106 protein-coding genes, 1 tRNA gene and 2 pseudogenes are annotated in these 104,096 nt (G+C 32.0%); 45 read left to right on the plus strand and 64 right to left on the minus strand.

What is annotated here, in order from left to right; all coding sequences use genetic code 11:
* The first annotated feature begins 169 nt into the window (after positions 1 to 169).
* Entirely contained in the window at positions 170 to 715 is a 546-nt protein-coding gene (locus QZ143_RS00415; protein ID WP_292880190.1) for a DNA-3-methyladenine glycosylase I, read from the plus strand.
* A 14-nt stretch (positions 716 to 729) separates the two neighbouring features.
* On the opposite strand, the gene QZ143_RS00420 is transcribed toward QZ143_RS00415, so the two are convergent.
* The 3 genes from QZ143_RS00420 to modA are packed head-to-tail and all read right to left on the minus strand — an operon-like array spanning position 730 to position 3,356.
* Positions 730 to 1,767: an ATP-binding cassette domain-containing protein gene (locus QZ143_RS00420; protein ID WP_292880192.1), complete on the minus strand. Its 1,038-nt coding sequence runs from the start codon at positions 1,765 to 1,767 to the stop codon at positions 730 to 732.
* Positions 1,768 to 1,809: 42 nt separating this feature from the next.
* Positions 1,810 to 2,481 carry a molybdate ABC transporter permease subunit gene (gene modB / locus QZ143_RS00425; protein ID WP_342765203.1) on the minus strand — a complete coding sequence of 224 codons (672 nt, stop codon included), beginning with the start codon at positions 2,479 to 2,481 and terminating at the stop codon, positions 1,810 to 1,812.
* 47 nt (positions 2,482 to 2,528) lie between these two features.
* The gene (modA, locus tag QZ143_RS00430; RefSeq protein WP_292880198.1) at positions 2,529 to 3,356 is read right to left on the minus strand and encodes a molybdate ABC transporter substrate-binding protein; all 828 of its coding nucleotides are present in this window, start codon (positions 3,354 to 3,356) and stop codon (positions 2,529 to 2,531) included.
* Between the two features lie 642 nt (positions 3,357 to 3,998).
* Here modA and QZ143_RS00435 point away from each other — a divergent pair.
* A complete protein-coding gene (locus QZ143_RS00435; RefSeq protein ID WP_292880201.1) occupies positions 3,999 to 4,403 on the plus strand; it encodes a pyridoxamine 5'-phosphate oxidase family protein in 405 nt (134 codons plus the stop codon).
* A 27-nt stretch (positions 4,404 to 4,430) separates the two neighbouring features.
* Here QZ143_RS00435 and QZ143_RS00440 read toward each other — a convergent pair whose 3' ends face one another.
* Positions 4,431 to 5,798 (minus strand): glutamate synthase-related protein, encoded by a 1,368-nt coding sequence (locus QZ143_RS00440; protein WP_292880204.1) that lies wholly within the window; start codon positions 5,796 to 5,798, stop codon positions 4,431 to 4,433.
* Between the two features lie 51 nt (positions 5,799 to 5,849).
* Positions 5,850 to 6,569, minus strand: coding sequence for a carboxymuconolactone decarboxylase family protein (locus tag QZ143_RS00445; protein ID WP_292880207.1), 720 nt, complete (start codon positions 6,567 to 6,569; stop codon positions 5,850 to 5,852).
* 160 nt (positions 6,570 to 6,729) lie between these two features.
* Here QZ143_RS00445 and QZ143_RS00450 point away from each other — a divergent pair, with 160 nt between their 5' ends.
* Together QZ143_RS00450 and QZ143_RS00455 are read left to right on the plus strand one after the other, a co-directional pair.
* Entirely contained in the window at positions 6,730 to 7,017 is a 288-nt protein-coding gene (locus QZ143_RS00450) for a hypothetical protein (protein WP_292608243.1), read from the plus strand.
* 1 nt (position 7,018) lies between these two features.
* On the plus strand, positions 7,019 to 7,294 hold the full coding sequence (locus tag QZ143_RS00455) for a hypothetical protein (RefSeq protein WP_292880210.1): 276 nt from the start codon (positions 7,019 to 7,021) through the stop codon (positions 7,292 to 7,294).
* A 231-nt stretch (positions 7,295 to 7,525) separates the two neighbouring features.
* Here the strand turns inward: QZ143_RS00455 and QZ143_RS09925 are convergent, their stop codons facing one another.
* Positions 7,526 to 7,639: a symporter small accessory protein gene (locus QZ143_RS09925; protein WP_330047748.1), complete on the minus strand. Its 114-nt coding sequence runs from the start codon at positions 7,637 to 7,639 to the stop codon at positions 7,526 to 7,528.
* Positions 7,636 to 9,246, minus strand: a complete 1,611-nt coding sequence (locus QZ143_RS00460; protein WP_292880213.1) for a sodium/solute symporter — start codon at positions 9,244 to 9,246, stop codon at positions 7,636 to 7,638. Before QZ143_RS00460 ends, QZ143_RS09925 begins: the two co-directional genes overlap by 4 nt.
* A gap of 211 nt (positions 9,247 to 9,457) precedes the next feature.
* Between QZ143_RS00460 and QZ143_RS00465 the strand changes: the two genes are divergently transcribed.
* A complete protein-coding gene (locus QZ143_RS00465) occupies positions 9,458 to 10,759 on the plus strand; it encodes a phenylacetate--CoA ligase (protein ID WP_292880216.1) in 1,302 nt (433 codons plus the stop codon).
* Between the two features lie 8 nt (positions 10,760 to 10,767).
* A complete protein-coding gene (locus QZ143_RS00470) occupies positions 10,768 to 11,199 on the plus strand; it encodes an amino acid-binding protein (protein ID WP_292608232.1) in 432 nt (143 codons plus the stop codon).
* Positions 11,200 to 11,363: 164 nt separating this feature from the next.
* On the opposite strand, the gene QZ143_RS00475 is transcribed toward QZ143_RS00470, so the two are convergent.
* From QZ143_RS00475 to iorA, 3 genes are read right to left on the minus strand one after another with little or no spacing between them, the layout of a single operon-like run.
* Positions 11,364 to 11,642, minus strand: coding sequence for a hypothetical protein (locus QZ143_RS00475; protein WP_292609418.1), 279 nt, complete (start codon positions 11,640 to 11,642; stop codon positions 11,364 to 11,366).
* Between the two features lie 55 nt (positions 11,643 to 11,697).
* Positions 11,698 to 12,282, minus strand: coding sequence for an indolepyruvate oxidoreductase subunit beta (locus QZ143_RS00480; RefSeq protein ID WP_292880219.1), 585 nt, complete (start codon positions 12,280 to 12,282; stop codon positions 11,698 to 11,700).
* A 4-nt stretch (positions 12,283 to 12,286) separates the two neighbouring features.
* Complete coding sequence (gene iorA, locus QZ143_RS00485) at positions 12,287 to 14,179, minus strand: indolepyruvate ferredoxin oxidoreductase subunit alpha (protein ID WP_292609405.1); 1,893 nt, start codon at positions 14,177 to 14,179, stop codon at positions 12,287 to 12,289.
* 108 nt (positions 14,180 to 14,287) lie between these two features.
* On the opposite strand from iorA, the gene tfrB reads away from it, so the two are divergent.
* Genes tfrB through glyS form a run of 5 tightly spaced genes read left to right on the plus strand, consistent with a single transcriptional unit; the run spans position 14,288 to position 19,817 of the window.
* On the plus strand, positions 14,288 to 15,763 hold the full coding sequence (gene tfrB, locus QZ143_RS00490) for a fumarate reductase (CoM/CoB) subunit TfrB (protein WP_292880222.1): 1,476 nt from the start codon (positions 14,288 to 14,290) through the stop codon (positions 15,761 to 15,763).
* A gap of 11 nt (positions 15,764 to 15,774) precedes the next feature.
* Positions 15,775 to 16,683 (plus strand): TrmJ/YjtD family RNA methyltransferase, encoded by a 909-nt coding sequence (locus QZ143_RS00495; RefSeq protein WP_292609401.1) that lies wholly within the window; start codon positions 15,775 to 15,777, stop codon positions 16,681 to 16,683.
* A complete protein-coding gene (locus tag QZ143_RS00500; protein ID WP_292880226.1) occupies positions 16,680 to 17,507 on the plus strand; it encodes a 4Fe-4S binding protein in 828 nt (275 codons plus the stop codon). The genes QZ143_RS00495 and QZ143_RS00500 overlap by 4 nt, the downstream gene beginning before the upstream one ends.
* Before the next feature lie 15 nt (positions 17,508 to 17,522).
* Positions 17,523 to 18,110 carry a dCTP deaminase gene (gene dcd / locus QZ143_RS00505; RefSeq protein WP_292880230.1) on the plus strand — a complete coding sequence of 196 codons (588 nt, stop codon included), beginning with the start codon at positions 17,523 to 17,525 and terminating at the stop codon, positions 18,108 to 18,110.
* A 12-nt stretch (positions 18,111 to 18,122) separates the two neighbouring features.
* Positions 18,123 to 19,817: a glycine--tRNA ligase gene (glyS, locus tag QZ143_RS00510; protein ID WP_292880233.1), complete on the plus strand. Its 1,695-nt coding sequence runs from the start codon at positions 18,123 to 18,125 to the stop codon at positions 19,815 to 19,817.
* 8 nt (positions 19,818 to 19,825) lie between these two features.
* Here the strand turns inward: glyS and QZ143_RS00515 are convergent, their stop codons facing one another.
* The gene (locus QZ143_RS00515; RefSeq protein ID WP_292609394.1) at positions 19,826 to 20,602 is read right to left on the minus strand and encodes a transcriptional regulator FilR1 domain-containing protein; all 777 of its coding nucleotides are present in this window, start codon (positions 20,600 to 20,602) and stop codon (positions 19,826 to 19,828) included.
* A gap of 186 nt (positions 20,603 to 20,788) precedes the next feature.
* Between QZ143_RS00515 and QZ143_RS00520 the strand changes: the two genes are divergently transcribed.
* Together QZ143_RS00520 and QZ143_RS00525 are read left to right on the plus strand one after the other, a co-directional pair.
* Positions 20,789 to 21,556: a TatD family hydrolase gene (locus QZ143_RS00520; protein WP_292880235.1), complete on the plus strand. Its 768-nt coding sequence runs from the start codon at positions 20,789 to 20,791 to the stop codon at positions 21,554 to 21,556.
* 25 nt (positions 21,557 to 21,581) lie between these two features.
* Positions 21,582 to 22,478 carry a TDT family transporter gene (locus QZ143_RS00525; protein ID WP_292880238.1) on the plus strand — a complete coding sequence of 299 codons (897 nt, stop codon included), beginning with the start codon at positions 21,582 to 21,584 and terminating at the stop codon, positions 22,476 to 22,478.
* 5 nt (positions 22,479 to 22,483) lie between these two features.
* Here QZ143_RS00525 and sepF read toward each other — a convergent pair whose 3' ends face one another.
* Positions 22,484 to 23,095: a cell division protein SepF gene (sepF, locus tag QZ143_RS00530; RefSeq protein ID WP_292606777.1), complete on the minus strand. Its 612-nt coding sequence runs from the start codon at positions 23,093 to 23,095 to the stop codon at positions 22,484 to 22,486.
* Between the two features lie 5 nt (positions 23,096 to 23,100).
* On the minus strand, positions 23,101 to 24,153 hold the full coding sequence (locus QZ143_RS00535) for a DUF1611 domain-containing protein (protein ID WP_292880241.1): 1,053 nt from the start codon (positions 24,151 to 24,153) through the stop codon (positions 23,101 to 23,103).
* A gap of 186 nt (positions 24,154 to 24,339) precedes the next feature.
* Between QZ143_RS00535 and QZ143_RS00540 the strand changes: the two genes are divergently transcribed.
* Both QZ143_RS00540 and QZ143_RS00545 read left to right on the plus strand, forming a co-directional pair.
* A complete protein-coding gene (locus QZ143_RS00540) occupies positions 24,340 to 25,284 on the plus strand; it encodes a 3H domain-containing protein (protein ID WP_292880244.1) in 945 nt (314 codons plus the stop codon).
* A complete protein-coding gene (locus QZ143_RS00545) occupies positions 25,277 to 25,858 on the plus strand; it encodes a ZPR1 zinc finger domain-containing protein (RefSeq protein WP_292606926.1) in 582 nt (193 codons plus the stop codon). Before QZ143_RS00540 ends, QZ143_RS00545 begins: the two co-directional genes overlap by 8 nt.
* Before the next feature lie 8 nt (positions 25,859 to 25,866).
* Here the strand turns inward: QZ143_RS00545 and QZ143_RS00550 are convergent, their stop codons facing one another.
* The 3 genes from QZ143_RS00550 to QZ143_RS00560 form a co-directional block, all read right to left on the minus strand.
* Positions 25,867 to 26,307: a hypothetical protein gene (locus QZ143_RS00550; RefSeq protein WP_292606923.1), complete on the minus strand. Its 441-nt coding sequence runs from the start codon at positions 26,305 to 26,307 to the stop codon at positions 25,867 to 25,869.
* 267 nt (positions 26,308 to 26,574) lie between these two features.
* Positions 26,575 to 31,887 carry a hypothetical protein gene (locus QZ143_RS00555; RefSeq protein ID WP_292880247.1) on the minus strand — a complete coding sequence of 1,771 codons (5,313 nt, stop codon included), beginning with the start codon at positions 31,885 to 31,887 and terminating at the stop codon, positions 26,575 to 26,577.
* Positions 31,850 to 32,245, minus strand: a complete 396-nt coding sequence (locus tag QZ143_RS00560; protein ID WP_292880250.1) for a hypothetical protein — start codon at positions 32,243 to 32,245, stop codon at positions 31,850 to 31,852. Before QZ143_RS00560 ends, QZ143_RS00555 begins: the two co-directional genes overlap by 38 nt.
* Before the next feature lie 460 nt (positions 32,246 to 32,705).
* Here QZ143_RS00560 and QZ143_RS00565 point away from each other — a divergent pair, with 460 nt between their 5' ends.
* A complete protein-coding gene (locus QZ143_RS00565; RefSeq protein WP_292880253.1) occupies positions 32,706 to 33,836 on the plus strand; it encodes an adhesin in 1,131 nt (376 codons plus the stop codon).
* Positions 33,837 to 33,892: 56 nt separating this feature from the next.
* The gene (locus QZ143_RS00570) at positions 33,893 to 34,576 is read left to right on the plus strand and encodes an MIP family channel protein (protein ID WP_292606913.1); all 684 of its coding nucleotides are present in this window, start codon (positions 33,893 to 33,895) and stop codon (positions 34,574 to 34,576) included.
* Positions 34,577 to 34,595: 19 nt separating this feature from the next.
* Here the strand turns inward: QZ143_RS00570 and QZ143_RS00575 are convergent, their stop codons facing one another.
* Positions 34,596 to 35,288 carry a nitroreductase family protein gene (locus tag QZ143_RS00575; protein WP_292880256.1) on the minus strand — a complete coding sequence of 231 codons (693 nt, stop codon included), beginning with the start codon at positions 35,286 to 35,288 and terminating at the stop codon, positions 34,596 to 34,598.
* An 88-nt stretch (positions 35,289 to 35,376) separates the two neighbouring features.
* Between QZ143_RS00575 and pyrH the strand changes: the two genes are divergently transcribed.
* Genes pyrH through QZ143_RS00600 form a run of 5 tightly spaced genes read left to right on the plus strand, consistent with a single transcriptional unit; the run spans position 35,377 to position 38,244 of the window.
* Entirely contained in the window at positions 35,377 to 36,054 is a 678-nt protein-coding gene (gene pyrH / locus QZ143_RS00580) for a UMP kinase (protein WP_292880259.1), read from the plus strand.
* Positions 36,055 to 36,062: 8 nt separating this feature from the next.
* Entirely contained in the window at positions 36,063 to 36,851 is a 789-nt protein-coding gene (locus QZ143_RS00585; protein ID WP_292606904.1) for a TatD family hydrolase, read from the plus strand.
* Positions 36,852 to 36,866: 15 nt separating this feature from the next.
* On the plus strand, positions 36,867 to 37,058 hold the full coding sequence (locus QZ143_RS00590; protein ID WP_292606902.1) for a DUF2116 family Zn-ribbon domain-containing protein: 192 nt from the start codon (positions 36,867 to 36,869) through the stop codon (positions 37,056 to 37,058).
* Positions 37,059 to 37,067: 9 nt separating this feature from the next.
* Complete coding sequence (locus QZ143_RS00595; protein WP_292606900.1) at positions 37,068 to 37,391, plus strand: heavy metal-binding domain-containing protein; 324 nt, start codon at positions 37,068 to 37,070, stop codon at positions 37,389 to 37,391.
* 1 nt (position 37,392) lies between these two features.
* Positions 37,393 to 38,244, plus strand: coding sequence for a hypothetical protein (locus QZ143_RS00600; RefSeq protein WP_292606898.1), 852 nt, complete (start codon positions 37,393 to 37,395; stop codon positions 38,242 to 38,244).
* Between the two features lie 15 nt (positions 38,245 to 38,259).
* Here QZ143_RS00600 and QZ143_RS00605 read toward each other — a convergent pair whose 3' ends face one another.
* Both QZ143_RS00605 and QZ143_RS00610 read right to left on the minus strand, forming a co-directional pair.
* Positions 38,260 to 39,549, minus strand: coding sequence for a TIGR02710 family CRISPR-associated CARF protein (locus QZ143_RS00605; RefSeq protein ID WP_292880263.1), 1,290 nt, complete (start codon positions 39,547 to 39,549; stop codon positions 38,260 to 38,262).
* Positions 39,550 to 39,619: 70 nt separating this feature from the next.
* Positions 39,620 to 40,438: a sulfite exporter TauE/SafE family protein gene (locus QZ143_RS00610; protein WP_292606892.1), complete on the minus strand. Its 819-nt coding sequence runs from the start codon at positions 40,436 to 40,438 to the stop codon at positions 39,620 to 39,622.
* 32 nt (positions 40,439 to 40,470) lie between these two features.
* Here QZ143_RS00610 and QZ143_RS00615 point away from each other — a divergent pair, with 32 nt between their 5' ends.
* From QZ143_RS00615 to QZ143_RS00625, 3 genes are all read left to right on the plus strand, one after another.
* Positions 40,471 to 41,598: a hypothetical protein gene (locus QZ143_RS00615; RefSeq protein WP_292606889.1), complete on the plus strand. Its 1,128-nt coding sequence runs from the start codon at positions 40,471 to 40,473 to the stop codon at positions 41,596 to 41,598.
* A 10-nt stretch (positions 41,599 to 41,608) separates the two neighbouring features.
* Positions 41,609 to 42,499 (plus strand): DMT family transporter, encoded by an 891-nt coding sequence (locus QZ143_RS00620; protein WP_292880267.1) that lies wholly within the window; start codon positions 41,609 to 41,611, stop codon positions 42,497 to 42,499.
* Between the two features lie 467 nt (positions 42,500 to 42,966).
* Positions 42,967 to 44,868 carry an MJ1255/VC2487 family glycosyltransferase gene (locus tag QZ143_RS00625; RefSeq protein ID WP_292880271.1) on the plus strand — a complete coding sequence of 634 codons (1,902 nt, stop codon included), beginning with the start codon at positions 42,967 to 42,969 and terminating at the stop codon, positions 44,866 to 44,868.
* A gap of 33 nt (positions 44,869 to 44,901) precedes the next feature.
* Here QZ143_RS00625 and QZ143_RS00630 read toward each other — a convergent pair.
* The 3 genes and pseudogenes from QZ143_RS00630 to QZ143_RS00640 all read right to left on the minus strand — a co-directional run.
* Positions 44,902 to 45,822: pseudogene (locus tag QZ143_RS00630) on the minus strand (transcription initiation factor IIB); the annotation flags it as partial.
* Positions 45,823 to 45,878: 56 nt separating this feature from the next.
* Positions 45,879 to 46,166: a Gar1/Naf1 family protein gene (locus tag QZ143_RS00635; RefSeq protein ID WP_292606882.1), complete on the minus strand. Its 288-nt coding sequence runs from the start codon at positions 46,164 to 46,166 to the stop codon at positions 45,879 to 45,881.
* Positions 46,167 to 46,282: 116 nt separating this feature from the next.
* Entirely contained in the window at positions 46,283 to 47,020 is a 738-nt protein-coding gene (locus QZ143_RS00640; RefSeq protein ID WP_292880274.1) for an RraA family protein, read from the minus strand.
* A 423-nt stretch (positions 47,021 to 47,443) separates the two neighbouring features.
* On the opposite strand from QZ143_RS00640, the gene dnaG reads away from it, so the two are divergent.
* The 5 genes from dnaG to QZ143_RS00665 all read left to right on the plus strand — a co-directional run bounded on the left by dnaG (position 47,444) and on the right by QZ143_RS00665 (position 51,253).
* Positions 47,444 to 48,691 (plus strand): DNA primase DnaG, encoded by a 1,248-nt coding sequence (dnaG, locus tag QZ143_RS00645; RefSeq protein WP_292606875.1) that lies wholly within the window; start codon positions 47,444 to 47,446, stop codon positions 48,689 to 48,691.
* A 182-nt stretch (positions 48,692 to 48,873) separates the two neighbouring features.
* A complete protein-coding gene (locus QZ143_RS00650) occupies positions 48,874 to 49,476 on the plus strand; it encodes a biotin transporter BioY (RefSeq protein WP_292880334.1) in 603 nt (200 codons plus the stop codon).
* Positions 49,477 to 49,520: 44 nt separating this feature from the next.
* Complete coding sequence (locus QZ143_RS00655; RefSeq protein WP_292606872.1) at positions 49,521 to 49,907, plus strand: DUF1284 domain-containing protein; 387 nt, start codon at positions 49,521 to 49,523, stop codon at positions 49,905 to 49,907.
* Between the two features lie 60 nt (positions 49,908 to 49,967).
* Positions 49,968 to 50,039 (plus strand) — tRNA-Gln (locus QZ143_RS00660).
* 29 nt (positions 50,040 to 50,068) lie between these two features.
* Positions 50,069 to 51,253 (plus strand): ATP-grasp domain-containing protein, encoded by a 1,185-nt coding sequence (locus QZ143_RS00665; RefSeq protein ID WP_292606869.1) that lies wholly within the window; start codon positions 50,069 to 50,071, stop codon positions 51,251 to 51,253.
* Here the strand turns inward: QZ143_RS00665 and QZ143_RS00670 are convergent.
* The 11 genes from QZ143_RS00670 to QZ143_RS00720 form a co-directional block, all read right to left on the minus strand.
* On the minus strand, positions 51,225 to 51,374 hold the full coding sequence (locus QZ143_RS00670; RefSeq protein ID WP_292606867.1) for a hypothetical protein: 150 nt from the start codon (positions 51,372 to 51,374) through the stop codon (positions 51,225 to 51,227). The two genes, QZ143_RS00665 and QZ143_RS00670, sit on opposite strands and share 29 nt — an antisense overlap.
* Before the next feature lie 147 nt (positions 51,375 to 51,521).
* The gene (locus QZ143_RS00675) at positions 51,522 to 52,208 is read right to left on the minus strand and encodes a V-type ATP synthase subunit D (protein WP_292606865.1); all 687 of its coding nucleotides are present in this window, start codon (positions 52,206 to 52,208) and stop codon (positions 51,522 to 51,524) included.
* A gap of 28 nt (positions 52,209 to 52,236) precedes the next feature.
* A complete protein-coding gene (locus tag QZ143_RS00680) occupies positions 52,237 to 53,628 on the minus strand; it encodes a V-type ATP synthase subunit B (RefSeq protein ID WP_292606862.1) in 1,392 nt (463 codons plus the stop codon).
* Positions 53,629 to 53,630: 2 nt separating this feature from the next.
* On the minus strand, positions 53,631 to 55,373 hold the full coding sequence (locus QZ143_RS00685) for an ATP synthase subunit A (protein WP_292606859.1): 1,743 nt from the start codon (positions 55,371 to 55,373) through the stop codon (positions 53,631 to 53,633).
* Complete coding sequence (locus QZ143_RS00690) at positions 55,370 to 55,687, minus strand: V-type ATP synthase subunit F (RefSeq protein WP_292606857.1); 318 nt, start codon at positions 55,685 to 55,687, stop codon at positions 55,370 to 55,372. Before QZ143_RS00690 ends, QZ143_RS00685 begins: the two co-directional genes overlap by 4 nt.
* On the minus strand, positions 55,684 to 56,838 hold the full coding sequence (locus tag QZ143_RS00695; RefSeq protein WP_292606853.1) for a V-type ATP synthase subunit C: 1,155 nt from the start codon (positions 56,836 to 56,838) through the stop codon (positions 55,684 to 55,686). Before QZ143_RS00695 ends, QZ143_RS00690 begins: the two co-directional genes overlap by 4 nt.
* A 15-nt stretch (positions 56,839 to 56,853) precedes the next feature.
* Positions 56,854 to 57,465, minus strand: a complete 612-nt coding sequence (locus QZ143_RS00700) for a V-type proton ATPase subunit E (RefSeq protein WP_292606850.1) — start codon at positions 57,463 to 57,465, stop codon at positions 56,854 to 56,856.
* Between the two features lie 18 nt (positions 57,466 to 57,483).
* Entirely contained in the window at positions 57,484 to 57,969 is a 486-nt protein-coding gene (locus tag QZ143_RS00705) for a V-type ATP synthase subunit K (protein WP_292606848.1), read from the minus strand.
* 63 nt (positions 57,970 to 58,032) lie between these two features.
* On the minus strand, positions 58,033 to 60,036 hold the full coding sequence (locus QZ143_RS00710) for a V-type ATP synthase subunit I (RefSeq protein ID WP_292606846.1): 2,004 nt from the start codon (positions 60,034 to 60,036) through the stop codon (positions 58,033 to 58,035).
* Positions 60,037 to 60,047: 11 nt separating this feature from the next.
* Entirely contained in the window at positions 60,048 to 60,362 is a 315-nt protein-coding gene (locus tag QZ143_RS00715; RefSeq protein ID WP_292880279.1) for an HrpE/YscL family type III secretion apparatus protein, read from the minus strand.
* A 165-nt stretch (positions 60,363 to 60,527) separates the two neighbouring features.
* A complete protein-coding gene (locus QZ143_RS00720) occupies positions 60,528 to 60,878 on the minus strand; it encodes a hypothetical protein (protein WP_292606842.1) in 351 nt (116 codons plus the stop codon).
* A 61-nt stretch (positions 60,879 to 60,939) separates the two neighbouring features.
* On the opposite strand from QZ143_RS00720, the gene QZ143_RS00725 reads away from it, so the two are divergent.
* A complete protein-coding gene (locus QZ143_RS00725; RefSeq protein WP_292606840.1) occupies positions 60,940 to 61,269 on the plus strand; it encodes a hypothetical protein in 330 nt (109 codons plus the stop codon).
* Here QZ143_RS00725 and QZ143_RS00730 read toward each other — a convergent pair.
* From QZ143_RS00730 to QZ143_RS00780, 11 genes are all read right to left on the minus strand, one after another.
* A complete protein-coding gene (locus QZ143_RS00730) occupies positions 61,259 to 61,597 on the minus strand; it encodes a hypothetical protein (RefSeq protein ID WP_292880282.1) in 339 nt (112 codons plus the stop codon). The genes QZ143_RS00725 and QZ143_RS00730 overlap by 11 nt on opposite strands.
* Position 61,598: 1 nt before the next feature.
* Positions 61,599 to 62,108, minus strand: coding sequence for a nitroreductase family protein (locus tag QZ143_RS00735; protein WP_292606835.1), 510 nt, complete (start codon positions 62,106 to 62,108; stop codon positions 61,599 to 61,601).
* Between the two features lie 4 nt (positions 62,109 to 62,112).
* Entirely contained in the window at positions 62,113 to 62,910 is a 798-nt protein-coding gene (locus tag QZ143_RS00740; RefSeq protein ID WP_292606832.1) for a citryl-CoA lyase, read from the minus strand.
* Positions 62,911 to 62,965: 55 nt separating this feature from the next.
* On the minus strand, positions 62,966 to 63,838 hold the full coding sequence (locus tag QZ143_RS00745; protein ID WP_292880285.1) for a fumarate hydratase: 873 nt from the start codon (positions 63,836 to 63,838) through the stop codon (positions 62,966 to 62,968).
* A gap of 4 nt (positions 63,839 to 63,842) precedes the next feature.
* A complete protein-coding gene (locus QZ143_RS00750) occupies positions 63,843 to 64,745 on the minus strand; it encodes a peptidase (protein ID WP_292606827.1) in 903 nt (300 codons plus the stop codon).
* A complete protein-coding gene (locus tag QZ143_RS00755) occupies positions 64,742 to 66,160 on the minus strand; it encodes an MmgE/PrpD family protein (RefSeq protein WP_292606825.1) in 1,419 nt (472 codons plus the stop codon). Before QZ143_RS00755 ends, QZ143_RS00750 begins: the two co-directional genes overlap by 4 nt.
* A 90-nt stretch (positions 66,161 to 66,250) precedes the next feature.
* The gene (locus QZ143_RS00760; protein WP_292606822.1) at positions 66,251 to 66,742 is read right to left on the minus strand and encodes a hypothetical protein; all 492 of its coding nucleotides are present in this window, start codon (positions 66,740 to 66,742) and stop codon (positions 66,251 to 66,253) included.
* Complete coding sequence (locus tag QZ143_RS00765) at positions 66,742 to 67,614, minus strand: DUF3100 domain-containing protein (protein WP_292606820.1); 873 nt, start codon at positions 67,612 to 67,614, stop codon at positions 66,742 to 66,744. Before QZ143_RS00765 ends, QZ143_RS00760 begins: the two co-directional genes overlap by 1 nt.
* 182 nt (positions 67,615 to 67,796) lie before the next feature.
* On the minus strand, positions 67,797 to 68,285 hold the full coding sequence (locus tag QZ143_RS00770) for a hypothetical protein (protein ID WP_292606817.1): 489 nt from the start codon (positions 68,283 to 68,285) through the stop codon (positions 67,797 to 67,799).
* Positions 68,286 to 69,185, minus strand: coding sequence for a DUF3100 domain-containing protein (locus tag QZ143_RS00775; protein WP_292606814.1), 900 nt, complete (start codon positions 69,183 to 69,185; stop codon positions 68,286 to 68,288).
* 197 nt (positions 69,186 to 69,382) lie between these two features.
* Positions 69,383 to 70,651: a tRNA(Ile)(2)-agmatinylcytidine synthase gene (locus QZ143_RS00780; RefSeq protein WP_292606936.1), complete on the minus strand. Its 1,269-nt coding sequence runs from the start codon at positions 70,649 to 70,651 to the stop codon at positions 69,383 to 69,385.
* Between the two features lie 62 nt (positions 70,652 to 70,713).
* Between QZ143_RS00780 and QZ143_RS00785 the strand changes: the two genes are divergently transcribed.
* Together QZ143_RS00785 and QZ143_RS00790 are read left to right on the plus strand one after the other, a co-directional pair.
* Positions 70,714 to 71,652, plus strand: coding sequence for a transcriptional regulator (locus QZ143_RS00785; protein WP_292606812.1), 939 nt, complete (start codon positions 70,714 to 70,716; stop codon positions 71,650 to 71,652).
* Between the two features lie 8 nt (positions 71,653 to 71,660).
* On the plus strand, positions 71,661 to 72,047 hold the full coding sequence (locus QZ143_RS00790) for a hypothetical protein (protein WP_292606810.1): 387 nt from the start codon (positions 71,661 to 71,663) through the stop codon (positions 72,045 to 72,047).
* On the opposite strand, the gene QZ143_RS00795 is transcribed toward QZ143_RS00790, so the two are convergent.
* Complete coding sequence (locus QZ143_RS00795) at positions 72,044 to 72,838, minus strand: hypothetical protein (RefSeq protein WP_292606808.1); 795 nt, start codon at positions 72,836 to 72,838, stop codon at positions 72,044 to 72,046. The two genes, QZ143_RS00790 and QZ143_RS00795, sit on opposite strands and share 4 nt — an antisense overlap.
* 4 nt (positions 72,839 to 72,842) lie before the next feature.
* Complete coding sequence (locus QZ143_RS00800) at positions 72,843 to 73,184, minus strand: heavy metal-binding domain-containing protein (RefSeq protein WP_292880336.1); 342 nt, start codon at positions 73,182 to 73,184, stop codon at positions 72,843 to 72,845.
* Positions 73,185 to 73,375: 191 nt separating this feature from the next.
* On the opposite strand from QZ143_RS00800, the gene serA reads away from it, so the two are divergent.
* Positions 73,376 to 74,950, plus strand: coding sequence for a phosphoglycerate dehydrogenase (gene serA / locus QZ143_RS00805; RefSeq protein WP_292606806.1), 1,575 nt, complete (start codon positions 73,376 to 73,378; stop codon positions 74,948 to 74,950).
* A gap of 56 nt (positions 74,951 to 75,006) precedes the next feature.
* Here serA and QZ143_RS00810 read toward each other — a convergent pair whose 3' ends face one another.
* From QZ143_RS00810 to QZ143_RS00825, 4 genes are all read right to left on the minus strand, one after another.
* Entirely contained in the window at positions 75,007 to 75,675 is a 669-nt protein-coding gene (locus tag QZ143_RS00810; RefSeq protein WP_292606804.1) for a Mov34/MPN/PAD-1 family protein, read from the minus strand.
* 8 nt (positions 75,676 to 75,683) lie between these two features.
* Positions 75,684 to 76,397, minus strand: a complete 714-nt coding sequence (locus tag QZ143_RS00815; RefSeq protein ID WP_292880288.1) for a tRNA(His) guanylyltransferase Thg1 family protein — start codon at positions 76,395 to 76,397, stop codon at positions 75,684 to 75,686.
* On the minus strand, positions 76,397 to 77,161 hold the full coding sequence (locus tag QZ143_RS00820) for an aspartate dehydrogenase (protein WP_292606800.1): 765 nt from the start codon (positions 77,159 to 77,161) through the stop codon (positions 76,397 to 76,399). The genes QZ143_RS00815 and QZ143_RS00820 overlap by 1 nt, the downstream gene beginning before the upstream one ends.
* Before the next feature lie 65 nt (positions 77,162 to 77,226).
* Complete coding sequence (locus tag QZ143_RS00825; protein WP_292606798.1) at positions 77,227 to 77,631, minus strand: PRC-barrel domain-containing protein; 405 nt, start codon at positions 77,629 to 77,631, stop codon at positions 77,227 to 77,229.
* A gap of 160 nt (positions 77,632 to 77,791) precedes the next feature.
* On the opposite strand from QZ143_RS00825, the gene QZ143_RS00830 reads away from it, so the two are divergent.
* Positions 77,792 to 78,514, plus strand: coding sequence for a tRNA-binding protein (locus tag QZ143_RS00830; RefSeq protein WP_292606795.1), 723 nt, complete (start codon positions 77,792 to 77,794; stop codon positions 78,512 to 78,514).
* Between the two features lie 91 nt (positions 78,515 to 78,605).
* Here the strand turns inward: QZ143_RS00830 and QZ143_RS00835 are convergent, their stop codons facing one another.
* Positions 78,606 to 80,018 (minus strand): lactaldehyde dehydrogenase, encoded by a 1,413-nt coding sequence (locus tag QZ143_RS00835; RefSeq protein WP_292880339.1) that lies wholly within the window; start codon positions 80,016 to 80,018, stop codon positions 78,606 to 78,608.
* A 380-nt stretch (positions 80,019 to 80,398) separates the two neighbouring features.
* Between QZ143_RS00835 and QZ143_RS00840 the strand changes: the two genes are divergently transcribed.
* From QZ143_RS00840 to QZ143_RS00850, 3 genes are read left to right on the plus strand one after another with little or no spacing between them, the layout of a single operon-like run.
* Entirely contained in the window at positions 80,399 to 80,776 is a 378-nt protein-coding gene (locus QZ143_RS00840; RefSeq protein ID WP_292880292.1) for an ATP-binding protein, read from the plus strand.
* Positions 80,777 to 80,817: 41 nt separating this feature from the next.
* Positions 80,818 to 82,677: a PP2C family protein-serine/threonine phosphatase gene (locus QZ143_RS00845; RefSeq protein ID WP_292880295.1), complete on the plus strand. Its 1,860-nt coding sequence runs from the start codon at positions 80,818 to 80,820 to the stop codon at positions 82,675 to 82,677.
* Positions 82,670 to 83,302 (plus strand): 4'-phosphopantetheinyl transferase superfamily protein, encoded by a 633-nt coding sequence (locus QZ143_RS00850; RefSeq protein WP_292880298.1) that lies wholly within the window; start codon positions 82,670 to 82,672, stop codon positions 83,300 to 83,302. The genes QZ143_RS00845 and QZ143_RS00850 overlap by 8 nt, the downstream gene beginning before the upstream one ends.
* Before the next feature lie 14 nt (positions 83,303 to 83,316).
* Here the strand turns inward: QZ143_RS00850 and QZ143_RS00855 are convergent, their stop codons facing one another.
* The 3 genes from QZ143_RS00855 to QZ143_RS00865 all read right to left on the minus strand — a co-directional run bounded on the left by QZ143_RS00855 (position 83,317) and on the right by QZ143_RS00865 (position 86,210).
* The gene (locus QZ143_RS00855; RefSeq protein WP_292880301.1) at positions 83,317 to 83,505 is read right to left on the minus strand and encodes a class III signal peptide-containing protein; all 189 of its coding nucleotides are present in this window, start codon (positions 83,503 to 83,505) and stop codon (positions 83,317 to 83,319) included.
* Positions 83,505 to 84,431 carry a type II secretion system F family protein gene (locus QZ143_RS00860; protein WP_292606785.1) on the minus strand — a complete coding sequence of 309 codons (927 nt, stop codon included), beginning with the start codon at positions 84,429 to 84,431 and terminating at the stop codon, positions 83,505 to 83,507. Before QZ143_RS00860 ends, QZ143_RS00855 begins: the two co-directional genes overlap by 1 nt.
* A 345-nt stretch (positions 84,432 to 84,776) precedes the next feature.
* Positions 84,777 to 86,210: a TrkH family potassium uptake protein gene (locus QZ143_RS00865; RefSeq protein ID WP_292606783.1), complete on the minus strand. Its 1,434-nt coding sequence runs from the start codon at positions 86,208 to 86,210 to the stop codon at positions 84,777 to 84,779.
* 215 nt (positions 86,211 to 86,425) lie between these two features.
* Between QZ143_RS00865 and QZ143_RS00870 the strand changes: the two genes are divergently transcribed.
* The gene (locus QZ143_RS00870; RefSeq protein WP_292880304.1) at positions 86,426 to 87,607 is read left to right on the plus strand and encodes a cytosine permease; all 1,182 of its coding nucleotides are present in this window, start codon (positions 86,426 to 86,428) and stop codon (positions 87,605 to 87,607) included.
* A gap of 31 nt (positions 87,608 to 87,638) precedes the next feature.
* On the opposite strand, the gene QZ143_RS00875 is transcribed toward QZ143_RS00870, so the two are convergent.
* From QZ143_RS00875 to QZ143_RS00885, 3 genes are all read right to left on the minus strand, one after another.
* Positions 87,639 to 88,409 (minus strand): ion channel, encoded by a 771-nt coding sequence (locus tag QZ143_RS00875; RefSeq protein ID WP_292880307.1) that lies wholly within the window; start codon positions 88,407 to 88,409, stop codon positions 87,639 to 87,641.
* 174 nt (positions 88,410 to 88,583) lie between these two features.
* Positions 88,584 to 88,805, minus strand: coding sequence for a hypothetical protein (locus QZ143_RS00880; RefSeq protein ID WP_292880310.1), 222 nt, complete (start codon positions 88,803 to 88,805; stop codon positions 88,584 to 88,586).
* 58 nt (positions 88,806 to 88,863) lie between these two features.
* Positions 88,864 to 89,892, minus strand: coding sequence for a M24 family metallopeptidase (locus QZ143_RS00885; protein ID WP_292880342.1), 1,029 nt, complete (start codon positions 89,890 to 89,892; stop codon positions 88,864 to 88,866).
* Between the two features lie 40 nt (positions 89,893 to 89,932).
* Between QZ143_RS00885 and QZ143_RS00890 the strand changes: the two genes are divergently transcribed.
* The 3 genes from QZ143_RS00890 to QZ143_RS00900 are packed head-to-tail and all read left to right on the plus strand — an operon-like array spanning position 89,933 to position 92,445.
* A complete protein-coding gene (locus tag QZ143_RS00890) occupies positions 89,933 to 90,574 on the plus strand; it encodes a site-2 protease family protein (RefSeq protein ID WP_292880313.1) in 642 nt (213 codons plus the stop codon).
* The gene (locus QZ143_RS00895) at positions 90,575 to 91,780 is read left to right on the plus strand and encodes a YcaO-related McrA-glycine thioamidation protein (protein WP_292606378.1); all 1,206 of its coding nucleotides are present in this window, start codon (positions 90,575 to 90,577) and stop codon (positions 91,778 to 91,780) included.
* A gap of 5 nt (positions 91,781 to 91,785) precedes the next feature.
* Entirely contained in the window at positions 91,786 to 92,445 is a 660-nt protein-coding gene (locus tag QZ143_RS00900) for a TfuA-related McrA-glycine thioamidation protein (protein WP_292880316.1), read from the plus strand.
* A 131-nt stretch (positions 92,446 to 92,576) separates the two neighbouring features.
* Here QZ143_RS00900 and QZ143_RS00905 read toward each other — a convergent pair whose 3' ends face one another.
* From QZ143_RS00905 to QZ143_RS00920, 4 genes are read right to left on the minus strand one after another with little or no spacing between them, the layout of a single operon-like run.
* Positions 92,577 to 93,032, minus strand: coding sequence for a hypothetical protein (locus QZ143_RS00905; RefSeq protein WP_292880319.1), 456 nt, complete (start codon positions 93,030 to 93,032; stop codon positions 92,577 to 92,579).
* Positions 93,033 to 93,042: 10 nt separating this feature from the next.
* A complete protein-coding gene (locus QZ143_RS00910; RefSeq protein ID WP_292606243.1) occupies positions 93,043 to 93,882 on the minus strand; it encodes a CBS domain-containing protein in 840 nt (279 codons plus the stop codon).
* Positions 93,883 to 93,924: 42 nt separating this feature from the next.
* Positions 93,925 to 94,347 carry a universal stress protein gene (locus QZ143_RS00915; protein ID WP_292606245.1) on the minus strand — a complete coding sequence of 141 codons (423 nt, stop codon included), beginning with the start codon at positions 94,345 to 94,347 and terminating at the stop codon, positions 93,925 to 93,927.
* Between the two features lie 42 nt (positions 94,348 to 94,389).
* Positions 94,390 to 95,544, minus strand: a complete 1,155-nt coding sequence (locus tag QZ143_RS00920; RefSeq protein ID WP_292880322.1) for an amidohydrolase family protein — start codon at positions 95,542 to 95,544, stop codon at positions 94,390 to 94,392.
* Between the two features lie 93 nt (positions 95,545 to 95,637).
* Here QZ143_RS00920 and QZ143_RS00925 point away from each other — a divergent pair, with 93 nt between their 5' ends.
* Positions 95,638 to 96,252 carry a zinc ribbon domain-containing protein gene (locus tag QZ143_RS00925; protein ID WP_292606249.1) on the plus strand — a complete coding sequence of 205 codons (615 nt, stop codon included), beginning with the start codon at positions 95,638 to 95,640 and terminating at the stop codon, positions 96,250 to 96,252.
* 18 nt (positions 96,253 to 96,270) lie between these two features.
* On the opposite strand, the gene carB is transcribed toward QZ143_RS00925, so the two are convergent.
* Together carB and carA are read right to left on the minus strand one after the other, a co-directional pair.
* Positions 96,271 to 99,447 carry a carbamoyl-phosphate synthase large subunit gene (carB, locus tag QZ143_RS00930; RefSeq protein ID WP_292880324.1) on the minus strand — a complete coding sequence of 1,059 codons (3,177 nt, stop codon included), beginning with the start codon at positions 99,445 to 99,447 and terminating at the stop codon, positions 96,271 to 96,273.
* 17 nt (positions 99,448 to 99,464) lie between these two features.
* Positions 99,465 to 100,547, minus strand: a complete 1,083-nt coding sequence (gene carA / locus QZ143_RS00935; RefSeq protein ID WP_292880327.1) for a glutamine-hydrolyzing carbamoyl-phosphate synthase small subunit — start codon at positions 100,545 to 100,547, stop codon at positions 99,465 to 99,467.
* Positions 100,548 to 100,869: 322 nt separating this feature from the next.
* Between carA and QZ143_RS00940 the strand changes: the two genes are divergently transcribed.
* On the plus strand, positions 100,870 to 102,387 hold the full coding sequence (locus QZ143_RS00940) for a DEAD/DEAH box helicase (RefSeq protein WP_292880329.1): 1,518 nt from the start codon (positions 100,870 to 100,872) through the stop codon (positions 102,385 to 102,387).
* Positions 102,388 to 102,389: 2 nt separating this feature from the next.
* Here QZ143_RS00940 and QZ143_RS00945 read toward each other — a convergent pair.
* Positions 102,390 to 102,521, minus strand: a pseudogene (locus QZ143_RS00945) (carboxylating.nicotinate-nucleotide diphosphorylase); the annotation flags it as partial.
* Between QZ143_RS00945 and QZ143_RS00950 the strand changes: the two are divergent.
* Positions 102,496 to 104,096 (plus strand): hypothetical protein (locus QZ143_RS00950; protein ID WP_292880332.1); only part of this gene is annotated, 1,601 nt, incomplete at its 3' end. The pseudogene QZ143_RS00945 and the gene QZ143_RS00950 overlap by 26 nt on opposite strands.

Genomic DNA, 104,096 nt, shown 5'->3' on the forward strand with positions numbered 1-104,096 from the left:
TTAACATGATTTAAAAAAACATATGATAACTATATCAATAAATATAACCTCAATATTTTCTTTATCAACAATGACAATTAAACTTTACTTAATATTCCAAATAGGATAATTAATAGTATTAAAATTTTCCTAAAAATATATTTAAACAAAGCAAATAATAACTATTCCTATGAACAAAAAACGATGCAGCTGGGCAACCGATGTAGAAAACATATATGTCAAATATCATGACGAAGAATGGGGAGTTCCAACTCATGATGATAGAGAATTATTTGAATTTCTAGTTTTAGAGTCATTTCAGGCAGGATTATCATGGATTACAATTTTAAAAAAACGTGAAAACTTTAAAAAAGCTTTTGATAATTTTGATGTTGTTAAAGTAGCCAATTATGATGAAAATAAAGTTAATGAGTTAAGGCAAAATGAAGGCATTATCCGCCACAAAGGTAAAATCACATCAGCCATTAACAACGCACAGGCATTCATCGAAATTCAAAAGGAATTTGGAAGTTTTGATGAATATATTTGGGGATTTACCAACGGTGAAGTTATAAAACATGAATATTTAACCGAATCTGACTTATCCTCAAAGATTTCAAAAGATTTGAAAAAACGTGGAATGAAGTTTGTTGGCCCAACAATTATCTATTCCTATCTTGAAGCAGTCGGAATAATTGACAATCATCAGGAAAATTGTTTTAAATATAAAAAATAGTATAAGATAAATAATTACTCTTCAAGCAATATTATATTTTTTGGATCAACTTTAAGATAATCAGGAATTTCAAAATCATGGTCATGAATCCTTTTTTCACGTATCCATGATAAACCATTTGATAATGATATTCTCCATTCAAACGGCATTTCTAATTTTTTTGAATTTAAAGTATCAAAAGAATTAACATCATCTTTTTTAGCAGCCACAAAATCATGTGCCCTTATTCCGATATGAGTAATATTTGGTGAAATTTTTTTAGATACTTCCAGTATAATTCCCCAATCCAATGATTTTAGATGATAGTCGTCAATAATTTCTATTTTTGAAATGTTTTTACAACCAGTAAGTCTGGCGACTTGAACTTTTTTTGGATTCTCAAATAATTCTCGAGTATCTCCTTTTGCTATAATTTGACCTTCATCCAATATCAGAAGTTCATCACAAAACTGAAAGGCCTCATCACGGTCATGAGTAACTAAAATAGACAGTCCATCAAAGTTAGTTAGCAAATTAACAAGTTCTACACGCAACTGTTCTTTTAAGTAGGCGTCCATCGCGCTAAACGGTTCATCAAACAATATGACATCTGGTCCATATGCCAATATACGAGCTAATGCAACCCTTTGCTGCTGACCTCCAGACAATTGTCGAGGATATCTATTTTCCAAACCACCTAAATGAAAACGTTCAATCATCTCTGACACTATCTTTTCATCATGGTCTTTTGCCAAACCCGCAGCCACATTTTCTTCAACAGTCATGTTAGGAAATAAAGCGTAATTCTGAAATAGATAACCTACATTTCTTTTTTGAGGCTTTATATTAATTTTATTATTTGAATCAAAATAAACGGTTTCTTTATCTGTAGTTAAACTTACAAATCCATTATCTGGATCAACAATACCTGCAATAGATTTGAGTGTCATACTTTTACCACATCCAGAAGGACCAAGAATACCCAAACATCCTTTTTTCAACTCAAAACTAATATTCAAGTCAAATTCTTTAAGTTTCTTTTGGATATTGAATTTTAACACTTTATTACTCATAATCTATCTCCAGTAGTAAATTTAACATCTATTAATTATTATTTATTTCCATTGATTTTCCTTACGTATGGAAATGAAATCCATAATGAAAATAGCAATAAATGCTATGATGATAATGACTATTACATAATAAGAAGCTTCCCCCATATTTCCAGCAGCCACTTCAGAATAAACTGCCATAGGAAGTGTTCTGGTTTGTCCGGCAATATTACCTGCAAGCATAGCAGTAGCACCAAATTCACCTAAACCCCGAGCATAAGCAAGAATTCCACCACTGATAATTCCAGGCAATGCATTTGCAAATAAAACTTTCCAAAATATTTTCCACTCAGACATTCCCAATGTACGGCCGGCATCCAACAGGTTGGAATCAACTTGTTCAAATGCGCCTCTAGCGGAACGATACATTAAAGGAAAAGACATGACGACAGCAGCGATAACAGTTGCCCACCATGAAAAAGCTATTTTTACTGCAAAAAATTCAATGAAAAACTTTCCGATAGGTCCTCTGACACCAAAAACATACAATAAGAAGAATCCTACTACAGTAGGAGGTAATACAAGTGGTAATGTAAAAATTCCATCAAGTATAATTTTTGCTGTGTCGTTTTTAATCTTAACAAGAAACCAAGCAACAATCAAACCTAAAAAAAAGGTTATAAGGATTGATATACTTGCAGTTTTCATTGAGATTCCAATAGGGGACCAATCCATCGCCATGCTCATATCTCCCTTAACATTACTTATTATTCACAAAAAATCTATTCGTGGATAGTAAAACCATATTCTACAAATACGTCTTTAGCTTCTTTAGTTTGTAAGAAGTCAACAAATGCATGTGCACCATCAGGATTTGATGAATTTGAAAGAACTGCTACAGGATAAATGACAGGAGTTTTTAAAGCACTTTCTGGAGCTTCACAAACTACTTTAACATTATCATCAGATTTAGCATCAGTAGCATATACAATACCACAGTCAGCAGATCCTTGAGATACTTGGTTTAATACTGCAGTTACATCAGTACCTAATGATAATTTAGATTCAACATCGCCCCAAATACCAGTATTGTTCAATACTTCTTTAGCGTATTGTCCAGCAGGTACGGATTCAGGATCACCGATAGCAATAGTACCATTTACTTTTTTCAAATCATCAAATGAAGATATATTAGCTTTTGAGTCTTTTGGTACAATTAAAACAACTTTGTTCTCTAAAGATTGAACATTAGTTTTATTGTCGACTAAACTTTTATTAGCTAAAGCGTTCATCTGTTTATTTGCAGCAGACATGAATACATCTGCTTTTAAACCATTTTCAATTTGGGTTTGTAAATCACCACTTGAAGCATAAGTAGGTGTAACTTTTACACCAGGATGTTGTTTTTCAAACATAGGAATTAAATCTTTATCAAAGGCGTTTTTTAAACTTGCAGCTGCAGCAAGATTAATTTCACCAGATACATTACTATTAGTAGAATTAGAATCACCACTACCAAAGTCAAACAAACCGGCAGCACATGAACCTACGCCTACAGCTACGATTAAAGCCAAAATAACTATAAATAACAATTTTTTCATAGATTTCATAGTTTGTCTCCATTTAGTAAATTATCAAAAATACTATCAGACATCAAAATAGGATAATCAAAGATTAATAAAAAGCAATAGACTTTGATATGTAAAAATGTACCTACTATCCAAATAAGTTAATCTGCATTAACATTAACCATTGAATCATGGACAGATAACGTACATTATCAAAAAATAACATTATATCATGAATAAATTTCTATATTCACTTCTCTAATGTTTTCCCCCATTCATTCCACCAATCTCAATTACAATTTAATATCATGAGTAGCAATACTATATAACTTAAAAATGATATATAAATATTTTCATATCGATGAAGAAATTCTCTAAAAATTATATGAATTTTTCAAATTTAACATACAAACATTAAGAATTTCGTTATAAATCTAAATTAATAACTGATACGATTTATAACAACATAAATATAAAAGTTTTGTTATGAAATATCTATATAAATAACATATCGAAAAAATTAAATCAAATTAAAATAGTCTAATTAAGATATAACGTCAAAATATAAAGAATTGCGAATTATAACTTATTAATCATCAAAAGTCATCACATCGGAAAATAACTGTAATAACAAATACAACAATTAAATAATAATTAAACAAATATTAAAAATAAGGTGTTTAAATGTCAATTGAAAAAGTCGATGAAATTTTAACAAAAGCAGAAGTATTCTACTTGTCAACTGTAGATGGAGAAAAACCAAAAGTAAGACCGTTAGGTTTCCACTTGTTATATGAAGACAAAATTTACTTTGGAGTGGGAACATTTAAAGAGGTTTACAAACAAATGGAAGTAAATCCAAATGTTGAAATAGCAACATGGGATGGAGAACATTTTTTAAGATATTACGGAACTGCAGATTTAACCAAAAATGAAGCAGTTGTTGAAAAAGCATTTGAACTTATGCCAGAAATCGCTGATGCATACAAGGCAAACGGCTGGGAAATGGGAGTATTTTTCCTGAACAACGCTACAGCTGAAATAAGAAATATGATGGAAATTGAAGAAAGTTATGAATTCAAGTATTAATGTCAAACATTAATACTCAAACTTTTTTTAAACGTGCCGAATATCAGTATACTCTGAAATTTCAGAGTTTATTGTGCATAAATCACCAATATTCAAATCATGAACATCACCATGTCCAGTAATTCTTGCAAAAGTTTTTAACTCTTCTGTTTCAACCCTTTTTGCAGCAGTTTCTATTTTCAATCTTTTTCTCAATTCATCATCTTGAGTTGCAACACCAACAGGACAATCTCCAGTATCACAAATTCTATATTGTTGGCAAGCTGCCGCAATCATGGCTCCAGTTCCAATAGCTATTGCATTAGCACCCATAGCCAAAGCTTTAGCAAAATCAGAAGAAACTCTTAAACCGCCAGTAATAGTTAAATCAATTTCTGAATTATGATTATCCAGGAATTTGCGAGCCCTTGAAAGCGCATATATTGTAGGAACAGAAGTGGAGTCTCTTACCAATTGAGGGCTTGCACCAGTCGAACCGCCTCTCCCATCAATTGTAATGAAATCCGGTTCAGCATATAATACATGTTCCAAATCATCTTCAATATGGCCTGCAGCAAATTTTAAACCAATAGGTCTTCCCTTTGAACGATGTCTTAAATCATCAACCAACTCCTTCAAATCTTCTTTTGTTGAAATTCCAGGAATTGTTGCAGGAGAGTGAATGTCCTCACCAATCGGTTTACCTCTAACTTCTGCAATTTCAGAAGTTACCTTTTCACCTTGAAGCTGGCCTCCAAGACCCGGTTTTGTAGATTGACCTATTTTAATTTCAATCGCATCGGCATTTTTTAGATTATCTTCAGTAGCGGAATATTTGTTTGGGACATATTCAAAAATATATCTATAAGCATTGTCCATTTCTTCGACTAAAATTCCACCTTCACCACTGCACTGGGCTGTTTTTATAGCTGCACTTCCCTTTGCCAGAGCTATTTTTGTTTCACGAGACAAAGCACCAAAGGACATGTGAGTGATGTAAATAGGACTTTCAATGATTAAAGGTTTTTTAGCGTTTTTACCGATGATTGTTTGAGTATTGACTTCAACATCACTTTCCAATGGCTGTGGATTTAACTGACAACCCAAAAGCAAAATATCATCCCAATTAGGCATTGGAAAGTCAGTATACATTGCTGCAACAATACTCTCACCAGTTATTGCCATTTGGTGTATTGCATCCATTTGCCTTATGTCTTTATCGCTTTTTGCAAAATTCTTATCGTATGCAAGTTCCAAACTTTTCACATCAGAATTTTCAGTTGATTTTGAGTTTTCAACTTCAACAAACTTGGATATATCCTGTTTACATATAGGACATTTATCCAAATCTTTTAATAACACTCCTGTTGCTTCTTCATTGTGTATATGGCCACAAATAGTACACTTGTATATCATAATAACCAACTCGCTTGTTACTAAGTGAACTATTATAGTATATATATTTAGCTATTCGCAAATCTCATTTACAATAGATATTGCATTAAGAGATCTTGGAAATCCAATATAAGGCAACATTACAGTAATGGCAGAAATTAACCTTTCTTTATCGTTGCCAACAGACAAATTACCTTGAATATGACCTCTAAGTTGATTTTCACAACCACCTAAAGTAGTGATGAATGTGAAAGTAATCAATTCCCTTTGTTTATCATTTAACCCTTCCCGCGTGTAGAAATCGCCAAAACAATGACTTTCCAAAAATTTATTGATGTGCTGTTGACCTTCGAGAGTGGAATCATCCATCAACTTAATCAGTTCAACTCCAAAATACGTTTCTTGAATTTCACGGCCTGATTTGTATTTGTTTTCAGCAGCAACATCAGGAATAATATCCAATGGCATTTTAATGCCTTTTTTGTCGAAAACTTTGATAACTACTCCAAAAAAATTATGTGCACGACCAAATCCGACATAAGGCACAGATTGATAGAGCAGTTCTTTAACTTCCCTAGGAGTTACATAGTTATCTAAAGCAGAACTTAAAATCTTTTTAAATGCCTTCGGAGATTGACATGCAATTAAGCTAGCCAAAATTACCAAAACTGATTCATTTTCATTTAATGATGAAAATTCAAGCACCTCATCAAATGCAAAATTCTTAAAAATTTCATAAAATTCAGGGTCGTTTTTTTCAATTCTTCCGAAATTGTCAAATAAATCATTCATAGAATTATTTTAAAAATCAAAATGTAATATATTTTTCTTTTTTAAATAAATATGGAAAAAATACATATATTTTTCAAAAATAAGACAAAATATAATTAATAAGCATAAAATATTTAACATTTAAATAGTAATAGCATTAAAATTAATAAATGGTGATAATTTGTTAGAAGAATATTTGCCATTCATTGGTTTAATCATTTTTGGAAATATAGAAAACCTTATTTTAGCATCCCAAGGTGTTGTAAAAGGTGTTAATATTAAGATTTTAAGTGGACTAAGTATACTTGCAGTAATCTTTTGGTTAATAATCGGAACAGTGGCAACAGAAGCTGCAATCCAATATGCAAATTACATTGAATTCATTGGTGGACTTGCAATTTTTATATTGGGTGTTAAAGCAATCTATGATGCTGTAAAACATATTAGATCAGTTAAAAGTGGTGAATAAAATGGTTGATTGGAAAGAATATGCACCATTTACAGGTTTGCTTATATTTGGAAACATAGAAAACTTAATTTTAGCTTCTCAAGGTGCTGTAGCACATGTAAATCCATTTATTTTAGGTGGATTAAGTTTAATTGCAGTAGTCATCTGGTTATTACTTGGAGCCTTTGGAACTAAAGTTGCTATAAAATATGCAGATTACATTGAAATCATCGGCGGTCTCGCTATTATCATATTAGGTCTCCAATCTATGCTTGGAGCAATGGGATTATTAAAATAGATTTTGGATGAATATCCATCATCTACTTTTTTTTTAAAAAAAAAAACATGGTAAAATACCCTTATAACTAGATTATTAATCTCATTAAATATTATTTTTCAGCATTTTAATTTTATTTGAAAAATCTATTTTTAGTACAACAAAAAAAATTGGAGTTATATTGAAATAACTCACTCTAATAATATCAATTAAGAAAGAAAGCAATTTACTTTCTTTCCATTTGAACTAGTTTTAATCTCCCTTATTCCAGTTTACAATACCATAAACAATGCATAAAAGTGTGGATAAGATAATTCCAACATAAACACCCCAAATTAATGGATCTTCAATTCCTAAAATCATCATACATCACTTCCTTTATTGTCTATGTTTTTAAATGCCTTATCAATTACATCTTGAGCAGGAGGCTTTGTAATCAAACTTACAATAATTGTAATTATTGCTGAAACAGGAACTGCTATTAGCATTACATCAATAAACGGCCATGGAGCAGCAGGGAGAATTGTTTCAACACCAAATATAAATTTACAGATTCCAAGACCTACCGCAGTCTTTTTGAATACAAATGTTAACCAGAATAAACTAACGAAAGTTCCGGATACAATTCCTGCAATAGCTCCAAGACGAGTGATTCCTTTCCAGTAAAGAGCACCTAAAAATACTGGCAGGAACGCTGCTGCACAAATTTCAAAGAATAGGCTGGTTCCGAGTGCAACTACACTTCCCGGAAGTAAGAATGCCATTACCAATGCTAAAATGATTGCAATTAAAATCCCAATTCTTGAAATTGATACTTCATCCAGTTTTTGTTTTGATTTAGCTCTTAAAGTATGATATATATCCACACCAAATGCTGTACCTTGAGTATGCAATTGTGAAGATATTGTTGACATTGCCGCTGCGATTAAAGAGAGCAGGAAAATATAAACAAACCATTCAGGCAGTGCCATTGTAATAAATGTTGGAATGATTTTATCAATGTTTCCTCCAACTACATCCACTGCAATCTTTCCCAATTTATCCATGAAATATACATTTGAAAGAGAACCTACGATATATGCAGTAGTTGGCATGACTGCAATGAATATTCCACCAATTAAAACAGATCTGTTTAATTCTTTGTCTGATTTAACAGTCATGAATCTTACAATCAATGAAGGTTGTGCCAATACCCCAATACCTACACCAATTAATGTTGAAGATACTAATGACCACCAGAACGGTGTTCCAAATTTCGGGAACGATGTCCAACCTGTTCCACCAGTAGCCATAGCATCGGCAGGATACAGATTGCCCATATTCGTTAGAGCTGTATTTGCTGTGTCGACTCCTCCAAGCAACCAGTATACAAATACAAGTAAAAATACCATTGCAACAACCATAATTGTTCCTTGCAATGCATCAGTATACATTACACCACGAATTCCACCAAAAAGCACATAGAATGTGATGATAATTGACAATATTAAAAGAGCGATACTGAAATCAATTAACAAGGAAGATTCTAAAAATCTTGCTGCTCCAATCAATACCACTGCAGCATAAATAGGCATTGCACAAAAAATAATTAACCCTGAAACAGATTGAATGAACTTAGAGTCAAAACGTTTTCCTAAAAACTCAGGAAAAGTCAATGATTCTAATGCATGACCCATACGACGAGTTCTTTTTCCTAAAAATACGAAAGCTATGAATACACCAATAATAATATTTAAGAATGCCAACCATAAAACACTCATACCATATTGCCCTGCAACTCCTCCAAAACCAACAATAGCCGCTGTTGAAATAAAAGTTGCCCCATAACTCATTGCCATGATAAAGGGATGTGTATCCTTACCAGCTATCATAAAATCTTCAGAGGAATTGGTCTTTTTGTATGCATAATAACCTACAAAAACTAAAGCAAATATGTAAATTATAAATACAATTGCTAAAACCATTACGTCCATAAATAATTACCTCTATAAAAAAATAATATTAATCTATAACATATTATTTATATACTATTAAATAATATATAAATATTAGCATAAATATACATCCATGTACAATAATGTACATCATATAATTTGCTTAACCATATGAAAAATTAAACAAAATTATAAATTTTTATATTATTACCCACTAATAATTAAACATATTAAAATAAATAGGGATATTATGTTTTGGAATGAAGAAGCCGAATGTATGAGCAAAGAGAAAAAAGAAGAACTTCAACTTGAAAGACTTAAAAAGACTGTAAAACATGCATATGACAATATAGACTTTTATAAAAAAAGATTTGACGAAATTGGGCTTAAACCTGAAGACATCAAAACTTTAAAAGATATTGAAAAAATTCCATTCACTACAAAAAGCGATTTAAGAGAAGCTTATCCTTTAGGATTACTTGCAGTTCCTCGCGAAGATATCGTTGAAGTGCACGCTTCTTCTGGAACAACCGGAAAACCAACAGTAACCGCATACACACAAGCAGACTTGGATATTTGGGGAGAATGTATTGCACGTGGTCTTAAAATGGCTGGTGCAGAAAAAGAATACATCATCCAAAATGCATACGGATACGGTTTATTTACAGGCGGTTTTGGTATTCACCATGGAGGAAACAAAATGGGCGCAATTACAATACCAATTTCGGCTGGAAATACACAAAGACAACTTGACACCATGGTTGATTTCCAAAGCGACATATTAACTTGTACCCCATCATATGCAATGTATTTGGGAGAATCCAGAGAAAAATCAGGCATTCCCCTTGAAGACATAAATCTAAAAGCGGGAATTCATGGTGCTGAAATGTGGACAGATGAAATGAGAAAAAGAATCGAAACATCCCTCGGAATCAAAACCCACAACATATACGGTTTAACCGAAGTAATGGGTCCTGGAGTAGCTCAGGAATGCAGTTATCAAAATGGAATGCATATTCAAGATGATCATTTTTACCCAGAAATCATTAATTCAGATACTGGTGAAACCTTGGATTATGGTGAAAAAGGAGAACTTGTTTTAACATCTCTTACCAAAACCGGAATGCCAATCTTAAGATTTAGAACAAAAGATTTGACTTCACTTATCGAAGAAAAATGTGAATGTGGAAGAACAACCGTTAGAATGACAAGAATCACCGGAAGAAGCGATGACATGTTAAAAATCAAAGGTGTTATGGTATTCCCATCACAAATTGAAAAAGCATTGCTCAAAATCGAGGGAATCAGTCCTAATTACATGATTCATGTAACAAGACCAGATATTTTAGATGAAGTCGAAGTAAAAGTAGAAGCTTCAAAAGAATTATTCTCAGACGAAATGAAAGAAATGGAAAAAGTAGAAAAACAAATCCAAGCTTCAATCAGGTCAGAAACTGGACTTAGAGTTGACGTTACAATCTGTGAGCCAGAATCTCTTCCAAGAAGTGAAGGTAAAGCTGTACGTGTAATAGATGAAAGGAATTTTGAATAGGTGAAAAAATGTCAGTGAAACAAATTTCAATTTTTGTAGAAAACAAAGAAGGAAGAATTAAAAAAGCTATTAACACATTAGGGCAAGAAAACATCAATATTCGTGCTCTTTCAATAGCAGATACAACAAAATACGGAATCTTAAGATTAATTGTTTCAGATAACAAAAAAGCAATAGATGCTCTTGAAAGAGACGGATTTATTGTAAAAGAAAATGAAGTAATTATTTTAGCAGTTCCAGATGAACCTAATGGATTAAATTCTACATTAGCTGTTTTTGATGAAAAAGGCATTAATTTAGAATACTTATACGCTTTTGTAAGCAGCAAAACCGATGAAGCTATTGTAGTTATGAGATTAGAAAATATGGAAAAAGCTATCGATGCCTTAAAAGATAGCAATGTTAAAATATTAGAGACCAAAGATATTGAAAACTTATAGAAAAGATTAACCTCTTTTCTACAAATTATTTTTATTAAAAATCCATTCTAATTTTAGATAGATTAACCTTCACCAAACAAAAATCAGATTAAATAACTGATTTTTTAGAAAAAATTTCAAAAAAAAAAACAAATAAAAAGAAAATAAAAAAAAGTAAAGAATAATTAAAATTCTTTAATCATATTCGCTACATCTTCTTTTGAATATCCTAAGCGGACAAAAAGATTTTTAAGGGATTCATTTTCAGGAATTGCTCCCAATTCCCTCCAACTTTTAAAATCATTTTTTAAAATACCATTAATTAAAAGTTGAATAGTAATTAAATCATCACTTTTAATAGCAATGAATGCATCTTCATCAGCAAAAACATTATCTGGATCAATTAATGTAAGTTTTCCAGTTACATCTTTTTTTACAATTGCATTATCAATTTTGTAAGTCATAATACCACAACTCATTAATCTAGTAAAAGATTTATTTTAAATAGTATTTAAATATTTAACCTTTAATTGATTTGTACCCACTTTCAATAGCTTTTAAATTCATATCATGGAATTTAGGTTTTAAATTATTTTTCATTGCATCAATGACTGAATCTTTTGATAATGGGAAATTGTCATCAGCAGTCACAGCCCCTAACAGAACCATATTAAGTGCTAAAACACTTCCAGCATCAATAGCCAATTTAGTACCATCAATTGGAAGAACATATTTAAAATTTTCTTTTAAGGTTTTTGTTATGCTATCAACACTTGGATATGCCTTATCAGATGAAGAAGGAATAATTGGATGAGTATTGTAGACAATTTTGGTTTCGCTATTCACCTTATCCAATCCCCTTATTGTTTCAATTGGTTCAAAAGAAAGCAACATATCTGCACCCTCATTTGGAATGATTGAAGAATTATATCCTCCAATTTTTAATTCTGTGGAAACGGAACCTCCTCTTTGAGACATTCCATGAATTTCACTCATTACTACATCCAGACCTTGGTTCATTGCAGCTTCACCAATGATAGTTGAAGTTTTAATAATTCCTTGGCCTCCAACACCACAAATATAAATACTATAATGATTATCCATCTTCTCACCTACCTGCCTCTAAAGCACCATACTTACAAACTTGTATACATACATTGCATCCATCACATTGAGATTTATCTATAACAATTTTACCATTGATTTTTGAAATGGCAGGACATGCAAGTTCACTTACACATTTATCACAATTATTACAATTACTTTCAATAAAATTAACCGGAGGTTTCTTAGTTAAACCTTTTATTAATGTACATGGAGCTTTTGAAACAATTACAGCAGTATCATTTCTTTCAAAAGCTTCTTTATAAGTTTTAACAACTTGTTCCAAATTAAACGGATTAATCACACGTACATAATCACATCCGCAAGCAAGAGCTAATTTACGAATAGAAACTTCCGGAGCTTCATCACCCATCCCATCAATAGGAATGCCCGGATTTGGTTGACCTCCTGTCATTGCAGTAATCCTGTTATCCAAAACAGTCAAGACAAAATTATGTTTATTGTGAACTGCATTAATCAAAGGTGAAATTCCACTGTGGAAAAATGTGGAATCACCAATAAAACTTGCTACCTTTTGGTCTGTTGAAACTGAAAATCCACAGCCATCTCCAACACTTGAACCCATTGACAATAGGTAATCTGCAGCATTATATGGTGGATTAATACCTAAAGTATAACATCCAATATCTGATGCAAATACCACATCATCTGTTTTCAATCCAAGCTCTTCAATAGCTTTATTTATTCCATAATACATTGCCCTGTGAGGACATCCAGCACATAATACCGGTGCACGGGAAGGAATATCTTCTTGCAATTTTTCTAAGCTTGATGAATATTTTAAATCGTTTACTTGTTTGAAATTCAATATCTTATTGAATCCATCTAAAACCACATCAGAATTGAATTCGTGATAAAGAGGGAAAGTTCCATCCAATTTACCATGGACAGTAACATCCAGTTTTTTAGCACCTATTGTGGATAATGTCTCTTTTTCTATTATTGGATCCACTTCCTCAACAATGAAAACTTCATCCATTTCCTTTAAAAATTCTGCTACCTTTTCTTGTGGGAATGGATATGAAAATCCTAATTTTAAAATGTCAATATCCAAATTATTGAATTTGACAACATCATGAGCATAATTATAAGCACTGCTTGATGAAATTATACCATACTTTTTGTCAGCTGAAAAATCAATTTCTGTATTCAAATCACTTTTATTTGTAATTTTTTCAATTTTGTGTATTTTATCCCATAATTTGACATGCATGTCTCCTGCAAAGGCAGGAACAGGAACAAATTGGGATGGATCTTTTTTGAAATGACCTCTTTTCCAATGATTTTCGTTATTTGTAGAATTATCTCCAACATCTCCAAATTCCACAACTCCTCTCATATGAGATACACGAGTGGTTGTTCTTACAATTACTGGAATTTGAAATTGTTCTGACAAGTCAAAAGCATATTTAACCATGTCTTTAACTTCTTGACAGTTGGACGGTTCCAAGATAGGGACATTGGCCAATCTTGCATAATTCCTGGTGTCCTGTTCATTTTGAGATGAGAAAAGAGAAGGATCATCTGCAGACAATATTACCATCCCTCCTCTGACTCCAGAATATGCAGTTGTCATGAATGAGTCTGCAGCCACATTCATACCCACATGTTTCATAAAAGTAAATGAACGCAACCCTGATGCAGCAGCAGTAGCTGCAACCTCCATGGCTACTTTTTCATTAGTAGAAAATTCAAAATAAATATTTGCATCTTTAGCTAACACAGACAATACATTTCCAATTTCTGATGAAGGAGTTCCAGGATAAGTAGCTGCAATAGAAACACCTGCCTCTATTACTCCCCTTACGGCAGCTTCATTACCAAGTAAAAAATGTTTATCACCATTAACTCCTGTAACTAATTCTTTTAAATTCATATATTTTTCCTCAAAATTATCATTAATACAATATATTATATAATAGTTTTAAATATAAATATTCATATTATGATGTTTTATTAGCATTTATAAATCGGAGGGGAAATGATGATTAAAGTATATGTTTCAAGGTTCAATAGTGAAACTGACTCAGAACCTCATTTGGAGTGTTATGAAATAGAAAAAACACCTCAGATGAAAGTTTTGGATGCACTTCAAGCAATTAATGAAAAATATGATGCGGACATCAGTTTTAGAAGTTCATGTAGAGCTGGACAATGCGGGTCCTGCGGAATATTGTTTAAAGGAAATGGTGCTCTTGCCTGTCAAAAAGAGATTATGGATGGAGCAATAATCGAACCGTTGAACTTTCCAGTCATTAAAGATTTAATTGTTGACAAATCAAGTATCGAAGCTAAAGTAAAAGATTTAGAATTGTCCCTCCAATGTGATCATAAATGCAGTGAGCTAAATACTTCAATAACAAAAGAAGACACCCAAGATACAAAAAAAGTAAGGAGCTGTATCGAATGTTATTCCTGTCTTTCAACCTGTCCAGTTGTTAATATAGCAACTGAGGAATTTGGCGGACCTTACTTAATGAGATACATTGATAAATTTGAAACCGACCCAAGAGAAAACTTTGATAGACTCAAAGAAGCATTAGACGAAGGTTTATATAAATGTACCAGTTGTGGAAAATGTCTGGCAGTTTGTCCTAAAAACATAAACACATTTGGTGATGCTATTGAAAAGATGAGAGCAATTGCAGTTGCTAATGGTTCAGGTCCACTTCCAGAACATGTAGCATTTAAAGAAAATATTCTTAAAAATGGAAGGTCAGTAACAACAGATAAAACTCCATTTATAGAGCAAATCGAAAATTATAAAGGCTCAAAAATTGCATTCTTTACGGGATGTATGGTTGACTACAAATTCCCTGAAATTGGACAAATGTTGGTTGATGTTTTAAAGGAAAATGGCATCGATATTGATGTTCCTGAAGGGCAAGTCTGCTGTGGATCACCATTGTTGAGAACCGGTCAAACTGATATAGTTCAAGATCTTGTTGATAAAAATAAAGAGGTTTTTAAAGATTACGATACAATCATTACAATTTGTTCAGGTTGTGGAGCTACACTCAAAAATAACCACCCAGAATTCGGTTCCAAATTACATGTCATGGACATCAGCGAATTTTTAGTGGATAAACTGGATACCAGTAAATTAAAGGATGTAGACATGACTGTTACATACCATGACCCTTGCCATTTAGGTAGAGGGCAAGGCATTAAAGATGCACCCCGCAAGATTATTGAAATGATTCCTGGCATCACATTCAATGAAATGAAATACCCATGCCAATGCTGTGGAGCAGGCGGTGGAATAAAATCCGGAAAACCTGAAATTGCTATGGATTTGGCTAAATCAAAAGCAGAAATGATTAAGGAAACTGATGCTGATGCTGTGATTACCATTTGTCCGTTTTGTGAATTGAATATCAGAGACGGGTTAGATGCAATCGGCTGTGAAAATATCAAAGTGATGCATTTACTTGAATTATTAACAAAATCTTATGAATAATTACTTAGAAGTTGATTAATATGGGAGACACTGCTGTAAGTGAGCAAAAGGTTGTAGAAACTAGTACAATCAATTCATCAGAAAATAAAGAAGACAGTAAAACAGAATCCAAATCAACTTCCACTAAAAAATCAAAAACAAGAACTCAATCTAGAGGAAAAGCACGAGCAAAACTTATTCGTGAAAATGAAGAAAAAGAAGTAAGCCAATTTAAAGAAAACATTTACATAGTTTTTGTGGAATGTGAAACTCCAGGAAACATTGGTTTTCTTGCAAGAACTATGGCTAACTTTGGATTAAAAAATTTAATACTTATAAACCCTCCAACATTAACTAATGACGCTTATTATCAAGCTACCCATGGAAAATACATTGTTGAAAATGCAAAAGTCTATAAAACATTAGACGAATTCTATCAATCACAAAGAATAGATTTTAAAGTAGCATCAACAGGGATGGCTGGAGGAAGTTACAACTTAGCCAGAATCCCTATAAAACCAGAAGAATTGGGAAAGTCATTGAATGCTTCAAATAAAATTGCTATTCTATTTGGAAGAGAAGGGGATGGCCTTTCAAATAAAGAAATTAACGACTGCGACATCTGCGTGTCCATTCCAACAGATCCAACTTACCCGATAATGAATATTTCCCATGCAGCAGCAATAATATTCTATGAACTGTTTAAAAATAAACATGAATTTGGTGTTGAGGGTTTGAATGAAAGCAGTGCTGTTGAAAAGGACTTGCTGTTAAATGACATGAAAGAATTAATAGATTATCTGGACATTCCGGAGCATAAAAAGAAAAATGGCTTGAAAACATTCAACAACATTATTTCAAGAGCATTCATAACTAGTAGAGAGGCCCATACATTTAAAGGGATATTAAGAAGATTAAAAAATAAACTTGGTGAACAATGAGAAGGCCTAGATTTGTGGATATTAGTATTTTTATTCTTAAATACATATTCAACTGGAGATTTTGGATAGCGGAGATTACCAAAAAATCAGAATCTTACAAAAAAATCATTGACAAAATGCTTTTTGAAAATGATGAAATCGTTATCATACCTAATGCCATTAATGTCAATAAGAAAATAGAATCCGAAGGTTCTGAATTCTTACCTTCCGATATTATTAAAGATGTTGTTAAACGCTGTGATGACATTGTAATTATGAATTCATGTTTATGCAGAAGTTCAAACGATTGTAAAGATTATCCTAAGGATATTGGTTGTATTTTCCTTGGACCGACAGCCAACAAAATCCCAGAACATGTTGGTAAAAAAGCGACAGTTGATGAAGCTCTAGCCCACATCGATAGAGCAGATGCTGCAGGTTTAAGCCACCTCATTGGAAGAAATAAAATCGATACAGTTTGGATGAACATACATCCGGGAGAAGGACTCTTAACAATATGTCATTGCTGTCCATGTTGCTGTTTATGGAAAGTTTATCCTAATTTGGATGAGGACATAAGCAATAAAGTAGAAAAACTTGATGGTATTACAGTAAAGCTTCATGAAGATAACTGCAGACTGTGTAAAAAATGTTTAAATGAAGTTTGCATGTTCCAAGCAATACGCTTAAAAGACAACAAAATCTCAATTGATTATGACACTTGTAAGGGATGCGGCCTTTGTACAAATGCATGCAAATTTGATGCTATTACAATTGATTATTCTGATGAAACTATTGATAATGTAATTAATAGGATGGACAATTTATATAAAAAAGAATTATAATGTTTGTGTGAAAATATGGCAATTTTAAGTGATAAAACTATAAAAGAATATTTGAATGAAGGGAAAATATCTATTGAACCTCTTTTAGATGAAAAACAAATACAGCCATCTTCTGTTGACATGAGATTAGGAGATGAATTCAAAGTATTTAAAGTAATTAGAAAACCTTTCATTGATCCTAAAGATGAAGAAGACATCGCTTCATACATGGAATCAACTACCGTCAAAGAAGGTGAAGCTTTTATAATACACCCTAATGAATTTGCGCTTGCAACAACATTAGAGTATGTCAAAGTGCCAGATGATTTAGTGGCAAGAGTTGAAGGCCGTTCAAGTATGGGTCGTTTAGGCGTCACAATGCACGTTACTGCAGGTTTCATCGACCCTGGATTTGAAGGAAAAATTACATTAGAAATTTCCAACATTGGCGCCATGCCCGTAGCACTTTATCCGGGCCAAAGAGTATGCCAAATTGTATTTGAAACCATGACCACCCCCTCAGAATTACCGTATGGACACCCAGATAGAAAAAGCAAATATATGGGACAAACTAGTCCAGAAAGCAGTAGAGTTAAATTAGATTATGAATTAAAAAAAGATTAGGAGATAATATTTATGAATCATGATAAAATGGCAAACATCAGTGCAAAAAGAGGATTTTTATGGCCGTCCTTTGAAATTTACTCCGGAGTATCTGGTTTTACAGATTATGGACCTCTTGGAGCAAGCTTAAAAAATAACATCATGCAAAAATGGAGAAAACAATACGTTTCTGGTGAAGGATTTTATGAAATTGAAGGTCCTACAGTAATGCCTAAAGAAGTTTTAAAAGCATCAGGACATGTCGATAACTTTACAGACCCAATGTGTAAATGTGAAGAATGTGGAGAAGTATTTAGAGCAGACCACATTATCGAAGAGGTTATTGGCGAAGATGTTGAAAGCCTTGAAAACGAAGAGCTTGACCAAATCGTTATCGACAATAACATAACCTGTCCAGAATGTGGTGGAAAACTGTCAAATATCTGGAATTATAACCTAATGTTTAAAACAGAAATCGGTGCTAAAGGAGACAAGGTAGGTTATATGAGACCAGAAACCGCTCAAGGAATATTTATTTTATTCAAACGTTTGGAAAGATTTTTCAGAGGAAAACTTCCATTTGGAGCAGTTCAACTTGGAAAAGCATATAGAAACGAAATTTCACCAAGACAAGGAGTTATCCGATTAAGAGAATTCACACAAGCAGAAGCAGAGATATTTTTAGACCCTAAAGACAAGACCCATCCAAAATTTGGACAAATAGAAAACGAAATTTTAACATTGAATTCTCAGGAAGTACAGGAAAACAACACAGAACCTCTAAAAATTACTGCACGTGAAGCATTGGAAAAAGGTATTGTAGCCAATGAAATGCTCATTTACCAATTATATTTAGCCCGTAAATTTTTAACAGAAATTGGAATTCCTGAAGAAGTTTTAAGATTCAGACAACATTTGGCTGGAGAAATGGCTCATTATGCTCTTGATTGTTGGGACGTTGAAGTAAAAACCGACAAATACGGATGGGTTGAAATTATTGGAATTGCTGACAGGGGAGATTATGACCTATCATCACACTCCAAATTCAGTAATGATGAACTAACAGTATTTATGGAATACGATGAACCTAAAAAAGTTCAAAAAACAGTAGTGAAACCTAACTTATCCAAATTTGGACCAATATTCAAAGGAGATTCACCTAAAGTAAAACAAGCAATCGAAGATGCAAACCCTGAGGACATTAAAGCAGCTCTTGAAAAAGATGGAAAGTTCACCGTGGAACTAGACAAAGTTTATGAAGTGGATGAAGAATTACTTATCTTTGAAGATGTCGAAGAAGAAATTACCGGTGAACAGATAATTCCCCATGTAATCGAACCTTCATTTGGAATTGACCGTATAGTTTATTCCGTTTTATTGCATTCATTCTGTGAAAGCGATGATAAGGATTATTTCAAATTCAATAAGTCTGTTGCTCCAGTGCAAGTTGGAGTGTTCCCCCTTGTAAACAAAGAAGGACCTCGTGAAATAGCTCAAAATCTTACTGAAGAATTAAGAATGAATGGATTTAGAGTTGAATACGATGCAACTGGAACCATTGGTAAACGATATGCCCGAGCTGATGAAATCGGTATTCCTCTTGCAATCACTGTAGATTTCGATACTCTTGAAGATAATCAAGTAACTGTAAGGGATAGAGACACCGAAGCTCAGGAAAGAATCGCCATTGACAAATTGAACGAATACTTGGAAAAATATTATAAATGAGTTTAAACTCATTTATTTCCATTTTTAAAGTTTTCAAATAGATTGACAGCCCATTTAATTGCATCAGCATTTTTTGATGTCAATAGCCTATTTTGATCGAAATAACCATCATCCTTGAATAATCCCAATACCATCACTTCATCAGTAATTATAAGTAAAAAGTTCTTATTTTGACTAAAAGAGGATAAATTTTCAATTTTGGATTCTTTTTCAAAAATATCGAAAATATTATCACTAACAATAGCTTCAACATCAATTTTATTTTCAACCAATCCATCCAATTGTCTGTTAAAATTTTCATAATAAAATGGTAAAATACATTTTACTTCCTTTGCCTGATTTAAGACCTGCTCAATATAGTTATATATTTTATATGCCTCGATGTCTCTTGATTCAATCAGATTAGCCTGACCAATAAGATATAGCTCAGCCACAGATTCATTGGGAATCATGTCAACCAAATGCTTATCCAAAATATTGAAAAATTTATTTAAAGTGTAAATAATTTCATTCAACGCCAAAATAGTTTCAATTTTTAATCGCATACAGTTAGACAAATAATATTTACTGGATTCTCTGTAAATGTAACCCTTTAATTCTAATTTATGCATGGTGCTAGATACGGAACTATAACTTAATCCAGTATCAGCAGTCAAATCCTTCATGCTTTTTGGATGTTCGTATAAAGTCGCCAATACTTTTAACCTTGAAAGGGAGTTTGTTAAATGTTTTACTTCATCTGAAATGGATTCATAATCTTCTAAATAACATTTGTTTTCAATCACAGTAAGACCACCTATTAGTATTACGTATCATAATATTTTTATTACTTGAGATATAAAATCTCTTGAAGTGAACAAATGCAGAAAGTAACACTTCCAAAAACTTTATAATAATTAAAAATTTCAGATATTTTTTTAAAACAGAACAAACAAATTAATAATCAAATAAAAATATAAAACGGGATAAATATGATAGATACACATATGCATGCAGATTCAAGAAGCGGAGAAGACTTTAAAGAAATGTATATTGCAGGAATTGATACTGCAATTACATGTAGTTACTACCCCTACAAAATAGAACACGAAATGATTCTATCAAACCATTTGAACAGAATTTTAGAACTGGATACATCAAGAGCAAAAGAGTACGGACTAGATTTAAAAGTTGCATTGGGAATACATCCAACAAACTCAAATGTCAATCCTGAAAGAATATTTGAAAAACTATACCAATGGATTGAAAACAAGCAAATAGTAGCCATCGGCGAAATAGGTCTTGAAGATTTAACAGAAAATGAATTGACTATCTTTAAAAAACAGTTAGACATTGCAGATGAAACAAATTCAAAAGTAATTATCCACACCCCTCGAAAGAATAAAAAAGAAGTCCTAAAAGAAATTTTAAATATTCTCCCACAGCACATGGATGAAAAACATGCAGTTATTGACCATATTAATCCCCAAGTTGTTGGTGATGCAATAGATACCAATTGTATGCTTGGTTTAACAATTCAGCCACAAAAAATGGACAAAACCGAAGCAATATCAATTTTGGACGAATACGGATTTGACAGATTCGTGCTGAATAGTGACATCAGCAATAAAGCATCAGACCCCCTTTCAGTTCCAAAAACTGTAAGAGAATTGCAAAAACAAGGCTATGATAAAAAAGACATAGATAAGGTATCCCATAAAAATGCTTTAAGTTTCTTTAATCTTGGCCAACAATATTAAGTCATTTAAAAATAAATAATATAATATGATTGAAAAGATACCTATTCCAATTTGCGGATTGATTTTGGCATTTCTTTCACTTGGAAATCTCCTAAATGATACTCATCCCCTTTTAAAGGTAATTTGTGGTATAATAGGTATCGTATTATTAATTTTAATTTTATCCAAACTATTATTATATCCCAAAAAGATTAAAGAGGATTTCAAAAATCCAATTATTGCAAGTAATTCCGGTACATTTTCGATGAGTTTGATGATTTTATCTACATACATCTCACCATTTATGCCGAGTATTGCATATGGTATTTGGATATTGGGTGTAGCCTTGCATATTTTGCTAATTGTTTACTTTACCCATCATTTTATTATTCGTAATTTCAATATTTCAACAGTCTATCCCAGCTACTGGATAGTGTTTGTAGGAATCACGATGGGAGCGATTACTGCACATGCCCACAATCTTGATGAAATAGGTTTTATTTTCTTTTTGGTTGGATTTATAGGAATGATTTTCACATTCCCTCTTGTAATATACAGATATATAAATTATAAAGATATTCCAAATGCCAATAAGCCATTAATTTGCATTTTTACAGCAGTTTTAAGCATATTGATTGTAGGTTACTTAAATTCATATAATGACATATCTATTGAATTTTTAATGATAATGTACATATTTGCATGCATATTTTATATTTTTGCACTAACAAAATTAATAGAATATAGAAATCTGGAATTTTATCCAAGCTTTGCCGCATTTACTTTCCCATTCGTTATCAGCGGACTTGCAACAAAAGGAGTCATATCAAAAATAGGTTCAAATATCATCTTAAATAGTGTTTTAAGTATAGAAACAGTCATAGCTACTGCTATTGTATTATATGTATTAATAAGATATATGAAATTTTTAAGTAGAAATTAATCTACTTAATTTTTATTAACCAATTTAACTTTTTTAGGAGAAATAATGATTAAATTTTTATTTTCAGAACGTGCAAGCAATAATGCTTGAGCACCATATCTTTGCCTCATTTTTTTAATTTTATCCCCCGCAAGCCTAAAATTAGCAGGACTTTCTTTTTCCAAGAAAGACAAATCTAAAATCACAGGATTTTTTTCTTCAACAACCTGATCTACAACATAGTTAACATCATCAATTGATTTTGGCCTGATAAGAGCAATCTCATAAAATGATTGTTCAGGAGTGATTACATAATCAAAGTCATCATATACAGGTGCGGATTGAGGCATCACATCTTGATAAGAATTATAACTTGGATTAGGGTTAGGATTATAATTCCTATTAGGATTATAACTTTGATGAGGATTATGGTTTACATTAGAGTCATGATCTTGTACATGAACCTCATCCTGAGGATGATTGTTTGAGGTACCTTGAAAATTAGTAACCTCAGATTTTATTGTTGCACCAAATTCGCGAAATACATCAGTGAGGCTAGTACCTTCTTGTTCTTTTTTTTCAGATGATTCTGTTTCTTCAAATCCCAAACTTCTTTTTAAATTGTCTGTAAACCCCATTTTAACTACTCCTCTAAGTATTCAAAAATAGCATCTAATAGTTTAGAAGCCCCATTATTATAAACATCTTCAGCAGGTAATCCATATTCAGATTCAAATGAATCAAGTGTCATACCTTCATCAGCATTTTTAAGATTGATTGATAATCCAACAACTTTTGTTGGTTCAACAGCTTCAATAGCCCTTATTTCTTCTTCAATACCTTTAGGTTCCCTATAAGGGTGATTTGGTCTATGACCCACAATGACTGCATCAGGAGCACATCCAATCAATATTGCTGCTGACAATCCTCTTGGATGAGGATTTCCATCTTCAGTTAAGCTGGATTGTCCTTCGATAAAAATAATATCAGGGTTTTTATGTTCTTCAACATATTTAATTGCAGATAATACAGCTGCTGGAACATCCATTGCAGATAAACTTCCAGCTCTAAAATTAAAATCAGTCGGTTCTTCCAATCCCATTTCATCAGTTGAAATTATTGCAGGATTTAAATTTCTTTCAATACAAGATATGCCTAATTGTTTAGTAGTAGTTCTTTTTCCACACTCTTGAGAGGTTCCTCCAACAAAAATAACTGGAGCCTTAGGAGTATAGGAAATTTTTGGTAAAACTTCACAAGATTTTTCAGGAGCAATGCCAGCTATCTTTTCAACAACATCCAATCTAGGACCGATTTCCTTTATAACAACATTTTTTGAATCAGCAAATTTCTTTAAAGATGCATTATCACTTACTGATAAAGATCTAAATGAAGTTATTACATTCAATCCCGCATCGATAGCTTGAACAGCATATTTTAAAGCTGAACCTTCAGCACCAATTGGCAACATTATCACAAGAGATTTTGCATCAGGCGCTTGTTTTAAACATTCATCAAGACTTCCTGAAACAATATGCCCGCAAAATTCTTTTCCTTGCTTTTTAACATTATCATCAATGAATCCAATTGCGTTTACTCCTTCGAGATTGGAGAATTTCTCTCCTCCACCCCCACAACCAACAACAACGAATGGATTTAAATCTTGAATTTCTTTAACTGATTTTACTGAATACAACAATTTCACCCCTATAACTTATAATTTATAATTATCCCTGTAATTTATTATCCTACTATTTTTGAAAAAATCATAAAAATAATATTATATTATTAAATATAATTTTTCATATTAATAAATGTAAATGTTTTAAGAAGAATAATTAATAAATATAGTATTACTAAAAAAAATTAAGGAGAAAGTTGGATGAGAAAACCTTATGTTATTTTAATTGGAAGTGCATCAGGAATTGGAAAATCAACAATAGCTGCTGAATTGGCCAAACAATTAAATATCAAGCATTTAATCGAAAGCGATTTCATTAGAGCTGTTGTTCGTGGAATTATAGGAAAAGAATATGCTCCTGCACTTCACAGCTCATCTTATGATGCATATAAGAATCTAAGAAATAAAGCCCGCTTTGAAAATTATGAGGATTTAGTATCTGCAGGATTTGATGAACATGCATCATATGTGATTCCAGCACTTGAAAAAATAATACAAAGAGCTATTACCGATTATGATGATATTGTTATTGAAGGAGTGCATTTAGTACCTGGATTAATAGATATTGAACAATTTAAGGAATTTGCGAACATATACTTCTTTGTATTGAGTTCTGATGAAGACTCCCACAAAGAGAGATTCGTTAAAAGAGCAGTTCAAATTCATCGTGGTGGAAAACAATTAGATTACTTCAAAGAAAACAGAATTATTCATGACCACCTATTAGAACAGGCAGAAAAAAACGATGTTGTTGTTATCAATACTGAAACAATTGAAAAATCTATGGACAGCATCCTATCAGTGATAAATAAAGCATGCACCACAATAAAATTAACCAATAGTGTTGATGAACTGGAAGATGTTATAAATATCATTATCAATGAAAACAACGGCTCCATTGAAAAGATTACCTACAACATTACTGGATTTAAAGAGCCTCTTGTTAGAAACATAAATATTTCAGATGCAAAATCTTCAATGAGATTTATCAAAAATATCAATGAAAATAAAGATAAAAAGGAATATTTAAGTAAATTATATGATTTGTCAGATTATAGAAATACAGTAATTTGTGCTTCAAATCCGGAAAAAATAGAAAAAATTATAAAAGAATTAGAATCAAAAGGATATGTTTTAAATGAATGAAGAAGAACTTAATGAAATGATTATTAAATGTCCTGCATGCGGTATTGAAGGAGTCGCCAAATCAATTATGAAAGAGATTGAAATACCTCATTTTGGCAAAGTTTTAGAAACAACAATACAATGCCCATCCTGCGGATTTAAACATAGTGACATCATAGCTTTAGAGCAAAATGACCCTGCAAAATATGTTATTGAAATAAATAAAAACACATTATCAACCAGAGTTGTAAGATCACAATCTGCAACAGTTTCCATACCCGAAGTTGGCGTTAAAGTAGAACCTGGGCCAAAATCAGAAGGATATGTAACAAATATTGAAGGAATGCTGACACGTTTTGAAAGTGCAGTTAAAAAGGCATTGAATTTATTTGATGATGAAGAATCACAAAACAATGCAAAGAATACTTTGACTCATATTCAGGAGTTAAAAAAAGGAAACGGAACTGCAACATTAATTATTCTAGATCCATTCGGACAGAGCAATATCGTAAGTGAAAATGTGAAAGTTTTAGAAATTCCCGAAGAGGAATTGCATAATTTAAAAACAGGTTTTAGCCATATCGAAGATAAATAAGAAGAAGATTATTCTTCTTCAAGTTCTTCATCTTCATTTGCTGAGAAATCAGTAAATGAATCTTCTTCTACAACATCTTTTAATTTTAAAGTTTTTTGAACATCCATAGCTAATGCATTACAATCTGCTTTGATAGCTTCTAAATGTAATAAAATTCTTTCTTTTTCTTGATTAATCCTTTCGATATTAGTGTAAGGGTAAGTAGATTCCTTAAGCATTTCGTATTCAATTGTAGTATATGGGTAATCATTTAATTGTTTACATACATTTTTTAAAACATCGCCTAAGAACTTGTTCATTTCAACTTTTACTCTTTCCCTAATCATTTTGTCGTCATCCAAATTTTCTTTCATTAAACGAACAACTTCAGCTTTAGCGAAAGGTAATTTTTCATCATCTTCTTCAATATATTCTTCGGAAGTTTCTTCAATCATTTCTTCTTCAGACACAATTACACCTCGTTTGATTAATTAAAAATATTGAAGATATATGCGATTTTTTAAAAAAAATCATCAATACATCAATATCTAAACAAATATTTGTCAGAAGTTTTATATAAATGTATTGTTTTAATTAGAAAAATGAAGCAGTATTTGGCTATTTTATAGAGCAAGTTATAAAATAATTATAGGGAAAATTAATAATTTTAATAGTTGCAAAATTTTGAAAAATCGTTTGAAAAAAATAAAAAATAGTAGCATTAAAGCTACTTTAAATTACCTTTTCTTTGAGAAATTGTTACCTACAATCATAAGTAAAAACACTATTGAAAGTACTAAAAATACAAATGGATTTCCAGCCACATTACTTTCAAGTAAACTAAAGTTATTTACACTGATTTCACTATTTTTAACAATTTCATCATTATTAGTAGTGTTAGGAGTTTTATTAACAGGTTTTTTAGGAATTTCATCATTTTCAGTGACGTTAACTATTTCAACATCTTCATTATTGTCCAAATTATAATCAAATGTCTCACTAGTTGCTGAAACAATATTTTTAACAATTCCTTTACCTGTTGCTATAGCATCAACCAATAATTCAGCAGATTCACCAGCAGCCAATTTATTAATTGACCAAGTTTGAGTTAATTTATTGAAACTTCCTTTTGAAGCTTTAAAAGATTTCAAAACTAAAGAATCATCATGAACATCATTAACTTCAATTTTTCTAGCATCATCCGGACCATTGTTGGTTAATTTAATTGAATATGTAATAATATCCCCTAATTTATAATAGTATTTAGAGGCTGTTTTTGTTATTATCAAATCACAAGCAGGATTAACAAAAATTGACTCATTAGCATTATTATTGTCTACATCAGGATCAAATTCGTTACCTTGAACGCTTGCAAAGTTTGTGAAAGTTCCAGTGGCTGAAACTTTACAAATCATATCCAATTCCCTAACTTCACCTACAACCAAATCACCAACATACCAAGTTCCATCAGAATAAATAAAATCACTGGCTTTAATTAAAGTTATGCCTTTTGGCATTGTATCTCTAACAATGACCCCACTTGCATTATTAGGACCATTATTTGAAACTATTACAGTCCATTTTATAAATTCACCATAATTCGGATTTGATACATTGACAATTTTTATTACAGATAAATCTGCTACAGGCAAAGCATCAATGAACTCTGAATCATTATTATTAGACATATTCAAATCATATTCACTGCAATTAGCAGATGCATGATTATAAATGATGCCAAGTCCATTAACCATACATGAGATGTTTAAATATGCAGTTTCTTTACTATTCAATTGTTCAATGACCCAGTTATTTCCTATGAATTGTCCAACAGATGCTGTATAATAATTATAGATTAAATTTTCATCCAATAAATCATTCAAAACAACATTTGTTGCATTATCAGGACCATTATTTTTAATGGAAATGAACCAGATAATATTTTCACCATAATAAGGGTTTTTGTTTGATACTTGTTTGACAACCTCCAAATCAACAGTCAATGGAACATCAATTGTTTCATTGTCAACGTTATTGTGAATATTTGGATCATCCTCTTCAGCAGTGATTGAAGCATAATTAGTAATATTTCCTGTTGTATTGACTTCGCAAATAATATCTAATGACTCCTCTTCACCATTTTCCAAACAACACAAATACCAAACACCTTTATCATAAAATCCTTTGGTTGTCACCACATCAACCAATATCAATCCTTTAGGCAGAATATCTTCTACAGCTACAGATGTGGCTTTATCAGGACCATTATTTTTGGCAATTAAAGTCCATGTAATTAAATTACCATATAAGGGATTTGAATCATCAACAATTTTTACAATTGATACATCAGCAGTTTTATTAACTTCAACAATCTCTGAAGCATTATTATTGCTTAAATCATAATCAAACTCACGAGCAGTAACTGAAACATTATTTTGTGTAATACCAGTTCCATTTACCATAGCAACAATGTTTAAACGAATTTCTACACCACAATTTAATTGAGCTATTGTCCAAATACCAGTTCTAGGATTGTATTTACCATTACTGTCATCACTAATCCAAATAAGTGAACCTGGAAGAACATCATTCACAATAACATCATGAGCAACATCAGGACCATTATTTCTAACAACAATACTCCAAGTCACATTATCCCTATAGTTCGGATTGCTTTCATTTACAGTTTTTTCAACCTCCATATCACAAGCAGGATTGATCAATACAGAAGCATTAGCACGATTATTGGACAAATCATAATCAAATTCATTTCCAGTAACATTAGCAATATTGACAAAACGGCCAGTATTTTCAACTTTACAAATTATTTCCAAAATAACACTCTCACCAACAGCAAGCCTACCAATGTTAATAACTCCATCGGAATAACTACCTTTCTCCAAAACAGAATCAACATAAACAAAACCATCAGGCAAGACATCAGTCACCACAACACCAGTTGCAACATCAGGACCATTATTAGAAACAGACAACTTCCATCTAACCAAATCATTGAAATTAGCCTGAGACACATTAACCTGCTTAACAATAGCCAAATCAGAAGCCGGAGAAACATCAATTATTTCAGAATCATTATTATTACTCAAATCATAATCAAACTCACGAGCACTAACAGAAACATTATTTTCGACAGTACCAGTCTGATTAACCATAGTAATAATATCCAATTGAATATCCTCATCAGGATTTAATTTATTTATTGTCCAAATACCAGTTTTAGGGTTAAATTTACCACTGCCATTATCAGCAACCCAAATCAAGGATTTAGGAAGGACATCATTCACAACAATATCATGAGCGACATCAAGACCATTATTTCTAACAACAATACTCCAAGTCACACAGTCCCTATAGTTCGGATTACTTTCATTTACAGTTTTTACAACCTCCATATCACAAGCAGGATTGATTAATACCGATGCATTAGCACGGTTATTGGACAAATCATGATCAAATTCGTTTCCAGTAACATTAGCAATATTGACAAAACGGCCAGTATTTTCAACTTTACAGATTATTTCCAAAATAACACTCTCACCAACAGCAAGTTTATCGATGTTAATAACTCCATTGGAATAACTACCTTTCTCCAAAACAGAATCAACATAAACAAAGCCATCAGGCAAGACATCAGTCACAACAACTCCAGTTGCAACATCAGGACCATTATTAGAAACAATCAACCTCCATCTAACCAAATCATTGAAATTAGCCTGAGACACATTAACATGTTTAACAATAGCCAAATCAGAAGCCGGAGAAACTTTAATTATTCCAGAATCATTATTATTACTCAAATCATAATCAACTTCCTGACCGGAAACTGAAACATTGTTTGTAATTACTCCTGTTGCATTTACACGACAAATGATTTTTAATCTAGATTCCTGATTAACATTAAGAGTACCAATGTTCCATATTCCAGTGATATGGTCATAATTTCTATCGTTGCTAATCCAAATCAAAGATTTAGGAAGAATATCTTTTGCCACAACGCCATGTGCAGTATCCGGACCATTATTTTTAACGACAATAGTCCATTCCACCAAATCATTATAATCTGGAAGTGAATTGTTAACCATCTTTTTTACTTCCAAATCAGATGTTGGAGGAACAATAATGCTAGATTGATCATGATTGTTAGTTAAATTAATGTCAAACTCTTTAGAAGTCACATTAGCTTTATTAACTATTTCACCAGTTTTATTAATTATGGCAAAAATATTAACAATCTTTTGCTCACCAACATCCAATTCACCAATATTCAATATACCTGTTGCAGGATCATATTTTCCACCACTGTCATCACGGATATAAATTAATCCTTCAGGCAAAATATCAGTTACCACAACGCCGGTTGCTTTATTTGGACCTGCATTTGTAATGTTTAATGTCCAGACAACAACATCTTCAAAGTTATAATTATCTGAATTAGAGGATTTCTCTATTCTGCTGTCTATCTTAGGAGAAACTGTGAAAGTTGTCCTATTGGTTATTGCTTTATAATAGGTATCTTCAAAGTGTTTTGCAGTTACATAGTATTTTCCAGGTTGTAAATTGTTTAATTCATCTGAAACTTCACCTAAATAATTAGAATTCAATGTCTTATTGTAAACAACAGTGCCGTCATCTTTTTCTACAGTCAATTCTATTTCCATGTTATATTCACGGTCATCCTGATATAATCTCCCATCATTTGTTGCACCATTAATCGGATTTTCATTATCAATTTTGATTTTAGAATAGCTTGCAGCATTGTAGATTGCATTTGAAACAGCCAAATTATTATATTTTGCAATATTATTTCCACCATGAATGATAGATTTGATTTCTTCACTATCTCCATAATAAATATCATTGGCAAAAATTGGCAATGCATAAACCCATGCCTGATTCTGATACATAGTATTATTGACAAATATTGATTTTTCACTGAATTTATCCAAGTAAACGGCACTACCATTTCTTGCAGTATTATAGTAAAACTCATTATTTTCAATGTTTGTGTTGGTACTGTTTACATAGATTGCACCACCTAAACCTTCATTGTATTTATCTTTATCCGGAATTGCACTATTATTCCTAAATGAAGAATTAACAATGAATGTATTTTTTCCTTTGGTAAATACTGCACCACCATCAATTTCAGCAATATTACCATTTAAAAATGAATTTTTTAATGTGACTGTAGTAGCTTCCATATTCAATGCGCCACCATATGTTGATGCATAATTATCATTGAATTTACAATTATCGAATTCGATATTAAATCCACATAATTGAACTGCGCCACCCAATGGGGCTTCATTTTCAATAAATGTACAATCATTAATTTTTAAATTCATTGAAGGATAAAAACCAAGACCTGTAGATAAGGCTCCTCCATATTCTGAAGCCTTGTTGGATATGAAAATACAATCATTCAATTTCCCAGATGCATGATATGTTAACGCTCCACCCTCATCAGCAGAATTGTTAATAAATATGCATCCTCTATATTCTACACCATTACGGATGCATCCTGCACCACCATGAGTATGACCACCTTTAGAAGTTACATAATTGTTGGTGAAATTACAATTTGAAACAAGTCCATTACAATTTGGCTCATCCATACCTATTTGAATCGCACCCCCATAACAATCACTTCCAACAGTATCAATAACCCGATTAGATGTAAACAAACAATTAATTACTTTTGAATTCTTTCCAAATAACCCTAAAGCACCTCCTGCTATATTTGCAGTATTTGAACTAAATTTACAATTTTTAACAACCGTATTTACCGCAAATGATGAATTATACCTACTACTTACTCCTGCACCACCTGTAGAAGCATGGTTATTTTCAAAAATACAATTATCGATTACAACATTATTGCCTTCAATATATATTCCCCCACCTCTACTACGATTACCATTAATAAATTTTAGATTGCTGATAACAGTGCCTGCAGCCGCACTTTTAATCGAAAAAATCCCTACCGAATTTTTACCATTGAGAGTGGCTGAAGACGATGATGTTATCATAAATACCATCATTGTCATTTTTAGATACGAAACTACCTTTTAAAATAATTTTATCATCAGCGCTTGCCTTATTGATCACCTCTTGAATATCACTAAAACTACCGCCATTCAATGTATATGTTTTAGCAGTTAAAATTTCATCTTTTTGATTATTGTCCAAACTTAACAGTTCATTTTGAGAATTTTCTAGCGTATCTTCAACATCTAAACCAATTTCCATTTCACTACTATTTTCATTTAATTCAACAGCATATGAATTGTCCATATTTAATCCAAATGCTGCAAATACTAAACAAACAAATAGCATCGAAATTAAGAAATTTTTGCTAATTGCTATCTTTTGAGTTTTTTTCAACATTTTATCACCTAAGCGAGGACGATGACAAATACCATTAATTAACAAAAGCTATTAATTAGCAATTAAACTTTTTACCTTAATTAAAATCCTAAAAAGAATGTCCCATCATTATAAAATTTAAAACAGTTCCAAAATCATTAGAAAAACTATTCATTAGCCCCCTAACACAAATATTTTTTTATAAACATTTGCCCAAAGTTTAGAACCATAATAATTTTACAAAGTAAAATAAACTTTTTTAAAATCTTGCTAAATTTACCTTAAAATAAAAGATAACCTCCTTTAAATCCTCAAAATCATTATTAAACTTCAATTTATTTAAATTTTTTCTAAAAAACGATAGCAATTTCTTATTTTAAAAAAATATGCCATTCAAAAATAAAAAACATAAAGTGAAATAAAAAAAATATTTTATCTATGAAAGAGAAATAAAAGTATAATAAAAGTTAAGGTAAGAGACATGAGGAAAAAAATCGCAATATTAATAATGGCATTACTATTAATTGCACCAGTTATACAAGATGTAACTGCAACTAAAACTGTTTTTATCACAACAGACAATATTGTTGATCATGATTTCGATGTAGGATTAATAACAGCCATTAAAAACTACGTACAGGAACTTAGCGGTGGAGAACTTCAAGTTGTAATTGATAATCAAGCCCCAGCTGCCGGAGAAGGTTATCGGTCGATTGAAGTAACAAGTGATGCAAGCATAGATTTAGCTGCATCAGATGCTGGAAATTATATACAATTAGCAAATTATAGTGCACATTCCAATAAACAAATTGTTTTTGTCAATATAGGAGATTATGACTTAGATAACTCTTCAAACTACCTCAGAAGAGCATGGGATGACAATTATACCAATGAAACTATTGCTGGAGTGCATGACCCTGGAACACTTCTTAGAAATTCAGGAATATTTTATGTACAACCTGCAAAAGAATTCCCAGACAAATACAAAAACGGCATTTTAGACAATTATGATGATGAAATGGCTAAACAGATTGCTCAAGAAATTGTTGGCATCATCAATACCCATGATAATGATACAAAAGTATTCAGCGAGGATCTGGTTGTTAAAAATAAAATTAGCCCTGCAGGAATGGCAAATGCAAGCAAAGAATTATTGAATAGTGGTGATAAAGAGTTTAATGGGACCTTCGGAGCATACACTGCCCCACAATTATTATATCAAACCAGTTCCTATTTAAATGGTAATGGATTAGATATTCCAAAAACTTTCAAAGAGCCTGAAAATCCAATGGGCGTTTCAATATTTGCAAAAGGATCATATTCAATTTCTGATTATTTCAAAATGGGAGGAATAGTTAGAAATTATATGGACGAACATGGTCAAGCCCCTGACTCAATTGAATATGAAGGTGCACAAATCAGTTATTATGATTTATTATATAACTTCGCAAAAATAACTCAAAATCATACAGACAGTGCACATATGGGCTTTGAAAATGAATATCAGTTTGAAAAAGTAAATAGTTCATTCTTACTGGATGTATTCCCATTCATATTAGTATTATTCATATTATTCCTTGCGTATTTAGTTTATAAACGAATAAGAAGATAATTTTTAATATCATAAAAAACAAAATTTACATTTTAAAAAAAATAGAGGGAAAAATTATGAAAAGATATATAGCAGAATTAATCGGAACAATGGTTCTTGTATTATTTGGATGTGGAAGTGCAGCAATTGCAGGTTCAGTTTTAGGAAATCTTGGTATTGCAATGGCATTTGGATTATCAATTGTAGCAATGGCATACGTAATTGGCGACATATCAGGATGCCACATCAATCCAGCTGTTTCAATAGGTATGTGGATAGATGGCAGAATGGAAGCAAAAGACTTAATAATGTACATTGTATTCCAATGTATTGGTGCAATTATTGGTATTGCACTTCTTGCAGCTATTATTAACTCATCAGCATACCTTGGAGGATATGCTACAACAGGATTAGGTCAAAACGGATTTGGAATGGCATCAAGTGTTGGCCTTAATGTCGTAGGTGCAATTATTGTAGAAATTATCTTAACTTTTGTATTTGTATTCACCGTTCTTGGCGTTACCAAAAAAGTGGAAAATGCCACTATTGCAGGTATTGTAATAGGTTTAACATTAGCATTTGTACATATCATGGGAATTCCATTAACTGGTACTTCAGTTAACCCTGCACGTAGTTTAGCTCCTGCATTATTCATGGGCGGTCAAGCTCTCCAACAAGTATGGGTATTTATTTTAGCACCTATAGTTGGTGCAGTAATTGCAGGATTACTATACAAAGGTTTAATTTCAGAGGATGCTTAATCCTCTAACTTTTTTTATTTTATATTTTAATACTTCCAGTATACGTACAACCCTTAATCTCTTCAAAATCAGTTTTTATTTTAAAATCAAATGTTTTTTCATTAGCAACATACATATGAGCCAATGCGATTCCCACATCAATAGGATTCCACTTTTTAAGAACTTGACGCTTTAATATATTCTGTCTGATTTGATATACGTCAAATCCATCCTCAGTATGTTTAAAGTACCAAGGTTGCGAATTGATAGCTGACGGCGCTAATCGCGCAGGTTCCAATTTATCATCAGCGTTGTCACTGATTTTGGATAATTTTTTTCTTTTGAAGGAATTAACTTCCCTTGATTTGTCATTAGACTTTCCGAATGCAATTGCAATTATGAAATTAGGATCTTTCTTCTTAACTGATGCCATTCCAACCCAGCAACTCCCAATATCAATACTCTGTAAAAAAAGAGAAACCTGCTGAAAAACAAAACCAATATTTTCAAGATAATTTTCCTTTTTCTCGGAATATAATGTCAAGTAATATGGTGCTTTCCAACGAGTCTTAATGTTGAGTTCATCTTTTTTAAGAATTTCATACCTGTAATCGATTTTCTCATTTAATGGCTTAACATTGGATATGAAGTCATGAATAGGTCCCATATCAATGGCTTCATCAACATACTTGCGACAAGATTTCCTAAGATATATCTGATTGACTAAATTCATTGAAAATCACCTTATATAGAACTTTATAATTAAAACAATATAAAATTTAAATAATATTGAATTGATACATTATAAATAAGGTGAATTTATGAAAATTGTTATTGCAATTGGAGGATCAATATTACTTAAAGAATATGATTGTAAAAAATTCCAAGAGTACAGTGCTATATTAAAGGATTTATCTAAAGAACATGAATTATTCGTCGTTGTTGGTGGTGGAAAGCCTGCAAGAGAATACATCGGAGTAGTTCGTGATTTAGGTGCCGGTGAAGCACAATGTGATGATATCGGAATAGAAGTTACAAGAATTAATGCAAAACTATTATTGTCTGCACTTGGAGATGCAGCATATCAAAGAGTTCCCCATAACTTCCAAGAAGCTTTGGAATTCTCAGCAAGTGGAAAAATTATTGTTATGGGTGGAACCGAACCTGCTCACAGTACCGATGCAGTATCTGCAATTCTTGCAGAATACATTAATGCAGACAAGTTAATTAATCTTACTTCAGTCGATGGAATGTATACCAAAGACCCTAACAAATTTGATGACGCCGAACTTGTTCCTGAAATTTCAGCAACTGATTTGCTTGAATTTTTAAGTGGCAAAGATGTTAAAGCAGGAACTTACGAATTCTTTGACACCACAGCTGTTCAAATGATTAAAAGATCCAATTTAGAAACTGTTATTACCAATGGTTTTGAACCTGAAAACTTAATTAAAGCAGTGAATGGCGAAGAAATCGGTACTAAAGTAATAAATGAATAGGTGATTAAGTGGAAAATCTCATTGATATTGGTTTAAACCTAATGCACTCCTCTTTTAAAAAGGACAGATTGGAAATAATCGAAGAAGCCAAAAAAGTTGGAGTCACCCAGTTTATCATTACTGGAACCAATGTACATTCAAGCCATATGGCTGCAGAATATGTTTCAAAATTTCCTGGAACATTATTTTCAACATCAGGAGTTCATCCTCATGATGCAAAGACTTGCAATGGACATACTATCAATGAATTAGAAAAAATAGCTAAAAGCAAAAGTGTTGTGGCCATCGGAGAATGTGGTCTTGATTACAATAGAAATTTTTCACCACAGGATTTGCAAAGAAAATGGTTCGAAGCACAAGTTGAATTAGCTGAAAAATTAGACATGCCTTTATTTTTACATGAAAGAGAAGCACATAAAGATTTATATGATATATTAAAAAGGCATGACGATGTTGTCGAAAAAGCAGTTGTCCATTGTTTTACAGGAACAAAACAAGAAGCACAAAATTACATTGATTTAGGTTGTAGCATAGGTGTTACTGGATGGATTTGTGACATGAAAAGAGGAAGAGACCTGCAAGAGGCAGTGAGTGTTATTCCTCCCGAAAAATTAATGATTGAAACTGATGCACCATTTTTAATACCTAAAAACTTTGATAAAAAACCTAAAAAAAATAGAAACGAACCGAAATATTTACCACATATCCTCGAAACAATTGCACTTTGCATGGGCCTTGATGCAGAAGAACTCGCAGTTCAAGTTACTAAAAATACAAAAGAATTTTTTAAAATATAAAATGGAGATGAAAAAATGGCAGTAGAACCTCATAAACATTGTCCTATTTGTGGGACACCAATACCTTTAAACGAACTTGTATGCTCACCAGATTGTCAAAAAGTTTGGGATGCAAGATTAAATCAAAGAAAAAGATCCCAGATAATATTATATGTCGTTATTGCAATATTCTTAATAATTTGGGCATATTTAACATTTATGAAATAAGTGATAAATATGATTTTAACATCCTCAAATACCCTTGAAAATAAAACAGTTATAGAATATAAAGGATTAGTTACTGGAGAGTCATTAATTGGTTCCAATATTTATAAGGATTTATTTTCAGGTGTTCGTGATGTTGTAGGTGGGAGAACATCCAGATATGAAGAAGAAATCCAAAAAGCACGGGATATTTCCTTAAACAGTATGACTGAAAAAGCTGAAAGTTTAGGTGCAAATGCAATTATTGGACTTAAAATTTCTTATGATAATCTTGGCGGTACCATGGGAAACACCATTCTTGTTACAGCTTATGGTACTGCAATAAAATACGAATAACATGGAACTTAATAGAAAAGACCTTACTAAAAACGAAAAGCTAAAAGCAGTGCTTTGTATCAGTTTTGGTACAGGAATAGGGCTTATTGTTTATGGAATCTTTTTATATTTTCACATTGATATATACGGATGGAATTTAGGTTTAATTTTTGCACCGTTAGCAGCAGGTTATGCTGAAACCATTTTGGCAAATAGAATCCTTGGTGAAGATATTGGAGCAATAAGTGCTTTCATTCTTTTTATTGATACTACTTTTTACAGTTTTATTTTGAAAAATCCAACATTGGGATGGAATCTCATAACTATAGGATCAGTATTAGTTATTCTCCAAGCAGCATTCCCAACATTAATCAATTATATCCTTTTGGTTGTTGTTGGGGGAATTCTTTCAAATTTCATAAAAACAATCAAAAAATATGAAAGGAAAATTCAATCTGCCATTAAACATCAGCAATATGTTAAATGGGACGGACCTGATGTTGAAGAAGAGGAAGAATTGATTATAACTTATGATGAAGATGAGAGTAATCGAAAAATCAATGATTTGGATTTTTACTTCATAACAAGTACCGATATGCAATCTAGAAAACATGAAATAATGGGAATTTATCAAACTGAGATTATTCTGGATAAAGACCGAAGAATTATTAAATTAGAACCTGAAAAAGCTGAACAAAAAGTTCTTTCAAACATTAAAGAAGGAAAAGATGAATGCTTAATCAGACTGGCTGAAAAAATTAAAAAAGATGGTGGAAATGGAATTTTAAATCTATCAATGACCTATAACTTGATTGGATTAGGCGGTGAAAATATCCAAGTTACTGCAAGAGGAGTGGGCATTAATATTTTATGAATATATAATCCGATTTTATAATTGATTATATTCTAATTTTAAATCAAATTTAGCGAATTCTGTTTCATTTAAGAATTTCTTCATATCCTTATCTAATTTTAAAGCCAAATCAACAACAATACCTAAAAAATTATCAAAGTCTTCCTTTGATTGTGAATCTAAACCATGAGCTAAAATGGAATTATTCCTTTTTTGAGTCAAATCTCTAATCTTATTTTCATTATCCATATAGTATTTACCAAGCTCATCGCCCAATTCATTAAGTAATAGGAAATCAGCAGTTAAGCCAATTCTTATTTTGCCGTCCTCTCTCATTTTTTCTAGATAATTGATGAAATCTTCAGATACATTCTTTTCTAAAAGAATTGAAGTATCTATATCAGAACTTTGAAGGTTATACTTTGACAATTTAACTTGAGCAATCAGTTCAAATGATCTGTATAAACGAGCTATAGCATCATCATACTTATATTCAGCCGCTTTTCTTTTAGAATTGTTAATTAAACATGCAAGCACATAACAATTTTTCAAATTTAATGACTTTGAATTGACAATAATACCTAAAGCCCTTAAATTTTTCTCCAATTTAACTCTGACTTCAATAAATTCTCGATAACTCATATCAACTTCTTTCAAATAAGAATATGCATTTTCAAAGTCCATGTTGTCCCAGTAATAATAGGATTTACAGAGATTTAGAAAAGAGTCTTTAGGAATTGTTATATCTACGATGCGTTTTAAACCATCAATACAAGGCATAAATCGATTAGAATTGAAATTACGTCTAGCCCTCATTATTGAAATTCTATCATATATTTTATACAAATTCTGATAGTTTATTATTTCTGTTCCCAAAGAAACATCTCCTTTAGTTCTGTCCCCACTGACAGAAATTAAATCCTTACTATAAAACATTCCACAACAGGCCATAGCTGCAGACATTGTTTTAGTTCCGGATGTGTAATCCATTATAATTTGATATTCCTTGGTTATATCCATATCCAATTCCCATATTTTAGATTCGAATGTTTCAAAACAGGTGTTGAAATCATCAATAGCATCAATAGGAACAATCTCATAATCATCATCCACTATGAATTCATCATTATCATTTACAAATAACTCTTCAATATAGTTGATTGTTTCCCTAGATTTTTCAGATGCAAAAAATACAACTTTATTGGGATATATTTTAGTTATTGTGGAATATAACTTTTGGGCAAGTAATTTAAAACCTCCGTCATCAGAGTTTGAATCGGTTCCAGTTCCTACAATCATAAATAATATAACTTCTTTTCTTTTCATATTATCACTAAAACAATTATAATTAAATATTTTATAATTTTTCTTTAAAAAATTTATGGAATTAGCAAAATTATGGTAAAATACCTAACATTTTCAAAGCCATATACATTACCAAAATTGAAAATACAATTTTCAGTTTCTTTTGGGGAACTTTATGGGCAAATTTTGCACCGACCGATGCTAGTGGAACTGAAAAAGCAGTAATTAAAACAAAATTAATGATGCTTACATAACCTATTGAATATGGAAATGTATTAACTCCCCATCCTGAAACAACATATGATAAAAATCCGCCAATTGCAGTTAATGAAATGAAAATCGATGATGTTCCAATAGCTTCAATCATTGAAAATCCTAAAAGAGTAGTAAGAATAGCTATTAAAAATATTCCCCCACCAACACCTAAAAGTCCTGATGAAAATCCTACAGCCAACCCTATAATGGCTGTTGAAAGCAAATTAAAAGGTATTTTTGAATCTTGTCTTTCTTTATTAATATTTATTATGTTATTGACTGCTATAAACAGCAACAAACAGCCAAAAATTATTTCCAATATTCTTGATGGCAATCCAGATGCTACAAATCCACCTATAACCCCACCAATTATTCCAAAGATTCCCAAACGTAATCCTGGCTTAATGATATTATCCATTGTCCTAGTATGCCTATATGCTCCACTTAATGATGTTGGAACAATTATTGCCAAACTAGTTGCTAATGAAATAAGCATTGCCAAATCCGGCTCGACTCCAATGTATTTTAACAAGAAATATTGTAGGGGAACTATAATAAATCCTCCACCAACACCCAAAAGACCGGATGCAAATCCTGCGCAAATACCAATTAAAATTAATCCTATGAAATACTCGATTGGAAACATGAACATCATTTATTTAAACTATTAATACTTAAATTATTGTAATGAAAGTTAATAAAACTATCATAATTGGATTGATATCTATAGTGATTGGAGGAATAATCCTTACAAGTGACATTCTTAATCCAATTATTAGACCCGTTACACACTTATTTTTAATGGGATCCTCAAAAGGAAAGGACATTCTCTTTTTTGGTCTTTTAGGGTTGTTTTTGATAATACCCCAATTAATTAAAAAGAATTATGATTCTGAGAAATACCTTCAGATATCAATGGGAATCGGTTGGCTTTTATTAATTTTGGGAATTGCTCTTGAAGTCATGTTCAGACAACAAATGGGAATTAAACTTAACACTGTTTTTTGTTCTATGTCTAACACAATGAGTTCTACAAGCATTTTGCATACCCACCTACTAAAGTCAATTATTGGAGCCCTTATAAGTCAAATTATGGGACCTTTTGTTCAAAGTAACATCAATACTGGCGTTGGCCTATATTCATATGTTCCAAGTTTTGGTTTTTTAGTGATTCTGTTAATCCCCGCATTATTTGTCACATTAATTTTAGCAATTAGAAATCGTCCATGGTTTACAAGTTTACTTTTAGCTTTCTTTTCAAGCTGTCTAATTATCGGAGCCATAGATGGAGGATTATTCGGAACACCCGCATTGGTTGGAATTTTAGGATTATATTTAGTATATAGAAATGGATTCTATATGAATTATATTCTTTACACCGTGTTAGGAGATAAAAATTCACTTGAGAAAAACGAAGAAATTCAGCCAGTTTACCGGAATCGTGGATTTAAAGAATGGAGATACATATTTAATAGATTTCTAATTTGGTTTGTAGTGGTTGGAATAATTATCCTAAGGATGAGCGTTGGAGTGGCTGGTGCTGAAACCGATTATTACACAGTAGACGTTGTAAACCCCACAGACAACATTGATTTGGGAGACATTAATTTAAAAGTCATTGAACAAAAAAATTATACCGATTCAAATAAGACCACATATTATATCGACCACAACTATAATGAAATGGAACTTATAAATGATTTGAAGCATCCTCTGAAGAATTCTTGTGAATATTATACGGTAACCTGGAATATCTTTTCTTATCTTGAAGATTACCCTGAAATTAATAGATATAGTTTTATATTACAAAAATAATTTAAATATAATGAAAAAAATCTATCTAATTTTACCAATATTGGCAGGATTGATGTTTGGATCAAGTGGCATTTTCGTTCGAACATTAACTCAAAATGGCATTGATTCAACCACATTGCTTTTTTTAAGGTTTTCAATTGCTATAATCCCCCTTTTAATTGCTATTTTTTTAACCGATGCCAAATTATTAAAAATAGAATTAAAGGATATCCCTCTTTTTTTGCTTTGTGCAATATGTATTGTTGGACTGAATATATGTTACAATGAATCAATGAATACTGTTCCACTATCTTTAGCAGCAGTACTATTGTCATTAGCTCCAATTTATGTATTAATTTTAGCATACATATTATTTAGAGAAAACATCACCGCCAAAAAGTTAATTTGTATGGCTTTGGCAATTTTTGGATGCATCTTAATGACTGGAGTTCTTGAAAGCAATTTAAGTGATATTCCATTACTGGGCATCATTTCGGGAATAGGTGCTGGATTATTCTGGGCAATCTATCTAATGGCATCCAAAAAATCGATTGAAAATGGAAATCACACTTACACAATACTGATTTATTCTATAGTTTTCATTTCAATAGCATTGATTCCATTTACAAACTTTAGCCAAATTACAGGTTTCATATCAATTAATCCCACATGGGCAATCATATTTCTGATTATACATTCAACATTTTCATTTGCCCTACCATATATTCTTTCTACAGTAAGCTTGAAATATATCGACTCCGGAGTATCATCCATCATAATGTCCGGAGCAGAACCTTTCGCTGCATTAACCTTTGGATTTTTAATCTATTCTGAAGTTCCAACATTTCTAATGTTTTGCGGATTTCTATTAACAATAATATCAATCATGATTATAGGCAAAAAAGAAAATGCGAAAAATTAATTTGACAACCAATAGGGAGAGGTGCATTTCAACTGTAAAATGATTATCAACCAACATTTTAACAAAACTCCACAATAATCTATTTTTTAATTATTTTAAAAGTTTACAACCTATAATAAAAAAAATAAACTTTTTAAGAACAATTCTTTAAAAAAAAGTAAAAAATATTGATTTACTCGGAATTTTTTTTCATACAATAATTTAATTAAAACAGACATTAGCAAAAATATTTATTAAAAATTCAATAAAAAAACAAAATAATGAAAATTAAACAATCATTATAAAATTTAATGAATATAAATGAGCCACTAAACTTGAAGATGAATTTGCCCAAATTCTATTTTCATGTTAAAATATTATTATCTTGGAAAAAAATCAAATTCTAGATACGAACAAAAAACACTTGAAACTTAAAAAAACAACTTTTTTTACAAAGATTTATTAAATCAAAAAATAAATTTAAAAGTATGATTTTAAGCATTATCATACCTACCTATAACGAGGAAGAATACCTTCCAGTTTTATTAGAAAGCATAAAAAAACAAAATTTCAGTGATTATGAAGTAATAGTGGCTGATGCTAATTCAACTGATAGAACACGAGAAATTGCAGAGGAATATGGATGTGTTATAGTAGATGGAGGTCTTCCAGCAGTAGGCAGGAACAATGGTGCTAAAGTTGCCAAAGGAGAGTATTTAATTTTTCTAGATTCTGATTTGGTACTTACAGACGATTATTTGAGAAATGTAATTTATGAATTTAAAATGGAAAGACTTGGAATAGCCATTACACAAATGCTTCCAATGTCAAATAAAATTGAAGACAAATTATTCCACGATTTTGCAAATTACTTTATGATTGGCGTTGAAAACATCAAACCACATGGTGCAGGTTGTTATGGAATTATAGCAAAAAAAGAGTTGCACGATGAATGCAATGGTTTCGATGAATCATTAACTTTTGGTGAAGATACTGACTACATTGAAAGATTAGCTAAAAAAGAACCATTTAAAGTACTAAGAAATGCAAAAATTGGTGTTTCAACTAGAAGACTTGAAGAAGAAGGAATTACAACATTAATAAAACAGTACGGTAAAAGTACTGTGAATGATTTTCTGGGAAAAAGAACTGACGCTGAAGAACTAGATTATAACTTTGACCATGGCCATGAAAAGATTACTACATCAGAATTATCAGGACTTGAAAAAAACGCAAAAAGAATTAATTCAGTTAAATCACGTTATGATAATTCAGTTGAAAGATACAACACAGCCCAATCTAGAATAAAAGCAAATCATCGTAAAAGACAAAAAAAAGTTGTATTTTACTGTGTTTGCGGTGAAGGAATGGGTCATGCTATCAGAACAGGAGTCATTGTTGATAAAATTAAGGAAAAATATGATGTATACCTATTTTCAAGTGACAGAGCATACGAATACTTGAATTCCAAATTTGACAACGTCTATGAAATCGGAGGATTCAATACTGTTTACATTAACAATAAAGTGAATAATCTGAAAACTCTTTCAGATGCCATTAAAAGAAATCCCACAAATATTAAGGTAGGATATGAGAATTTATATAAAAAAGCAGCTCAACTAAAACCGGACGTCATTGTTACTGATTTTGAAATTTATGCTACAATGATTTCTAAAATCAGAGGCATACCCCTGATTAGTTTGGACAATATCCATATGATGACTCAAACTAAAATTGATTATCCAAAAAAATATTTTGGAGAAATGCTTAAAGCAAAGGGAGTTATCAAAACTTATGTTGTAAAACCGAAAATACATATTTTAACCAGTTTTTTTTATCCTAAAATTAAACCAAGAAAAAATGCAGTTATCTACCCTCCAATTATCCGTGAAGACATAATGAAATTGGAACCTAAAGATGGAAATCATGTTATTGTTTATCAAACAAGCCGAGAAAGCGAAAAACTTGTTCGTAAATTAAAAGCACTTAAAAATGAAAAATTTATTGTATATGGGTTTAATAAAAGAGAAAAAGATGGCAATTTAATTTATAAAGAATTTAATGAAGACGAATTTTATGATGATTTGGCATCATCCAAAGCAGTGATTTGTAATGGTGGTTTTACATTCATCTGCGAAGCAATATATCTTAAAAAACCTATTTATTCTGTTCCGGCCAATGGAAATTTTGAACAAATATTAAACGGATTTTATGTTCAGAAATTGGGTTATGGGGAATATCATGAAATCATGAATGCTAAAATGGTCAAAAACTTCTTAAACAGACTTCCAAAATATCAAAAAAGACTTTCAAAAGTTAAAAATTACAACAATGATGGAATTATTAGAGAACTAATATATAGAATTGAAAAATATTCGCTAGGAAAATAATAAAAAAAGGATTAATTAAAAAATTTAATTAATCTATAAAGTTACACCCATTTCCAATTGTTCGGTTAATTCTTTGTATCTGTTACGTATGGTTACTTCAGTTACACCTGCAATATCTGCAACATCCCTTTGGGTTTTTCTCTCACCAAGTAAAACGGATGCAATATATAATGCAGCTGCAGCAACTCCAGTAGGACCTCTTCCTGAAGTCAAACCTTTTTCCATAGCTTTTTCGATTATTTCAATAGCTTTGGATTGTGCTTCACCGGAAAGTCCTAGTTCTGATGCGAATCTTGGAACATAATCAACTGGAGAAGTTGGTGGTAATTTAATGTTTAATTCACGAGTTAAAAATCTGTAGGTACGACCTACCTCTTTTTTAGTAACTCTTGACACTTCAGCAATTTCATCTAGAGTACGCGGAACATTACAACGGCGACATGCTGCATATAATGAAGCAGCAACCACACCTTCAATACTTCTTCCTCTGATTAATTTATTATCTACTGCACTTCTGTAAACAACAGATGCGGCTTCCCTTACACTTCTAGGAAGACCTAATCTTGAAGAATCACGATCAAGTTCACTTAATGCAAATGCTAAGTTCCTTTCAGTAGCACCGGAAATTCTGATTTTTCTTTGCCATTTTCTTAATCTGTACCATTGAGCCCTGTTTCTTGCAGGAATATCACGACCGTAGATATCTTTATTTCTCCAGTCTATCATGGTACTTAAACCTTTATCGTGAATAGTGTAAGTAATTGGAGCTCCAACTCTTGTACGTTTATCTCTTTGTTCATGGTCGAATGCTCTCCATTCAGGACCCATGTCTACAAGGTTTTCATCAATAACCAAACCACAACGAGCACAAACTACTTCTGCTCTTTCATAATCACCAATTAATTCTTCAGAACCACATTCAGGACATACAGTCTGTTTATTATCATCAAAAACTTTTTCTTGTCTTGGTTCTCTTGTAGATCTCCTACCTCTAGTTCTAGGAGCTTCTGTTACTTCTTGTGTCGTGCTTTCATCCTCCTTTTTTTAGGTTTTTTGGATTTTGGTTTTGATACAAATAGTTTTTCACCACAATTTTTCGCAATACGATCCCGATTGGCTGATCTAAATAACCTAATTGAGACGTATGGTTGTTTTGTTGGTCCAAAAACATAGCTAACCTTCCCAATTTTATTTTTATTACTGTCAAAGACAATTCCACCAGGTGACGGTGTTTTAGAAGATCTAGCTATTAATTTACCAGAATTTGCAATATGCAAACTATTTCCTAAGAATTTCATATAATCAAACTAAAATCAAATCTGTATCGTTTATATAATTATAAGAAAAGTAGTATATAAACATATCGGTAATATTTATATACCAAATGAGTTTATATTTAAAAGTTTTACTATTTTCATCTAAGGCCAGTAATCTGTGCTAAAGTCATACCACTGGCCAATTTTTCTACAATTCCTGACTCAGTCAATTTCACTTCAAGCGCTGAAACCATAACTTTATTGAACAATTCCTTAGGAATTATAACAATTCCAGTCTCATCTCCAAAGAAAAAATCACCAGGATTTATGTTATTTCCTTCAATTTCAATTGGTTGGTTTAAAGTACCCAAACCAAGAGCTAAACCAGCATTTGGAACAAAATTGGAAGCAAAAATAGGATAATCCATATATAATAAAGCATCCAAATCACGAACGGATCCATAAATAACGGTTGCCTTAATTCCATTATTTTTAGCCGCAGTAGATGCTAATTCACCCCATATGGCTTTTTCATCATTATCGACTTTGAAAAATAAAATATCTCCATAACCTGCAGCATCAATAGCCAAAGCTGAAGTTCCCCAATCATCACTTGTAGTTTCAGCAGTAAAAATGCTTCCCCACACTTTTAGATTATTAATAGGTTTTATGGATTTTATAGTTCCGGAACGATGTGAAATTCCTTTATATGCATCCGAAATTTGGCATGCAGATATATTTTCAAGCAAGGAACAAAGATGAATATGTTCCCTATAATTATCGCCATTAAATTTTAAATCATCAACAGTAACATTTTTTAAATCAATATCCCCAACATTAACCCGCTTATCTAAATTTTTATTTTTATTTAAAACATCACTCGGAGTTACGCTCATTAGCTCACCATATATTCTTTTTTCATAATAGATATTATGATTGCTTTGTTAAAATATTTTTTCAATATGACACATTTTATATATTAGTTTTACCAATATAAGACATGTAGTATTATAAAAATACTTTAATTATTATATGCTCATAAGAGTTTATTTACATTATTCATTATTATAAATTATTATTAATTAATTCAAAGACAGGAGAAAAATCAAATATTAAGGAATCGAAGATTGGCGAGTTTTATAAATTTCAAATTAAATCATATGGAATGAATTGATAAAACCTTAATTGTGTGACGCTCCTAAATGTATTGGCTCTTTTTCTAGTGTATAATAGATAAAAAAATATGTTTATCGTATAATTTATGCAAGTTTTAGTTATTACATAAATTATCCCGATTAATAAGCTTAGGAGGCTTAAAAATGGGAAAAGGTGAAGAATTAACTACAACAAAATATTTAATTCATGCCCAAATTACCGCCAACGGTATTGTTGAAAAGCCTGATGTTGTTGGTGCAGTATTTGGACAAACTGAAGGTTTACTTAGTAACGATTTAGATTTAAGAGAACTTCAAAGAACTGGAAGAATTGGAAGAATCCAAGTTAACATTCATTCCAATAGCGGAAGGGCAAAAGGTGAAATTGTTATTCCATCCAGTTTAGATAGAGTTGAAACCGCCATTCTCGCAGCATCTCTCGAAACAATCAATCGTGTTGGACCTTGTGAAGCTCAAATTCAAACTTTAAAAGTTGAAGACGTAAGAGCAGTCAAAAGAGAACAAGTTGTTAACCGTGCAAAAGAAATCTACAAAAACATGGTTGAAAGCGTCGGTCCAGCCAGTATGAAAATGATTGAAGAGGTAAGGGAAGCAATGAGAGTTCACGAAATCTCTGAATATGGAGATGATCGTTTACCTGCAGGCCCAAGCATACACACTTCCGATGCAATTATTGTAGTGGAAGGCCGTAGTGATGTTTTAAACTTACTCAAATATGGTATTAAAAATACCGTTGCAGTTGAAGGAGTCAGTGTTCCTCAAGCAATTGGTGAATTAAGTAAGAAAAGAACTACCACTGCATTTGTAGATGGAGATAGGGGCGGAGAACTTATCTTAAAAGAACTCTTGCAAATCGGAGATGTTGACTACATTACACGTGCTCCAAAAGGAAAAGAAGTTGAAGACCTAGAAAAAGATGAAGTTCTAGTCGCACTCAGAGATAAAGTTCCTACAGCACAATTTTTAGCAACAAACAATATTCTGAATGAATCCAATAGTTCTAATAAAAAAGACAACAACAATAAAAAATATCAGAATAAACATTCCAAAAAACATCAAAAATTCACTCCTCGTGAAGAAGTTGTTGAAGAACCAGCTGTCGAAGATGATGAAGTTAGCTTAATGAAAGATATGTTAAAAGAATTTGAAGGCACTGGCAGTGGAGCTATTTTAGATGAAGCATTGAATATGACCAAAGAGGTTGAAGTGGAAAACATATACGAAGAAATCAAAGGTATTGAAGGGACCGCTAATAGTGTCATATTTGATGGAGTAATCAGCCAAAGATTAGTTGATGTAGCTTCCGAAAAAGGAATAAAAAAATTAGTTGCATTCAAATCAATGAATATAGTTAAAAAACCACATGATGTGAAATTAATAACTATTAACTAAATACCACATTTTAGGAAATAGAATCACTATTTCCATATTTTTCTTATTTTTCAAAACTTTTTGTTTAATCGGCTTATTGCTAAACTTAACCTATCCTTCAAATCGCAAAAAATTCATAAATAATATATAATATAATAAACAGAAATATTATAGAATTTAGAAATTGGAGGATAAAAATGAATATCGATATGGATAATTATTATAGTACTAGAAAAAATGTATTCGAAAGAATTGAAGATGCTAGTACTGCAACTAAATTACTCATGTCATTAATGATGGCATGTTTTACAGGTATAATGGCTCAAATTATTATCCCACTCCCATGGACTCCAGTTCCTATAACTGCACAAACATTTGCAGTATTATGTTCTGGTTTACTTTTAGGTAAAAAATATGGATGTTTAAGCCAAATATTATATGTTGTTTTAGGTATTGCATTTATTCCATGGTTTGGTGGAATGACCGGAGGTATTGAAGTACTCCTCGGATCAACTGGAGGATTCTTAATCGGATTTATAATTGCATCATACTTCATTGGAGCAATTAGAGACAAATATGCAGATGCCCGTAACTTTACAAAAATGGCACTAGTAATCGGTGTTGCAAACTTTGCATTAATTTACATTCCAGGTCTTGCAGGCCTTGCATTATGGTCCAGTTATGCAGGAGCACCATTAGGAATAATCGATTTATTAATGATGGGTCTTGTTCCATTTATTGCTGGAGATATTGTTAAAATTTTAGGTGCAGCCTCTGTATCTAAAGCATTTTTACCAAAAGACTAAAAAGGTTTCAAACCTTTTCTTTTTTTATTTATTTTACTGATATTATGAAACTTGTTTTACGAGGTCATCATTTATTATGCCTCCAAGGTTTTCAGGGATATGGCTATGACGATGATTTTGTTAAAAATATGACTAAAATCAATCAAGCTAGAAAATCAGAAGGCACAACCATTTCAATTACAAACAGACCGGACGATATCTGCAGATCTTGCCCAAATTTGAAAGATAATTTATGTCAAAATCATAATGAAAACGAAAAAATCGTATCAATGGATAATGAAGTGTTATCTGAATTTGACCAAACTACGGAATATGATAGCATAGATTTATTTAAAAAAGTTGAAAACATATTTAATTCAAAAGAAAGGGTGAGTAAAATATGTTCTAAATGCATATGGCATGACAAATGTTTGTTTTATCAAAAACTATGAACCGATACTTTTAAATACTACATGATAAAGATATATTAAATGTTGTAATACAACAAATATAGTCCCGTAGGGTAGTGGTAATCCTTCTAGGCTTTGGACCCGGAGACGGCGGTTCGACTCCGCTCGGGACTATTTCAATTAACTATTTTTTATGATATTTTATGGAAAAGCTATTACTTATTGGAATTGATACTAGAAGTATGCTTAACAGTGCTTTAAAGCTCAATTATACGATTTATTCTACAAGTTACTTTTCAACTTCAGACACCCCAATTATTGAAAATCAAAAAATTATCCTAAAGGAAGAGGATGGAGTGAGCTGTGGTGTATTTGAAGATAAATTCAATAGCGAAAATATTTTAGAAATTTCCAGGGATTACCTTGATGAAGTCGACTACATCATACCCATTTCAGGAATCTCCCCATCTGATTTTTCAAAAGGACATAAAAAAAAGATTTTAGGAAATAAGAATGTTAAGGATATTGAAAACAAATATAATTTTTATGAAAAAATCAAAGATGAATTCTTAACTCCAATGACTTTTAATGTAATTGATATAGATGAAGCATTTGAAATAAGTAAAAATTATCAGAATATTCAATTTATTTTAAAACCCGTGCAAGGAAGTGGTGGGTATGATATCAACATGTTAAATAAAAACACATATATTCAATTTAACAAAGGCGAATTTATTCTTCAGGAATATGTCTCCGGAATCAATTTAAGTTCATCAGTTCTTGCAAGTAAAGATAGTGCAAAAACAATAATGAATTCAAGATTATTGACAATTAACGATTTTGAAAAAAATAACAGTTTTATATATGTCGGAAATATTCTGCCTTTAACCAAAAAATCCATTATGGCCAATGTAAAAGATATCAACAAAATAAATGACAAGATGACCAACACATCCCAGGATTTAGCAGAAAAATTCAAATTGATTGGCTCTAATGGCGTGGACTATATTCTTAATGAAAATGGACTATATGTAATCGAAATGAATCCCAGACTTCAGGGAACATTTGAATGCGTAGAAAAATCATTGGGAATAAATATGCTCAATGCACATATAAAAGCATGTTTTGGAGAGATTATTGAAATTCCTAAAGCACAATATTATTCCTATAAAAAAATCATTTACTCACCGACAAGAATGAAATATGAAAAAATAGATTTAGAAAATATTTATGATACACCACATATCGGATCGATAACTGAAAAATCAGAACCTTTACTCACAATAATTGACAAAGATAAAGATTTTGAAAAATTATATGAAAAAGTAGAATCAGCAAGTAAAAAGGTGAATGAGTTAGCTAAAAAAAGCCAACAAGGTGCAAAATAAATATTATTGCTCCAATTGTTATCAAAAAAGTAGTTGCAATCATTGCATAAGTCATCCACATGAATACTCTAGCTTTATTATCAGGGTCTTTCATAAACTGGTCAATTGGATTTCTTTTCATTTTAAACACACTTTCTACAAATTTCTAGTAAAAAAATATTTTACAGTAACGATTTTAAATAAACTTTTTTTAAAAATAAATTAATTTTAAAACTTTAATTAAAAAATAATAAAAAAATAGAAGAAAATGAGAAGTATTAAGAAAAATTTAAGCTTCTACATTTTTAGCTGCTTCAGCTTCAGCAGCCGCTTTTTCATTCTTCTCAATAGTGGATCTAATCATTTTCAATCTTACGAAGTTTTCCCTTTCCATTTCTTGGAGTCTCATATCAATATACTTTTCAGTATTTTGGAATCTTGGAATCATAATATGTTCCAAAGCATTTACCCTACGTTTAGTAGCTTCGATTTCTTCAGCGAGTAAGAAAATTGTTTTTTCTACTTCACCCAGTTCGATTAAGTACTTAACAGATTCCTCATATTTTTTAGCAGCTTCGTCTAATTGAATAGTAGTGTCGGAGAATCCATAACCTCTGTCAATAATGGACCTTTCTTCCATTTTGACATCTGTAACAGGTACTGCAACACCCATAACGCTTCTTGAAGTAATATCAACATCAATAGATTCTTTTACAGATAATGCTGCTTTTCTAACAGCTAAATCACCCATTGCAATTTGAGCTTCAAGTAAAGCTTCATTTGCTTCACTTAGACTTTTTTCTGCGTTTTCACGAATACCTTTGACACGATCCAAGATATCAAAAAACTCTTTAATTAAAGCGTCCCTTTTCTCTTTAAGCAAACCATGCCCTTTAACAGCAAGTTTTGTCCTATTCTTAAGGGACAATAATTCCATACGAGTTGGATTAATTCCATCTATAATATCTTGTGCCATTTAATCACCTACATATACTGTAATGAGACTAGTCATCTTTTGGAAGGTATTGTTCAACAAATTCTTCTTTAACCCTTTTGAGTTCAGTTTTAGGTAAGATTTTAAGTAAACTCCAACCAAGATCTAAAGTTTCAAAGATGGTTCTGTCTTCATCTTTACTTTGGGTAATGAATTGGTCTTCAAATGCTTGAGCAAATTCTAAGAATTTTTGATCCCTTTCAGTAAGTGCTTCTTCCCCTACAACCGCAACGAGGTCTCTTAATTCACGACCTTCTGCATATGCAGAATAAAGTTGGTCAGATACACCACTGTGGTCATCCCTAGTTTTTTCGCCTCCAATACCACCACTCATCAAACGAGAAAGTGAAGGAAGTACATCTACAGGAGGGTAAATACCTTTCCTTGAGATTTCCCTACTTAATACAATTTGTCCTTCAGTAATATAACCGGTTAAGTCCGGAATTGGGTGGGTAATATCGTCTTGAGGCATAACTAAGATAGGCATTTGAGTAATTGAACCTTCTTTACCATCGATACGTCCTGCTCTTTCATAAATACCAGCAAGGTCAGTGTACATGTATCCAGGATAACCTCTTCTTCCAGGTACTTCTTCTCTTGCTGCAGAAATTTCCCTTAAAGCTTCACAGTAGTTAGTCATATCTGTTAAGATAACTAATACTTGCATACCTAATGTAAATGCATAGTATTCAGCAGTAGTCAAAGCCATTTTTGGAGTTAAGATTCTTTCAATAGCAGGGTCGTCTGCTAAGTTCATGAATACTGTTAATTTTTCTAAAGCTCCAGTACGTTCGAAATCTCTCATAAAGAAGTTTGCTTCTTCGTTTGTAATACCCATAGCAGCGAAAATTACTGCAAACTCATCGTCTGCACCTAATACTTTAGCTTGTCTTGCAATTTGTACAGCCAAATCGTTGTGAGGTAAACCAGATCCTGAGAAAATAGGAAGTTTTTGTCCTCTTACTAATGTGTTCATTCCGTCAATGGTAGAGATACCAGTTTGAATAAATTCTTCAGGGAATTCACGAGAAGCAGGGTTCATTGGTGCCCCGTTAATATCTAATTCTTCATCAGGAATAATTTCTGGTCCGCCGTCGATAGGTTTACCAATACCGTTAAAGATACGTCCCATCATGTCTCTGGATACACCGATTTTTGCGGTTTGACCGGTAAATCTGGTTTTGGTATCTTTAGTGTTTAAGTCATTGGTTCCTTCGAAAACCTGAATAACAGCAACATCTTTAGTTACTTCCAGAACTTGTCCACTTCTTTTTTCACCAGTAGGTGTTTCAATATCTACAATTTCATTGTAACCAACGCCTTCTACTCCTTCAACAACCATTAAAGGACCTGAGACTTCAGATACAGTAGTATATTCTCTAGTTTTAATATTTGTATTCATTTTTAAGCCTCACTGCATTGTTTAGTAATTGCGGATTGAATTTCTTCAATTTTTGCATCAAATTCATCTTGTGGGATGTATTTCATTTTACCGATTTCTTCTTTAACAGGTAATGCTACAATGTTAGCAATTGGAGCTCCTCTGTTAACTGCTGCAAGAGATTCTTTGTAGAATAATAAAATGGTTTTTAACATTTTGTACTGTTTATCAGGAGCACAGTATGTATCTACATCATCAAATGCGTTTTGTTGTAAGAAATCTTCTCTTAACATACGAGTAGTTTCCAAAGTAGCTTGGTCAGTTTCAGGTAATGCATCAGGACCAACTAATTGTACAATTTCTTGTAACTCTGATTCTTTTTGTAATAATCCCATAGCTTGGTCACGAGTTGCTCTCCAGTCTGCTGCTACATTTTCAGCCCACCAACCTTCAATACTGTCTACATATAAAGAATAACTTTGTAACCAGTCAATTGAAGGGAAGTGACGTTTATCTGCAAGAGATGCATCTAACGCCCAGAACACTTTACAGATACGTAATGTGTTTTGAGTAACAGGTTCAGATAAGTCCCCACCAGGAGGTGATACAGCACCAACTACAGAAATGGATGCAACATTTGGTTCAGTACCAATAGTTTTTACCCTTCCTGCTCTTTCGTAGAATTGTGCTAATCTGGATGCTAAGTATGCTGGGTAACCTTCTTCCCCAGGCATTTCTTCTAATCTTCCAGAAATCTCCCTCATAGCTTCAGCCCATCTTGAGGTTGAATCTGCCATGAGTGCTACATCGTAACCTTGGTCACGGTAGTATTCAGCAATAGTAATACCAGTATATACACATGCTTCACGAGCTGCTACCGGCATGTTGGAAGTGTTTGCAATAAGAACAGTTCTGTCCATCAATGGATTACCGGTTTTAGGGTCGTCGAGGAATGGGAATTCAGTAAGTACTTCAGTCATTTCGTTACCACGTTCTCCACATCCAATATATACAACGATATCTGCGTCAGCCCATTTAGCTAATTGTTGTTGTGTAACAGTTTTACCTGATCCGAAAGGACCTGGAATAGCTGCTGCTCCTCCTTTAGCTACGGAGAAGAAAGTGTCTTGTGCTCTTTGACCAGTTACTAAAGGTATATCTGGATCTAATTTTTCAATGTATGGACGACTTCTTTTAACAGGCCATTTTTGGAGCATTTGAACTTTTTCGCCACCTACAGTAGCAATGTCTTCCAATACAGTGTATTCACCTTCAGCAGCAATTTCGGTTACTTCACCTTCAAGTGTTGGAGGTACCATAATTTTGTGTAAAACTGCAGTAGTTTCTTGAACTTCACCAAGAACGTCTCCACCTTTTAAAACATCTCCAACTTTAGCCACAGGTTTGAAAGTCCATTTTTTCTCTTTGTTTACAGAATCTACATCAATACCTCTTGCAATAAAATCACCAGATTCTTCTCTGATGATTCTTAAAGGTCTTTGAATACCGTCGAAAATAGAACTCATTACACCTGGACCGAGTTCTACTGACAATGGACCACCAGTACATTCAACTACTTCACCCGGTTGAATACCGGCTGTTTCTTCATATACTTGGATAGTAGCGGTGTCACCTTCAAGCTCAATGATTTCTCCGATAAGCTTTTCATCACCTACTCTAACCATCTCAAGCATCTGAGCCCCTCTCATACCATCTGCGATAATAACAGGCCCAGCAATCTTAATAATATTTCCTTCAATAATCATTTAACCATCTCTACCCCGATAACTCTTTTAATAAGGTCATTTATTTGATCAGATGATCCTTCTGAGGACCCATCTTTATCAGGTATTTCAATTATCATTGGTAATACATCAGAACCAATTTTCCTATTAATGTGTTCTCGTATTTCATTAGCCATTAATTGAGTAATGATAATAATTGAAATTTCATCATCTAAAAATTTATCAAAAGCTGCGATAGCTTCTTCTGAAGTGTTAACAACTTCAGCTTTTTTGACACCACCAAGTCTAAATCCAGATACAGTGTCAATATCACCTATAATTGCTACAGAACTCATATTAACATCTCCATGATTTTAGAATTAGGGAAGTCTGCTTCTCTTTTTGCTCTTGCAATAATTTTTAAATTTTTAATTTCATTTTCTTTTTGACTTAAATAACCAATAATTGGACCAACACCTAATGGTTTTTTAACGGATAAGGATTTTGCATAATTTGATGCATAAACATCCAATGCTTTTTCAAATACAGCTACTGAACCAGTTTCATTATATACTGGAATTACCTCAGTTAATGCTTCAGCATATTTTGTTCCTTCTAAACCAGACACCACATTAGTAACATCCGGAGATTCCATTAAATCTTTAAGTTTCCATTCACGTAATTGGTATCCTTCTTCTAACATATAAGGAGCAATTTGATCATAATCAAGACCATCTTGTTTTGCCCTTATAATTAATTTAAGATTAGCTACATCAACTTGAGTTCCAACATATGAATATACAATTTGTCTATTTTCATCAGCAGGAACATCAGAAGAACGTAATAAATTGCCTAAATAATATTTATCTAAAGCAGATTCTAATGGAAGAATCATATTAGTTTCTTCATATTGTGGAAGAGCATCTTCTAAAGCAGCTGCATATTCAGTACCATCTAAACTTGTGACAATATCAGTTACCTTTTCAGAATCAGCTAATGATTCCAAATCACCATATAATGATCCGCAAGGAATTAATAATTCTTTAGTTTCATCTGGTGAAAGACCAACTTCCTTAGCAGTTAAAAGACTTTTAATGTTGTCTATGTCAGTTTTTTTAGACATGACAGCAAAAGGATCTTTTACTTCCTTAGGAGCGATTCTTGCAATAAAGTCATAAGTATTAGCACGTTCAACATCCAATGCTTTATCAAGAGGATATTCATCAAGAACATCAGCATATTCAGGAATACCTTTAAGATAGTTTTCAACTTCTTCTACATTGTTGGTTTCAACAATTTCAGAAATTTGTTTTTCATTAAATAGTCTTCCTTTTCTAGCTCTTACTCTTGCACTTGGGTTAAGATAAGGATAAATGTCCAAAACTGGTCTAGATGCAATGATTACAATAACTGCACCAACAATAAGAACTGCCATTAAACAGAACACAAGAAATGTTTCATGTGTAAGTCCAACAGAACTTATTAAAGTAGCAATTTCATCTGCCATAATTTATCCTCCTAATTATTTAAATAATATTTCAGCAACTTCACTACGTAAGATACTTTTAAATCTATCTAATCTAGCTTCAATAGTGTTATTTACTTCAATATCACCATTACTTGTTTTTAAAATAGCTCCACCCATAGCATCAATAGGTTCACCTAATGTAAAAGTGATATCTTCAACTTGGAAAGTAGAGCTTCCTGAAAGTTGACCTTTTATATTGTTAGTGTCAGCTTCATTTAATTGAATAATTAAATCTTTACTACCTATTTCATCAGCAGCCTCTTTAATCATTTTACTTAATGAATCTTCATATTCATCATCACCAGAAGCAGCTTTAGCTTTCAGTTCATCAGTAGCTTTTGCGAAAGCAGCTTCAATGACTTCTTCTTTAGCGCCTAATTCTGCTCTACGAGCATTCATCTTAGCTTCAGAGATAATTTGCTGATATCTCATTTCAGATTGTTTTTTACCATTTTCTGATATTTTGGTTTTTTCAGTTTCTGCGGTTTTTTCAGCTTTTGCAGTAATTGTCGCAACTTCTGCATTAGCTTCTTGAATGATTACATCAGCTTTCTCTTGGGCTTCAGACATAATGCTTGAAACAATTTTATCTGTGCCTGAGCTCATATAAATTGCCTCCTTAACTTATAAGATTCCACCGAATACCATAAGTAAAATAGCAATCAAGAAACCGTAAATAGCTTGTGTCTCTGGTAATGCAGAGAAAATAATACCACGAGCAAACATATCATTGTCTTCTACAATAGCACCAACGGAAGATGCTGCAGCGATACCTTGTCCCATACCGGAACCTAAACCTGCGAAACCAATGGATGCACCTACACCGATAGCAATAATACCTGCTTCTAAAGTTAATTTAGTTGCATTTCCACCTAATAAACCTGAGAATACTAATAATAAGATTGCAACCAAGAAACCGTAAATAGCCTGAGTTTCTGGTAATGCAGAGAAAATAATACCTCTTGCAAACATGTCGTTATCTTCTGCAACTGCTCCTACAGAACCAGCAGCTGCCATACCTTGACCTAAACCGGAACCTAATCCGGCAAAACCAATTGCTACTCCAGCACCAATAGCTGCTAAAGCAGCACCTAATCCTATTTCTGCCATATTTATTCACCTTTGAAATAATATCAATTTTTAAATATAATTTAAGATATAAATGAAAAATTTTTAATTTTTAATTTTTGTAAATGTCCTTTTTGCTTTGAAAGCTTCGAATTTACCTTTACCTTCCATGAAGAATTGAGAGAAAAATTCCACATAGTTAAGACGTAAAGCGTTAATAAATGCACCTAATACTTGGAACAAGAAGTTTGCGATATGACCAAATACAAATACGATTATAGCAAGGATTATACCTACCATAGGAATCATTTGATCAACCATTACAGCCAAGATGTTTACTGTCATAGCAATACCACCTGTAGCCAAACATAATGCTAAAAGACGAGCATATGATAAAACATCTCCCATGAAACCGAAAACATCCATCACACCATATGCACCATTAGCCCATATTAACATTCCAAGGGTTACAACTATTAATACTCCTCCTAATACCATACCAATAATACCTATTGAAGGTATGAGATATCCTAAAGCGAGTAAAATAATTCCAGCTTCAAATATAAACCAACAAATTTGAGAACCGATAGCTTCTTTAACATTTCCATATCTAAAGTTGTTAATAGCACCTAAGATAAAACCAATGTTAGTATAAACAACACCAATACCGATAGCTATTTTCAAAATAGTATCTGGGTGTTTAAATGCGTCAACAGGCCCATATACAGTTGGCAACTGAGTATGTAAAATCCTACTAGCGAAATCCCCAATACATCCATTGGTTATCAAACCCAGTACAACGGCCCACAGACCAGACCAGATTAAAATCCAACCAAATGCATTCATGGAATCACTGGTTTTACCTAAACCACGTAATAAAACAACACCAATAAGAGATACGAATAAACCATAAAATGCATCAGTTAAACAGAACCCGAAGAAGAACGGGAATGTAATTGCAACAAAAATTGTTGGATCCATAGAGTTATAACGTACCGGTGAGTACATATCCACGAGGAATTCGAAAGGTTTTGAATACCATCCATTTTGTTGTAAAATAGGAACATCTTCATCATCTGTACCTTCAACCTCTATTGTTTCAAAGGCACAATGTCCATCAGAACTTTTTTCAACTAATTGTTCAACTTTTTCAGTGTCTTTTTTTGGTACCCAACCTTCAAAGACATAAGCATCTTTAGTTTGAACAAAAGATGAAAGAATTTCATTCTTTTCTTTTTCATTTTCTAATTGTTCTTTGAGAGCTAATATCTCATCATCCCACTGTTCAGCAACGGCTTTCAATTCAGCTTTAATTGAAGCACGTTCTGATTCAATGGTTAATAATCTTGCATCAGCATTTGAAATAACCTGTTGAGGAGTACCTTCAACATTACCTATTTCAATTTTCTCAAAGTCATATTTACGAAGTGTTGAATAAACTTCATCACTAAATTCATTTAATGTTACTACAACGATAATGTCTCCTTCTTTATCATCCGCAGGAACAGTAAATACATCTAATTCATCTGTCAAGTTACTTAATTTATTTTTGATTTCTGAAGTAGATTCAGCATTAATCCTTCCAACAGTAGTAGAAGTGTACTTTGAATCTTTTAAAAGAGCTAAATCCATGTCAAAATTAGATAAGCGATTAGCCAAACTTTTATTAGACTTGAGTTCACTTGTTTCAGTGTCGAGTGCGGTAAGTTTTCCTTCTATAACACTTGTTTTAGCTTCCACCTGGGATAGAGTGTCTTCAGCTTTTTCAATAAAAGCTTCAGTATCTAATTTCTCAACTTCTTTTTGAACTGGCATGTCTGGACTAATAAAAGACATTAAAGTGTCCTTTAACCCATGGCCTTCTGATAAAGAATTTCCTAATAGTTCAGATATACCATTTGTTTTCATGAGAAGTGAAGATAATTTACCAGTGTATGGAGTAGCTTTAGCAGGAGTAACTAATTCCGCTAATTCAGGATCTTGCTGAACGCTATCAGAAATATCACTGACTTGTAAAAGCCCTGATTCGTGGAGAGCATCCACAGTCGGAGCTACATACTTATCAAGTGTAACAATTCTAATTTTACGCATTCTAGCTGTCTTGAACATATAATCTCACACTACAAAATATTTTTGACAATAACTGAAGCAGCTTCATCTACATTAGCCATAGCAGCATTTTTAATGCTAGCAACATCTTCATCGGACTTTTTGGCAATAGATTCTGCTTCTACCTTAGCTTTATCTTCTGCATCAAAAACAGTATTTTTAGCTTCCTCTTCTGCCTCACCTTTAGCTTGAGAAATGATTTCTTCAGCTTTTACTTTTGATTCAGCAATTAAGTCTTTAGATTGAGACTCTGAATCAATAATAAGTTGTTCAGCATCAGCTTCAGCTTTTTTTATCATTGCGATTGCGTCTGATATCTCTGCCATAATTAATCACCATGGTACACTTATTTTTATTGTGCAATATATATATCTTTTACTATTTAATATTAGTAAAAATAGCTGAAATTTAATTTAGATTAAAAAAAGATATTCAAAATACAAAATGTATATAAAAATTGTTAATAAAAAAAAGAATAAAAGATAAATAATTTATCTATAGAACCATTTCAAAATACTAGGAGGTAATTTTTGTAAATAAGCTAGGATAGCTATTATAATTATTATTACTCCAACTATAAGCAGTTCTATATTAAATGGATAATCCAATAACATATATCCGCTGACACCAATTACAATCCCCTCAAAAAAGAAAACTGCCTTGGTCCAAGATGGATTGAATAATATTATCAAATATGCAATAGCAATCGTAATCAATATAATTGTAGTTGCCATAACATCATTAGTTAATGGTTGATGTCTTAAAATTGGTAACAAAGCCCAAACAATCAACATTACGGCCAACAACACACCCAATATTTTAAACATTTTAACATTTGCCATAATAACACTAATTTTAATATCAACTTCATAATATTTATATCATTTTATCTAATGAATATATATGGAACGAGCAGTTTGGATAATTTTAAATAAAAATTTTTCACTTACATTGGATAGTGAAATCAAAAACGGCAAATTAGTTGATAAAAAATTCTCTCCTGGAGAAGACATTTGGACTGAAGAACTTCCCAGATTAGGTTTTAGCAATGAGGAAATTCAAAAGGATTATGATAAATTTATAAATGACATCATAGCATTATTTAGCGAACCCAACGCAAACCAAGTATTTTCTGATGCCAAAATAGGTGAAGAATCAGAATACCTCAATGCAAAAAGTCCGCTGCTGATAAGAAAAATAGAAGAATATAGTGTGGATGAAATTATAAAATAGCATTTGCCTTATTCAATACATCATCCATGCTGTCAAATTCAAGCTTTTCACCATCTTCCCCGACTTTTTCAGTTGTAATCAATACATGGGGAGATGCCCAGAGATATGAATATGCAAAATAAGCCAGATTAATAAACAAAAATAGCATTGATACCTGCAAAGCCAATATTAAGCAGACAACCTGAATTAATAAATTTCCATACCTTCTTTTTTTCATTAAAGCAAAATTATCTTCACTTTCAATCATTATAAATTTTTTCTCAGATAACTCCTCTGAAATTTTTTTTATCTCTTCAGAGCTATCTGCACTTAAAATAAAAAGTTTCATTTTAATCTATGTAAACAACAAATTCATCCAACTCTTTTCTTGGAGTGTCTCTTGGTTCAGCATTACCATATCCCAATGGAGTAAATAGTACTGCTTCTTCATTTTCATCCAAGTTTAAAAATTGATGAGCTTTATTTTTCTTAAATGCTCCAATATAACATGTGCCGAGACCTACATCTGTAGCAGCCAAAATCATATGGTCCATAACTATTGTTGCATCAATATCTGAAATGTTTTTTCCATCCCATGGCCTTGTCCATGCCTTATCCAATTCTGCAACAACACACAATACATATGGTGCTTCTACAAACCATTTGGCTCCATAAATCTCAGACAATTCTTGTTTATATTTTTTAGTATCAATGACAAATACCTTAAATGGCTGTGCATTAACGCCTGTTGGCGCAATTGTAGCTGCTTTTAAAACATATTCAAGTTTTTCTTTTTCAACTTCCTTATCAAGATATCCTCTAACACTGTACCTTTCATTAATTACATCACTAAATTCCATTTTTTCACCTTCCATAATATTCTATATCATCAAGATCACAGAATCTTCTGAATTCCTCTTCTTCCATTTTCTCTTCATTGATGTGTGCTATAATACCCGGAATTCTTCCAATGATAAATATTCCTAGACCAGTTTCAGGATCAAAACCCAAATCTGACAGAATCGCTGCATTTGCACCATCGACATTCAATCTAATTCCTTTCTTTTGATATGCCAAATCTTCAACTGCCAATGCAAGTTTGATATGAGGTCCGACAAAGCCCTCCTTTATGACTATGTCCATTAATTTATCAGCTCTTGGGTCGACATTATGATACCTATGACCAAAACCAGGAATCTTTTTTTCTCCCAGAATATATTCATTATAAATATCAATGGCTAAACTTGCAATCTGCTTATTGTCAAGAGCAGAATCTTCAGTTAAATACAAAGAGTTAATTTTAGATTGATATAACTCCATTGTTTTTTGAATAGCTCCAGCATGCTTATGGCCGAAGGACAATAATGCTCCTGCAACTGCTGAATTAATTGGAGAGCCTGATGAAGCAACCAAACGTGCAGTCTGAGTGCTTGGCGGAGTAACACCATGATCACAAAAAGAAACCAGGACATGATTGAATATTTTTCCTTCCTTAATAGAAGGCAATTTTCCTTTCAACAATAAATAAATCATGTCACTATATCTTATTTTTTCAATCAAATCTCTCTGATTATATCCTCGAGTAATAATTTTATCCGTTTCAACTTTAGAAATTGTAGTTTTTAATGAACGAGGACTGACTCTAAAATTATTTTCACTCATGATTTTCTTATCCTTTTTTAATTAATTAAACATATATGAATAAAGTATATAAATTTTACAATTTCAAACAGGCAACTCTCGGTTCAACAAAACAAGAAGGCCTGACTGAAACTATTCTAACGCCACTTGCCCTTTGATTTCCAATATTTACATATGAACCTAAAACAGTTGTTTTTCCTCCCAAACCTAAAGGACCTATTTGACTTTCATTTAACTTGGATGAAACAAATTTTTCCACATCGCTCTGATTATCCAAATTACCATAAGCTATTGCCTTTAACAAAAGAGATGTTGCTTCAAAATGTGTCCTTCCAATGCCAATTGCTGGAATTGAAGGAGTGCATCCCAACATCTTCAATGAATCGTTTAACCACCCGACAGCTGTTGAAATCACATTGGAAAAAGAACGCTTATGATAAACTCTCAATGTTTTGGCTCTTATTTCAGGACCTCCCCCTTCAAGCAAAAAATGAATGTTTAGAGTATCCGGCGAAATATCTCTTTTGTAAGTAGATTCATCATTTGCACAATCTATCAAAATAGGCGCTGGCTTAAGCATTCCCGGTTTTTCAAATAAACCTTCACTTTGTTCAATTCTTTCAATGTCATTTCCTTTTACTGCCATTGGCCTTGCAGGAAGGGAATTTAAACCCAATTCTATTCCTTCATGAATCTGACTTAATAGCTCCCCAGTAATCTGTCTTTCAGAGCCTATTTCTACAATGACATGGGCAATTCCAGTATCATCACATAATGGAAACTTGGTATCTTGAGCAACATTATAGTTTTCTAAAATTTGTGATAAGCACCATGCAGCATTTTCATTTGTTTCCATTTCAATAGCCCTTTCAAGAGCTCTCAATTTATCATCGGATAATTTAGTTGAAGCTTCAACAATAGATTTAGAAATATCATTAACAATATCCATAAAATCACTCAGGAACAGACAGATTATTGGAATTTCTTGGAGATGGAATGGCATCAGGACAGTATGCATCAATTACCCTTTTGACTAATTTAACTTGTTTTATACGTGCTATAGCTTCTTTTTCAGTAGTGTCCCAATTATGATTGGCTGCAACCGAACCTCCGGTTTTAAGATAAACTGGAGAAGCTACCCTAATGAAATCCGGTACTTCATAATGCCTTATGAATCCTCCAGTAGACTTTGGATTTTCGGTATGCAAGTCAATTGGAATATCGATTACATTTCTGATGGATGCAATCATTGGAATTTGTAAATCTCGAACAGGATTCAGTGAATTAAGACCGATTTTTTCAAGCAATATTGCTGAGGCAGGATTGGAATGACCTGCATGAGCAGATAATTTGAAATGAACATTCAATGGAAGTTCTCCGGCTTTTCTCATTTTATCTAAAACCCAAAGCAGTCCTTCATCATACAACAATATTCCCCGAACACCTAACCTGCAGGCTCTTTTAACATCTTCAACAGCATAAACCAGATTATCATAACCTCTTAACCTATATCCAATCCGACTGCCCTCTTTGGTATGAACGGTAGCTGAAGTGTCATAGGTTGCTCTTGGACCTACTGATAAGAATAACTCACATCCATAACCCTTTGCCAAGGAGACCATTTCTGAAATCTCATAATCACCCAGCATCATTATTCCCTTGGTTTGAGTAACCCTATGAATAAAAATATCCTCTTTAATTGATTCCTCTAAAAGCGCATCCATTGTTTTTGGTGATTGAATTCCAGGAACTTCAAAACGATATTGACCGCCATCTTTAAATCGCTTATCTGATTGGAAATCTTTGTAAGTCTCTTCGATACCAATTTGTTTGAGAAATTCTTTTGTATCATTCATAATATCTGCCCATTCAATTTTTCAACAACAAAAGCCATGGAATAATCTTCCAATCTATCAATAACAGTTAAATTTTTTATATCATAAATAGGATTCAAACCTTTGAACTTGTCAATCAATTCTCTTAACTGGAGAGGATTTTCAAAGTCACCTTTTGGAAGCAATGTCAAATTCTGGAACAATCCGTTTCTAAATTGTTTATCCAATTTAATGATGACATTAGAAGGCCTCTTATTCGGATATAACTGATTTAACTTATCATCAGAAATGACAATCATCCTATTTGCAATATTTTTAATGCTGTTTACAACATCCACGCTGGAATAATTATCCAAAAGGCCATATTCAATTAATTGATTTATCTTATCAACACTTACTTCACCGACCACAAGAGATATAGCTACAGCATAAGGCAAGCTTTGTTTTAACTCTTCCAGATTCTTTGGATTGAAATTATCATGTTCGGCAGCAATTTCGTATGTTTTGACAGCCACGTTTTCAATGTGATCATATTCATCACCTATACTTGCCTTAAGTTTTAATGCTGTGTCGATTGATGAATGCAAATGTCTGCAAAACGGATATTTTTTAAAGTAGATGTCCCTTACCCTAACTTTTCCGACTTCTTTTAGGGCATTTTCAAATGAAAAGTTATCTTGGTCAAAATCAGTATTATCATATACCATGGTTTTTAAGAATCCTTCATCACCTTCAAATATTGTTTCACTGCCCGTAAAACCATTTCTTGCAAGCAATGCAGACAACAGCCCATTATAAGAAGCCTTTCCAGCATGCAATGCCTTACCCATTGATCCACCATGATCTGATTCTAAAAGACCTGCAGCCTGAGTTCCGCATAATCCCAAAGCATTCAAAATTTGCTTTTCGTCAAGCTTTAATAATTTTGAAGCGACTGCACCTGCAATAAATGTTCCTATAGTGCCTGTTGTATGGAACCCTTTGTTCCTATGTTCAGGATTTACCAGTTTTCCAAGCAAAATTCCAACTTCATATCCGACAATAACACCTTCCAAAAAGTCTTTTCCACTTAAATCATGACTTTCAGCAATAGCCAATGCAGTTGGAAATATAACCGCACCCAAATGAATTTGAGCACCCCTGTGACCATCATCCAATTCCAGCACATGTGCTGCAACACCATTTAAAAATGCGGCACTCAATATGCTGGTTTTTGTTTTTCTACCCACAACAGACGCTTTTAAATTTAAATTTAAGTTTCCAGAAAATATTTCTTCAACTGTGTTAAAGGCTATATTTGAAGCATCCTCAACAGATCCTCTGTATGTTACTCCAAAAAAGTCTAAAAAAGCTGCTTTGACAGTAGTGATGGATTCTACAGTTGCCTGTTCATATCTATAGTTTGAAATAAATTTAGAAATATTTTGTAAAAACATAAAACACCTTATTTAGTATTTGTAAAAAGTAGTATTAAATAGTAACTTACGATGTAAAACAATTTTTCAAAAGAATATGAAAAAAATTAATTAGATTGCAGGAACACCGGTTGCAACCAATACTATATGCGCTACAATTGCTGCACCATAATAAGTAGCTGCAATAACTAAAACTGTAACAACAATGGCTCTCCAACCTAAAGCCTTAAATTCATTCCAGCTTTTACCCATTCCTATACCGACATATGCTAAAAATACAGTTACAATAGATAAAAGCTCTATTTTAGAAACATAATATAATACGAAATCAGAAGTCGGCATTCCAGGAAATGCCAATACGATTCCAATTATACTTATGTAAAGAATTGAAGAGATGTTAAATGGTAAATACCTTTCAAGCCATACCCCCACAAGAGTTATAAGGGACAGTATTCCCATTCCAACTAAAGAATCAGTCATAGGATGTTTATAACCCAAATAATTTCCAATTACAGTAATGATTGAAAATATCGCTAACAGTAATATCCAGTTAAAAATTCCATGAACGGAAACATTTTCAGATCCATCTATCAAATCAGTCATCATTCATCCTCCTTTTCAACTGGATCTTTTCCAATTTTTGGTTCCAACCAACGATACACCCTTTCGGTTAAAGGAAGTGCCAAAAATATTACAATATAAATACCTACACAGAATGAAAGCAAATTACTGAATCCTGCGAACGCTTCGATTTGTGATTCCAATCCTGGAAAAGCTGCAAGAGTAGGACCAATAGCTGCCGCATTCATACTTGCACTGCCCACACCACTTGCCATAGCAAATGCATATGGATGCAATGGCAAGAATGACAATGATAAAGTAACAAGGAAACTGATGAATATAGTACCAATTACAGTACCAATAATGAATATTGCAAATACCCCTCTGGATTCAGGAGAGTTAAAACCATATTTATCAACAACAACAGCAACATTCGGTTCACGACCAATGGAATTAGTCATACCAATTGCTTCTTCTTTAAATCCTAAAAGTAAAGCAATAGGAAGTACAAGAATAGTTGCCAAGTGTCCTATTTCCTGCAATATCAATGCAGGCCCCATTTCAAAAATCAGATGAATTGACTGGCCACTTGAAACAGCCAACTTAGCAATTAGAACACCAATGAAAAGCATCATAGCCCCTTCAGCAATACGAGCCTGTTTTCTTTTAATCCATGTAATGCGCTTATCCAAATAAAATATTAAACCTAAAACAATTGTATAAATCAGAGGCATTATAGTGATTGCAACATCACCAGTTATGGGAATTTTTTGAGTGCCTATTAATTCGGCTACGACTACCAAAATAAGTACAGTAACATGTAATCTATAATCTCTCCATGGATTTTTCTTTAAAATTCGTTTATCCGTTTTTTCACGGTAAATATGTTCCACTTGCCCCTCATCATCATGCATCGGAATAATCGCCAACTCCCAAACCAGCACCAAAAATTAATCAATAATGCTCAATATTAATAGATTACTAAACCTATTATATTTAAATTAATAGCATTTACTTTTTAAAAATACACGAAATGAGAATAAAAATATATAAATTTATAATAAAAAACACAAAATGAGAATAAAAAATAAGATTGTTATACTGGAACTCCAGTAATAACTAAAACTAGATGTGCAACAATTGCTGATCCAAGGTATGTGGATGCGATAACTAAAACAGTAACGATAATCGCTTTCCAACCAAGTGCCTTAAACTCATCCCAACTTTTTCCAATACCTATTCCAACATAGGCTAAAAACACAGTTACAATGGATAATAATTCAACCTTTGAAACATAATACAAAACTGCTTCGGAAGTTGGAACTCCTGGAAAAGCAATGAAAATTCCAATTAGACTAATATAAATAATTGAAGAAATATTTAATGGAAGTTTACGCTCTAACCAAACACCGATTAAAGTAATTACAGACAATATACCCATACCAACTAAGGAATCATAAATTGGATGTTTATAACCTATATAATTCCCAATGACAGTGATTATAGAAAATATTGCCAATAGAAGTATCCAATTAAAGATGCCCTCAACGGACACATCAACAGATTCATCAAGCAAATCAGGCATTTATTTACCTCCAGCTGTTTCTTCATCTTTATTATCATTTCCATCGCCGGAAGATTTTCCTATTTTGGGTTCCAGAATATAATATAATTTTTCAGTCAAAGGAAGAGCGATAAATATCACAATATAAATCCCAATGGAAAATGAAAGCAAGTTACTGAATCCGGCAAAAGCTTCGATATTTGTTTCCAATGTAGGGAATGCCGCAAGAGTTGGACCTAAAGCAGCTGCATTCATACTTGCACTACCTACACCACTAGCCATAGCAAATGCATAAGGATGCAAAGGCAATAAAGAAGTACTTAAACTTGCTAAAAAACTAATAAACACAGTACCAATCATCGTACCTATGATAAATAATGCAAAAATCCCTCTTGCTTCAGGAGAATTAAATCCATACTTATCAACAACAACTGCAACTTCCGGTTCACGACCAATAGAGTTTGTCATACCAATAGCTTCCCTTTTAAATCCTAAAAGTATAGCAACAGGAAGTGCGATGAGAAGTGTTGCCAAATGCCCTAATTCCTGTAACAACAATGCAGGACCCATTTCAAAAATCAAATGCATTGATTGACCGCTGGAAACAGCCAACTTAGCAATTAGTATTCCTATGAATAACATCATAGCTCCTTCAGCAACCCTAGCTTGCTTTCTTTGAATCCATGTAATAGGTTTTGCCAAATAAAACACCAAACCTAAAACCATAGCATATAAAAGAGGCATTATTGAAACTTCAACACCTTTTGCCAAGGGAATTTTAATAGGACCTATTAACTCAGCAATAATCACTAAAACAAGTACAGTAGCATGTAATCTATAATCCTTCCACGGATTTTTCTTCAAGATTCTCTTATCAGTCTTTTCACGATAAATATGATTAGTATCTGGAATTGTACCCACTCCCACCCAACATGCATTAACATGTGATAAGCATACTTTAAAAAAACAAGTATATAAATCCATATGATTTAGTTCCCACAAGTTCTAAAAATATGAATAAAAATTAGTATAAATTAAACAAAAGTTCACATAAAGTGAATAAAAAAATTTTAATTAAAAACAGTCAAATTAAATATAAATAAATAAAAAAAGCCCATTTATATTAAATTCATTCTACAAATAGGTTTTGAAAGATGTCGCCTTGCAGAAACTGGTGTTTCATAAAATTGATAATTTTTTAAATTTCTAGTGATTTTAATAGGAACTTTTTTGTCAGATGTAATCTTTTTTCCACATTTTTTGCATTTAAATCCCTTATTTTTCCCGGCAGAAGTCATTCTTTTTCCACATGCACATATTGGATTTTGATACTCAACATCATTTAATTTTAACATCTGAAATTTTTCAATGTTAAATGTATTTTGCTCCCCAATCCCTCCAAAGACCTTAATGACATCACCAGGACGTAAATTGGAAACTATCTTTCTAAAATTTTTTGTTGGCTCATAAGCACCACATTCAATCTCGCCAGATTCATCGAAGATGAAAAAGAACATGTGCCCTCCATCTATAATCTTAGGCACATTTTTTACTTCACCGATAACTTCATAACATCCATATTGCTTCATGTCTGAAATATTATCTGCTTTCTGGATGTGCATATCTGTATGCTGATTTGTTTTGAAAATGCACCAATCAACAATAGGTTCCCCAACCTTGACAATGTTTTTGGCAGTATGCAAAGAGTCAACATTATTTGATCTGATACCATATAAAACAGGACATGGAGTTTTTGGTTCTATGGCAATGTAATTTTCTGAATAGTCAATATTTTCAAAAGTATCCGGAAATGTTTCTTTATCCATCAGATAAACTGATTCATAATCAATTTGACGTTTTGTACCATAATTATCCGCACTTCTATATGCAAGCAGCTCATAAGTATAATCAGATAATGGCAAGCTAATTGCAGCAATTGATCCGATAATCCCCCTGCCTTTTTTGAATTTATGAATTTCACAACCGACAGATTTTCCAAATTTTTCTGCCTCTTCAATTGTAATGAACTCATAAATGGCTCTAAATGCATAATTTTCCATTTCTTCAGTGATTTCCCCATCATAAAAAATTACGCCAGGATTTGTATTGTCACAGTCAAACATAGATAGTTTTTCTACTTCATTTAGGACGATTTCTCGAGCCAAATCAGCCTTTTCATTATTTAAAATTTTTAAACTGACCCCACCATTTCCCCGAGTTTTGAATCTTGCAAACGGATTTAACCTGATTAACCTAGGATAGTCAACAAGTTCTATCGCATTATCCTTAAATTCATTAATTATCTGACTTGCCAAATAAGTGGTACACATCCCATCGGGAGAGTCCGTATCATCTATTCCAATATATAAATACTTAATTACAATCACCTTCAAATAATAACATATATTACAGTTATAAGAATATATAGTTTACAAAGAGGTAAGTTAATATGTTAACTAGAAGCCAATTGTTACATAATATTGAAAAACTATTAAAATCCCAAGGTTATAAAACTTCAGATATTTATGACCAAGGTTCTTTCGATATAGTGGCACGTAAAAAACTACTCATCCTACTTTTAAAAACATTTCAAAATATAGACAGCATCAATGAGACAAACGCTCATGAAATGAAACAATTGGCCAATATTTTTCTTGCTTCCCCAATCATTATCGGAGAAAGATCAAGAAACGGTTTTCTAGAAGAGGGAGTAATCTACGAAAGATACGACATTCCCACCATTGGCTTTGAAACCTTGAAAAACATGATTCTTTATAATGAATATCCTGAAATTCTGGCGGACAGAGGAGGATATTTTGTTAAGATTGACGGCAATGTGATAAAACAATATCGTGAGGAGTATTCATTATCCCTAAAAGACTTGGCGGATTTGGCCCATGTTTCAAGGGCGACAATGTACAAATATGAAAACGAAATTGTTCGCGCCAATACTGAAACCGCCATGATTTTAGAAGAGATTTTAAATACAAAAGTAACACTCGATATTGATTTATTGAAACAACCGCAAAAGGAAGATATTGAATTCAGCAATGTTGATGATACTCTTGACCTATCAAAGTTAGGATATGGTGTTGTTTCAACAAACAAAAGTCCTTTTGATGCAGTGGCTAAGATGAAAACTTCAGAAAAACAATCCCCATTAATGGCGAATGTTGAAAAAAACAGGACTGAAAAAACATTGAAAAGAATGGCAGTTCCCCTAAAGGATTTGTCTGTGGTGACAACATCCGAACCAGTGTTCATAATCAATAATGAAAAGATAAAAGAATCTATCGGAACCATACCTGTAATCAAATCATGGGAACTGAAGGAATTTGAAAATTCAAAAGAATTATTGAAAATGATTAAAGAGAGAAAAGAAAATTAGGTGGCAAAATGGAGAATTTAAGCATTAGCGATATGGAAAATTACCCAATCAAATGGGTTTGTAATTATGCAGGTCAAAAAGCTATTGGAATATGTGGAAAAACACAGAAAATAGCCATGTTCGCATCCGATGAAAGAGTATCCAGAATATTGGATGACATCGTAATTGGAACAGATGAAAACCAGGAAGGATACGGATGCGAAGAAAAAGACAGATGCTGCAATTTCAAATGTGAATACTGCAACATTAGTCCAAGACAATATCTGCAAATTACAGGTAAAAAACCATCAAATAAAAATATAAAAGATTTGATTAATGGGTTAAAAGCCTTAAATGACTCCCTTGAAGAAGAAAAGTTAGTTCCTTTTGAAGAATATGAAGTTGTAAAATTCTAATATTCCCTCAAAAGAGAAAAATCTTCTTTTGCTTCATCCACGCTAGCCACTCCAAGAGCGATTGCATCAACAAAATCAACATTCCTGAAAAATTCAAAGGAATCCTGTGGTTTCAAAACGCCAACTGCAAAAACTCTTGAAGCAATAATTTTTTTATTTAAATTGACTACTTTTTGAATAAATTCCTGCCTTTGAGCTTTATTAAATGCACTTATATCCATCATATAAGATAGAGAATTGTATGGAATCATATAAAAATCAAATAAATCAGTGTCAATATTATCATTGAGAAAATCAGTTGTTTTTGATGGAAATGCAGTAACCAATCCCGAAAGTGAACCAGTGTCATTTATTTGAGACAATATTTTTGAAGTCAACTTCCAATCATACCCATCAACAATAAACTCATCAACAAGCATTACCGGACAATCATAGGTTGAAAACAGCTCAATATCCTCATCCCAATCCACTTCTTTTGCAATATCATAATTAGGATTTAGATAATCCACATCACTTTTTCCAATTGTAGCTATGACTTTCATTTCACATCCATTTTCAGATGCAATATCATATGCTTTAAGTAGATTATCATCATTAACAAGATTTATAGCTCTTACACCATTGTTATAAGAGCCTATGATTACATCAGCAATATTTTGAGGATTATCATATAAATCAATTTGATAAAGTCTGGATCTGTGCCCAAAATAAGGTTCGGCCATGAATGGACCATAACCTAAAATACACTGTGGAATTACTTTTTCTTTGTATTTCAAATCATCAAAAAACATATCATTACCCTTCTTTTTCTATTATAACAGCTGTTCCATATGCTAAAACTTCTTGCATATTTTGAGAAATGCTGTCTGAGTCCAATCTCATGGAAATAATTGCATTTGCCCCCAATTCTTTTGCATGAACAACACATCTTTCAATAGATTCATCTCTTGAATCTTCCATCATCTGAACATACTGTTTGATTTCCCCACCAAGAAGTCCTTTGAGACCGGCACCTATATCACCCCCAAGACCTCTTGCGCGTACTGACAAACCATATACAAATCCTTTATTCTCAACAATTCTATATCCTGCAATATAATTTGAACTTGAAATTGGAAATTCTTCGAAAGACACCATTTTTTCACACCGTTTGTTATCAAGGTCCATTTATAAAAAAAGACAATGAACAATTAATAGTTATGAAATATGCTTATAAAAATATTACTTAATGGAATTATATTTAAAATTATAAATATAATAAAAAACATATTTTTATCTAATATTTATTATTAAATATTCATTCTAAAAACAATTATTATGGTGAAAAAATGAAAGTACTTATTGCTGACGCTATTAACGAAAAAGGTATTGAAAATTTAAAGGAAGTAGCTGAAGTCGTTGTTGATACCAGCATCACTCCTGAAGAATTAGCTAATACCATTCATGAATACGATGGAATTGTTGTCCGAAGCCGGACAAAACTTACTGCTGACATTATCAAAAAAGCAGACAACATGAAAATCATTGCAAGAGCTGGTGTTGGAGTGGACAACATCGATCTCGATGCTGCAACCGAGAAAGGTATTATGGTTGTAAACTCCCCAGAATCCACATCAATTACTGTTGCAGAACATACTATGGGATTATTACTTACAATGGCTCGTAAATTATCCATTGCTGATAAATCTGTTAAAGATGGAAAATGGGAAAAGAAAAAATTCATGGGAGTTGAACTTAGAAATAAAACTCTCGGTGTAATTGGAATGGGCAGAATCGGTTCCCAAGTTGTAAACAGATGTAAAGCATTTGAAATGGATGCAATGGCATATGACCCATACTTACCAGAAGAAGTTGCAAAACAAATGGGCGTAGAATTAACCGACTTGGATACTGTGCTTAAAAATGCAGATTTCATCACAATTCATGTACCACTTACCCCTGAAACCAAACATTTAATCTCTACAGAACAATTTGAAATTATGAAAGATACTGCATTTATTACAAATTGTGCCCGTGGTGGAATTATTGATGAAGATGCATTATATGATGCTTTAGTCAACAACAAAATTGGTGGAGCTGCATTGGATGTATATGAAGAAGAACCACCAGCTGAAGATTCAAAATTATTCGAACTTGACAACATTGTATTAACTCCACACATTGCTGCTTCAACTAAAGAAGCACAAAGAGATGCTGCAATTATTGTTGCTGATGAAATAATTGATTTGTTCAAAGGTGGAACACCTCAAAATGTATTGAACATGCCACGTATCGACAATAAAACATACAAAGAAGTATCTCCATACTTAGAATTATGTGAAAAATTAGGCAGTTTCATATCTCAAGCTGTCAACGGTAAAATTAAAGAAGTTGAGATTGTTTACAGTGGAGAATTAGCTGAAATTGATAATTTAGAAATTTTAACAAGAACTGTACTCCAAGGTGTAATAAATCCATTCTTAAGTTCTCCAGTAAATGCTGTCAATGCTGCTCTTGTTGCTAAAGACAGAGGAATCAGCGTTACTGAAGGAAGAAGAAATAATGCTAAAGGATATGACTCATTAATCAAAGTAACTGCTAAAAGTTCAAAAGATAAATTCTCAGCCGAAGGTACAAACTTACACGAAGCTAGAATTTTAAAAGTAAATGATTATTGGGTAGACGTTATTCCAGAAGGACACATGTTTATTGCAAAATACGAAGATGTTCCTGGAAGTATCGGAAGTATTGGCACCAAATTAGGAGAACACCAAGTAAACATTGGAATAATGCAAGTTGGACGAGATGAACAAGGTGGAAGAGCTATTATGATTTTAACTTTAGATAAAGAAATTCCACAAAATGTCATCAAAGAAATCCAAGAATTGAACAATGTTTACGAAGCTATTGGGCTTGAATTATAAATAAAAAACGATTTTCACCATTATTGTTTTTTATTTTTATTTTTTTTAAAATAAGACTATTTTTTAAAATCGCGATAAATTCTTTTCACACTACCATCAGAATTGATTTCAATTTTTATTACTTGAGGATTATTGTTTAAGTTTCTTTTCTCATATTCTTCATAGTGGTCAACAAAAGTATCATCAGTTGTGAAAAATTCATCATCGTCTTCGTCAAGAAGTCCTGGCTTAAACTCATCATTATCATTTAGGACATCATCTTCATCAAAGAATTCATCAGATTTATCTTCAATCAAATAACTATAATCCCCAATAATATAATCCTGATTATTACCATACCTGTCATAAGCTTTAAATGTCGCCAAAGAATATGGGAGGCAAACAATCATATGGAAATAACCATTTTTTGAAAATGTTGTCAAATCGGCATCAGATGGGCTTGCACTAGGACCTGGATGTGAGTGAACTGATCCCCAATATTTTGTATTCATAGGAATCATTTCAGTATGCACTACAGCACCAGTTTCACAGGTTTCACCAGGAACAAAAATCAGACCAGTAATATAAAGTATTTTATTATTTATTTCACCATCAAAAAAAGCTAAAAATTCATTTGGATAAGCTTTCTTAGCATAATAGATTACAGATTCTAGAACTTCCCTATCTACTCGAACTTCATTAAATTCTTCATCATTATTTCCAAAAATTTTTGAAATAAAGCCCATTTTTTCACCTAAATAATATTTTCAAAAAATTCTTCATTAAATTTTGGAACATCCCAGTCAACGTAAGCATAAGTCCTATATGAAATTTGTTCCTTATTTTCTTTTTTGTTAAATCCGATTATTTTTTTACTTTTCCTGTATACTGCAATTCCTCTTTTCTTATATGTTTCAACATCATTTAAATTAATGCCATTTTGATACAATAATTCATGAATATCACTTGACTTAAGCCCATTTATTTTATCATTAGCTTCGTTATTTGAATATTTAGATTTAAGGAAATAAATGCCATGTGATGCAATGCAATTTTTCCAGGATTCATCCTGTCGCCATTTAAAGTATTTTAATACATCCCCATTAGCAATTGGAATGATTCTTGAATCAAAAGCAGGAGGCTTTTTAAAATCCTCCCCATAATGCATTACAAATGAACTGGCAGTGAAACTGGCAATTACAGAATTGATTTTTTCGATTCTTCCATCAAAAGGAATTTTATCTAAAAGCAAGCTTATTTCATCTGAAAAAGTATAAACAAAACTTGGAGAAAACTCTTTAAACAAATCTTTACAAACATCAGCCATGACCTTATAGAAATTCTCGTCATACGGCTTAACTAAATTCAAATCATCAGCCAACTTATGAAAACTTCTACCATCAAGCCTGACAATGATTTTTGAGTTTTTAGGGACTTTCAAAGACGAATAAACTTCATAATCTTTCATTACATTCCCACACTGATAGTTTCATTAAAACTTTTAAGCAATCTAATTGCTGAAAGTGCCGCCAGCATACTGGTTTTTGGATTGGCCGCACAAGGATAATTCATTGTTGTTGTTTTAAATTCACCAAAATCTCCTTTTGCAGTAATTTCATGAACATTTCTGTCAACATTCGGATCTACAATTATCTTTACATCAATGTCCCTTTGACAGGCAATGCTGATTGTTGCAGCAACATTGATATTTAATGGGAATTCCTTTACTGCTTCTGATGCCTTTCCTTCAAATAAAACTTCTTCTTTGTCAATGGTTTTACCTAAAGATTTTGGAGATTTACGGGTAACGAGGCTTACTTCCTTTAAACCAAATTTAGCAACTGCTTTAATCCCATCCAAACCCACAATAGCTCCAGACGGCAAATGAATTTTAGCATTATTCTGTTTAGCGATTTTTTCTATTTTTTGATAAAATCCAATGTCCATAAATGCACCAACACTCATGATAATCATGTCACGACCTTGTCCTAAAACTTTAGGTGCAAAATGTTTAACAGAATCCGGTGAAGCACATTCAAGGACCAAATCAACATTTTTTACCATTTCATCAAAATCAAGCGCAGCCACACCGCCAGCCAGTGAAGCCAGGTTTTCCGCTCTTTCAATATCTTTGTCAAAGAAGTATGCAATTTCAATACCATTATTCTCTGGAACAATGCTTGTTGTTATAATATTAGCAATGGCTCCACAGCCTATAATACCTACTTTCATAAAAATCACACTATAAAATGTAAATCTAATAAAAATTATAAAAAAAAGAACTGGCGAAAGATTAATTATAATCTTTCAGCATCAAATTGGACTTGAGTTTCGTTTTGTGGTTCAGTTTCAGGTTGTTTTGGAACTACAGGCTCAGGGATTTGTGGTTCTGCATTTACTTTTTTCATATCCCTTGGGTTAATTAACATAATATCCCCAATAGCTTGAACTTTATCAAAATCAACAGTCAAAACATCATTTTGAAAAGACCTCATATCATTTTCTTCAGGCACTTCCCCACGAATACTGCCTAAAAATGAATTCATGAATCCAGCAGGTTTTCTTTCTTGCTCAATAGCCCTAACTTGCAATTTTGAAATAGTCCCTAACCTAATATTAAGAACAACATCTTCAACACGCCCTACATAATGTCCTGTATTTGTATAAATCTCTAAACTACGTAATTTTGAAACTTCTACCATGTTTACACCACAAGTAATAATAATTAAATTAAATATGTATAAATTTATTTTATTGTTAATATAAATAGTTTATGTTTTAAATGTTTTAAATCGCTTTTTTACAAAAAATTTATTAAATTATAAAATTAAAATATTAGTTAGAATTAAAAGAGGACTTCAAATGTGGGATACAACTAAAGATTATAGAATTTTAGTAGCAAGCAAAGCAAGAGAAAATTATTTAAATCTAATTCCAACAGCTTCATTTAGAGGAAGCTGGAATAAAAAACAAGCTATTGATTTAGGAAAACAGATGAATAGTGATTTCCAATCATTAACATATTCCTATCTGGAAGGTGACGAATTGGTAAACTCACCAGATGTTGCTAGCTTAAAAGAAAAGGCTTTAAAGATTATTGAATATTTAGGCGGAGACGATTGGAATAAAAAGTTTTTAAGCAATGCTCCAAAGGACGAAAAGGAAAAAACACAGGAAAATATTGCGAAGGTCAGATTTTTCCTTGACACCATCATCGGCTTAAAAGAGCGTTTGGCATTAGGTCCCATTAATGATCCAATCATGGGCATTGACATTAAAGTTGGAGAAGTAATGAGCGTTACACAACATCCTAAAAATGACAATCTCATGTTATGTAATGTTAACCTTGGAAAAAGAGCCATAACAGTTGTAACTAATGATTTGAATGTTAAAGACGACAATAAAGTTGGAGTCTCCCTGCTCCCACCACAAGCATTCAGCGACATAGTAAGTGAAGGAATGTTTTTAGGAATGAATGGAAGTATCCTCAAAGACGTTGAAGGCGAACTTGGAGCAATGCCAAAGGGCATACCAATGGAATCCCTTAACGAAACACGTAACCTTGTTGAAAATTATTTAAAATAGCTTTAATAATTTGTTTTCAGCACCACCAAATTAATAAGCCATTAATAGTAAAAAAAAAAATCAAAAAAAAATAATGAAATATGCCAGAAGTTCATCTTAAATTCAAACCAATTAATTTGGTTTTTGTCATTTCTTCCACAGCATATTTTATTCCTTCTTTTCCAACACCACTATTTTTAAATCCACCAAACGGCATGTTATCAGTTCTGAATGTTGACTGCTTATTAACAAATACTGTTCCGGCTTCGATTTCATTTGCACATTTCATTGCAGAATAATAGTTTTCAGTGAATACACCAGCTTGAAGACCATATTCAGTATCATTGGCCATTTTTATAGCATCATCAACCCCATTAACACGAATAATCGGTGCAATAGGACCAAATGTTTCATTAATAACTAAATCCATATCATGTGTGACATTGTCAAGCACTGTTGCCTGGTAAAAAGCACCATCTCTTTTTCCACCAGTTAATATTTTTGCACCACCATTAACAGCATTGTTTACACTTTCTTCAACTTGAATTGCAGCTTTTTCATTAATTAATGTGCCTAACGTAGTTGAATCATCCAAAGGATTTCCCATGACTAATTTTTCTGTTTCCAAAACCAATTTTTCACAGAATTCATCTGCTATTTCATTATCAACTATTATTCTTTTAACACCCATGCACACCTGACCTGCATTTAGAAAAGCCCCATTAATAACACCTTTAACTGCATTATCTATATTTGCATCTTTTAAAACAACCAATGGATCATTTCCACCAAGTTCCAAAGTAACTTTTTTCATTCCTGCTTTTTGAGATATCATCAATCCGGTCGTTACACTTCCAGTGAACGATATCTTATTAACATCATCAGAAGTTACCAGATAATCTCCAATTTCAGAGCCATATCCAGTTACAGTGTTTACAACACCATCAGGAAACTCTTCATTTAACAATTCCGCAAATTTCATTACTGTTAATGGTGCTTCTGTTGGGGGTTTTATGATTACCGTATTTTTACATGCAATTGCAGGTGCAATTTTGTGAATTGTTAAATTTAAAGGATAATTAAATGGAGTGATGGCTGCAACAACACCCAATGGAACTTTTTGAGTGAAGGCAAAAAATCCCTTACCGTTAAGACCTGCGTCCAAAGGTACACTTTCACCATAAATTCTTTTTGCCTCCTCGGCTGCAAGTTTTAATGTTTCAATAGACCTGTCCATCTCAACAAGAGATTCATTTATTGGCTTTCCAACTTCAAGAGTTAGTAACTCTGCAAAATCCTCACGATTATCTTTTAATTTATCGCAAACATTGAATAATTTATTTGAAACTTTAAAAGCAGACATTTCTTGAAGAAAACTTTTAGCATTATTAGCTTCCAAAATAGCTAAATCTGCAGTTTGCCTATGTGCAATTGGAACTGTATCAATTACATCACCATTATAGGGATTTACAACATCAACCAAATCTTCACTGGAAATATGCTTTCCACCTATTAACATATCCATCATATCACAACCAAAAATATAACTATTCCCACCCTATGGAAATTAATGATTCTCACTCTGAAACATTTGACTCTAAAGAGCATGCATTACCTTGAATTCCATCTTCCAAAAGGTTTGACAATTATTTAATTAATTAACCCTCTTTTACCTTTGAAAAAGTTTTAGAAACCTTTTCATTGTCAATTATAATTTAGATATTCTAACTATTTAAAGTGCATCAGAAATATTTGAAGAAATCATAGAAAATATGAAAACAATGAAAAAATCCATAAGTTAGACAACATCATGATTAACAAATTTTCAAAAAATTGCATAAAGTTAATAATAGTGGAACACATATTATAAAATAATGAAAAACTTAGCACAATAACTATGATAAAATGAAATCCATAACCCTAAATTTAGATATCAAAGAATTATATAAACTAAATGAATTTATTGAAGGTATTCTTCAAAAACAGGACTTTCAAATTGAATTGATTATTGAAGAGATTTTTGCAAATATCGTTAATTATTCCAATAGTGATTATATTAAAGTCAATGCTGACTATGACGATTCGACATTAACAATAGTATTTATTGATAATGGAATAGAATTTAATCCCCTTTTAAAAGAAAATCCTGACTTCCCAGACAATATTGATGATGCAAATATTGGCGGATTAGGGATATATTTAACAAAACAGATGGCAGATGACTTGCATTATGAATATAAAAATGGTGAAAATCATCTGAAAATTATTAAAAAAGTGGAATAATGAAATCAAAATTAAAAAAAACTCTAATACCCTTAATACTGATGATTATTCTAGATTTGGGTGCCTATTATTATGTTGGCGGATCACAAAATTTTGGTGCTGGTTTAAATGCATATTTAGGTTTGATATTTGCTTGTGGATTGTTGCTTGGACCCTACGGAGCAGCTGGTGCAACTATTGGGAATATGATTTGTGATTCAATTAGGGGTTATTCTCTAGAAACAATGATAATATCTGCCCTGGTTACTTTCGGAAGTTCATATTTGTCATATATGTTATGGTACGAACCATTTCACAAAAAATCAAAAATTATAAGTCCTAGGCTAATCAATACGCATTATTTATCTAAATTTCTAGTTTTGCTACTGTTATCTGGAGTATTGTATGGAATACTCACCAAAATATTATTCATAATCACATATCCTAGATTAGCTTCAAGCTCATACATATTTTTTAGATACTTTTTAAACTATGTCAACTTTGGATTCATATTTGGTGTTATTGGAATATGGATTTCCAGAAAAATCAACTTTATTCATACCCCAAAATTATCAAATAGAAAATTGAATAAAAAATTATATTTAGCAATTGTTTTATTATTAATCATTTCTATTGCAACTATCATAATTGCAGATTATACAATAAAGATTGATTCCCACCACATTCTAATGTGTGAAACAATGATTGTTTTGATTTTGTTATATTCTTTTTTCACAAAACCGATGACTTCAAAAATTCATCAGGTTAACTTCACATCTATTCTTGAAAAAATTATGGATTCATTTCTTATTGTAACACTAATTATTTTAATCTTTGCAATGACAATATCCGAAAGTACTACTTTTGGATATGTGCTTATAGAGTATCTCCCTGTTCCTAATTCGGATGCCTTTGTGATACTATTAGTATTCGCAGATGCACTTTCCTTGTTTTTCTTCATCCCGTGCCTAATTGTTTTAAGATATGTGGAACGTAAGGTTATCCGACCAACAATATCCTTTTCAAAAATAAAAGATTTCATTAAAAAAGGAGAAAAAATTGAATCTGATGGTCTGATTAATATTTATTCTGAATATACTGATGAAGAAAATGAAATTGGACTGCTTGCAAGAAGTTATACTGATTTAATAAAGTACAATAACCATTATATCGAAAATATTCATAAAATTGAAAGTGAAAAAGAAAGAATTAAAGCAGAACTTGAAATTGCAGAAAAAATCCAAAAAGCAAGCTGGCCAACTGAAAAAATGGATGAAGAATATTTGAGTGTTTTTGGATTTTCAAAACCAGCTAAAGAAGTTGGTGGTGACTTTTACGATTATTACGAAATTGATGATGAACATGTTGCCGTGGTGATTGGTGATGCATCAGGAAAAGGAGTTCCTGCAGCTCTTCTTTCAACTATTACTCAAGCAATAATAAAACTAATATTGAAAACTGAAAAAGATCCTGCAAAAGCATTATATATTCTTAACAACCAACTATGTGAAAATAACACCGAAATGATGTTTATAACATTATGGTTAGGAATTTTTAATAAAAAAACCAACAAACTTAAATTCTCAAATGCAGGACACAATCCACCAATAATATATCAAAATAAAGAATTTAAATTTTTAAATACAGATACTGGAATTGTTTTAGGCATTATGGAAAATTATGAATTTGTAACAGAAGAAACTGACGTTGCAAAAGGGTTAGTTCTATACACTGATGGAATTACTGATGCAAATAATCATGATGAAGAATTGTATGGTGAAGAACGCCTAATTGAGTTTTTAAATTCACGTAAATTAGATCAAAAAATCATATCCCAATTAATGCATGATATTGACGAATTTAGTGAAAATGAAGAACAATTTGACGATATGACATTGTTAATTTTAGAGAAACATGATTAAATTAGCTTATACCAATGTAGAAAACCTTGATTTGAAAAGAGGTTATGAATTAGTTTCAACTAATCGAAAGAGCAAAATCGATTTTTACCGATTTGATAAGGACAAAAAACTCAGCTGCGGAGTTTATCTTTTGGTTATGAAATTACTGAATGAAGAAAACATTACCGATCCCATAATCAAAACTGAAAAATATGGTAAAGCATACATATCCAACTATGATAATATCCATTTTAATGTAAGTCATTCGAGAAACATGATTTGTTGTGCAATATCCGATAAACCTGTAGGTGCAGACATCGAATTTAATGACCCTACAATTGATTTAAATATAGCCAAACATTATTTCTTCAACAGCGAATATGAAAACATCATGAACTCCCCAAAACCAATTGATGAATTCTTCAATTATTGGGTTTTGAAGGAAAGTTATATGAAATACACTGGTTTAGGATTTAATTTAGACCTTGACAGCTTTGAAATACTTATGAGTGAAGACATTAAACTTAAAAATGATAAAGATAATCTTAAGTTTAATCTTTTTAGTATTGAAGAATATAAAATAGGTATCGCAAGTCACTATAATGTTAATCATATCCATAATTATCCAATCAACGAGTTATATTAACTAAAAATGAATAATCAAATTTTTTTAAAGTATCTCTCGAGATTTCTTAACTCATTATTAAACTCTTTTACTTCTTTTGAATCTATTTGTCCGCTTAAATCAGACATATAATTTTTATACATGTAAATTGCCAGCAAAACCACAACCATTATTCCTCCAAAAAGTAATATAAATTCTGCAGACGTTTGACCGCTTTCATCCACTAAAATCCCCCCACAAACATACTTCCACCGAATGTTGTTACCATATAAAAAATAGCAAAAGATGCAGACACCAATGGAAGTGAAAACTTAATTCCTTTTTTAAACTCGCCATACATAATCAAACTGATAATGAAAGCTACCAAAATAGAATGAATAATCAAATAAATCTCGCCCGCTACAGGAGCAGTCAAAACAATTTCTGATTCCATACCATAATTTTGCATAAACCCAGAATAAACTCCAACCATACCTATCGCAAAAGGAGTTGCCACAATTGCCGAAATTAAAAGGAACATGACTGACATCATTACAGTTGATTTCCTCTCACGTTTTAATGCAAGCAAGTCCCTCAAATCATCCGATACCTCAAAAAGTACTCCAGATACGCTTGATCCACTTTTACGACCATCTAAAATAATGTTAAAAATTCGCTCCAATTCTTTAGATTTTAGACGTTTTGCCATGGCTTGCCATGCATCATCAAAATTCCTACCCATACGAATTTCAACGATTGCCCTTCTCATTTCATCATAGAGCGGCCCTTCCCCATACTGTGACATGTCTTCCATTGCATTCTCAAAACTGAGTCCGACCTGCAGCATACTTGAAAGTTGCCTTAAAAAGTCAGGTGCAGTTTTTTCGATTTCCTGTGCTCTTTTTTCCTGTTGGACAATAACATATGTGAAAAGGCCAGGAATTACGAAAAATGGTAAAATCAATAGTGACACCGGAAAGTTTAGAACTGCCAATGTTAATGCCAAAACAATTTCAGAGATTATAATGAAAATTACAATCATTGCCAAAACTTTAGTTGCATCAGTAAAAATAGCCCCACTCAGTAAAAATTCCTGTAATTTGGACAAATACTTTTCAGGAATAGTATTGTCGAAAAATATTGCTAAATCATCAATTATTTTAAATTTCATAAAATAAAATTTGGTTTAATATAATATAAAGTATTGGTTATTTTCAAAAGCAATAATAGAGAATGAAAACAAGAATTCATACCAATTAAACAAAATGTTTGGTCAAATGAAATAACACTTAAATGAATTAATCCAATTGGGAAAAAAGGTAATAAAATAAAAAGAGACAATATCTACGATGCATAAGAATTAAAAAATTGTTTTAGACAAAACTCAAAAAAAAGAATAGAACAAATTAAACAATTTATACCTCATACCCATTGTTTTAAAAGATTTCATAAGAACACATATTAAATCACTTTTATATCATATCCAAAACATCATGACAAAAATATTGAAAAAACTTCATCTTTTAAAGATTTCAAATACTGCCCTCATAGTAATCAATAAAGGATAAATTTCCAATCTTCCACTCAACATATTAAACATGCCGATAATCTTTAATGGCCATTCCATTGTTTGTGAAATTTGTCCTATTTCCAAACCAACGTTACCCTGCATGGACATTGTGAAAAACAATGAATTAAAAGGGTCATGACCATATAAACTTAATAACGACCAAGTGATTAAAATACACATGAAATAAAGTGTTATATAATTTCCACTTTGCGCTACAATTTCTTCAGTGAGCTTTTGGTCGGATTTCGGCAAAGGAACAACACTACCCACTGGAGACAATATTTCACGTGAATTTCTATATATTCCTTTAAAAAAGGTAATAACCCTCATCAACTTAAGTGCACCGACAGTAGATCCTGTAGAACCCCCAATAAGCATTAACATCATTATAATGAATATCGTAAATGGTGGCCACCCACCCATGACAGTTGCACTTTGAATACTTGCCCCAGTTGTTGTAACGGCAGAAACTACCGTAAACAGATTGTCCATAGGAACAATATTGGATGTTACATATATCAGGAAAGTTGAAACCGCAATCAAAGAGATTAATGCTTTAAACTGCATATCTTGAATTAATGACTTTCCCCGTGTCTTGATAATATTATAATGAACCAAAAAGCTTGTTGCACCCAATATCATCAAAAAAATTGTAATGAAATATATCAGGTCATTTTGATAAAATCCAATATTCGCATTTTTTACGCTCATACCACCAGTGGAAATAATGCAAAATGTATTACAAATGGAATCGAAAAGAGGCATTCCAGCAAGAGAATATAAAACAATTCCCAAAACAGTAAATATTAAATAAATTTTGATGATTTGTTTGATTGTGGCTTTTATTGATGGTTTAATTCTCTCTTCACGAGCTTCAGATTGATATAGTTTGGATGACATGACACCAGGTTTTGTTAGAATAGCAATTATCATAACAATTACTCCCAAACCACCAATCCATTGTTGCAGTGCTCTAAAAAATAGTATGCTATATGGTAGAATTTCGACATCAGGATATATTGTAATTCCACTGCCAGTTAATGCAGACATACATTCAAAAATACTGTCAACGATGCCTATACCAGTTACAAAATAAAGTACCAATCCACAGATAAAAGATGCCCAAATCCAAGACAAAGACGATATCATCATGGCATGCTTCATACGTATTTTATTAATTGAATATTTTTCCAATCCTTTTATGAAAATCAAACCAACAACAATTGATATAGTAGCAGGCATTAGAAAATAAACCGCATTAAACTCCAAAAATATCAAATCAATAATTATTGGAACTAAACACATTGCTCCAATACCAATCATCAATAATCCACAGTTTCTAGCAACAATCAACAAATCCTGTTTATTAATATATCGCATATATCCACCCACTACATTAATCATTTAAATATTGAATAAATGAATATATAAATATTTAAGTAAAATGAGTTTTACAAAAAATATCAAAAATAGGAATAAGATTCAAATAATTATGAGCAAATTTTTATATACATAAACAAATAAGCCAAAATTATTGAAATATAACACAAGTTATATATAGTAAGTTTGATAATATCATTATAGGAAGTTATAACATGGAAAATCGCACAGGAATTTTTACAAATGCATTGATATGGTTTGGAGTTGCAATATCCGTTTCTGAAATAGAAGCAGGCATACAGATTGCAACAGCATCATCTTTTGATTCCCTGTGGATTCCATTAGTTCTTGGACACATACTTGGCGGAATATTACTCTTTTTCATAGGATTTATTGGTGCAAGACTTAGGGTTAATGCAATGGAGACAACCAAATCCGCTTTTGGCAAGTATGGATCCAAATTTTTTGCAACATTGAATGTAATGCAGTTAATTGCATGGGTAGCCGTTTTGAATGCTCAAGGCGCACTTGCACTGGTAAGCTTAAATTTGCCGATTTCATTTGAAATGACATCAGCAATTCTCGCAGTACTTGTTGCAATATGGGTTTATATAGGACTTCAGCGTTCATCAAAACTAACAACAGGAGTCATGACAGTATTAATTGCATTATTAGTTGTGATGTCTGCCAAATTGCTTTTAACCAGCACATCGGCTGGAACACATACTATTTTTGGCGTTTCAAATACACTAAGCTTCTGGAATATTTTTGAAATTTCAATTGCAATGCCAATTTCTTGGCTGCCAGTAATATCCGACTACACAAAAGATGTTGAAAAGCCAGTGAAAGCTACAGCAGCATCTGCAACAGCATACACAATTGCAAGCTTATGGATGTACTTTATAGGCATAGGGATTGTTGGAATGGGGTCCACCAGCATTGCACAATCAATACTTCTCATGGGTCTTGGAACACCTGGAGTCATAATTCTTGTACTTTCAACCGTGACAACAAACTTCCTTGCAACTAATTCTGCAGGAGAATCCGCAAAATCCATTTACAACAAATTAGACCCAAAAATAGTTGGAGTTATAGTTAGTGCCATGAGCATATTGATTGCAATTTCCGGAATAATGAATCACTACATTGGTTTTCTTTATCTCATCTCATCTGTTTTTGCACCAATGGCAGCAGTGTTATTGGTATCATTCTATTTTGATGAAAATAAAGTTATGAATTGGAAATGGAATATTTTTTCATGGTTTGTGGGATTCCTTGTTTATCAACTGGCAGGATTATATGATTCCATCTTCTTTGGACCTACACTACTGTCCATTATCGTATCTGCATTACTAGCATATGCACCAGTATTGGTTAAAAAAACATCAACATATTAACCATGACTAAGAGAAATCATTTAATAGGGATTTAATCTTTTTTATTTAGCAAATCCTTTAACTCGTGAATTTCATCTTTTAAATATCGAACTTCCTCTTTTAATGACATGTTTTCCTTATGAATATTCTCCAAATCAGATTTGACATCTTTTAAAGTTATATCATTAATATCATTTTTAAGTAAACGATCTGTTAAAAATGAAGATATTCCTGCAGTGGTCAATGAAAATACAAACATCCCAGTTACGATTAAACAGATTGAAATGACTTTCTCTGCAAATGTTAAAGGAACAATATCTCCATAACCCACTGTTGTAATAGTTACTACAACCAAATAAAAATAATCGAAAAGAGTGTATGATGAGCCAAATGTATGAAATATGGCAGTGAATAAAATTATAGTCACAAAAACACCTGCCAATATTATATGTAGATTGCTCTTTTTTACAAAATTTTCCAAACCATCAAAGAACTTATCAAATAATATTAGAACCCTAAGTAATTTTAAAAGTCTGAAATACCTTAAAAGATTAACACCAGGAATAATGACAGGCAGCAAAACCTGAAATGGAATTGATGCTATTAATGAAACCCAAGTACTAGGTTTTTTTAAAAAATCCGATTTTGGATTGGAGTTATATAAGTCTTTTACCCAATCAATTAAAAGCAATATGCAAACAAAAATGTCAAAGTACAATACTGGAAAAATATTATTCGGCACAAATAGTGACACTGAAATTAATATAATATCAATAATTATCAAAGCATTTAACAGATTGTGCATAACATTATTTAATTTCAATATTCCACCTACTCTCTAATCTTATTTAACTATTAAATACCCGTACCAACCATCATTATCATATGATTCAATAACATGCAAAAAAAAACATGAAATTAGAAAATAATAGGAAAAAAGGAATAGAAATTTAAACTTTATTGTGCAAGAAATAATCCTGCCTACAATCCAAGAAGTTTAAAATCCATCATAATTATATGCATCATAAGCTGCAAACAACCTAACAACTATGCCAAAAATAGTTTGAACAATAATAATGCCCAATGATAAAAGAGCAATCCATAAGACAATAAATATTATTAATATTGCCAAACCTTTTCCAATCTCACCATTCATTAGCTGTCCAAGACCCGGTACAAAAAATGAACACACAGCACGTGTCAATTTATCAGTATCCATAAAAATCCCATATTTAATCTAATAATAATTAAAATTATATCATTAATAATATTTAATATTATTCATCAATCATTAGAGGTAAATTCCCAATAATATTTGCCTGTTTGTCTATTGAAACTGTGTCTTCGAGCCTAACTCCAAATTCCCCCTCCAAATAAATTCCAGGTTCTACAGTTATTACCATTCCCTTCTCAATAATTGTTTCATCACGAATTGAAAAACCAGGAGTTTCATGGATATCAAGACCTAAACTATGACCAGTTGAATGAATGAATTTATCACAATAACCATAATCCTCAATAATATCACGGGCAACCTTGTCAACCTCGCAACATTTAATTCCAGGTTTTATGGATTTAATCGCTTTGTCATGGGCTTCAGCTACGATATCCCAAATTTCATGTTGAAATTCACTGTAAACCATCGTACGAGTATTGTCCGAACAATAACCATTATAAATTGCACCCCAATCAATCAATATTGGCCGTTCAAGTTGTTTATTTTGAGGAACTGCATGAGGAAGGCTTGAATTAGCCCCACTAGTTACAATAGTGTCAAAGGATTCCTTAGAGGCACCATTTTCAATCATCGCTTTTACCAAATCAAATGCAACAGTGTTCTCACAATCATTTCGATTCAAAATATCCAAACTAACAAAAGCATTTTGTGCAATTTCAGTTGCTTTTTCGATATTGCTTATTTCTGAAGGTGTTTTAATCATTCTTTGCTTATCAACATAATTTTTGGAAGATATTGTGAAATCATCCTTGAACTTTTCATAAGTGCTATAGGGCAAACTTGGCTCAATGGCTAAATTTTTTATTCCATCATTTTTAAGTTCACCAAGCATCACATCAAATGATTCAAATTCCCTAACCTCTATTTTAGAGTTTTTGTTGGCTATTTCCATATCCATTTTTGAGGCATAAATAATTGGATTTTCTTTAATAATACAAAAAGCAAAGCTGGTTGGTTTATAATTTGAAATATACTCAACATTAGTAAATTGAGTCAATAAATAAGCTTGAATATCATCCTTTTCCAAATCTTTTAAAATATTATCTATATGTAAGTCCATGATTAATATTAGAAAAAACTTTATATATAAAATTAGATATTTTAAAACTATGTTAAAATTTACAAGCAGTGAAATAAGAGATTTATTTATTGCATTTGTCGTTATTTCTCTTTGTTTCGGTATCGCAAATACCGGAAGAGATATGGCTGCTTTAATGGCTATACTTCCAATGATTATGGTTGGTGTGGGGCTTGGTTTTATTTTACACGAGCTTGGACATAAATTTGTATCAATGAAGTATGGATACTGGGCAGAATTCAAATTATGGCCACAAGGATTGATATTTGCACTCATAACTTCCTTTTTTGGATTCGTATTTGCCGCCCCAGGTGCAGTCTACACATATGCAAATTACATGACAGATGAAATTAATGGTAAAATATCCGTTGCAGGACCTGTTGTGAATATTGTCTTGGCAGCATTATTTTTTATTGTTGCAACTTTGGTATATCGATCTGCATTTACTTCACAGACTTCATTATTAATATACCAAATATGTGCTTTAGGATATTCAATCAACAGTTTCTTGGCAGTGTTTAATCTATTGCCTATTGGAAACCTTGACGGGTCCAAAGTTTTAAGATGGAATGTTGGAATTTGGATTGTAACAATAGCCATTGCAGGTATTATGACAGCATTACCTATGACAATGAGCTTTGAAATCATGGTAAGGACAGTTTTAGGATTTTAGATTATGAGCGAAGAAATCACATATTTTACAGGAACACATAGAGTAATTGCTCCAAGCAAAACAATTGAAATCAATGAAAATAAGTTAAAAGTAGCTGGAATAACACGTATTGCAGATATTACTGATTTAGACAGAATCGGCCTTCCAATATATACTGCAATCAGACCAACTGCTGAAGATGGTGCGGTTAGCATATACGGAGGAAAAGGAATAACCAAAGATCATGCAAAAGCATCTGCAATGATGGAAGGCTTTGAGAGATATTCTGCCGAAAGACAAGACATCGATGAAACCATTATTGCAAGTTTGTCTGAAATTGAAGAGTTTGGAGAATACATTGATCCTAAAAGCTTAAATTTACCAAAGGAATTTGAGAAAAAAGACATTAGTGATTTGAGTCTTGAATGGAGTAAGTCAATAGACCTTATTTCAAATAGGGAATATTATATTCCGACAAATGCGATTTACCACCCATATATTTCTAAAGATGACTCACAAAGCCTATTTAAATCAAATACCAATGGCCTTGCTTCAGGAAATATCTTGGAAGAAGCAATCCTGCATGGAATCTTTGAAGTCATTGAAAGAGATGCATGGAGCATTTTTGAATTGACCCATAAAAACTATGCCCAAATCGATATAAGCAGCATTGAAAATGAAATCATTATCGACATTATTGAAAAATTTGAGAGTGAAGGCATTAAAATTAAATTAATGGACTTTACTGCAGACATTAAAATTCCTACAATAGCTGCTTCTGCAGATGACACAATAACAAAAGATGCTGGACTTCTGACTTTAGGAATGGGCACTCATCTGGACCCGGAAGTTGCAATTTTAAGGGCTCTTACAGAAGTTGCACAAAGTCGAGCAACACAAATCAACGGAGCTCGTGAAGACACTGTCAGAGCGGATTTTGCTCGTGAAGCAGGTTATGAACGAATGAAAAGAATTAATAAATTTTATTTTAGAGACGAAGAAGAACAAATCAAATTATCAGATATTGAGAATAAAAGCACATCATCAATAACAAGAGATATTGAAATCGTTAAGGACGAGTTAGTATCCAATGATATTCAAAAAATATTATACAGCAATTTAACAAGGCCGGAACTTGATGTAAGTGTTGTTAGAGTAGTTATTCCAGAAATGGAACTTTACACAATTGACCCAAGTCGAGCAGGATATAGATTTTTAAAAGTCTGATTTATATGATTAAAGTTATAATTTACACAGGTCTTTCCTTACCATTCAATGAAGCAAAAGAAATACTTGACAGCAGTGCCGACGTAGAAGTGATTTATGAAAAGCCAATTAAAAGAGGTGATTTAAACCTCGCTTTAAAAAAGCATCCCGATATCATTGGAATAATTGATGGAGTCTTTCACCAAAACTCTGCAGTTGGACATAAAGAGATTCTGAATGCAATTAATTCAGACATTGACGTCTTTGGAGCTTCAAGTATGGGTGCATTGAGAGCATCAGAACTTGACACATTAGGAATGACAGGTATTGGATATTGCTACGAACAATATGCAACAGGTGCGATTGATTCAGATGATGAAGTTGCAGTAATGTTGGATGGTGAAAGTTTAGAAGCCCTTTCAGTTCCATTAATAAACATGAGATATGTTTTCGACAATGCAACATCTGAAAACATTATAAGTGAAGAAGAAAAGGATGAATTGTTGATCATTGCCAAAAAAACATATTATCCAAAACGAAATTATTCTTTAGTCTTGAATGAATCAAGTTTAGATGATAATAAAAAAGAAATCCTAATTAATTTTATTCGTGAAAGTAAAGACATCAAAAAAGAGGATGCCAAATTATTGTTAAAGCATATCCAATCTATATGCCAAAGCAAATAAATTCTATTTTTTAAATTAAAATAAATTTAAATTAAAATTGAATTAATTAAAATAAAAAAAGTGACAACAACCATCATTATATTAACCATGAAATTAAAATAATGAAAGTTGAATTTGTGAGGGAAAGTAGATTATTCTTTCATCTCTTTATATTTTTTTAAAACAATATCTGGAGTTTCAATACACTGGTCAAAAGTTGTGGTAAACTCTTTAGGTTCAAAAACATCATCGACTTTTCTAAGCCCTTTCAGTGAAATGGTCTCAGCATCAATTTTAAACCCAACACCATCTGCATCAACACTAATCAAATTGATTTCGATTTCTGAAGCATCATCCAAATTCTGATTAGCTTTAACATCATACTTTAAATTTAAGATTTTATGAGGTATGATTTCATTGATGGTTCTTTTGATTACTGAATCAAAAAGTTCCAAAAACTTTTTAGCAGGTGGCAAGTCATTAGCCCACCAATAAGTAATTACTGAATTAAGGATTATTTCATGTTCTGCAAAATCATCATAATATCTTGCACGAACACTCACACCACTTTCAATAACTTTTACTAGCAATACAGGACTAACAACCATCATATCACAATTATTCAACTAATGCTTTAATTAAATCACTAGCTCTAACTAGTCCAACTAAATCTCCTTCAACACCAATAACCGGAATTTGTTCAATATTTAATGATTTCATTTTTTTAGCACAGTCTGTGACTTTAGTTTTTGAGTTAGCTACTTCCACATTACCAACTGCAACATCACCAACAACTTTTTCAGTGAATTTTAAATGATTTTTCTCAATGTACAGTACGGAAGTACTGTCCCATGACCATTTATCACCTTCAGTTCCAACAGTGGAACTGTGTTCACTTCTTTCGGAAATTATTTCTATTTCAGCAATAAAATCAGTTTCTGTTAAAATACCTGATAATTTTGCATCATCATCCAATGCCAATACTGATTTTAAACCGAATTGATTCATGGTTTCAAATGCCACATTCAATGGAGCTTTTTCCCAAGTTGTCGGAACGGTAGTAATCATATAATTTTCAACTGCATCATCAACATCAACTTTTGTTAATGCTTTGGATACCAAATCAAATGAAGTGATAATTCCTACCAATTCCCCATCATCATTAACAACAGGAACTCTTCTAACATTATTCTCAATCATTTCACGTGCAGCATCAGTTACATCATCATCAGGACTTACGGTAACTAATTCCCTACTCATCAACATTGCAAGTTGTTCTTCATCAGGATTATTAATTAAATCTGAACGAGTAATAACACCTACCAATATATTAGTGTCTTCTTTTACTACTGGAAGTACTGCTTTATTTTCTTTTCTCATTAAGTCTAAAACTTTTTCACGGTTTCCAGGTACAGAAACACTTACAACATTTTTAGACATTGTTCTTTTGACTAACATAAAAACACCTATATAATTAATATGAAATAAAAAAGGTAGAATCTAATGCACTACAAGAACAGCACACTTAGCAGAGTTTACAACTTTATCTGCCACACTACCCATAATAAATCTATCGAAGCCAGATTTACCTGAACTTCCCATAACAATTAAATCAACCTGTTCCTCATTTGCCACTTCTAAAATAACCCTAGCAGGAGAACCTTCTCTAATGACATGAGTGATTTTAATATCATCCTCATTTAACTTATCAAATTCCTTAAGGTTTTCCTCAGATCTTTCATTTAAGACTTGATTTAACTGATATATTTCATCATCTAATGGAAGCCCGTTAACAAAATTATTTTCAGTAACGCTTACAGCCACAATTTCAGCTCCACTAACCTTAGCTAAAAATAGAGCATGTCTTTGTGCTTTTTTTGCGAATTCAGACCCATCAGTTGGGACTAATATTTTTTTATACATTATTAACATCTCCCTATATAGTATATAAATTATACCATTATACTATATGTTTAATTTTTTATTAATGATATATAATATATTTTTCGATTCGCAACGATTTATCATATTTAAGTAAGGATTAATAGAAAAAGAATTTGACACCATGAATTCAGCAGGACAACCAACTGAAATTAATGACTTTTCAACAACATGATTAATTTCACTACCACAGACATTAGTGGTAGTCATTTTTAATAACTCTTTTGGATTTAAATAATCATTATAATAAACTGACATAAGTTTTAAAGTGAATTCCAATTCTCTGAACATGTTTGGAGAGTTGAGCATCACATTGTCCGTTCCAATTAATGGTTTAATACCCAAATTTAGAATTTGATTTAATGGTGTTACTCCCACATTTAACGTTGCATTAGCTCTTGGACAGACAACAACATTCTGATTTGATTTTGAAACTGAATTTAAATCATCAACTTTTGGATTAGTTAAATGAACCAATTGACTGAATTCAGATTCAACACCCCTTCCTATTTCTGTTTTATTGAATTGATCCAATGATTCTATTTGATTGGATTCGGATTCCGCCACATGAATTGAAGAAATCTTATTATTTTTTCTGCATTCATCAACAATTATCTGAGCAACTTCATCCGTAATTTCTCCAAAGCCGCTTGGAGCAATGCCGTCAGCAATTTTTAGAAGTTTGCGAACAGCAATTTTGACTTTCCTTAAATCAGGGCTATCACCATAAAAACTGTCATCACGCCCTAAAATTATAGGTTTTATTGGAATATCGTGTGCCGCCTTTTTTAAAAGTTCGACACCTTTTATTCCACCTTCGCGATAATCAATAAAGTGTGTGATTCCACTTTCAACCATTTCCCACATTGTGTCTTTCATAGCAGATATAATTTCTTCATCTTCAGCATTAGCTAATGCTTTATGCTTTACACCATCAGGAGGCTTTACCATTTCACTTAATGATAAAGAATATCCTTCATCTTTAATAATCGAATCACCAATATGCATATGACCATTGATAAATGACGGGCAAACAACAGCACCATCTACATCAATGATTTTGCCTTCCATAGAATCCTTTCCAATATCTATGATAATACCATCATCAACGACAATATTTTCCTTTGTTAATGTCAAATCTTGGCCTTTTAAAATGATTCCATTAGTTATAGTAAACATTAAAGGAAAATCTAATTTTTTTAATTAATAAATTTAACCCTACATTAAGTTTATTTAATTGAAAAAGCAATATTAAACTTAACAATTAGATGAATGCATCTTTTATTAAAAGGGGATGATTTTATTAATTCTCAAGAAATTCGCTATTTTTACAGAAATATTGTGAAAACAGGAAATGTTTACCGTGTTAAACACAATAATAAAGATTATGGAGAATTTAAAAAGTTATCCGATGCATTATATGAAAGAGATGCGCTATTTTTTTGCAATTTCGATTATGATTTGCTTGTCGAATGTGATTTAGAAAACAAGTACGAACATATGGAATTACCACCATTTCCTGAAAAAAGACCAAAAGGAAGAATTAAAGGAATGCATGTCAATAAAAAGGAAAGGGAAGGTGAAATTCTTTTTAATCATAAAATGCGCAAATTTTACATTCAAAGAGGCGAAGAGATTATCGGCCAATACGATACAATGACCGAAGCGTTTTATTATAAAAAGATTCTGATGGACAATGACTGGGACTTGAATGTTTTAAAAACTAACGTTACTGAAAGAATTGAAGTCAATATCATCATTGACCCTACCAGAGAGTATAAAGTTAAATTAAACTACTGTCCAAAATGTAAAAGCAGATTGGATATTGATGCGACAGAGTGTCCATCTTGCGGTATAGACATTAAAGAATATTTATATAATAATTAAAAAAAAGAGATAGAGAGATTAATCTCCATCAGTATATTTGTTTAAAGATTTTACATTGATTTCATTATTTTGAACAGCTTGAATAGCATTTAAAGCTGCTCTTGCACCTGCTAAAGTGGTAACATAAGGAATACCCAATTCAATAGCCAGACGCCTAATGATATAACCATCCCTTGCAGACTGTTTACCTTCAGAAGTGTTAATAATTAAATCAATCTCTTTGTTTAAGATTGCATCTCTAATATTTGGAGATCCTTGTGAAACTTTTTTAACCTTTTGAACTGATTTAAGACCTGTTGCGTCACCAGTACCTGCAGTGGCAACAATGTCAAATCCTAAATTAGTAGCTTTTTCAGCGATAGGTCTTATTTTCTTTTTATCTGCTTCTTTAACACTTATAAATATTTTACCTTCTTTAGGTAAAACCATTCCTGCTGAAAGTTGAGATTTGTAAAATGCCATTCCATAGCTTTCATCGATACCTATACTTTCCCCAGTGGATTTCATTTCAGGACCTAATACAGTATCGGATTCAGGAAGTTTTAGGAATGGGAATACTGACTCTTTTACAGCCACATGATCTATCTTAATTTCTTTGGTTAAATCAAAGTCTTTCAATTTGGCACCATCCATAATCCAAGTAGCTACTTTAGCAAGAGGGACTCCAATAGCTTTACTTACAAATGGAACTGTTCTACTTGCACGAGGGTTAGCTTCAATAATGTAAACCATTTCCTCATCAAGTTTTACAGCATATTGAATATTCATTAAACCTTTAACGTCAAGTTCTAAAGCCAATTTGGTTGAATTTTCACGAATGGTATCCAATATATGTTCAGGAATAGTTTGAGGCGGAATTACACATGCGGAATCTCCTGAGTGAACACCAGCTTCTTCAATGTGTTCCATGATTCCTGCAATGAATACATCTTCACCGTCACATAATATATCTACATCCAATTCAATAGCATCTTCCAGGAACTTATCTACCAAAATAGGATGTTCTGGTGAAACTTTCACAGCCTCTTTCATATATTCTTCAAGTTCATGGTTATCATAAACAATTTCCATTGCCCTTCCACCAATTACATATGATGGACGGACCAATACTGGGAATGTGATTTCCTCAGCAATGGATTTTGCTTCCTCAAATGAGTTAGCTGTTCCATAAGGTGCTTGATGAATATGTAATTTTTCTAAAAGTTCAGCGAACAATTCTCTGTCTTCAACCCTATCAATGCTTTCATATGGAGTTCCTAATATTTTAACACCTGCATTAGCTAATGGAACTGCCAAGTTAATGGAAGTTTGACCACCGAATTGAACAATAACTCCATCAGGTTTTTCCTGATCGATTACACCCATCACATCTTCAAATGTTAAAGGTTCGAAGAAGAGTTTATCAGAAATGTCATAGTCAGTACTTACTGTTTCAGGGTTGTTGTTGATTAATATAGTTTCAATTCCATCTTCTTTAAGAGCGAGAGATGAATGTACACAACAGTAATCAAATTCAATACCTTGACCAATTCTGATAGGTCCAGCACCAAGAATGACAACTTTCTTTTTAGTAGTGGATGTCAATTCATTTCCACTATCATAACTGCTGTAGTAATATGGAGTTTTAGCTTCAAATTCTGCAGCACAAGTATCAACCATTTTATAGGATTGTTGAATGTTATATCTTAAAAGCAAGTTTCTGATATATTCCTCGGTTTGACCTGATAAATCAGCCAATCTTTTATTTGAACAACCCATCTGTTTTGCTTTTCTTAAATAGTATTCATCATTCAATTTATCAGCAGTAACATCATTTTCGAAGTTTACAATGTTTCTGATTTTGTATAAGAAGAAATTATCAATGTTTGTAAGTTCCCTTATTTTATCAATGTCCATTCCATCTTTAATAGCAGAATAGATTTGGAAGTAGATTAAATCAGTTGGATGTGCAAGGTCATCTTCAGTGTATTCAACATATTCAAATCCATCAAAGCCCATATCAAGTGATCTTAAAGCTTTTTGGAATGCTTCTTCAAAAGTTCTTCCAATAGCCATTACTTCACCGGTTGCTTTCATTTGAACTCCGACTTCACGGCCGATTCCTTTAAACTTGTCAAATGGCCATCTTGGAATTTTAATTACAACATAATCAATTGCAGGTTCAAAAGAAGCAGGAGTTTCTTTGGTAATATCGTTTTTGATTTCATCCAATGTCATTCCTAAAGCGACTTTTGAAGATATTTTTGCAATCGGATAACCTGTTGCTTTGGATGCAAGTGCACTACTTCTTGATACCCTTGGATTTACTTCAATAACTTTATATTCATCATTTTCAGGATTGAGTGCAAATTGAATGTTACATCCACCGCGAATACCTAAAGCACGAATAATCTTGATTGATGCATCACGCATCTTTTGGATGGTTTCATCACATAAGTTTTGAATAGGAGCGACTACAACACTGTCTCCTGTGTGAATACCCATAGGGTCGATGTTTTCCATAGTACATACAATGATACAAGTGTCTTCCTTATCTCTCATTACCTCAAATTCTATTTCTTTCCATCCTAAAACAGATTCATCTATGAGAACTTGATTGATGAAACTCATATCTAACCCATGAGTGGCAATTTCAATTAATTCTTCTTCATCATGTGCTATTCCACCACCAGTCCCGCCTAATGTGAATGCTGGTCTGACGATTACTGGATAACCTATTTCCTTTACGGCATCGAGTGCTTCATCTACACTTTCAACAGCCTGACATTTTGGAATTTCTTCACCAATTTCCTCCATCAAGTTAGCAAATAAATCCCTGTCTTCCACATCTTTAATGGTTTGAACATCAGAACCTAATACTTTGATCCCTTCGAGTAATCCTAAATCTCCAAGACCTGTTGCAATATTCAATCCAGTTTGTCCACCCATAGTAGGCAATATTGAATCAACTTCTTCTTCCTTTATAATTTTAGCAACAACTTCAGGAGTTAATGGTTCTGTATAAACAGTATCTGCCATGCCTAAATCAGTTTGAATTGTAGCAGGATTACTGTTAACAAGTACTGTTTCTATTCCTTCTTCTCTTAGTGATTTACATGCTTGTGATCCTGAATAATCGAATTCTGCTGCTTGTCCAATTTGGATAGGTCCGGAACCAATAATTAATACTTTTTTAATATCTTTATCTACTGGCATATGTAATCCCCATTTATTTAATAATCATCCATCATTTTGTTAAATTCATCAAAAACACTTCTTGTATCATTTGGACCAGGTCCTGCTTCAGGGTGGTACTGTATACAATGTAATGGCAATTCTTTATGTGAAATTCCTTCAGGAGTTCCATCATTCAGATTAACGTGAGTTAAAACTAAATCAGTTTCTTTTAAAGATTCCTTATCAATTGTGAAACCATGATTTTGAGATGTGATATATACTTTTCCAGTGTTTAAATCTTTAACAGGCTGATTTTCACCCCTATGTCCAAATTTCATTTTATAAGATCTAGCTCCAAAAGATTTAGCTATTAATTGTTGACCCATACATATTCCGAAAATAGGTAACCTATTGGATAACTTTTTCATAGTTTCAATGGTTTCAGTTACCCTATCAGGATTTCCAGGTCCTGAAGTAATCATCAATCCGCTAGGAGAATAATCCAATATGGTTTTATAATCAGTATCATAAGGGAATAAAATTACTCCAATATCCCTTTCCAAAAATGAATTAATAATATTCTTTTTAACACCACAGTCAATTAATGCAACTCGTTTGTCTGCATCCTCATTGAATACTTTGATTTCTTTTGTGGAAACTTTTGGAACAACATCAACATCTTCAATACTTGGTTGTGAACGAGCCATTTCAAGCAACTTATCATCAGAAATGTCTTCAGTTGTTATTGCTGCTTTAAGAGAACCTCTTTCACGAATCTTTAAAGTCAAGTCACGTGTATCGATTCCACTGATTCCAGGTGTTTCAAATTCTTTTAAAAAGTCATCCAAAGTTTTCTGAGGTCCAAAATTAGAAACTTCACGACAAACCTCACGACAAACAAAACCTTCAACCTGAATCTTATCAGATTGATACCAATCTTCACTTACCCCGTGATTTCCTTCCAATGGATAAGTGGACATCAGAATTTCTCCCTTAAAAGAAGGATCTGTTAATGATTCAGTATAACCACCCATACCTGTGGAAAAAACAAGTTCTCCCAATTTAGTGGTTTCATAACCAAATCCTTCTCCTTTTAAAACAGTACCATCTTCCAAAGCTAATTTAGCTATTTTTACCATTAAATCACCATCATAAAAAAATTATAATAATTTTCTATCTTTTATATATTTTATTTTACCATATTATTAAACTTTGTTTTTATATATAAAAAAAGAATTTTTTAAAGAAAAAAATTAAAAAATCGTGCCCTCAATCGAATAATTATTTACAATGAAAGTTAGACATGCAAAAAACAGCCATAGCTATTGAAAAAAAAATAAGAAAAAATTTTGAAAATAAAATTAAAATCAAAAAAGTATTTTAACTCACAGAAACCTCCAAATAATATTTTAATTAAATGTGTACATAATAATTAATAATTAAAATCAATGAGTGTGGAAAATGGATTTGGAAACTCAAAATCTTGTTAAAAAACACCTTAATGCTAAAGATTTTGCTAAATTTAAAAAATTGACTAGTAAAACTACATTATACAATGTTCCGGACTCCCTAACCGGAGAGCTGAGACCCTATCAAAAAATTGGCTATTCATGGTTAGTTCAAAATATCAGATATGGATTTGGAAGCATACTCGCCGATGACATGGGTCTTGGAAAAACAATACAAGTATTAACTGCAATTCTTTACTACAAAGAAGAAGGTCTCCTAGAAGACAAAACCGTGCTAATTATTGTACCTCCAACTTTAATATCCAATTGGGAAAATGAAATTAAAAAATTCACACCCGATTTAACCTATTTTATTTACCACGGATCCAATAGAAATTACCCTTTGGAAAGCTATGACATCATTCTTACTTCCTATGGAATCATAAGACTAGACCTGGATATGTTTTTAGATGAAAAATGGTTTATATGTGTTATTGATGAAGCTCAAAATATTAAAAATCCAAACACTGAACAAACAAAAGCCATTAAAAGTGTTAACGCCAGATCAAAAGTTGCCCTAACCGGAACACCTATTGAAAACAAATTAATGGACTACTGGTCAATATTTGATTTTACAAATAAGGGATACTTGTCAACAAAAGATGATTTTAAAAGGCAATTTGTAATGCCCATAGAAAAATTAGAAGATGAAGAAACATTGCATGAACTTAAAGCAATAGCCAAACCATTTGTTTTAAGACGTTTGAAGACCGATGAAGATATTAAAAAAGAATTGCCTGAAAAATTCATAAACGACATTTACTGCACTTTAACCAAAAAGCAAATAAAATTATACAATGCCATTCTGGAAGAAATATTTTTTGATATTGAAAATTCAAAAGGAATTCAAAGAAAAGGAATAATTCTTAAAATATTAACTGCACTAAAACAAACATGCAATCATCCTGCACAATTTTTATCTATCAAAAATCCAAAAATAAGTGAATCCGGAAAAATGGAACTTTTAGTGAACATATTGGAAAACATCTTGGACAATGATGAAAAGGTCATAATATTCACACAATATGTGGAAATGGGTAAACTAATCCAACAATTAATTTCTAAAAAGTTCAAGCAGGAAGTACTATTTTTACATGGATCACAAACAAGAGAAGAAAAATCAAGAATCATCAATACCTTCCAGGAGGATGAAAACTATAAGATTTTTGTTGCAACACTTAAGACCGGTGGAACAGGGTTAAATTTAACTGCTGCCCAAAATGTAATTCATTATGATTTATGGTGGAATCCTGCAGTGGAAAATCAGGCCACAGACAGAGTTCACAGAATTGGCCAGGAAAATGATGTGATGGTTTACAGATTCATCACTAAAGGAACATTGGAAGAAACCATCGATGCAATAAGCAAACATAAAACCGACCTTGCCGCCAAATCCATCAGTAACGATGAAACATTCCTTACTGAAATGACAAACGAAGAACTAAAAGAAGTTTTAAAATTAAGAGTATAATCTTAAAATCTCATGCTGAAGTTTAAACTTCTTGATGAATGGGTTAAAGCTCCTATTGATATGATATCAACGCCTAATTTGGCATAATCCAATATAATATTTTCAGTAATGCCCCCTGATACTTCAATCAATGAATGGACTGAAGTTAAATTAGATGAAACTGAAAATTGGAATAAAGTTGGAGAAGCCTCAATTATTAAAGAAATAGATGGTAATATAACTCTTGAGTTTGAATCATCTTCAAGTAAAACAGTTGAGGCTATATGGCAAAAATATAACTTTGCAAATAAAACAGGATTAATTATTTCATTTCAACCAACAATAATACCTGAAGTAGAGACAGGCCTTTTTGGCTCTACAACAACTACATATCCAGAAGGTTTTGCAATTGTATTTACTTCAAGTTCAACTGATAATTTAATAGGAGATGAGGATTCTGGAATTGGTTACAGTGGCATTAGAAATGCAGTAGTTTTTGAATTTGATTTCAATTATGATTTTTTAGATTTTGATAATTTGAAACCTCATCTTTCAGTACACTATAAAATAAATGGAGAAGTTTCTTCTAATTCTCTTTTATGCATTTCTTTGTGTAATAAAAATTTGCCAAATTTTTATGATAGTTCTTCAAAGAATTATAATGAAAATACAGTCTTTGAAATAAGCATAATTGGTAAAGTTCTTAATGTGAAAACAAATAATGATGAATTTTTATTAAAAAATGAAGATTTATCTGAATTTCAACAGTTATTAGGACAAGAAGAAGTCCATTTTGGTATCACTGCTGGTCTAAAAGAAAACACAAAAATTATAATAAATAATTTAAAAATATTTGAAACTTCCTCAATTATAGAAAATTCTAGCCCAAATTGCAACATATTAAATTATTTGAGTTTAAAATGTGTTAAAAATAAAATAAATTCTGTGATTAAAGAAACTTTTGTTGATAATCTTTTTAATGATTTAAAAAATATATCATTTAGCACATTATTAGAAGAAGTGGTAAATGAGCAGAAAAAAGACATAACAACAGTACTAAATAATATTAAATATCAAATAACTTCTTCTTTTAATCAAATCAGTAAAATTTATGAAGATATATCAACTATAAATTTAAATCCTTGTGAAAATAAACTAAAAGATTTGAATATAATAGATAAAAATGATACTTTACTTATTTTTAAAATTGACTATTATATAAGGAAAATACCTCTTGTAAAATATGAAATTTTTCATCCAATTACAAAAATTTTATTAAATTTGAATTTCTGCAACTTTATTAAAGTAAATATTAGTTATAGGGCATCTATAGATGAAGACAATCTATTTAAATATGACCCATTGAATGAGTTTTATAATGATATATGTTTTCCATACACTTCAGAGAGTGGAACGGATATGACTTTATATGATAGGAAAAATGAATTTAATAATAACAATTTGTCTTTATGTTCTAAGGAATGTGAATTCAAAGAATATAACTCTTCGACAAAAAAAGTAATATGTGAATGCGAAATAAAAGATGATTATTCTTCTTTAGAAGCATTCATTGATAGTGTTGATAAAGAAGAATTATTTTATAAATTTATAGATATTAAAAAGACAATAAATATTTTTGTAGTAAAATGCTATAAATTATTATTCAGCAAAGAAGGAATAATATATAATATTGGTAATTATATTTTAATAGCTATAATTATTTTATTCTT

Source organism: Methanobrevibacter sp. UBA188, from assembly GCF_905234905.1.
Lineage (GTDB): Archaea > Methanobacteriota > Methanobacteria > Methanobacteriales > Methanobacteriaceae > Methanocatella.

Coding starts and splice junctions, on each gene's coding strand:
- QZ143_RS00420 (WP_292880192.1), bottom strand. CDS start 1,767: ATGAGTAATAAAGTGTTAAAATTCAATATCCAAAAGAAACTTAAAGAA.
- carB (WP_292880324.1), bottom strand. CDS start 99,447: ATGCCAGTAGATAAAGATATTAAAAAAGTATTAATTATTGGTTCCGGA.
- QZ143_RS00525 (WP_292880238.1), top strand. CDS start 21,582: ATGATTGAAAAGATACCTATTCCAATTTGCGGATTGATTTTGGCATTT.
- QZ143_RS00545 (WP_292606926.1), top strand. CDS start 25,277: ATGAATGAAGAAGAACTTAATGAAATGATTATTAAATGTCCTGCATGC.
- QZ143_RS00500 (WP_292880226.1), top strand. CDS start 16,680: ATGAGAAGGCCTAGATTTGTGGATATTAGTATTTTTATTCTTAAATAC.
- QZ143_RS00570 (WP_292606913.1), top strand. CDS start 33,893: ATGAAAAGATATATAGCAGAATTAATCGGAACAATGGTTCTTGTATTA.
- QZ143_RS00445 (WP_292880207.1), bottom strand. CDS start 6,569: ATGAATGATTTATTTGACAATTTCGGAAGAATTGAAAAAAACGACCCT.
- QZ143_RS00670 (WP_292606867.1), bottom strand. CDS start 51,374: ATGAAAAGAAATCCAATTGACCAGTTTATGAAAGACCCTGATAATAAA.
- QZ143_RS00685 (WP_292606859.1), bottom strand. CDS start 55,373: ATGATTATTGAAGGAAATATTATTAAGATTGCTGGGCCTGTTATTATC.
- QZ143_RS00845 (WP_292880295.1), top strand. CDS start 80,818: ATGATTATTCTAGATTTGGGTGCCTATTATTATGTTGGCGGATCACAA.
- QZ143_RS00880 (WP_292880310.1), bottom strand. CDS start 88,805: ATGGATACTGATAAATTGACACGTGCTGTGTGTTCATTTTTTGTACCG.
- QZ143_RS00595 (WP_292606900.1), top strand. CDS start 37,068: ATGATTTTAACATCCTCAAATACCCTTGAAAATAAAACAGTTATAGAA.
- QZ143_RS00820 (WP_292606800.1), bottom strand. CDS start 77,161: ATGAAAGTAGGTATTATAGGCTGTGGAGCCATTGCTAATATTATAACA.
- QZ143_RS00795 (WP_292606808.1), bottom strand. CDS start 72,838: ATGTTTTTTGATGATTTGAAATACAAAGAAAAAGTAATTCCACAGTGT.
- QZ143_RS00520 (WP_292880235.1), top strand. CDS start 20,789: ATGATAGATACACATATGCATGCAGATTCAAGAAGCGGAGAAGACTTT.
- QZ143_RS00750 (WP_292606827.1), bottom strand. CDS start 64,745: ATGAATGATACAAAAGAATTTCTCAAACAAATTGGTATCGAAGAGACT.
- carA (WP_292880327.1), bottom strand. CDS start 100,547: ATGGTAAAAATAGCTAAATTAGCTTTGGAAGATGGTACTGTTTTAAAA.
- QZ143_RS00730 (WP_292880282.1), bottom strand. CDS start 61,597: ATGAAACTTTTTATTTTAAGTGCAGATAGCTCTGAAGAGATAAAAAAA.
- QZ143_RS00800 (WP_292880336.1), bottom strand. CDS start 73,184: ATGGTGTCTTTCGAAGAATTTCCAATTTCAAGTTCAAATTATATTGCA.
- QZ143_RS00910 (WP_292606243.1), bottom strand. CDS start 93,882: ATGTTAGTCAAAAGAACAATGTCTAAAAATGTTGTAAGTGTTTCTGTA.
- QZ143_RS00810 (WP_292606804.1), bottom strand. CDS start 75,675: ATGGGCTTTATTTCAAAAATTTTTGGAAATAATGATGAAGAATTTAAT.
- QZ143_RS00890 (WP_292880313.1), top strand. CDS start 89,933: ATGTTAAAATTTACAAGCAGTGAAATAAGAGATTTATTTATTGCATTT.
- QZ143_RS00415 (WP_292880190.1), top strand. CDS start 170: ATGAACAAAAAACGATGCAGCTGGGCAACCGATGTAGAAAACATATAT.
- QZ143_RS00920 (WP_292880322.1), bottom strand. CDS start 95,544: ATGTTTACTATAACTAATGGAATCATTTTAAAAGGCCAAGATTTGACA.
- QZ143_RS00755 (WP_292606825.1), bottom strand. CDS start 66,160: ATGTTTTTACAAAATATTTCTAAATTTATTTCAAACTATAGATATGAA.
- QZ143_RS00610 (WP_292606892.1), bottom strand. CDS start 40,438: ATGATGTTCATGTTTCCAATCGAGTATTTCATAGGATTAATTTTAATT.
- QZ143_RS00605 (WP_292880263.1), bottom strand. CDS start 39,549: ATGAAAAGAAAAGAAGTTATATTATTTATGATTGTAGGAACTGGAACC.
- QZ143_RS00870 (WP_292880304.1), top strand. CDS start 86,426: ATGGAAAATCGCACAGGAATTTTTACAAATGCATTGATATGGTTTGGA.
- QZ143_RS00460 (WP_292880213.1), bottom strand. CDS start 9,246: ATGGACGTAATGGTTTTAGCAATTGTATTTATAATTTACATATTTGCT.
- QZ143_RS00790 (WP_292606810.1), top strand. CDS start 71,661: ATGGAGAATTTAAGCATTAGCGATATGGAAAATTACCCAATCAAATGG.
- QZ143_RS00785 (WP_292606812.1), top strand. CDS start 70,714: ATGTTAACTAGAAGCCAATTGTTACATAATATTGAAAAACTATTAAAA.
- modA (WP_292880198.1), bottom strand. CDS start 3,356: ATGAAATCTATGAAAAAATTGTTATTTATAGTTATTTTGGCTTTAATC.
- QZ143_RS00690 (WP_292606857.1), bottom strand. CDS start 55,687: ATGAGTTCTGTAGCAATTATAGGTGATATTGACACTGTATCTGGATTT.
- QZ143_RS00695 (WP_292606853.1), bottom strand. CDS start 56,838: ATGGCAGATGAAATTGCTACTTTAATAAGTTCTGTTGGACTTACACAT.
- iorA (WP_292609405.1), bottom strand. CDS start 14,179: ATGAATTTAAAAGAATTAGTTACAGGAGTTAATGGTGATAAACATTTT.
- dnaG (WP_292606875.1), top strand. CDS start 47,444: ATGGGAAAAGGTGAAGAATTAACTACAACAAAATATTTAATTCATGCC.
- QZ143_RS00760 (WP_292606822.1), bottom strand. CDS start 66,742: ATGACTGATTTGATAGATGGATCTGAAAATGTTTCCGTTCATGGAATT.
- QZ143_RS00735 (WP_292606835.1), bottom strand. CDS start 62,108: ATGGAATTTAGTGATGTAATTAATGAAAGGTACAGTGTTAGAGGATAT.
- QZ143_RS00590 (WP_292606902.1), top strand. CDS start 36,867: ATGGCAGTAGAACCTCATAAACATTGTCCTATTTGTGGGACACCAATA.
- QZ143_RS00770 (WP_292606817.1), bottom strand. CDS start 68,285: ATGCCTGATTTGCTTGATGAATCTGTTGATGTGTCCGTTGAGGGCATC.
- QZ143_RS00680 (WP_292606862.1), bottom strand. CDS start 53,628: ATGAATACAAATATTAAAACTAGAGAATATACTACTGTATCTGAAGTC.
- QZ143_RS00815 (WP_292880288.1), bottom strand. CDS start 76,397: ATGAAAGATTATGAAGTTTATTCGTCTTTGAAAGTCCCTAAAAACTCA.
- QZ143_RS00915 (WP_292606245.1), bottom strand. CDS start 94,347: ATGTATAAAAAAATATTAGTCCCAACTGATGGGTCTGAATTCGCAAAA.
- QZ143_RS00925 (WP_292606249.1), top strand. CDS start 95,638: ATGCATCTTTTATTAAAAGGGGATGATTTTATTAATTCTCAAGAAATT.
- QZ143_RS00665 (WP_292606869.1), top strand. CDS start 50,069: ATGGAAAAGCTATTACTTATTGGAATTGATACTAGAAGTATGCTTAAC.
- QZ143_RS00940 (WP_292880329.1), top strand. CDS start 100,870: ATGGATTTGGAAACTCAAAATCTTGTTAAAAAACACCTTAATGCTAAA.
- sepF (WP_292606777.1), bottom strand. CDS start 23,095: ATGGGGTTTACAGACAATTTAAAAAGAAGTTTGGGATTTGAAGAAACA.
- QZ143_RS00655 (WP_292606872.1), top strand. CDS start 49,521: ATGAAACTTGTTTTACGAGGTCATCATTTATTATGCCTCCAAGGTTTT.
- QZ143_RS00540 (WP_292880244.1), top strand. CDS start 24,340: ATGAGAAAACCTTATGTTATTTTAATTGGAAGTGCATCAGGAATTGGA.
- QZ143_RS00615 (WP_292606889.1), top strand. CDS start 40,471: ATGAAAGTTAATAAAACTATCATAATTGGATTGATATCTATAGTGATT.
- QZ143_RS00860 (WP_292606785.1), bottom strand. CDS start 84,431: ATGAAATTTAAAATAATTGATGATTTAGCAATATTTTTCGACAATACT.
- QZ143_RS00720 (WP_292606842.1), bottom strand. CDS start 60,878: ATGGCAAATGTTAAAATGTTTAAAATATTGGGTGTGTTGTTGGCCGTA.
- QZ143_RS00830 (WP_292606795.1), top strand. CDS start 77,792: ATGTGGGATACAACTAAAGATTATAGAATTTTAGTAGCAAGCAAAGCA.
- QZ143_RS00865 (WP_292606783.1), bottom strand. CDS start 86,210: ATGCGATATATTAATAAACAGGATTTGTTGATTGTTGCTAGAAACTGT.
- QZ143_RS00465 (WP_292880216.1), top strand. CDS start 9,458: ATGTTTTGGAATGAAGAAGCCGAATGTATGAGCAAAGAGAAAAAAGAA.
- QZ143_RS00635 (WP_292606882.1), bottom strand. CDS start 46,166: ATGAAATTCTTAGGAAATAGTTTGCATATTGCAAATTCTGGTAAATTA.
- QZ143_RS00850 (WP_292880298.1), top strand. CDS start 82,670: ATGATTAAATTAGCTTATACCAATGTAGAAAACCTTGATTTGAAAAGA.
- QZ143_RS00480 (WP_292880219.1), bottom strand. CDS start 12,282: ATGGATAATCATTATAGTATTTATATTTGTGGTGTTGGAGGCCAAGGA.
- QZ143_RS00555 (WP_292880247.1), bottom strand. CDS start 31,887: ATGATAACATCATCGTCTTCAGCCACTCTCAATGGTAAAAATTCGGTA.
- QZ143_RS00725 (WP_292606840.1), top strand. CDS start 60,940: ATGGAACGAGCAGTTTGGATAATTTTAAATAAAAATTTTTCACTTACA.
- serA (WP_292606806.1), top strand. CDS start 73,376: ATGAAAGTACTTATTGCTGACGCTATTAACGAAAAAGGTATTGAAAAT.
- pyrH (WP_292880259.1), top strand. CDS start 35,377: ATGAAAATTGTTATTGCAATTGGAGGATCAATATTACTTAAAGAATAT.
- QZ143_RS00740 (WP_292606832.1), bottom strand. CDS start 62,910: ATGAGTGAAAATAATTTTAGAGTCAGTCCTCGTTCATTAAAAACTACA.
- QZ143_RS00745 (WP_292880285.1), bottom strand. CDS start 63,838: ATGGATATTGTTAATGATATTTCTAAATCTATTGTTGAAGCTTCAACT.
- QZ143_RS00825 (WP_292606798.1), bottom strand. CDS start 77,631: ATGGTAGAAGTTTCAAAATTACGTAGTTTAGAGATTTATACAAATACA.
- QZ143_RS00700 (WP_292606850.1), bottom strand. CDS start 57,465: ATGAGCTCAGGCACAGATAAAATTGTTTCAAGCATTATGTCTGAAGCC.
- QZ143_RS00600 (WP_292606898.1), top strand. CDS start 37,393: ATGGAACTTAATAGAAAAGACCTTACTAAAAACGAAAAGCTAAAAGCA.
- QZ143_RS00565 (WP_292880253.1), top strand. CDS start 32,706: ATGAGGAAAAAAATCGCAATATTAATAATGGCATTACTATTAATTGCA.
- QZ143_RS00440 (WP_292880204.1), bottom strand. CDS start 5,798: ATGATATACAAGTGTACTATTTGTGGCCATATACACAATGAAGAAGCA.
- QZ143_RS00705 (WP_292606848.1), bottom strand. CDS start 57,969: ATGGCAGAAATAGGATTAGGTGCTGCTTTAGCAGCTATTGGTGCTGGA.
- QZ143_RS00620 (WP_292880267.1), top strand. CDS start 41,609: ATGAAAAAAATCTATCTAATTTTACCAATATTGGCAGGATTGATGTTT.
- QZ143_RS00835 (WP_292880339.1), bottom strand. CDS start 80,018: ATGGATATGTTAATAGGTGGAAAGCATATTTCCAGTGAAGATTTGGTT.
- tfrB (WP_292880222.1), top strand. CDS start 14,288: ATGATTAAAGTATATGTTTCAAGGTTCAATAGTGAAACTGACTCAGAA.
- QZ143_RS09925 (WP_330047748.1), bottom strand. CDS start 7,639: ATGATGATTTTAGGAATTGAAGATCCATTAATTTGGGGTGTTTATGTT.
- modB (WP_342765203.1), bottom strand. CDS start 2,481: ATGGATTGGTCCCCTATTGGAATCTCAATGAAAACTGCAAGTATATCA.
- QZ143_RS00640 (WP_292880274.1), bottom strand. CDS start 47,020: ATGAGCGTAACTCCGAGTGATGTTTTAAATAAAAATAAAAATTTAGAT.
- QZ143_RS00900 (WP_292880316.1), top strand. CDS start 91,786: ATGATTAAAGTTATAATTTACACAGGTCTTTCCTTACCATTCAATGAA.
- QZ143_RS00905 (WP_292880319.1), bottom strand. CDS start 93,032: ATGGTTGTTAGTCCTGTATTGCTAGTAAAAGTTATTGAAAGTGGTGTG.
- QZ143_RS00475 (WP_292609418.1), bottom strand. CDS start 11,642: ATGACTTACAAAATTGATAATGCAATTGTAAAAAAAGATGTAACTGGA.
- QZ143_RS00715 (WP_292880279.1), bottom strand. CDS start 60,362: ATGGCAGAGATATCAGACGCAATCGCAATGATAAAAAAAGCTGAAGCT.
- QZ143_RS00435 (WP_292880201.1), top strand. CDS start 3,999: ATGTCAATTGAAAAAGTCGATGAAATTTTAACAAAAGCAGAAGTATTC.
- glyS (WP_292880233.1), top strand. CDS start 18,123: ATGAATCATGATAAAATGGCAAACATCAGTGCAAAAAGAGGATTTTTA.
- QZ143_RS00840 (WP_292880292.1), top strand. CDS start 80,399: ATGAAATCCATAACCCTAAATTTAGATATCAAAGAATTATATAAACTA.
- QZ143_RS00710 (WP_292606846.1), bottom strand. CDS start 60,036: ATGTTCAAGACAGCTAGAATGCGTAAAATTAGAATTGTTACACTTGAT.
- QZ143_RS00455 (WP_292880210.1), top strand. CDS start 7,019: ATGGTTGATTGGAAAGAATATGCACCATTTACAGGTTTGCTTATATTT.
- QZ143_RS00560 (WP_292880250.1), bottom strand. CDS start 32,245: ATGTTGAAAAAAACTCAAAAGATAGCAATTAGCAAAAATTTCTTAATT.
- QZ143_RS00675 (WP_292606865.1), bottom strand. CDS start 52,208: ATGGCACAAGATATTATAGATGGAATTAATCCAACTCGTATGGAATTA.
- QZ143_RS00765 (WP_292606820.1), bottom strand. CDS start 67,614: ATGCATGATGATGAGGGGCAAGTGGAACATATTTACCGTGAAAAAACG.
- QZ143_RS00575 (WP_292880256.1), bottom strand. CDS start 35,288: ATGAATTTAGTCAATCAGATATATCTTAGGAAATCTTGTCGCAAGTAT.
- QZ143_RS00470 (WP_292608232.1), top strand. CDS start 10,768: ATGTCAGTGAAACAAATTTCAATTTTTGTAGAAAACAAAGAAGGAAGA.
- dcd (WP_292880230.1), top strand. CDS start 17,523: ATGGCAATTTTAAGTGATAAAACTATAAAAGAATATTTGAATGAAGGG.
- QZ143_RS00625 (WP_292880271.1), top strand. CDS start 42,967: ATGATTTTAAGCATTATCATACCTACCTATAACGAGGAAGAATACCTT.